Below are 113,484 nucleotides of genomic sequence, written 5' to 3' on the forward strand. Positions count from 1 at the left end.
GCGAGGTGCACGACGTGGCTGACATCCTCGAGCGCACTGGTCCAGTCGACGGGGCCCGACAGATCCGGCATGGCGATGGGTTCGATGTTGGGTCCGGCAGTCAGACGGGAAGGGTCGCGCGCCGCCGCCCGAACGAAGGTGCCTTGCCGCGCCAGTGCCGGGACGAGGCTCTGGCCGATGAAACCGGTGGCGCCTGTGACGAGGATCCGCATCGTCGCTCAACGCCCCCGTGCGAAGCTGGTCAGGACGAGAGCGACGCCGCCGGCCCCGAGCGCCAACGTCACCAGATCCACGATCAGCGAGCGGCTGAGCGCGGCCGCAACGGCCAGTGCCGCGAGCCAGGAGCACAGCAGGAATATCCGCGTGGTGACTTCCGGCACGCGGAAACCGCCAGCCGTCGCCCGCTGATAGAAGTGGGAGCGATGCGCGTCGGTCACCTTTTCGCCGTTCGCCAGACGCCGGAAGAACGTCAGAGCGCTGTCGGCAATGGTGTAGAGGGCCAGCAGGAGGGCCGAGACGAGATGCGCCTCCGCGGCCCAGATCAGCATATAAGCCAGGAGCAGTCCGATGGGCAGACTCCCCGAGTCGCCCAGGAAGATGCTGGCCGGGTGTTTGTTGAAGACGGCGAAGCCGAGCATGGCCCCAAGCAGCGCCAGCGCCATAAGTCCGATGCCGGCAGGCACGACGGCAAGCCACCACAAGATGGCGATGCCGAGCGACATCGGAACCACTTGGACCACCGTCATCCAGTCGAGGCCGTCCAGGAAATTCACGACGTTCACGAAGCAAACGATCCCGAACACGAGGAGTGCCCGCTCGGCCGCTACCGGCAGAACAGCCGGAAGAACACGGAAGTCCTGCGGCAGCATCAGGACGATGCCGAGCGCCACGGCGCCTTGCACCAGCAGCCGCCACGAGACGGGCAGGGGGCGGGCATCGTCCAGCCCGCCAAGGACCATCAGCACCGCGGCGCCGAACAGAACCGGCACAAGGCTCGGGTTCGGTACAGCCGAGCCGGCGAGCAGCCCTGTCGCGACCACGAAAATCGCGGCCATGACGCCGAAGCCGGCCCCCTCGGGTGTCGCTTGGACATGGGAGGAGCGGTCGTTGGGGTGCGCCATCAGGTGGCGAACGAGCAAAGGTCTGAGGACGAAGATCAGCGCTGCGCTCAGGACGGCGCTCACGCCGATCACCGCGGCACTCAAGACAACGTCGGCGTCAAGCATGGGATCAGTGCAGGGTTTGCGATTGCGGTTGCCACTCGTCCGTGCCGGGAGCGGCGGCGGCGCTGCCTGGCGCGTAGCCCTCGACAGTGGCGTGCAGCATCGCCTGGACCTCGGTCAGGTCGTTGTTCGCGATGGCCTTCTCGAACCGTTCCAACGCGGCGATCAGCGCGTCGTAGGCCAGGACGGGTTCGGACGTCTTGAATATCCGCGGATGGTCTGTGCCGGTCGTGTCTTCGCCAATCAACAGCTCCTCGAAAAGCTTCTCGCCAGGGCGCAAGCCCACATAGCGGATCTCCACGTCCCCGTCGGGATGCGTCTCGTCCTGGACCTCGAGACCCGACAAGCGGATCATCGTACGGGCGAGGTCGTCGATCTTGACCGGCGTACCCATCTCCAGCACGAACACTTCGCCGCCCTCGGCCATGGCGCCCGCCTGGATGACGAGCTGCGCGGCTTCCGGGATCGACATGAAATAGCGGATTACCTCGGGGTGGGTCACCGTAACGGGCCCGCCAGCCTTGATCTGTTTGCGGAACAGCCGCACGACCGAACCGGAGGAGTCCAACACGTTGCCGAAGCGCACCATGGTGAAGGTCGTGTTGTGCGGATCTTCGGCCAGCGCCTGCAGGATCAACTCGGCCAAGCGCTTGCTGGCGCCCATCACATTCGTGGGCCGTACGGCCTTGTCGCTCGAGATGAGCACGAACCGCTCCACGCCCGCGTCCCGTGCGGCCTCCGCGACCACGAGTGTTCCGAACGTATTGTTCTGCAGGCCGACAGCCGGGTTCACCTCCACGATCGGGACGTGCTTGTACGCGGCGGCATGATAGATGACCTCGACATTGTGCTGGTCGATGGTCCGCCGCACGAGGTCGCGGTCGAGAACCGAGCCGAGGATTTGCACCACAGTCGTTTGCCGCTCCGTGCCGCCGGGACCGACGCGCATGCGGCGCTGCATCTCGACGAGTTCGAGCGAAATCTCGTACAGCGCCGGTTCCGAAACATCGAACAGAATGAGCATTCTCGGTCCCAGTTGCAGCAGCTGGCGGGTGAGTTCGGAGCCGATTGAACCGCCGGCGCCGGTTATCAGAACGGATTTGTCCCGTACCTGGGAGGCAAGGAGGGCCAAGTCCGGCTCGACCGGATCGCGGCCCAAGAGGTCTTCCACATCGATCGGGCGCAGATCGCTGACTTCGACGCGCCCGGATGCGATCTCCTCTAACGCTGGCAGGGTCTTCACCTCGACGGGATATTGTTCGAGCACTTTCAGGGCGACGCGGCGCTCGCTCCGGAGCGCGGAGGGCGCGGCGAGCAGCACCTCGTCCACCTTCTCGTCGGCAATGACCTTTCCGATCTTTTCGGGCCGGATGACCTTGACCCCGTGCACGACCTGTCCGGCCAGTGAGGGGCTCGAGTCGATGAACGCGACCGTGTGGTAGGTGCCCACCTCGTTCAGCGCGCGCAGCAGCTGAATGCCCGCCTGTCCCGCGCCGTAGATGATGACGTTCTTGTGGACGTCGGCCCGAATCGGCTCGTACTGCGGCGCCGCCTTGAGCAGCATGGAACCCGCCCACTGTCGGCTCAGCCGGATCAGGATGGCGGCAATCAGCGCGTAGATGACGACCACCGAGCGCGGATGGTTCTTGACGCCGCTCAGATAGACAACGAGCGCCCACAGCACCGCGGCGATAATCACGGCGATGTAGATCTGCGTCGTGCCGGAGGGACCGATAAAGCGCGTGACGAGCTTATAGAGTCCCCGCCAATAGAACACGAAGACGCCGATGACGGGCGCTGCCAGCAACAGCAGCACCGTCTGCCAGGTGTCGGGGATATAGATGCGGCTCAGGCGCAAGGAATAGGCCGCCCACAACGCGATGCCCAGCATCGCGAAGTCGTTCGCAATAAGGAACACCCGCTTGAACCAGCGGGGGCGTTCGATCAGCCAAACGGCGAAGTTCATTGAGCCCGTCCCGCGCCAGGTGTTGCCAAACCTAGCCTAAGAACTTGATGCACGTCGGAAAGTTGGTCGAACCATAGCGGAAGGCCAAACCAAACGGAAGCAACGGGTTGAGGTCTTACGGCGTTACAGTCAAGCTCCGCGGGTATTGGATGAGCGCGGGCGGCGATTCGCGATGAGAACTCTTCTTTTCAAGGCCCTGATGGCGAGTGGTTCGTGCTTGGCCGCGGCCTCATTGGCCGGTGCGGCGCCGGCCGAGGTCGTCATCCTGGAAACCCCCGTCGCCTTCGGGACCCACGTTCCCGGTCTTGGCACCCCGGCGCGCGAATTGGCCAAGCTCCTCGATGAACGTTCGGAAGGCTCGCTGCAGCTCGACCTGAAAGAGCCCGGCGACGGCACGGCCCCGTTCGAGATCCTAGACAAGGTCTCCGATGGGAAAGTCGATGCCGGCTTCGCGACCGCCGGCTACTGGGCCGCGAAGTTGCCCGCGGCCAGCCTTTTTGGCGGGTATCCATTCGGTCCAAACGCCAAAGAGTATCAGGACTGGTTCAACCGCGGCCATGGGCGCGCGCTGTATCAGGAGATGTACGACCAGGCCAAGGTCAAGGTCCATGTAGTCCCATGTGCGTTTGGCGGCGCCGAGGCGGGGGGCTGGTTCGCGAAGGAAGTCAACTCGGTCGACGACTTGGATGGGCTCCGCATGCGCATATTCGGGCTAGGCGCACGCGTCATGATGCAGCTGGGCGCGGTGCCGGTGCTCGTGCCGGGCAGCCGGATCGCGGATGCCTTCGAGGAAGGAAAGATCGACGCCGCGGAGGCCTACACACCGGTTGTGGATCGAACCAATGGCCTTCAGGACGCGGCGAAGATTCTTTATCAGCCGGGCTGGAACCAGCCAGCCACCGTCTTCGAGTTCCTGGTGAATCAGGACCGCTGGGATGCGCTCGGGCCCGAGCGCCAGTCTCTAATCGAGAGCACGTGCGGAGAGTTGCTTCAGCGGACGCTGTCGGAGAGCAGCAACCTGCAAGCGGCGGCGCTCACGGCCTTCAGTAACGAGGACGGCGTTAGAATCCTGGAGTTCCCCGACGACATTCAGGAGGCACTGCGCGAAGGCTGGGAGGAGGTGGCGGAGGAAGAGGGGGTCCGGGACTATCTATTCAAGGAAGTCCATGAAGACATCGAGGCCTTTCGGTCCGGCGACGACGACACGGCCCAAGCCGGCAACGGCGCCGGGAAAGGCGATGGCCCAAGCGGCGGCGTCAATGCCGAGGCCACGATACCGCCCCCGCCGCCACCCGGAGAGGCCACCCCTGCGGGGCCTTGAGAGAGATGGAAAAGGACGACCTAGGCTGGTCTGCCGCCGCGTTTTGTTTGCAGGCGCGGCTTGATAGACTATGACCCCATGTTGCTCATCGGCCCCGGAAAATGCGAAGAGGGGGGTGAGCATCCTTCATCCTGATGGCCTTGTCGGCCTGATGGCAATTTGGGCCTAATGGCCTACTGGGCGGCTTGGAGCCTGCAGACATGTCCACCGTGACCCTTCCCGATCCCGACCGCGCCGTCATGGCGCGCCGGAACGAAGTGGTGAAGCAGCTCAAGAAGCTGGCGCCCAAGGCGTTGGTCATTGCCGATCTCGAGGGCCGCCGGACGTTCGAATCCGATGCGCTTTCAGCCTACCGGCGCTTGCCGCTCGCGGTCGTGCTCCCGGTGAACACGGAGGAAGTCTCGGCGGTCCTGCGCTTCTGCTACGAGAACCACGTGAAAGTCGTGCCGCGCGGTGCCGGCACCTCGCTGTGCGGGGGCGCGACGCCGCTCGAAGATTCTATCGTCTTGTGCCTATCGCGGATGAACAAGGTCCTGGAGATCGATGCCGCCAACCGCGTCGCGCGTGTCGAAGCCGGCATCACCAATATCGCGATCACCCAGGCTGCCGCGGCCCAAGGCTTCTTCTATGCCCCCGACCCGTCCAGCCAGGTAGCCTGCACCGTCGGCGGCAACATCGCCACCAACTCCGGCGGCGCGCATTGCCTGAAGTACGGGGTGACGGTCAACAACCTCTTGGGCGTGCGCATGGTCATGATCGACGGCGAGATCGTCGATTTCGGCGGCACCTATCTCGATGCGCCGAATTACGATTTCCTGCCGCTGATAACGGGGTCCGAAGGCCAGCTCGGCGTCGTGACGGAGGCGAGCGTCCGGCTGATTGCCGCGCCTGAAGGCGCGCGGCCTGTCCTGATCGGCTTCGATTCCGCGAATGCCGCCGCCTCCTGCGTGGCCGCGATCATCGCGTCCGGCATCGTTCCCGTCGCGATCGAGTTCATGGACCGTCCGGCAATCCATGTGTGCGAGCATTTTGTGCCCGCCGGTTATCCGCTCGATGCTGAAGCAGCGTTGATCGTCGAGGTCGAAGGCTCCGAGGACGAGATCGAGTATCTCCTCGAGAAGATCGAGGACATCGCGCAGGACTACAATCCGATCAGTACGCGGCGAAGCCAGAGCGACGAAGAAAGCGCGCTGATCTGGAAGGGACGAAAGGCGGCGTTCGGCGCGATCGGTCAGATTTCCGATTATATGTGCATGGACGGGGTCATTCCGCTGTCGGCGCTGCCGGAGGCGCTGAACGGCGTGAGCCTGATTTGCCGCAAGTACCGCTTCGACGTCGCCAATATCTTCCATGCCGGCGACGGCAATCTGCACCCCTTGATCCTCTACGATGCAAACGATCCGGGACAGCTCGAACGCGTGGAGCTTTGCGGTGCCGAGATATTGAAGCTGTGCGTCGAACTTGGCGGATGCCTCACCGGCGAGCACGGCGTGGGCATCGAGAAGCGTGAGCTGATGTACGAGCAGTTCACGGACGAGGACATCGATCAGCAGGTGCGGATCAAGGAAGAGCTGGACCCCGCGTGGCTTCTGAATCCGGGCAAGGTGTTTCCGATCCTCGGTCGCGGCGTCCTGAAACAGAGCATGGACCTCACCCGTCTCGATGCCGCCCCGGACGGTTTGCCGCCGGAGGACACCCTCGTAGATGAGGTCGAGTTCGACGTCGAATATATTGAAGGCGAGGAACGGCTGTGACGGCTCACATGCGCCTTGGCTTCCACGCGCCGCAGACGGAAGAGGAACTGTCCCAGATCGTCCTCGAAGCCGCCGAGTCCCGCACGCCCTTGGAGATCATGGGCAAGGGCACCAAACGCGAGTTGGGCCATGCGGTGCGCGCGGGCGCGGTCGTCAGCACCGAGAATATGAAGGGCATCACCCTGTACGAGCCCACGGAGCTGGTGATGGTGGCCAAGTGCGGCACGCCGCTGACGGAGATCGAGGCCGCGCTTGCTGAAAACGATCAGGAGCTCGCCTGCGAGCCCGTCGATATGGCGCCGGTTCTCGGCTACGGCCCGGGCGAGGGCACCGTCGGCGGTCTCGTCGCGACGAACATCTCCGGCAGCCGCCGCATTCTCAAAGGCGCGGTGCGCGATCACGTTCTCGGCGTCACGGCCGTGAACGGGCGCGGCGAGATCATCAAGTCCGGCGGCCGCGTGATGAAGAACGTGACGGGCTACGACATCGCGCGGACGCTGGTCGGGTCCTGGGGCACGCTCGCCGTCATGTGCGAGGTCGCGCTCAAAGTCCTGCCGGTACAGCGCGAATCCCGGACCCTGGTTTTCTTCGGGCTCACCGATTTCGCCGCCGTCGAAGCCCTGTGTCTCGCGATGGGCACGCCCTACGAAGTGTCCGGTACAGTTCATCTTCACGGAACGGTCGCCGCCCGGCTGTCGGACGCCGATCTCGCCGGGAAGGGTAGGGCCGTGACGGCGATCCGTGTGGAAAGCTTCCCCGCGTCGGCTCGCTATCGCACGAGCCGTCTGCGCGAGGCGCTGCTTGCTTACGGGCCGGAACTCGAACTCGACACCGACCGCAGCCAAGCCTTCTGGAAGGACGTGCGCGCGCTCAAGATGTTTCAAGGCACGAAGCATCCGCTCTGGCGCGTCTCCACGGTTCCGAGCAAGGCGGCGACGCTTGTCGGCAACCTTGCGCGCAAGGTCGATGTCCACGTGGCGTACGACTGGTCCGGTGGCCTTCTATGGATCGAGACGCCATCCTTGACCGACGCGGCCGCGGTCGATATTCGCCGTCAGCTTGCGGAATTCGGCGGCCATGCCACACTCATTCGCGCGGATGCGGCAATCCGCAACGAGACGGATGTGTTTCAGCCTCTGGAGCCGCCGCACGACGTCCTGGCGGCGAAGCTGAAGCACGCGTTCGATCCACTCGGACTTTTCAACCCCGGCCGGCTGTACAGGGGCCAGTAACGCGCGATGGAAACCAATTTCAACTCCATGCAACTTGGAGACCCGTCCATCGCGCGGGCGGACGAGATCCTGCGCCGCTGCGTCCATTGCGGCCTGTGCACGGCGACGTGCCCGACCTATGTGCTGACCGGCGACGAGCGGGACAGCCCGCGCGGGCGCATCTATCTGATGAAACAGATGTTCGAAACGCGCGACGTCCCGGCATCGACGGTTCACCACATCGACCGCTGTCTATCGTGCCTCGGCTGCATGACTGCGTGCCCCAGCGGCGTCGACTACATGCATCTGGTCGATCTCGCCCGTACGCGCATCGAGCAGCGCGGGCACCGGAGCCCGAACAAGAACACCATGCGCATGTTCCTGAGCCGGGTACTGCCCTATCCGAGCCGGTTCAAGGCGATGCTGATCCTCGGCTGGTTCGCCCGGCCCTTCCGCGACGTGATCGGCAAGCTCGGCATGAAACGCATCGCGGCAGCGCTGGACCTCGTGCCGAAGGATGCGCTGAAGCTCAAGATCCTGCGTCCGCGCTCCGCGTACAATCCGAAGAGGCCGCAGCCGAAGCGCGTGGCCATCATGCTGGGCTGCGTTCAGGAAGTGCTGGCGCCGCAGATCAACCGGGCGGCCATCCGTCTCCTCCGCCGCCATGGCGTGGACGTGATGGTCGTGAAGGACGAAGGCTGTTGCGGTGCGCTCTCGCATCATCTAGGGCGCGACGAGGAAGCGCGCGCCCATGCGCGCCGGAACATCGATGCGCTGACGGCTGTCATGCGCGAGCGTCTGCTGGACGCCATCATCCCGACCGCCAGCGGCTGCGGCACGATGCTCAAGGATTACGGCAGCCTCCTGGAGCGCGACCACGGCTACGCCGAGCGCGCGGAATATGTGGGCGGTCTGGCGCGCGACGCCACCGAGTTCCTCAACGAGATTTCGCTCAATCCGCCGGTGATGTGGACAGGGCTCAAGGTCGCCTATCACTCGGCCTGCTCCTTAGGCCACGGGCAGAAGCTCGAGGAGTTGCCCCGGCAGCTGCTGGAGCAGGCAGGCTACACGCTCACCGAAATCCCGGAAGGACACCTGTGTTGCGGTTCCGCCGGCACCTACAACATCATCGAGCCGGAACTGTCCGCCGAACTCCGGGACCGCAAGGTCAAGAACATTGAATCGATTGCGCCTGACGTCATCGTCACGGGCAATATCGGCTGCATGACCCAGATAAAGGCCGGAACGGACATCCCCATCGTCCATACCGTGGAGCTTCTCGACTGGGCCACCGGCGGACCGTGTCCGCCGGCCCTGTCCAAGATGCGGAACCGCGCCCATCCCATCGAGGCGCTGGTCGAGATGGCCAAGGCCTCGGCCAAGGAGAAGGCCCTGGCGGATTAGTCACTGGCCAATTAGTCCCTGTCCGATCGAGCCCGGTTGCTTGCTGGCTGGGGAGCGATGGGCTAGAACGCGGCGGCAAAAGTTAATTGAAATCCGCCGCATCCCACATGAGCAAGAACGACGATAAGCCCGGGCAGGGTTCGGAGAACACGCGCCCCGAAGCGCGCCTGCCCAAAGGCCTGCAAGACGCGTCCGCGCAGGAGATTCGCGCGACCGAAGCGATGCTCGCCACGATCAAGAAGGTGTTCGAGCTCTATGGCTTCGAGCCGCTGGCGAGTCCCGCCATCGAATACACCGACGCGCTCGGCAAGTTCCTACCCGACGAGGACCGGCCCAACGCGGGCGTGTTCTCCTTTCAGGACGACGACGACCAATGGCTCTCGCTGCGCTACGATTTGACAGCGCCGCTCGCCCGCTACGTGGCCGAGAACTACCAGACCCTGCCGAAGCCCTTTCGCCGCTATCAGACGGGCCCCGTCTGGCGCAATGAGAAGCCGGGCCCAGGCCGCTTCCGCCAGTTCATGCAGTTCGATGCGGATACGGTGGGCGCGCCCTCCGTCGCGGCGGATGCGGAGCTCTGCATGCTCGCCACCGACACCATGGAGGCGCTCGGCGTCCCGCGCGGCGACTACGTGGTGAAGGTCAACAGCCGGAAGATTCTCGACGGCGTCCTCGACTCTATCGGCATTGAGGATGGGCGTCGGCTGACGGTCTTGAGAGCGATCGACAAGTTCGACCGGCTCGGCGAGGAGGGCGTGCGCCTGCTTCTCGGCGAGGGCCGGAAAGACGAGAGCGGTGACTTCACCAAGGGTGCGGGCCTAGACGCCGGTGACATCGACAAGGTGATTGCATCGACATCTCCGTTGTCCGGCGGCAACGACGCCGTTCTAGACCAACTCGTGCAACTCTCCGACACTGAGGCGGGTGCCGAGGGTATCGAAGAACTGAAGACGATCGCATCGCTTGTCGAGGCAGGTGGCTATGCGGACCGCATCGTCATCGATCCCTCCATCGTCCGTGGCCTCGAGTACTACACCGGCCCCGTGTTCGAGACGGAGTTGACGCCCACCATCAAGGATCAACGCGGCCAGACCATCCGGCTGGGCTCCGTGATGAGCGGCGGGCGCTATGACGGGCTCGTGGCGCGCTTCACCGGCGAGCGCGTGCCCGCCACGGGCATCTCGGTCGGTGTGTCGCGGCTTCTGTTCGGCTTGCAGCTTCTCGGCAAGTACAAAGGTGACGAGAGCAAAGGCCCCGTCGTCGTGCTGGTCTTCGACAAGGATCGCCTCGGCAACTACCAGCGCATGGTCAAGACGTTGCGCGATGCGGGCATTCGTGCGGAGCTCTATCTCGGCTCGTCCGGCATGAAGGCGCAGATGAAATACGCCGACAAGCGCGGCAGCCCCTGCGTGGTCATCCAAGGCGGCGACGAGAAAGAGCGCGGCGAAGTCCAGATCAAGGACCTCGTACTCGGCGCGACGCTCACCAAAATTGAGGACCGCGAAGAGTATTTGAAGAAGCAGGCGGAGGCGCAATTCGCCGTGCCGGAGGCCGACCTCGTCGGCGGCGTGTCCAAGGTCCTCGACCGGTACAAGGCGTAACCCCATGACCGCCGAATCCGCCAAAGCGTTCGAAGCCCTCGAAGGCCAGGCTCGCGATCTCCTCGCGCTGTTCGGGGAGGCGGGATACGAATTCGTCGCGCCCGCGATCATTCAGCCCGCGGGCGTCTTTCTCGATCAGATCGGGGAACAGATACGCGCGCGCTCCTATGTCTTCACCGATCTGGCGGGCGAGGAGCTTTGCCTGCGCCCCGATCTCACCGTGCCGGTCTCGCGGCTTTATCTCGAGCGTCACCCGTTAGCCGATACGGAAGCCCGCTATTGCTACAACGGTCCGGCCTTTCGCTTTCAGCCTCTGGGGCCGAGCGTCATGCACCCGCGCGAATTCCGCCAAGCGGGCGTTGAATGTTTTGGCGCGCCCGACAAGGCCGCCGCCGACGTGGAAGTGCTGCTGCTCGCCGTGCAGGCCGTCCGCAGCGCGGGTCTATCGGACTATCGCATCTGCTTCGGCGACATCGCGCTGTTCTACGCACTGATCGATGCGCTGGACCTGCCGGAACGCTGGCGGCTGAAGCTGCGCCACTATTTCTGGCGCCCGCCGAGCTTCCACGTGCTTGTGGATCAGCTTGCCAAGGGAACGCGTATCGAGCCCGACCGTGTTCTGACGGCGCTTGGTGAGAAAATCGCCGGCAAGAGCCAGGAAGAGGCGGAGGACATCGTGTCCACGTATCTCGAGGCAGAGGGCATTCCCCTTGCGGGCAATCGGACCTTGCGGGAGATCAGCGCGCGCCTGCTCGATCAGGCTGCGGATCTTCTCGCCGACACGCTGCCGCGCGAAGTGGCTACGGTCATCGAATACTATCTCGGCGTGTCCGCCCCGCCGCGCGAGGCTGTCGACAAGATCGCCATGATCGCGCATGGCGCGGGGCTCGACATCGACGCGGCGCTCGACGCGGTCAGACGCCGCTTCGACCTGCTGCAACAGCAGGGTGTCGATCTGTCGAACGCGACCTTCGCGACGGAGTTCGGCCGCAAGCTGGAATACTACTCGGGCCTTGTGTTCCAGATCGGCGCGCCGGGGATGGACGAGACCGAGCCCGTCGCCGGCGGGGGCCGCTACGATAATCTGCTGACCGCGCTCGGTGCGCCAAGCCCGGTGCCGGCCGTCGGCACGGCGATCCACACCGAGCGCCTGCTTGCCGCCGTGGGAAGGGCATCGACATGAGCGCGCCGTCCCTCGTCATCGCCGTCCCCTCGAAAGGCCGCCTGAAGGAGCAGGCCGCGAGCCTGTTCGAAGCGGCCGGCTACACGCTGCGGATCAAAGGCCACGAGCGCGGCTATCGCGGTCAGCTCGACGGGCTGCCCGATGTCGCCGTGGAGTACACGTCCGCCGCCGAGATCGTGCACCAGCTGCGCTCGGGCCGCGTGCATCTCGGCATCACCGGCGAGGATCTGGTGCGTGAGAGCGTGCATGACGTCGACAGCAGCATCGAGTTCGTGGCGCCGCTCGGCTTCGGCCATGCGGATGTGGTCGTGGCCGTGCCGGAGTGCTGGCTCGACGTTTCGCGCATGGCGGACCTCGAGGACGTAGCCGAGCAGTTCGCCCGCAGCCACGGCCGGGGACTTCGCGTGGCCACCAAATACATGAACCTGACGCGGCGCTACTTCGCGCAGAAGGGCGTCACCGGGTACCGCATTGTCGAGAGCGTCGGCGCCACGGAGGCGACGCCCGCCACCGGCACGTCCGAGCTCATCGTCGATATCACCAGTACCGGCACGACACTGAAGGCGAACCACCTCAAAGTGCTCGAGGACGGTCTCATTCTGAAGTCGCAAGCCCACCTTCTGGCGGCGAAGCGGGCCGGCTGGGATGCGCGCGCGAACGAGCTCAAGGCGGCGATCCTCGGCGCGCTCTCAGGCTGAGTACGTTCTCCGGCTGAGCGCTCGCGGCTTATCACGTTTGCGTTGGGTTCTCTGGCGGCGTCGGCCTGCCGCGGCTAGTCTCGCCCCGGTTTTGGAAAAGCAATCCGAAGGGGCCGTCCATGCGCCGCTCGATCTTAGCGCTCGTCCTATCGCTCGCCGTACCGGCCGCCGTTATGCCGGTCGCCGTCTTGCCGAGCGCTGCAGTGGCCGCGCCGGCCCGCATCGTGATCCTGACGAGCGCCGAAGCGGCGGATGCCTGGCAGCTCTGCGAGATCGGAAGCCAGCGCGCGCAGGGACTGCGCTACAACTATCTCGGCGACAAGGCCGCAAAATCCCTCTTCGTCGAGGGTACGGCGCCCGCGTTCTTCTTCGCCATCACGCCCCACACGGTCGCGACCGTGACGCCCGCCGCGTCGAGCTGGCGCAAGCCCGTCATCCACTATTCGGTCTTGCCGAATGACGATCCCAAAAAGCTGGAGGAGGCGTTGCACGAGCGCACGCGCGAGGCCGCGGGCAACGTGCTCAACAATCCGGCCCTCAGGGGCAAGACAATTGTCATGGTCTGGGACCGCCGCCACATCGCCGACCCGGAATACGACAGGAAATATGAGCGTGAGGCCGCGGTCACGCTGCGGCAGCTTTTCCACCTCGACATCGTGCCGGGCGTGCCGCGCGAATGGCCGGCCGCCAATCACGACTATTTCTGGGTCGTCGACTTTCCGGAGAATTCGAACGTGCCGCTCAAATTCGAGGTGGTGAAGCAGGACTTCGGGAAATCGTTCCCCGACGTCCCTGCCAACGATTGGGGTGAGCCCGCCGGCCTGGACGCCGGTTCCGGCTGCCGTGTGGAATAGGTCGGGCGGGTCCGAACTGCGCTAGCCGGCGCCCTGGCGTTCGGTCGCGCTCTTTTCACCGTAGTAGAAGCCCGTTACGGCGCCCACCAGGCCGACGAGCGGCGCCAGCAACACTTCGCCGATCGAACGGATCGCGGTGAGTCTCAGCGCTTCGGTCGAGCACTCCGAGCTGCTGCTGAGACAGCCGACCGTGGAATAGCTGGCAATGCCGATCATCGTGCTGATCACGACGACCAGGGTCAGAAGCAGCAGCATGGCGATCCACCCGCGCATCGTCTCGCGCTTCCGCTCGCGATCGTAGGGCGTGGTGGTGAAACCGCCGTTGCCGTTGCTTCCTGCCGCGGCGGCGCCAATTGGGCGGATCGTCGTGAGATCGACTGTCAGCTTTCCTGAATCTGGAGCTTGGTTCATGACACCTACCCTCTATTCCTACTCGGGCACCCTTTTGCGGGTCACCTGCGCCAAAGTGTGGTTCGGCTTCTCGATAAGGAGCTTGGAGCCGGCGGCTTCGTTCTGCGCGATGAAGTTCTCCGTGCTGATGGCCTGAGAAAGAACCGTGTTCGCCGAAACCCCGCGCTGCTCCGCCAGGTTCTTCAAAGTCTCCAGAAGCGATTCGGATATCTCGGCGGTGATTTTCACCTTCGGAGTTTGCTCTGACATGGTGCCTCCAGTCCTATGCTGCGTGCGGCCTAATAACACGTATAGGTAGAATATATTGCCAACACACTATATTGGCTAGCAACAAAAAAGGGCCGCCCCGAGGGACGGCCCTTGTCGTCTGCAGCCTGACAGGCGTGGACTACATCATGCCCATGCCGTCCATGCCGCCACCAGGCATCGGCATGGGGTCGTCCTTCTTCGGCAACTCGGCGACGCCGGCCTCGGTGGTGACCAGAAGGCCGGCCACGGAAGCGGCATCCTGTAGGGCCGTACGGACCACCTTTGCCGGGTCGATGATGCCCTTCTCGATCAGGTCGACATAGGTGTCGTTCTGGGCGTCGTAACCGAAGGTCGGCGACTTCTGGTCCATGACCTTGCCGACCACGATGGAGCCTTCGACGCCTGCATTCTCGGCGATCTGGCGAATGGGCGCCTGGAGTGCGCGGCGCACGATATTGATGCCGGCCTCCTGATCGTCGTTGTCGCCCTTGGCCTTCAGCGCCTTCGAGGCATGCAGCAGCGCAACGCCGCCGCCCGGTACGATGCCTTCCTCGACGGCCGCGCGGGTCGCGTTGAGCGCGTCGTCCACACGGTCCTTCTTCTCCTTCACTTCGATCTCGGTGGCGCCGCCGACCTTGATCACCGCAACGCCGCCGGCAAGTTTCGCCAGACGCTCCTGCAGTTTCTCACGGTCGTAGTCGGACGTCGTGTCCTCGATCTGCTGACGGATCTGAGACACGCGGGCCTCGATCTCGTCCTTCTTGCCGCCGCCACGAACGATCGTGGTGTCGTCCTTGGTGATGTTGACGCGCTTGGCCTTGCCCAGCATCTGCACCGTGACGTTCTCGAGCTTAATTCCGAGGTCCTCGGAGATCATCTCGCCGCCCGTCAGGATCGCGATGTCCTGCAGCATGGCCTTGCGGCGATCGCCGAAGCCAGGCGCCTTGACGGCCGCGACCTTCAGGCCGCCGCGCAGCTTGTTGACCACGAGCGTGGCGAGCGCTTCGCCCTCGACGTCCTCGGCGATGATGAGCAGCGGACGGCCCGACTGCACGACCGACTCGAGCAGCGGCAGCATGGCCTGGAGGCCCGACAGCTTCTTTTCGTAGATCAGGATGTAGGGGTTCTCGAGCTCGGTCGTCATCTTGTCGGCGTTGGTGACGAAGTACGGCGAGATATAGCCGCGGTCGAACTGCATGCCCTCGACGACCTCGAGCTCGGAATCCAGGCTCTTGGCTTCCTCGACGGTGATCACGCCCTCATTGCCGACCTTCTTCATGGCCTGAGCGATCATGTCGCCGATGGACTTCTCGCCATTGGCCGAGATCGTACCGACCTGGGCGATTTCGGCGGAGCCCGAAACTTCCTTCGACTGCTTCTGGATCGTGCCGACAACCTCGGCGACGGCCTTGTCGATGCCGCGCTTCAGATCCATCGGGTTCATCCCGGCGGCCACGGCCTTCAGGCCTTCGCGCACGATGGCCTGGGCAAGAACGGTCGCGGTCGTCGTGCCGTCGCCCGCGGTCTCGTTGGTCTTGGACGCGACCTCTTTCAGCATCTGCGCGCCCATGTTCTCGAACTTGTCCTCAAGCTCGATCTCCTTGGCCACGGTGACGCCGTCCTTCGTGGTGCGCGGGGCACCGAACGACTTGTCGATGATGACGTTGCGGCCCTTCGGACCGAGCGTCACCTTCACGGCGTTGGCAAGCACGTCGACGCCCTTGAGCATGCGCTCACGGGCTTCGGCGGCGAATACAACGTCTTTTGCTGCCATTGAACTATTCTCCGTTGTGGATCGACACTCCACGGCGGCCGCCTAGTCGCGCGGCCGCAGGGGGAATCGGTTTCGATTGGGTGTGGGCGGGCCTAGCCGAGGACGCCCATGATGTCGGACTCCTTCATGATGAGGAGTTCGTCGCCATCGATCTTGACCTCTGTGCCGGACCATTTGCCGAACAGGACCTTGTCGCCGGCCTTCACGCCGAGCGGATGAACCTTGCCATCCTCACCGAGGACGCCGGGGCCCACGGAAACGACCTTGCCAGTCTGCGGCTTCTCGGCCGCGGTGTCCGGAATGATGATCCCGCCTTTGGTCTTCTGCTCTTCCTCGAGCCGCTTGACCACGACACGGTCATGCAGGGGACGGAATTTCATGGATATGCGCTCCTATTTGCTGGAACTCCGATGTTTGGCACTCAGGCCTCCCGAGTGCCAATAGCCCCGCTTGTACGCAGGCCACTCCGAGGCGTCAAGGCGCGCGGAGGCTGCAAACCCTTAGCGGAGCGCGTTCGGTGATCGATGGGCCGTCAGGGCGCGACCCGGCGCGTGAAGGAAACGATATAGGCCGACGAGCGGATCGCGAAGATCGGATCGTTGGTCGGCCCCGCCACGCCGTCGGCGACGTTGGCCGGCAGAAACGAGAACGCATCGCACGTGGCCTCCGGTGCAATTGCCTCGATACTCACTTCACCCAGGGAGACCTTCTCTCGGTTGTCTTCGTCCCAAAGGGCGGTGGCGTCGTCTGTGGGGTCGCCCTCTTGGCCGATAATCGCAACGACATCGAACCTGGCCGGGTCTTTGGCGAGTCTGGCCGTGATCTCATCGGCGAGGAAGTTGGGCCCTTTCGCCTCGGCCTCCGCGTCCGTGAGTGTGATTTCGCCTGAAGACGGAAGGAGCTTGAACTTCGCGACGGTCTCCTCGCCATCGGCATTTGTTAGCGTGAAAGCGTGCACACCCCAGTAGTTGACCCCAGCATAGCTCGCCGGAAGAGGCCGCGCGTTGAGCCACGTGCCCTGGCTTTTCGACTCGGGGTGCGCGTCGAAGAATGCCTTGACCTTGTCGGCGTCGCCGCTCGTTACCGCGGTCAGAAGATCAAGAAAGGCCTGGGGTGTGTTGGCGACAAAGACCGGCGCCGAGATCGTCACTAAATCCGTGCTGGCGCCATCGCCGAGATCGAAGCGCAGCGCAAGGCCCTTCGGGTTGCCCTTGTCGTTGTCGGGGGCCTCCGGGTTGCCGCCTGCGAGCGAGAACCGGCCGATCACAGGAACCGGCTTTGAGAATTGCGGCGCCTTGCTGAGGCCCGGCGCCTCCTTCGAGGGGGTGAAGACGCCAGTCACGCAGACGCCCTTTGGGTGGGCGGCCCGCTTGTGCGGATACTTGCCGAAAGCCTCGCTCAACGCGCCGACAAGATCGGCGGGACCGGGTTCGGCCGAAGCATTCGGTATGAAGATGCCCGGCGCGGAGAGTAGCGCTAGTGCGGCAGTGGCGACGGCGATTCGAGAAGCGCAAGACATGGCGTGTTCCTGGGCGAAATGGACGGATACCGGCAATCTAGCCGCGCGCGGCTGCGGCGCATCACACGTTGCAACACACTTTATTGATGGGCGAGTGACGCAGCGTCGCATTGATCGATGCGAAGCGCGCTTGGGCGTGCACCTTGGCCTTGCGCCGCAAGATTGCTATCACGGAACGTGCACAGCCAATTTGATGTTGCTTTGCAATAGCCTGTCGCCCATGATTTCGAAAGCGAGGGGCGGCGCGACAAGCCAGGACCATTTGGAACGGCGTGGCCATGTGTTCATGGAACGCCGTCCATTGGAGCAGGTCTTGACGGTACCACGTGCCGCTTCAGGAGGGCTCGCAATGCTTGACGTGATTGTTCTCGTGGCCATGGCCATCACGGCGGCCGCATTCGGCGCCGGTTTGACCATGCAGGCGGGACTTCCGCTGCTGCCGGTTCTCATCGGGGCTATCGCGCTGTTCTTGGTAATGGCGACCACGTTCCTTCGGGTTGGACGCGGCAGCGGTGGAGGCGGTGGCGACCGGCTCGACGATCTCGAGCAAGCGCTTGAAGTGATCGACATCGATTTGCAGCGGCTCGACCGCGTTGAAGACGGGATGAACCGTCTTCATGCTTTGCATGACAAGGTGGAACGTCTGGATCAGCACGTCGCGAGCGGCGCGCTCGGCGCTGCCGGTTCCGAAGGGCTGTCGGTGGATCTTCAGCACGTCTACGACCGCATTGAGGCCGTTCGCGCCGAGGTTACGAATGAGAGCCGCGCCCAACGGCAGAAGATCGCCAACGATCTGGGCGCTCTGGAGACGCTGATCGCACAATTGGTCGGTCGCGCGTCCGCGGCGGCGCCTGCGAGCAGTCCTGCGCTGGCCAACCCTGCGCCAACTATGGCGGCAGTGACCGCCGCCGACGCTGAAGCGGAGATCGAACGCAAGTCAGCCTCGGTGTTCGAGCCAGAATCCGTCGAGGAACCCGAGCCCGATTTCGAAGAAATTGACGAAGAGGAAGTCGATCTCGTCTTGGAGCCCGAGCCGCAGGAGAGCGCCCAGTCCGAACGGCAAGACGGCACTGGCGCGGAGGCCGGTCTCGAGAACGCCGAGGATGAGGATAGCGGCGATCAGGAACGGGAGGTCGGCCGCGAAGAAGCCATTCTCGCGGCGGCGTTGGCCGCGGCGCAGCCCGAACCGACGCCCGAGCCTGAGCCCGAACCCGAAGAGACCCTCGAGGAATTGGCCTACGACTTCGCGGAAGATGACGGCGACGCGATGCTTGAGATCATTCGCGAGGGCATCGAACAGGGCAGGGTCGACCTGTATCTGCAGCCCACCGTCACCCTGCCGGGGCGCAAGGTGCGCTATTTCGAAGGGCTGACCCGCATCCGCAAAGCCGACGGCGAGATCGTGATGCCGCGCGATTACATGCCCGTGGCCAAGCGGTCCGCGCTCATGCCACTGATCGACAACGTACTCGTGGTCCGCGCCGTCCAGGTGCTGCGGCGACTCGGCCCCGATGCGCCAATCGAGGGTGTTTTCGCCAACATCTCTATGCACTCCCTGCTCGATCCCGACTATTTCCCGGAACTCATCGAGTTCATGGAGGAGAACGCGAACCTTAGCGACAGCCTGATCTTGGAGATCAGCAGCGCGGAGATGCAAGGGCTGAACGATAGCGAAATCGGCTGCCTCGATACGCTGAGCGCCTTGGGCTTCGGCTTCTGCCTCGACAACGTGGCCGATATCGAGACCGGTTTCGACGGGCTCGGCGACCGCAATTTCCGTTTCGCCAAGGTCAGCGCGGCGCAGTTCCTCGGCGGGCCGGGACGCAATGCGGCCGATCTCAAGCGGAGACTGGATGCGGCGGGCATCACGCTGATCATCGAGAAGGTCGAGAAAGAGAGCGACGTGGCGCGGCTCCTCGACCACGGAATCGAGCTGGCGCAGGGGCACCTTTTCGCCGAGGCAGAGCCGATGAACACGGCGCTCTCCCGCGAACTGTCAGGCGCTGGCGCCGGCTAAGCCGGTCAGAAACGTCCGACCGCCCGTACCGCGCGACCGATCGAGACCGGTCTAGTCGCCTGTTTCGAGGTCGCGCTGTAGCTCCTCGTCTTCAACGTTGCCGCCACCTGTCGTCTTTGCCCGGTCGGGCGCGGGCATCATCTCGCCGCCGGATTTTGTCGCAGGGACTTCGTCGGGCTCGAGGTCCCGTTGGACCTCCATGTCTTCCTCGTCCTGGACCGGCACGACCAAGGACGGGGCCTTCAGATCGTGGGTGGGCAGGGCAAAGGCCGGTCCGGCGGCGATTGCGAGAGCGGCAACTCCCATCCAAGCGACGGCGTTCAATCGGGGCATCGTCTCCTCCTAGCGTTCTGTGCAACGAATGCGGGTCGTATCCTCGCCGCGATCCTATCACCGCCGCGCCTTTGGACGTAGCGCTTCGACAGGCCGCATCCGCTGTCCTTGACCGGCGGCCCCCGACCCTCTAACCGAGCGCCATGGAAGCTTCCCTGAAAATTCCCGTCATCGAATCCATCCGCGACGTGTCGGAGGGCCGCCGGGTCTGGTTCGTCGACATCTGGGGTGTCATGCACAACGGGCGCGACGCCTTTCCCGATGCCTCGGCTGCGACGCGCGCATTTCGCGAGCAGGGGGGTGTGGTCATTTTGCTGTCGAACTCTCCGCGTCCGAGCCCCGACCTCCAGGCCCAGCTTCGGATCATCGGCGTGCCGGACGACGCCTATGACGCCACCGTGTCCTCAGGCGATCTCACCCGGCATGAGGTCGGAAAGCACAAGGGCGCGCGGGTATTCCATCTCGGCCCAGAGCGCGATCTGCCGATCTTCCATCAGGCGGATGTCACGCTGACCGGTCCGGAAGAGGCCGAGCTGATCGTGTGCTCGGGTCTTTTCGACGACCAGGTCGAGACGCCGGAAGACTATGTCGACCTGCTGGCGAGCCTTGCCGCCCGCGATATCCTGATGATCTGCGCCAATCCCGACCATAAGGTCGAAAGCGGCCACCGGCTGATCTACTGTGCCGGCGCCCTGGCCGCGGCTTATGAGAGCCTCGGCGGCAACGTCGTCTATGCAGGGAAGCCGCACCAGCCGGTCTACGATCTGGCGTTCGAGACCGCATCGAAGATTGCGGGCGCACGCGGCGAAATCATCTCGAAGTCAGACGTCCTCGCGATCGGCGACGGTGCCAAGACCGACATCATCGGGGCGGGCGCGTTCGGTGTGCCGTCCGTGTTCGTCGCGAGCAAGCTGCATGCGCCGGATGAGAGTGTAGGATTGCTGGATGCCGAGCACCTGGAAGGGCTCTTTGCGGAGGAGCCGAGCCCGCCGATCGCCGCCACGCACGGTCTGCGCTGGTAGGCGCGTCCTCCGGCCGGTCCCACTGTCAGCCGTTGAAGGCGGATTCGATCTTCGACCTGAGCGTAACTGCATTGAATGGCTTTAGCATGTAGTCGCTGACGCCGGCCTGCATCGCCTGCGCTTCGTGTTCGCGCGAGCCGTCCGCCGTGACCATGATGAAGGGGGTGCCAGTCAGGCCGCCGTCCGCGCGGACCTCGCGCAAGAGCTCGTAGCCCGTCATCGGCGCCATGTTCCAGTCGGAGATGACGAGGCCGTAGCGCCTCTCATGCATCATTTGCAGTGCCGCGCTGCCGTCACAGGCGCCGTCCACGTCTGCAAAACCGAGTTGCGTGAGGAAATTGCGGATGATCCGGAGCATTGTGCTGTAGTCGTCGACGACGAGCACCGGCATTTTGAAATCGAGTGGCATGGCCGTCCTCCGTATGCCTCCTTCAAGGCTACGGAAACATGGTTAACAAAATCTTAATTGCTTGTTCTACATGATGTTTTTTGGGGACGCAGGGGCCGGTCGAGACCTGTTGCGGCGCCGCAAGCGCTTCGCTATTTTGCGCCCCTCTTAAAAAACACCAACACCGCAGGGAGTACACGCATGAGCCTCGACCACGGCTACTATCTGGAGGACTTGTCGCCCGGAATGGAGGCCAGCGTCTCCAAGACCGTGACGGACGAGGACATTACGGCATTTGCGGAACTCTCCGGTGACATCAATCCCGTCCACTTGAACGAAGAGTTCGCGGCCGGAACCGTGTTCAAGAAGCGCATCGCGCACGGCTTTCTGACCGGCTCGCTGTTCTCCACGGTACTGGGAACCAAGATGCCGGGACCGGGCTGCATTTACATGTCCCAGACCATGAAATTCAAAGGCCCTGTCTTCATCGGCGACGAACTCATCGCCACATGCAAGGTGACTGCCGTCGACATGGAGAAGGGGCGTGTTTCCTTCGATTGTGTCTGCGAGGCCAACGGCCGGCCCGTTCTCACCGGAGAGGCGCTTCTGATGGTCTCCCGCCGCCCCACGGACGACTAGTTCCGTTCAAACCGGAAGGATTTCCGATGGACATCGTCCGCTCCTGGCGGGAAGCACCGCCGGACCAGAAAGGCGCGGTCCTGGCCATCGGAAATTTCGACGGCGTTCATCGCGGGCACCAGGCGGTTCTCGGTGTGGCCAAGGCGATAGCGGCGGCCGAAGGCAGAAAGACCGGGGCGGTGATCTTCGAACCGCACCCGCGCGAGTTCTTCGCGCCGGGCCGTCCGTTCTTCCGGCTGACGCCTTTGCCTGTGAAGCTGGAGCTGCTCGAGGCCTTGGGCCTCGACGTCGTCTTCGTCCTGCCCTTCGACCGGCCGCTGGCTGACCTGTCGGCCGACGCGTTCGCCACCGATGTCCTTGGTGAGGCGTTCGGCGCCCGCCACGTCGTGGTGGGCTACGATTTCGTCTACGGCAAAGGCCGAACCGGCACGGTCTCGCATCTTGCGGCCTCGGGCGAAGCCGCCGGTTATGGCGTCGACGTGGTGGAGCCGGTTCAGCTCAAGGGGAAGACGGTCTTCGCTTCCAGCGCGATCCGGGAGCATTTGTCCAAGGGGCGGATACGGGAAGCCGCCGAACAGCTCGGTTATTGGTGGCGCGCGCGCGGCGCCGTCGCCCATGGCGCGGGGCGCGGGCAGGGGCTCGGCTTCCCGACCGTGAATTTCAAGCTCCTGCCCGGCCAGGATGTCTGCCACGGCATTTACGCGATGCGCGTGCACCATGCGGGCGGGCGCCACGATGCGGCGGGCTATGTGGGGCCGCGTCCCACATTCGGCGCCGGCGAGCCTGCGCTCGAGGCCTTCCTGTTCGACTTCTCCGGCGATCTCTACGATCAGACCATCGAGGTGGAATTCATCGACTTCATCCGTCCCGACCAGGCCTTCCCCGACGGCGAGGCGCTGGCGGCACAGATGGACAAGGACTGCGAGGCCGTTCGAGCCGTGCTGGCGCGTGTCGAGGCCAGCGATCCGATGCGGCAATTCCCGCTCGGGGCCGCTCTTGCCACGCGGACACTGGATTGTCGCTAGCCCGGTTGCTAGAACGCCCCGCAACTCGAATCGCGACTTACGCGATCCAACACGGGCGGACATAGAAATCATGGTCACCAAGTCGAAGAGCGGCAAGAGCGCGTCCAAGAGCAAGAGCGCCGCCAGCCCCGCGCGCAAGAAGAAGAAGACCAAGATGGCGGGCAAGACGACGAGCACGGCGAAGCAGAAGCCGGCCTCGAAGGCGAAAACCGCGGCTGCGCCCAAACGCAAGCCGGCGGCCAAACGGCCTGCCGTCAAGAAGGCTGCGCCGAAGAAGGCGGTGACGAAGTCCGCGAAAAAGACCGTCACCAAGAAGCGCACCGCGAAAACAGCTGCGCCGAAGAAGGCTGTGGCGAAGAAGGTCTCGGCAAAGAAGACGATGCAGAAGACCGTGAGGAAGGCTTCGCCGAAAAAGACCGTTGCGAAGAAGACGGCACGGAAGACGAGCGCCAGGAAGGCGGTGGCGAAGAAGACGGTCTCCAAAAAAGTTTCCGCGAAGAAGGCTGCGGCGAAGAAGCCGAGCACCAAAAGAACCGTCGTCAAGAAGACCGCGGCGAAGAAGGCGACTGGCAAGAAAGCCGCGCCGAAAAAAGCGGTGAAGAAGACAGCGAAGAAGAGCGTGACGAAGGCCCGTGTGGCCCCGAAGGCCGCGGCACCGAAGAGGGCGTCCGCGCCGAAGAAGGCCGCTGCGCCGAAAAAGGCGCCGGCAAAAAAGAGAACAACCAAGACAACAACGGCGCCCCGCAAGGCGGCCAAGCCAAAGACGATCGCGAAAAAAACTGAGATGACGGACACCACAATGCCTCCCGCACCTGAGGCGGCGCCCGAACCGGTGCAGCCGCAAACGGAGCGGGACTGGAGCGAGACGCTGTTCCTGCCGAAGACCGAGTTCCCGATGAAGGCGGGCCTGCCGCAGCGCGAGCCGGAGCTGCTGCAGCGCTGGGCCGAGATGGGCCTGTACGGGAGGCTGCGCGAGAAGGGGCAGACCCAGGACAAATTCGTGCTGCATGACGGCCCGCCCTACGCGAACGGCCATCTTCACATCGGGCACGCGCTCAACAAGATCCTGAAGGACGTGATCTGCCGCTCGCAAAGCATGATGGGCAAGGACGCCAACTATGTGCCGGGCTGGGACTGTCACGGCCTCCCCATCGAATGGAAGGTCGAGGAGGAGAAGTACCGCTCCAAGGGCAAGGCCAAGCCGGATTTCACCGACTCGGAAGCCATTGTCGCTTTTCGCCGCGAATGCCGCGCCTATGCGGAGCATTGGCTGAACGTGCAGCGCGACGAGTTCAAGCGCCTCGGCATCGAAGGCGACTGGGACGATCCCTACACAACGATGAACTACAAGGCCGAATCCACCATCGCGCGCGAGCTGATGAAGTTCGCGATGAATGGATTGCTGTATCGCGGCTCCAAGCCCGTGATGTGGTCCGTCGTGGAGCGCACGGCTCTTGCGGAAGCCGAAGTCGAATATCAGGAGATCGAAAGTCCGGCGATCTATGTGAAGTTTCCGATCATGTTCGCGACGGACGAAAATCCCGATCCCGGATTTTTGCAGCATGCCTCGGTCGTGATCTGGACGACGACCCCGTGGACGATCCCCGGCAACCGCGCCGTCTCCTATTCGCCGTCCATTTCATATGGGCTGTACGAGATCACCCAGGCGCCGGAAGACAATTGGGCCAAAGTCGGCGAGCGGCTGATCCTGGCGGATGCGCTTGCCGAGACCGTCAAGAACGCCGCCCGTATCGAGGGCTGGAATCGTGCTGGCGACGTGACGGCCGGGATGCTCAGCCAGGTCATGTGCGCGCATCCGTTGCGCGACGAGGATGCTTACCGGTTCAAGGTGCCGCTGCTCGCGGGCGATCACGTCACCGAGGACGCGGGCACGGGCTTTGTGCACACCGCGCCCGGTCATGGCGCGGACGACTACAACATTTGGGTCGAAAGCGAAGGGCTCCTGCGGGACCGTGGCATCGACAAGACGATCCCCTTTACGGTCGACGAGGCCGGCTTCTTCACCAAGGACGCGCCGCGCTTCGCGGGCAAGCGCGTGGTCGACGACAAAGGCAAGTTCGGCGACGCCAACGAAACCGTCATCCGCGCGCTCATGGACGCGAAGGCACTGCTGGCGCGCGCCCGCTATCGCCACGACTATCCGCATTCCTGGCGGTCCAAGAAGCCCATCATCTTCCGGGCGACGCCCCAATGGTTTATCGCCATGGACCAGAACTTCGAGGCCGGCGAGAGCCTGCGCACCCGTGCCATGGACGCCATCGAGGCCACGCGCTTCGTGCCGCCGCAAGGAGAGAAGCGCATCAAGGGCATGGTCGAGACGCGGCCCGATTGGGTGGTCTCGCGCCAGCGCGCCTGGGGCGTTCCCATCACCGTGTTCGTCCACAAGGAAACGGGCGACGTCATTCCGCGCGGGGACTTCAATGCATCTGGCGAACTCATCGACCGTATCGCTGCCGCGTTCGAGGCCGAGGGCGCGGACGCCTGGTTTGTTGAAGGCGCCAAAGAGAGGTTCCTTGATGGGCTCGTGGACGATCCGAACGCCTGGGAGAAGGTCGGCGACATTCTCGACGTCTGGTTTGACTCCGGCTCGACCCATGCCTTCGTGCTGGAGCAACGCCCCGACCTGAAATGGCCGGCGTCCCTCTATCTTGAAGGCTCCGACCAACATCGCGGGTGGTTCCAGTCATCGCTGCTGGAGGGCTGCGGCACGCGCGGCCGCGCGCCGTTTGACGAGGTCCTCACCCACGGCTTCGTCAACGACGAGGACGGGCGCAAGATGTCGAAATCGCTCGGCAACGTAGTGTCGCCGCAAGACGTTATCCGCCAGTCGGGTGCGGAGATCCTGCGGCTGTGGGCCATGAGCTCGGACTATGCCGACGACCTGCGCATCGGGCCGGATATCATCAAGGCGAACGTGGATTCGTATCGACGCCTGCGTAACACGCTGCGCTTCCTCCTCGGCAACCTCGCGCATTATCGCGACGATCTCACCGTCGCTTATGACGAGATGCCGGAGCTCGAGCGTTACATGCTTGCCCGTGTCGCCGAGCTCGATGCGTTGGTGCGCGAAGGGTATGTCGTCTACGACTTCAAGCGCGTCTTCCACGCGCTGCTGAATTTCTGCGTCAACGATCTGTCGGCGTTCTATCTGGATATCCGCAAGGACGCGCTCTATTGCGATCCGCACGACAGCCTCACGCGGCGTGCAGCGCTCACGGTCATGGACCGGCTCTTCGCCGCGCTGACGGCTTGGCTCGCGCCCATGCTGTGTTTCACCATGGAAGAGGCCTGGCTCTCCCGCTTCCCCAACGACAAGGGCTCCATCCATTTGCGCGACTTCCCCGACGTGCCGGAAGAATGGGACGACGCGGGACTTCGCGAGAAATGGCGGAAGGTGCGGCAGATCCGGCGCACCGTTACGGGTGCGCTCGAGGTCGAACGCCGCGAACGGCGCATCGGCTCGAGCCTGGAAGCCGCGCCGGTCGTCTTTGTCGCCGACGAGGGCTTGCGGGGCGCGCTCGACGGGCTCGACCTGGCCGAGATCGCGATCACGAGCGGGGCGCGTCTCGTTGCCGGCGAGGGGCCGGCGGACGCTTTCAGGCTCGAGGATGCGCCCGCCGTGGCGGTAGTCTTCGCACGGGCGGAAGGCAGGAAGTGTGCGCGGTCCTGGAAGGTCCTCCCCGACGTCGGGGCCGATCCCGAGTTCCCGACCTTGTCGCCCCGTGATGCCGAGGCCGTGCGCCAATTCGACCGGCGCACCGGGCAGGCGGGGTAGCGTCATGCTTCGTCGCTGGTTCTGGGGACCCTATTCGCCGCTCGGGCTTCTCGTGGCTTTGGCGACGTTGGTGGCGGACCAGGGGAACAAGCTGTGGATGCTCTATGTCTACGATATCGGCACCAAGCAGCCCGTCGAGGTCACGCCGTTCTTCGACCTGATCCTCGTGTGGAATAAGGGCATCAGCTATGGGCTGCTCCAGCAGGATGAACTGCTCGGGCGCCTGGCGCTCGTCGCGTTCGCCATTGTCGTGAGCCTGGCCTTGATCGCCTGGCTAGCCCGGATATCGACCGGCCTGACGGCCGTCGCCATCGGGCTGATCGTCGGCGGGGCGGCCGGAAACGCCATCGACCGGGCCGTGCATGGGGCCGTGGCGGACTTCTACTCGTTTCACGCTTTCGGCTTTCAGTGGTACATCTTTAATATTGCCGATGTAGCGATCGTTGCCGGGGTGGTCGGACTTCTGTATGACTCGCTTTTCGGGGGTCACAAAAAGGCCGGAAACCCCTCTAAAATGTAAACAAATCCGGATTTTTGGGATTTGAGGGGAGCTTTTGGGGCACGTCACAGCCATAAATGCCGCACGGCGGCTTGGAACGATCGCGGCAGTCTTTGCCTGCGCGGCGCTCCTTGGCGGGTGTGGCGGTGTCGAGCTCGAAGGCAAAGTCTTCGACTATGCCGGCTTGTCCGGCAAGGTCGGCGGCCCGAAGGCCGATCCCACAATGAGCGCGCGTGCCCCTCTGATGGTGCCGCCGAACACCCAAAGTCTTCCCGCGCCGACCGAGACTCGCTCCGTCGCTGCGTCCCGCCAGGATTGGCCGGACGATCCCGAAAAAGTCCGGGTGCGTGAGGTCGAGCAGCAGAAGGCCGTGGTTGCAAAGGCCGAGGCCGCAGCCGAACCGCTCAACGCCTATGCGGGCCGCGAGACCCTTCTCGACAAGCTGTTCCAGGGCGGCAAGAAGAAGAGGATCGAGGAACCGGTTCCCGACGTGCCGGAGCCGGATGCCTCGGATGTCATTCCGGGCTCGAGGCCGGCAGTGGCGACGAGCAGCCAGCCGATCACGCCGCACCAGGCACAGGCGCCGCTCCCCGATCAGAACAGGCAGGCCTTCGAGCCGAAAACGCCGAACAGCTATGAGAGCGGTTCCGGCACCCAAAGAAGCCTTTACTAGGCTGACGCCGCTCTCAGGGCCCGTCCGCGGACGGGTCAAAATCCCGCTCAGCCCTTCGGAAACCTTGCGAATCTGTAAGTTTGGCCGCCGCATCGCGACCGCTAAACTTGTTTGAATCGACGGATTGGGCGTCCCACATGTTAGGGTGGCGTCCCGAAGGCGTCGTGAGCGCCGTGGCGTTCGCTTGGCGTCACTTCCTCTAGCCTTCCGCTAAAGGTGCCATGAATGTTCAAACACTGGATCGCCGCGACCCTCTTGCGGGCCGGCTTGGTCATAACCCTGGTGAGCCTATCCATGCCAGTTGCTACCCTTACCGCTGAGGCCGACAAGGCGCCGGCGGCATCGCCGCAGAAGCCCGCGAAGAAAGCCTCCGAATTCAAATTGGAAAACGGGCTCGAAGTGGTCGTCATCCCAGACCACCGTGCCCCCGTCGTCACCCAGATGGTCTGGTACAAGGTCGGCGCGGCCGACGAGCCCTACGGCGTCTCCGGAATCGCCCATTTCCTAGAGCATTTGATGTTCAAGGGCACGGAGACCATCCCGGCAGGCCAGTTCTCGAAGATCATCGCCCGCAAGGGTGGGGACGACAACGCGTTCACGAGCCAGGACGTGACCGCCTATTTCCAGCGTGTTGCCAAGGATCGCCTCGCCTCCGTGATGGAGATGGAAGCCGACCGCATGAAGAACCTGCGGCTGACCGAGAACGATGTGAACACCGAGCGCGACGTGATCCTCGAGGAGCGGCGCTCCCGGGTCGACAACGATCCGAGCAGCCTCTTGCAAGAACAGATGATGGCGGCCCTCTATCGCAACCATCCCTATGGCATTCCCGTCATCGGCTGGGAGCACGAGATCGCGAAGCTCGACCGGGAGGATGCGTTCGCTTTCTACGACCGGTTTTATGCGCCCGAGAATGCGATCCTGATCGTCGCCGGCGATGTGGAGCCTGACGAAGTGCGCGCCCTCGCCGAAGAGACTTTCGGCAAGATTCCGGCGCGCGGCGAGCCGATCAAGCGTGAGCGTCCCGCCGAGCCGGAACACGATGCGTCTGTCACCGTGACTCTCGAGGACCCCCGTGCCGGTCGCACGACCGTCCAGCGCTTGTACATCACGCCGAGCTACACCACCGGGAAGCCCGGCGAAGCGGAGGCGCTCGAGCTTCTTGCCCGTATCATGGCGAATGGGAGCACGGGCCGTATCTACAAGAGCCTGGTCGTCGACAAGGGAGCCGCGGCCTCGGCGGGCGGCTGGTACTCGGAATCGGGGCTCGACTCCGGGCGCATGGGCTTCTACGCGATCGCCGGCGACGACGACACGCCCGAGGAGATGGAAGCCGCGATGGATGCAGTCATCGAGGACGTTCGCGCCAATGGCGTGACGCAGGAAGAGCTCGATCGGGCCCGCGCTGGGCTCCTGGCCGAGTACATCTACAACTCGGATTCTATTTCCCGCATGGCCCGGCAGTATGGCTGGCGTCTGGCGGTGGGGCTCGATGTCGAGGATGTCGAGGATTGGCCAAACCGGATCAAGGCGGTGACGACCGAACAGGTGCACAACGTCGCGAGGGACTATCTTTTGGATGAGAATTCAGTAACGGGCATCCTCAAGCCCGCGCCGGAGCACACGAGCAATGTGCAGGAAAAGCCGGTGCATGCGACAACCAAGGACAAGTCATAAGATGCCGGTTACGGTCCGCACGTTGCTGACAATGGTCTGCCTGTGTCTCGCTATGGCCGCGCAGATGTATCTCGCGCCGTCCGCGATGGCGCAGAAGGCGTTGCCGGATTCGCCGGCGCCGACGGCTAAAGAGACCGCTCAAGGAAAGATGATGAGTATCCAGGAAGTCACGAGCCCAGGCGGAATCAAAGCCTGGCTTGTAGAGAGTCACGTCAACCCGCTGATCTCGATCCGCTTCGCCTTTTTCGGCGGTGCGGCCCAGGATGCTCCTGGCAAAGAGGGTCAGGCCTATTTCGTGACCTCGATGATGGACGAGGGCGCGGGTGAACTCGATGCGACTGCTTTCCAGGAGCGCGCGGAGTCCTTGGCCATGCAGTTGGATTTCGACGCCAGCCGTGACGTGATGCTGGGATCGCTGCAGACCCTGACGGAAAATAAGGACGAAGTGTTCGATCTGGCCCGTCTCGCCATGACGGAGCCGCGCTTCGACGAAAGAGCGACGGCGCGCGTGAAGGCGCAAATCCTGGCCGGTCTGAAATACGACGAGAACGACCCGGCCACGGTCGCCTCCATTGCCTGGGATCGCCTCGCGTTTCGCGACCATCCCTATGGACGTCCGGTCAAGGGTTCGCTTGAGTCCATCAGCGCGATAACGGCCGACGATCTCCACGACTATGTCCACCGTGTCTTCGCACGGGACAAGCTCGTCGTTTCCGCGGTCGGCGACATCACGCCCGAGGAACTCGGCAAGGCTTTGGATACCCTGTTCGGCGGGCTGCCGGAGAAGGCGGACCTGCGGGACGTGGACGACGCCACGCCGCCGCTCGGCCCCGCACGCGAAGTCATCAAAATGAATGTTCCGCAGTCCGTTGCGCAGTTCGGGTTCCGCGGCATCGCGCGGCACGACGACGACTTCATCCCGGCCTACATCCTGAATTACATCATCGGCGGCGGCGGTTTTTCCTCGCGGCTGATGGAGGAGGTCCGCGAGAAGCGGGGGCTCGCCTATTCGGTGACGTCCAACCTGTTTCCCTACCGGCACGGATCGGTCTTTGTCGGCAATGTCGCGACAAAGAACGAGGCGGTCGGCCAGTCCCTGAAGGTTATCCAGGACGAGTTGGAGGACGTGGCGGAGAACGGTCTGACCGAGGACCAGCTCGATGCGGCCAAATCCTATCTTACCGGCGCCTACGCCTTGCGGTTCGAGTCCTCGTCGAGCATCGCCAATCAGCTTCTGTGGATTCAGATCGAGGATCTGGGCATCGACTATGTCGCCAAGCGCAACGCGCTGATTGAGGCGGTCACGCTTGACGACATCAAGCGCGTCGCGGCCCGTTTGCTCGCGGCCGACCAGCTCATCACCACAATTGTGGGCCAGCCCGTCGAGGAGCCCGTCGCCGAAGGTGCGCCAGGCTAGGCTCTCTCCGCCACAGAATCGGGTAAGGTGAGACCCGCGCCCGGCGAAGTGACGCGAGGCGCGTCGGCTCGGGGCATGAGAGGCAAGGCATGGCCATTCGTCAGCTGCCGCCGAACCTCATCAATCGCATTGCCGCGGGTGAGGTGGTCGAGCGGCCCGCAAGCGTCGTGAAGGAACTGGTGGAAAACGCGATCGACGCGGGAGCGTCCCGTATCGACGTGACCGTGAGCGGGGGCGGCCTCCAGCTCATCCGCGTGGCCGATGACGGCGCGGGCATGGACGCGCGCGATTTGGAGCTTGCCGTGGAGCGCCATGCCACGTCCAAGCTCAAGGGAGAGGACCTCTCTCATATCCTGACGCTGGGCTTCCGAGGCGAGGCGCTGCCGTCCATCGGTGCCGTGGCCAAGCTCCGCATCACCAGCCGGGCCAGCGACGCCGCCGACGCGTTCACTATCGAGGTCGATGGCGGCCGCAAGGCCCCGCTGAAGCCTGCCGCCCGATCCGCCGGCACGGAAGTTGAGGTGCGCGACCTCTTCTACGCCACGCCCGCCCGGCTCAAATTCATGAAATCGGAACGGGCCGAGACGACCGCCATCACAGATGTGGTGAAGCGTTTGGGCCTGGCCCACCCGGAGGTGGCGTTCTCGTTGTCCAATGGCGAGCGTACCACGCTACGGCTGGAGGCCTGCCCGCCGGGACTTCTCGACCATGGCTTGTCGCGTCTCGGACGCATCCTGGGTGCGGAGTTCGTGGACGACGCGCTCCCGGTCTCTGCGACCCGCGGCCATGTTCGGGTCGAGGGATATGCCGGTCTGCCGACGCTTCACCGTCCGAACGGGCTCAGCATCTATCTCGTCGTCAACGGCCGCCCGGTGCGCGACCGCCTGATCGCCGGCACGGTTCGCGCGGCCTACGGCGACCTCGTGCCGCGCGGCCGCTATCCCATGGTCGCGCTGTTCGTGGATATCCCGCCCGAAGAGGTGGATGTGAACGTCCACCCGGCCAAGACCGAGCTGCGATTCCGCGACGCCAACGGCATGCGGTCGCTGCTGATCGGGGCTGTGCGGGACGCCCTGGGCGAGGCCGGACACCGGGCGACCGGAAGTCTTGCACACGAGGCCTTGCAGCGCATGCGCCCGGCGGAATACGGCTTGCCGCCGGAGGACAGCGGACCGCGCGTCTATCAGAGCGGCCCGCGTGCGTATTCCGGGCCTCAAAGGGCCTCCTACCCAACGCCGGACAGGGTGGCTTTCAGCGACCAGGCGCAAGCGCCGCTCGGAGGCGTCGCGGCGCCCTCGGCGGACATGCGCGGGGCCATGACGGCCGAGGAGCCCACGGACGCGTATCCGCTCGGCGCCGCGCGCGCCCAGATTCAGGACACCTTCATCATCGCTCAAACGGGCGATGCGCTTGTCATCGTCGATCAACACGCCGCCCATGAGCGGCTGGTCTATGAGCGCCTGAAAAGTGCGCTCGAAAACGGCGGCGTGGCCCGGCAGATGCTGCTGATCCCCGACATCGTGGAGATGGCGCCCGAGGCCCTCGACAGCCTGCTCGGAGCCGTGGACGAGCTGGAGCGGTTCGGTCTCGTCGTCGAAAGTTTCGGACCGCAGGCCCTGGCCGTCCGGGAAGTGCCGGCTCTGCTCGGCAATTGCGATACGCGGACGCTCCTCAGCGATCTTGCGGGGCTCCTCATGGAAGCCGAAGACGGAAGCGGTGCGCAAGTTTTGCGCGACCGGCTCGATCACGTCCTCTCCACCATGGCCTGCCACGGCAGCGTCCGCGCCGGACGGCGCCTGTCGCCCGAGGAGATGAACGCGCTGCTGCGTGATATGGAGAAGACGCCGTTCTCCGGCCAGTGCAATCACGGCCGCCCCACCTATGTGGAGCTGAAGCTCACCGATATCGAGAAGCTGTTTCAGCGCCGCTAGGCGCGTCTCACAGCTCGACGCGATTCTTGCCGCGATGACTTTCGACGCACGCCTTCAAGGCCTTGAGAGCCTCGCCGGTCCTCGGGCGCTGAAGCACGAATTCCTTCTCCCGAATATTGACGCGAAACTCCTTGCCCTCGCCGATGGCGAGCGCGAGTGCGCCACCGTTCTCAAGCGGAATGAGCACGCCGTTGTCCGCGACGACGTCGGCAATCGCCGCGACCGAATCGATCCCTTCCACGTGGATCAGCGTGGGTTTCTGGCCTCCCGGCTCCAGCTTGAGGGCCGGGTCGGCGACAATCATGCCGAAATCGTTTCCATGGGTCATGACGAAGCCGACCGTGGTGTGCTCGGGATCTGGCATGAGAACCGTGCAATCGGTGAAGGTGCCTTCCCCGTTGAAATTGGCGCGCCCCTGCCAATCGCCGGTCTGGAAGGAGTCTCCAGCAGGGGAGGCGGCGGCAAGAACCAAACCGAGACAGGTGAATGCCCATAGTCGCATCGTCAGCTCCTTCAACACTCGTATCGAGCGATCGCAATCTCGGTGTCGCCATAGCGGCGCCGGTCGATCTCTACCAGACCGTGCGGCCAGTTCGGCGGCTCTCCCGCCCGTTCTTCCAGCACGATCACGGCATTCGGCGCAAGCCAGCCGCCATCGAGCGCGCTTTGCAAGGCACGCGTGCCCAATCCCTTGCCATAAGGCGGGTCGCAGAACACCAAGTCAAACGGGTTCAATGTGCCCACGGGGCCGAGCTGGGTGGCGTCGCGCCGCCAGATCTTGGTCACGCCCGTGAGCCCCAAGGCCTCCACATTGCGGCGGATCGTGCCGCGCGCGCCGGCGTCCTCCTCGATGAAGAGGCAGTACCGGGCGCCGCGCGACACCGCCTCCAGCCCCAACGCGCCGGAGCCGGAGAACAGGTCGAGCACGCGCACGTCTTCGAACGCAATCTCCAGCGCGCCATGGGTGAGCACGTTGAAGAGTGCCTCGCGGACTCGGTCCGACGTTGGGCGCGTGTTCAAGCCCTTGGGCGCATCGAGCGACTTGCCCTTGAAGCGCCCGGCGACGATGCGCATCAGGTCTTCACGCCCAACTCGCGGGCGAGCGTCGCGCCGAGCTGATCGGCGATCACCTTGCGCTTGACTTCGTCGACCGCCCCAGCCGGCAGATCGCCCAACGAGAAGGGACCGAAGGAGGTGCGGATCAGCCGGTTCACGCTGAGGCCCAGATGAGCGGCGATGCGCTTCACCTCGCGGTTCTTGCCCTCGCGGAGACCGATAAGCAGCCAGAGATTGCTCCCTTGTGTCCGTTCGATCTTGGCGTCGATGGGGCCGTAGCGGATGCCGTCGATCGTGACGCCGCTCTTGAGGGCATCGAGCGCATCCTGGCTGACCTGGCCATGCGCGCGCACGCGGTAGCGCCGGACCCAGCCCGTGCTCGGGAGTTCCAAATGACGCGCCAAGGCGCCGTCGGTCGTCAGCAGCAGCAGGCCTTCGGTGTTGATGTCGAGGCGGCCGACCGACACCACGCGGGGCAACGTGTCGGGCAGATTGGCGAAAACGGTCGGCCGGCCATCCGGATCCTTGTGGCTGGTCACGAGGCCCTTCGGCTTGTTGTAGCGCCACAGGCGCGGCGCATGCAGGGAGGGGAGGGGCTCCCCGTCAACCAGGATTGTGTCTTCGCTGCTCACCACATGCGCAGGGCTCGTCAGGACAGTACCGTTCACGCAGACGCGGCCGGCCTCGATCCATTTCTCCGCGTCGCGCCGGGAGCACAGCCCGGCATGGGCGATCGCCTTGGCGATCCGCATCGGCTCCATCTCGCGCTTGGGCGGGGCGGGGCGCGTGCGTGCCCGTTTCCGCGGCGCTTGACCGCCGGTCGTCCGTTCGTTCACCTTGGCTTTCATGACGGCGAAGCTTGCAGAAGATGGCGCCTCCGGCAAGCGCTCCAAATCGACGCCGATGGATCTGGCGCTGGACGAAGCGCGCGCCGCGGCCGATCGCGGCGAGGTGCCGGTCGGGGCGGTCGTGGTCGATACGAACGGGTCGGTGCTGGCGCAGGCTGGCAACCGCACGCTGGAACTGCGCGATCCCACGGCCCATGCGGAAATTCTGGCTTTGCGGGCGGCGGCATCGGCGCTTCGCAGCGAGCGCCTGATCGACTGCGATCTCTACGTGACGCTCGAACCCTGCGCTATGTGCGCGGGCGCGATTTCCTTCGCGAGGGTAAGGCGTCTGTATTTCGGCGCGAGCGATCCCAAGGGCGGCGCGGTTGAACATGGGCCACGCTTCTTCAGCCAGCCCACCTGCCACCATGTCCCCGAAATCTATGGAGGCATTGGCGAGACGGCGTCGTCGTCGCTGCTACGGGACTTCTTCGCCGCGCGCCGTTGATCGTTCGAGCACAAACGCGGACGCAACAAGCGCCGGACGAGGGAGTGGGGAAAAGCGCTAGAGCTTAGCGATAAGGACGTGGAAGCGGGGCGTTCTGATTGTGCGGCCAGTAGCGCATGGGATACTGGTTCCGCTGAATCGCCTCGTTCTCGACATTGCCCCAGCTATACGGCACGAAGCCGATATAGGACGACCAGCCCTTACGGCCCGGACCCTGGGCGTAATACGGATACACGGGGGTGCGGTCGCGTTTGAAAATTCTCTTGACCTGATGGACGTTGACGCCGGGCGCTTCGGGCCCCGCGATCACGCCGCCCATGGCCTTGGCGGGCGCCGACCAGGTCAGCAGCCACAGATAGAAAAGAATCGCACCGACGCCCACGACACCGGAAACGGTCTTCTTTGTCAGGGGTGTGTCGAATGTCATCGTGCGAGTCTCGGGTCCTGGTTAGGAATCTACTTGACTTGGAGATAGTGACGTCATCGTGAAAAGACAACATTTCCCGGTGACAAAAGAGAGGCGAAACGGTGCCCTGCGCTCTTCATAGGGGCTTACGGTGAATTTCTCCCTAATGCGCCGCCGACGGACGAAGCATCAAGCGCCGCGTTTCAGCGCTCGCCAGCCTATGTCGCGGCGGCAGAACCCGCCGGGCCAGTCGATCGCGTCCACCGCTTGATAGGCGCGGGTCTGCGCCGTCGCGATGTCCTCGCCGAGCGCCGTCACGCCGAGCACCCGGCCGCCGGTGGCAAAAATCCGCGATCCGTCGCGCGTCGTGCCCGCATGAAAGATCGCGGTGCGCGGATCGGCACCGGCCCGCTCGAGTCCCCTTATCTCGGTCCCTTTGTCGTAGGCGCCGGGATAGCCCTTGGCCGCCATCACCACGCACAGCGCCGCATCGGCCTCCCAATCCAGCGTCACACCGTTGAGCCGTCCTTGCGCGGTCGCCAGCAGCACGGGCAGGAGGTCCGACTTCAGGCGCATCATCAGCGGCTGCGCCTCCGGGTCCCCGAAGCGCACATTGTATTCGATGAGCTTTGGCGCCCCATCCTCGATCATCAGCCCCGCATAGAGCACGCCTTTGAACGGCGTCCCGCGCGCCTTCATGGCGGCAACCGTCGGCAGGATGATCTCGTCCATCGTCCGGGCACACAGGGCGTCTGTCATAATGGGAGCCGGCGAATAGGCGCCCATGCCGCCCGTGTTCGGACCCAGGTCGCCGTCGTCGACGCGCTTGTGGTCCTGGGCCGTCGCAAGCGGCAGCGCGGTCTCGCCGTCGACAAGGGCGAAGAAACTCGCCTCCTCCCCGTTCAGAAATTCCTCGACGACCACTTCCGCACCGGCATCCCCGAAGGCGCCGTCGAAGCAGGCGTCGATGGCGGCCTCGGCCTCGTCTAGTCTCTCTGCGATGACGACGCCTTTGCCGGCCGCAAGACCATCGGCCTTGATGACGATCGGCAGCTTCTGCCCCGCGAGATAGGCCTTGGCGGAGGCGGCATCCGTGAAGCGGCCGTAGGCAGCGGTGGGGATGCCGAACTCGGTGCACAAATCCTTGGTGAAGCCTTTCGAGCCCTCCAGCGCCGACGCCGCCTTGGACGGGCCGAACACGGGGAGGCCTTGCGCCGCCAGATCGTCAGAGAGTCCGGACACCAGCGGCGCCTCGGGGCCGATGACCACAAGCCCTATCTTCTTCTCGTCGCAGAATTTGGCGACCGCGCCATGATCGCCCACATCGAGAGAGACGCATTCGGCCGTCTCGGCGATGCCTGCATTTCCGGGCGCGCAGTAGAGCGTGTCGAGGAGAGGGCTCTGCGCCAGTTTCCATGCCAGCGCATGCTCGCGCCCGCCGCCGCCGATGAGAAGTACGTTCACGACTGTCGTTGCCCCGCTTGTTCCGCCAACCCTGCGCCTGTATGCCCTAATGGTAAGGTCATGCCGCGTGAAGGACGTCGCGCTCTTAGCACGACAACGGCAGTTTAGAAAAAGAGACGCCCCGAATGGCACCCCGCAATCCACAGCCTGAGCCGACCAACGTCACCGAATACTCGGTGTCGGAGCTGGCTTTTGCGCTGAAGCGCACGGTCGAGGACGCCTACGGCCTCGTGCGTCTGCGCGGCGAGATCTCGGGCTATCGTGGGCCCCATGCCTCCGGCCACTGTTATTTCCGGCTCAAGGACGAAGGCGCGGCTATCGAGGCGGTCGTCTGGCGCGGCACGTTCTCGCGGCTGAAATTCAAACCCGAGGAAGGGCTGGAGATCGTCGCCAAGGGCAAGATCACCACCTATCCCGGCGGGTCGAAATATCAGATCGTGATCGAGGACCTGGAGCCGGCGGGCGCGGGCGCGCTCATGGCGCTGCTGGAGCAGCGCAAGAAGCAACTTGCCGCCGAAGGCCTGTTCGACGAGGCGCGCAAACAGGAGCTGCCTTTCCTGCCGGACGTCATCGGCGTGGTGACCTCGCCCACGGGCGCCGTCATCCGCGACATTCTCCATCGCCTCGGCGACCGCTTCCCCTCCCATGTCATCGTGTGGCCGGTGCGGGTGCAAGGCGAGACCTGCGCGGCGGAGGTCGCTGCCGCCATCGCCGGCTTCAACGCGGGCGCGGCGACCGAAGGCATTCTCCCGGACCTCATCATCGTGGCGCGGGGCGGCGGCAGCCTGGAGGATTTGTGGGGCTTCAACGAGGAGATCGTCGTGCGGGCCGCGGCCGCGAGTGCGATTCCGCTGATCTCCGCCGTCGGCCACGAGACCGACTGGACCTTGATCGACCTTGTGGCCGACTACCGGGCCCCAACCCCGACCGCCGCCGCCGAGCGCGCGGTCCCGGTGCGCTCCGAGCTTTTGAGCGCGGTGCAGACCTACGGCGTGCGCATGGCCGGCACGATGCGCCGGGCGCTGGAGCATTGGCGCAGCCGGGTCACGGCATCGGCGCGGGGGCTGCCCCGCCGCGAGGCCATCCTCGGCCTGCCGCGTCAGCGGCTCGATACCGCGAGCGGCCGGCTGCTCCAGTCCTTGCGGGCGAACACAAACAGCCACCGGGCGGTTCTGGCGCGGACGGCGGCCGCCTTGCGGCCAGGGCTTGTGGCCCGTCAGGCTGCCACGGCGCGCGACCTGCTGAAGCGCCTCGACCGGGACCGCTCGCGGGCGATCCAAGCCCGTGTGGAGCGCGCACGCCAGCGGCTTGATGCGCAGGCGAAGCTCTTGGGCACACTCGGCTATCAGAACGTCCTCGCGCGCGGGTTTGCGCTTGTCCGGGACGCGGAGGGTTCGATGGTGCGCAGCGCCCGCGCCGTGCATAGCGGCGAAGCGCTCGACATTCAGTTCTCGGATGGCCATATCGGTGTCCAGGTGGTAGGCGGCACAGCTGGGGCGCCTGCGGCAGCAAAACCAAAAGTACCTGGGACCGCTCGGAAGAAAGCCAAATCGGAACCTGAGGGCTCTCAGGGCAGCCTGCTCTAGCGCTGGCAAGTGCCCCGTGCTGACGCTAAGGTGCCCGAAACGAGGAAGACCACGACTGTGATGAATCGCTTCGAACGCAATTTCGGCTTCAAGGGTGAAGCCAAGCTCCGCTATCTGGATGGAGAGGTGCAGGTGGTCACGCCGGGCGAGTTCGTCCGCTGCGCGGTGACAGGGACCGCCATTCCGCTCGATGAGCTGCGCTATTGGAGCGTCGCGTTGCAGGAGCCCTACGTGGACGCCGCCGCCTCGCTGAAGCGGGTCCGCGAGACCTCCGAGAAAACCTAGCTGCTACTTTTTTGAAGACGCCTTTTCGAGCGTCTCTTCAAGCAACGCCTTCACGGCATCCTCGTCGTCGAACGTGATGACGATCGGGAACGGCCGCGAGCGTTTCTTCAGCTCGGCAACAGCGCTCTCGTCTTCATCGTCGTCATCCTCGCTGAGACGCGCCCAGTCCTTTTCGGTCGTCACCAGCATCGCCTTCTTGGCTTCGGCCTCGTCCAGCAGGCGACGCGCTTCCTTCTCGGTGAAGCGGTGATGATCGCCGAAGCCGTGACTGGCAACGAGGCGCGCTCCGTTCGACTTCAGCGTCGCGAAGAATTTCGACGGCCGCGCGATCCCCGCAAAGCCGATCGCCGGCAGGATGGTGAGCCAGCGCGGGTCGCAATTGGGCGTGATCTTCGCGCGCAAGGCGGGCTTGCCGGCCGCCTCGAAGCGCTTGATGAGCGCATCGCCCTTCTTGCCCTCGCCGATGACGAGCAGAGCATCGGCATACGGCATCTGGACGGCTAGCGGCGCGCGCAACGGGCCAGCTGGAATGACCTTCCCGTTGCCGAGCCCCGAGCCAGCGTCCACTACGATCAGCGACAGATCCTTCGCCAGCCCCGGATTTTGAAACCCGTCATCCATGACGATTAAGTCGGCGCCCGTTTCTTCGATCGCCTTTGCGCCCGCAGCCCTGTCCGCGGAAACGAATGTCGGCGCTGCCTCGGCTAAAAGAAGGGCCTCGTCGCCGACCTCGCTCGCATCGTGCCCGGCGACCTGGACCACATCCTTGGCGCTGCCGCCATAGCCGCGCGTGAGGAAGGCGGGAGCCTTGCCCATGGCCTTGAGCAGCCCGGCCAGAGCAATGGCCGTCGGAGTCTTGCCGCCGCCGCCGGAGGTGAAGTTGCCGATGCAGATCACGGGCAGGCGTGAATGGTAAGCCGGCTCTTGTGCCAGGCGTGAGGCGGCGCTCCGGCCGTAGAACGCGGCGACGGGCGAGAGCAGGACGGGCATGACTTTGGCGAGCGTGACTTTGGCGAGGCTCCCGCGCTTGCCATACCACCAGGAGGGTGTCTCAAGAGGCATGTTGCAGCGGCACCTTCTCCGGGAAGTAGGCTTCGATCGCTTCCAGCGTTTTCGGCATGGCCCCGGTCATCATGGCGACGCAGGCCTCGGCCTTGGCGTGGACTTCCTTGCGGGCCACTTCGTTCTGAAGCAGGTCGAGCACCGCATCGGCAAGGGTGGCGGCATCTGCGACCTCCCGGGCACCTCCCGCCTTCAGCAGGTCCGCATACATCTCGCGGAAATTATGCACGTGCGGACCGGCCAGGACGGCGGCGCCGAGCTTGATCGCCTCCACGGGGTTCTGGCCCCCGTGCTTGACCAGGGACCCGCCGATGAAAGCGACGGGCGTGAGCGCGTAGAACACGCCGAGCTCGCCGATCGTGTCCGCCACATAGACATCCGTGTTGGCATCGATGCTCCCGCCTTGCGATCGCATCGTGACCTTCAGGCCGCGGGACCGCAGCGTCTCGGCGATGGCGGTGCCGCGCTCGGGATGACGCGGCACGATGATGGTGGCGATATCCGGCAGCGTCTCTTTTATCTTGGCGTGGGCCGCCCCGACGATCTCGTCCTCGCCGGGATGGGTGCTGGCCGCCAGCCAGACCGGCCGTCCCCAGAACGCAGCCGACAGGTCCGCCTTCGCCGCGGCGTCCACGGGCGGTGGGGGCGCGTCCGCCTTCAGATTGCCGGCCGCGTAGGACTTGGGCGCGCCGAGCTGTGCCATCTGCTCGGCAAGCCGTTCGTTCTGGGCCAGCACGAGGTCGAAGGCCGAAAAGATGGGCCGGCTCATGCCGGGGCGCCGCCGCCATCTCTTGTAGGAAGGCCCGGACATGCGCGCGTTGATCAGAAGGAGCGGGATGCCGGTCGCCTTCGTCTCGAGCACGAGGTTGGGCCACACCTCCGATTCCACCAGAACGGCGAGATCGGGACGCCAGTGGTCCAGAAAGCGCTTGAGATAGCTGGTTCGGTCCAGCGGAACGTATTGATGGATCGCGCCTTGGGGCAAGCGCATGCGCGCATGGCGCGCCGACGTCACCGTGGCGGTTGTCAGCAAGATACGGATGTCCGGCCGCGCCTGCGCGATGTGCTCGATCAGCGGGAGCGCGGCATTCGTCTCTCCCACGGATGCTGCATGGAACCAGACGAGGAAGCCGCTGGGACGAGGCGTGCCCGCGATCCCGTAGCGTTCGGGGCGCCGGTCGCGTTCCTCCTTGCCCTTGCGCGTCCGCCACGCCAGCAGCAAAGGGGCGACGGGTGCGGCCAGCTGTGTCGCCAGCCGGTAGGTCTTGAGCGCGGCGCCGGGCTTCGCCTTCTCTTCGGGGCTGAGTGGATCGGCGGCGCCGGCAAGCGCGTAGGCCCGCGCGGTCGTCTCGGCGAGGGCCTGCTCGATGGCCTTGCGTCCCGCTTCGATGTCGGCAGGGTCCTCCGAACGCGGGGGTGCGACGGGGTCGCCGATGACGATGGCCAGCGTCGAGAACGGCAGGTTGATCGTGAAGGCGCTCCAGGTCGAAAGCTTCACGGCCCGGCTGGTGGCGATCGCGAACGGCACCACGGGGCGTCCGGATTTCGCCGAGAGCGTTGCGATACCAGTGCCCGCGCGCCGGGCAGGCCCGGGCGGCACATCCGCCGTCATCGCGACGGTCGCGCCCGCTTCGAGCGCGCGCAGGGATTCCCGCATCGCCGTCGCGCCGCCGCGGTTGCGTTTGCGTTTTCCGGCGCCCGCGCCGCGGATCAGGTCCATACCGAAGCGGCGCAGCACGTCGCCGATCAGTTCGGCGTCTCCATGGCGCGAGACCATGGCCTTCACCTCGGCCGGGCGCTCGGGTTTGAGATTGGGCAGCAACATGAACTGGCCGTGCCACATGGCCAGAATTTGCGGGTGCTGGTCAAAGAGCTTTGCGTCCGTGTCTTCCGGTTCGCGCACCACGGTGCTGGTGCCGTATACGAGCCGGATATAACCGGCGGCGAGCTTGCTCAGGAAAGCCGTGCCTTGCTCGGATGCGAGAAAACGCTTCACCATCCCGAAGCGCCGCTATTCGCCAGGTACGGGGACGGCGGCCGCCTCGTCGGCGGATGCCTGCTCCAGAGCACCGGCGATGCCAAACTGGGTACGATGCAGCCGCGTATAGAGCCCCCCGCGCGAGACGAGCTCGTCATGGCGCCCTGTCTCGACAATGCGCCCCTTGTCGAGCACGCAGATGAGATCGGCTTTCTTCACCGTGGACAGGCGGTGGGCAATCATAAGCACCGAACGCCCCTGCATGAGCTTCTCAAGCGCCGCCTGAACCTTGGCTTCGGACTCGGAGTCGAGCGAGCTTGTCGGCTCGTCCAGCATGAGGATCGGCGCGTCCTTGTAGATTGCCCGCGCGATGGCGATGCGTTGCCTTTCGCCGCCGGACAGGAGCGTACCTGCCTCGCCGACACGGGTGTCATAGCCGCGCGGCAATCCCACGATGAAGTCGTGCGCCGCTGCGGCCTTCGCTGCCGCGACAACTTCTTCCTCGACCAGAGGTTTCGCGCCATAGGCGATGTTCGCGCGGATGGTGTCGTCGAACAGAACCGGGTCCTGGGTCACGAGACCGATCGCGTCCCGCAACGAGGAGACCGTGACATCCTTGATGTCTTGGCCGTCGATGAGGACCGCACCTTCCTGGGGATCGAAGAATCGCAACGCGAGATTCACAAGCGTGCTCTTCCCGGAGCCGGACGGGCCCACAAGCGCCACGGTCTTGCCCGGCGGGACGGTCAGCGTCACGCCCTCCAGCACGACATTCTCCGGGTCGTAGTAGAACCCGACATCGCGGAACTCGACCTTGCCTTCGGTGAGTTCGAGCGGCTTGGCGTTGGCCGCCTCGACGAGCTTGCTCTCGCGGTCGACGATGCCGAATACGCGGCTCGCCGCGGCGACACCTTCCTGCAACTGTGTTTGCAGCGTCGCCAGGCTCTTGAGCGGTCCGTAGATCAACAATGCCGCCGTGGTGAAGCCCATGAAATGGCCGAGGGTCGCTTCGCCCCGTACGCCATGGATGCCGGCCACGTAAACGGCGGCGGCGAAGCCGAGACCGACGATGAGCTCCATCGCGGGACTCGACAGGGCCCGCGCACGCATGCCCCGCATCGTGAACTCCAAGGCCCGGTTGATCGCCAGGCTAGCCCGCTGCTCTTCTTGCGCTTCCTGCTTGTAGGCCCGCACGACGCGCATGCCTTGCAGCGTCTGTGTCACGAGCGCGGATAGGTCGCCCGTTTCCTGTAGCGACTTGGTCGTCGATTTGCGCATCTTCCGGCGTTGCCGAGACAGCATGAACCACGCGAACGGCATAAAGATCAGCATTAGCATCGATAGGCGCGGCGCCATGTAGAACATCGATCCCACAAGGATTACGACTTTGAAGGCGTTCTCGAAGAGTGTGACGATCGTCCGGCTGGCCGTGGCGCGGATCAGGGTCGCATCGTTGAGGAAGCCGGAAAGAATGCGGCCCGAATGGACGGTTTGGATCCAGCTGAGGTCGGCCTCGGCCAGCTTGTTGAACATCTGCAGGCGCAAGTCCGCGATGAACCGGTGGCCGAGATAGCCGACGGTCACATCCGCCACATACTCGGAGATCGCCTTGACCACTGTGATGACGACGATCGCGATGGTGATGTAGAGGACCACATCCGCGTTCTTGTTGACGAAGATCTCGTCCGCCGTGCGTTGGATCACGAACGGAATGGCACCCGTCGTCGCCGCAGTGAGCAGCATCGCGACCGCGCCGCAGGCGAGCAGTGCCTTATGGGGGCGGAGATGCTCCTGCCAAATCCGCTTGACGATCTCGGCCGTCGTGTAGCGGTGGCCCGCGAGTTCGTCGGTACCGCGTGCAGCCACGCGGGCATCTATGAAGACGTTGTCTTTCAAGGGTTATCCCGGTTTTTGTGAGGCATGGCGAGCTCGGCCCGCCTCCTGGTTCCCCTGTCTAGCACGAGAGCCGTCACCAGAGCCATGGGCCGTTTGCGGCGAAAAGCCCCTCGAGACCAGCGCTCGAGGCACGCCGGCGCAGGGAGGGTGTGCCGCTTATCGGCTAGGTCGCCTCCGGATCAAGCAGGCGGTGAAGGTGCACGATGAAGTAGCGCATATGGGCATCGTCCACGGACCGCTGTGCGGCGTCTTTCCATGCATCGTAGGCGGTAGCGTAGCTGGGATAGATTCCGACGATGTCCAACTTGCTCAGATCGTCGAAGTGGACCTTGTCCAGTTCGGTCAGAGTTCCGCCAAAGACGAGATGCAGCAACTGCTTGCCGTTCTCCGCCGTTCCCGATGCACCCTTGTCTGCAGCCATGCGAAATCCCCCTAGCTCGTGTGTTCGCCGGGCAATGTGCCGAATTGTGATCTAAAGGTCTACGCGGCTTGTGCGTTCGATCAGCGCAGGGTGGAGGGCGATGCCGCTGGCGACAAGGCTGGGAAATTTTGGATTTTCGCTGTTGTAGGCATGCGGCGCGCCCCGGTGATCGGTGATCACGCCCCCGGCCTCTTCAACGATCACGGCCGCGGCCGCCAGGTCCCATTCCGCCTTGGGCGTCAGCGAGATGGTGGCGTCTCCGCGCCCGCCGGCGACCAGCGCCAGACGGTAGGCGACGGAATTCACCCACTGAGCCGTGACATTGGGCCAGGGCTCTTCCCAGATTTTCTTCTTGAACAGACCGCCGCTTGCGATCATCCGGGCCCCTTCCAAGGTGGCTTGGTCGGTCGTGCGGATCGGTTTGCCGTTCAGGAACGCCCCGCCGCCGCGAATGGCGTGAAAGAACTCGTCCTTCTCGGGATTGTAAACGACGCCAATTACCGGAACGCCGTCCTCGACCAGGGCCGCGGAGATGGTCCATTCGGCAATTTCGCGCAAGAAGGCGCCGGTCCCGTCGATGGGATCGATCATCCAGACCCGAGAGTACTTGAGGCGCGAGCGGTCGTCGGGGCTCTCCTCGGAAAGCCAGCCGTAATCCTTGCGGCGCGTGGTGAGGTCGAGCTTCAGCGCGGCGTCGACGGCGAGGTCGGCCTCGCTCACCTGAGAACCGTCCGCCTTCGTGAAGGCCTTCGGCGACTCCTTGAAGTAGCTCGACGCCAGGGTCCCGGCCTCGCGTACCGCACGACCGAGGATATCGAAATCCTGCTCGCGGCTAGGCGACGATCCATGCGCCTTTTCGTGGGTCTTGTTGTGCGTAATCGCGGTCATCGCGGGATAGGAACACTCTCTAAACCATGCTGGAAGCTACCGGTCGTTAATGACGTCCATTAAGCGTCCGGGAAGTCTTCCGTGGCACCATCTACGCAATCAAGGCTACCTCAAGGCAGCCAATAAGGAAGCTAACAGCAAGGCGTCACACGGGCCTCGGATGCGATACGCACCGGGGCCCGCTTGCGTTGCGGGAACTTTAGGTGAGTCGCCCGTGCATTTCCCGGGCCAATCGTCCATTCCCGTCACATCGTCCCTCTAGAGGGAAGATACAAGCGTCATATCGGCCAGAATTGCGAAAAAAACAATCAAACCAAAGTCTCGGTTGGACTTGAAACGGGCAAGGCAATTGTCGGCGTCGTCGATGTCGAGCGTCGCGATTTGCCACAGGATCTGGCCGCAGGCGAAGGCGAGGCCGGCGAAGAACAGCGGCCCGCCGCCGGACAGCCAGCCGGCGAGCCCCATGGCCGCTATCGTCACCGCGTAGAAACCGCTCAGCCAATATCGGGTGTCGGCGCCGAACCGCAGCGCGGTCGATTTCATGCCGATCAACGCGTCGTCCTCGCGGTCCTGGTGCGCATAGATAGTGTCGTAGCCGACGGTCCAGGCGACAGCGCCCACATAAAGCACCACCGGCGCCCAATCGAGACGGCCCGTGACCGCCGCCCAGCCCATCAGCGCCCCCCAGTTGAATGCCAGCCCGAGCACGGCTTGGGGCCAATGGCTGATCCGCTTCATGAAGGGGTACAGCGCCACGATGGGGATGACGGCAAAGCCCAGCCAGATCGAGAAGGTGTTGAGGCTGAGGAGCACGCCAAGACCGACGAGGCACTGGGCCAGCATGAAAGCAACAGCGCTCGTTAACGAGACTTGACCGCTCGGCAGCGGCCGTGACCTTGTGCGGGCGACCTTCGCGTCGATGTCCCGGTCAACAATGTCATTATAGGTGCAGCCCGCACCGCGCATCACGATGGCGCCGACGGCGAATAGCAGCAGCAGGACGGGATCGGGGTAGGCCGCACTCGAGTGAATGCCCGCCAGACCCACCGACCAGAAGCAGGGCAGCGCCAGCAGGTAGAAGCCCACCGGCCGGTCCGCACGGGCGAGCCGCAGATACGGCAGCGCCCAGGCCGGCGCGTAGCGGTCGGCCCAGTTTTCGGCTCGGGCATCGGCCACAGGCGTATCGGCCGGAGCGCCGGCTTTGCCTTCATTCTTCGGACGTGTCATGTGTCCTGCCGTCTCGCTTGTTCTGCCGCGTGTCGTCCATGCCCTCTAAACTGCCACGGCTGTTCGTCAAGTCCCCGCTTCTACCGAGCGCGGAAATAGCGCTGGACCGTGACCAGACGCATTACCTTGCGAATGTGCTTCGGATTAAGCCGGACTCCTACGTCCTGGTGTTCAATGGAAGCGACGGCGAGTGGTGCGCCCGAGCCGCCGCTGTCGGCAAGAAGTCCATGACACTTGTCGCCGAGCACCAAACGCGGCCTCAGGAAGAGGGCCCCGACCTCCACTATCTCTTCGCGCCAATCAAGCGCGCGCGCGTGGATTACATGGCGCAGAAGGCGACGGAGATGGGCGCCAGCGTTCTGCGGCCGGTGATCACGCGGCGCACCATCGCCGAGCGGGTCAAGGTCGAACGCCTCGAGGCGAATGCCGTCGAGGCGGCGGAACAATGCGGCATCCTGCGGGTGCCGGAGGTGCGCGCCCCGCAAAGGCTCGACGACGTTCTGAATGCATGGGACCCGGAGCGGCGCCTTGTCTTCGCAGACGAGATGGCTGCTACCGCTTCGCCGCTCGAGGCGTTGGCGTCGGATACATCTCGTCCGCACGCGGTCTTGATCGGGCCTGAGGGCGGGTTCGATCCCGAAGAGCGCGATCTTCTGCTCGAGAGAGACTTCGTGCTGCCGATCTCTCTCGGTCCGCGAGTCATGCGCGCGGATACCGCGGCGGTCGCATGTCTGACACTTGTCAACGCCGTATGCGGCGATTGGCGCTAGTCTGCTTGCAAATCGATGAAACTCTGTGATTCGATTGTCACAGGTTGTGCACCAAGCGTGGTCTATCCTCGCAATAGCGCCCGTAAGCCATTACGGTTGCATGCAGTCTTGCCGCAGCGCCCATGGATCGAAGCAGCGAAGGAATGATCGTCAGACACGCACGCTCACTTCGATGGACGACCCGTGCGACGGTCGCGATCGCCGTTGCAGGGTTAACGGTGCTTTGTGCGGGGTGCGGTGTGGCCGACGGACCCACGCTCGATCCCACCGGTCCCATCGCGCTGACCGAGCGCGACCTCCTCTTCAAAGCAACCGCCATCATGATGATCGTGATCATTCCGGTCTTCGTCATGGCGGCGTGGTTCACGGTGCGTTATCGCGGAACAAACCGTAAAGCACGGTACACCCCGAATTTCGATTTCTATTGGCCTGCCGAAATCATTGTTTGGAGCATTCCAGCCGCCATCGTCGTCTGGCTGGCCTTCCATCTCTGGGAGTACACGTACAAGCTCGATCCCTACACGGAGATCGACCCCAGCGTGAAGCCGCTTCAAGTGCAGGCCATCGCGCAGGACTGGAAATGGCTGTTCGTCTATCCCGAGCAAAACATCGCCGTGGTCAACGAACTGGCCATGCCGGTCGGTACGCCCGTCAGCATCACGATCACCTCCGACACCGTCATGAACTCACTCGTGATCCCCAAACTGGGCGGGCAGATCTATGCCATGGCCGGTATGCAGACGCGGCTCAACCTTCTCGCCGACGAGGAGGGCACGTTCTGGGGCCGCAACGTTCAATACAGCGGCACCGGATTCGCCGACCAGCAGTTCCAGACTCACGCCCAGTCGAAAGAAGAGTTCGATGCCTGGGTTGAGAAGGCGAAGCAAGCGGGCAAGTCGCTCGACGCGGCCACGTATGACGCGTTGGCGAAGCCCAGTCAGAAGGTACCGGTGACCTACTATTCAGGTGTGGAGCCGGGGCTGTTCGACAAGATTATCGCCAAATGGTCCCACGGCGACATGGACCGCATGCCGCATCATTCGCAAGCCGAAACGACGGAATAGATCAGTGGATATCTTCGGACGACTGACAATCGATTCCCTGCCGTTCTATAGCGCCGTCGCCGCCTCCGGCGCCGCGGTGACCGTGCTCGGCGGGCTCGCGGTCGCCGGAGCCATTACCTATTTCGGCGCCTGGCGCATGGTGATGACCCAGTGGGTGTCGAGCGTCGATCACAAGAAGATCGGCATCATGTACATCATGCTCGCGCTCGTCATGCTTCTGCGCGGCTTCGTCGACGCTGCGATGATGCGCAGCCAGCAGGCCATCGCCTACAACAGCGAAGGCTATCTGCCGCCGGACCATTTCGATCAGATCTTCTCGTCGCATGGCACGATTATGATCTTCTTCATGGCCATGCCGTTTCTATCGGGTCTGGCCAATCTCATTGTGCCGCAGCAGATCGGCTCGCGGGATGTGGCCTTCCCGTTCATGAACTCGGTCAGCTTGTGGCTCACCACGGCCGGGGCGGGGCTCATGCTCATCTCGCTCGTCGTCGGCAAGTTCTCCACCGCGGGCTGGACGGCCTATCCCCCGTATTCCGGCGTCGAGTACACGCCCGGCGTCGGCGTCGATTACTGGCTATGGATGGTGTTCATCGCGGGCTTCGGCACCACGATGACGGGCATCAATTTCCTGGTGACGATCATCAAGAACCGTGCGCCCGGCATGACGATGTTCCGCCTGCCGCTCTTCACCTGGACCATTCTCATCACGTCGGTCCTGATCATCTTCGCGTTCCCGGCGCTCACCGTGGCGTGCGCCATGCTGATTCTCGACCGGAACTTCGGGTTCCACTTTTTCACGAACGCCATGGGCGGGAACATGATGAACTACATCAACCTGTTTTGGTTGTGGGGTCATCCGGAGGTTTACATCCTCATCCTGCCGGCCTTCGGCGTGTTCTCCGAGGTCGTCTCGACCTTCAGCCAAAAGCGGTTGTTCGGCTACATCTCGCTGGTGCTCGCCACCTGCGCCATTGGCCTCCTGTCCTTCACCGTGTGGCTGCATCACTTTTTCACCATGGGATCGAGCGCAAAGGTCAACTCGTTCTTCGGAACGATGACCACGATCATCTCGGTGCCGACGGGAGTGAAGGTGTTCGACTGGCTGCTGACCATGTATCGCGGCCGCATCATCTTCAAACCGCCGATGCTCTTCACCATCGGCTTCCTGGTGACGTTCGTCATAGGCGGGCTCTCTGGCGTGTTGCTGGCCCTGCCGCCGATCGACTACCTGATGCACAACACGACGTTCCTCGTGGCGCACTTCCACAACATGATCATCCCCGGCGTGCTGTTCGGCTATCTCGCCGGCTATATGTACTGGTTCCCCAAAGCGTTCGGCTTCAAGCTCAACGAGAAATGGGGCACGCGCGCCTTTTGGTGCTGGATCGTCGGCTTCTACGTCGCCTTCATGCCGCTCTACGTGCTCGGCATGCTCGGCATGCCGCGCCGCATGGAGCACTACGACATCGCCGCATGGCAGCCTCATCTCATCGTCGCCGGGATCGGCGCCTTCATCATCCTGCTCGGCATGATCTGTCTCGCCGTGCAACTCGTCGTCAGCATTCGCGAGCGGAACCAGGCGCTCGACCTCAGCGGCGATCCATGGAATGGCCGCTCGCTCGAATGGGCCACGTCTTCCCCGGCGGCGCCCTACAATTTCGCGGTATTGCCCAAGGTGGAGAGTCGGGACGCCTGGTGGGACATGAAGCAGCGCGGCGTCGCCTACGAGCGTCCGGCCGAATACGAAGACATCGTCATGCCCAAGAACACTTATGCTGGTCTCGTGATCGGCGTTGCCGGCGGCGTCTTTGGTTTCGCCGCGATCTGGTGGATGTGGTGGCTGGCGCTTCTGTCGCTGGCGGTAATCGCGGCCGCGATTATCTACCGTGCATCCGACGATGACGATGAGTTCGTCATGACCGCAAGCGAGGTGAAGGCCATCGAAGATGAGCGCTTCGCCCAGCTTGCCAAAGCCCCGAAAAACGAGATGGCGGACGAGCCCGGCTTTGCCGGCGAGCCCGCGCCGGAGCCCGCCGAATGAGCAGTGTCGCCAGGATGACGATCAGCCCGCGTGACGCGGAGCGTTATGAGGAGAAGGATTTCGGCTTCTGGCTCTATTTGATGAGCGACGCCGTCATCTTCGCCTGCCTCTTCGCCACCTATCTGGTCATGGTCGGCAATACGGCCGGCGGGCCGACGCCCAAGGATGTGTTCGAGCTCGATCGTGCCGCCGCCGAGACGGCGCTGCTGCTCTTGAGCAGCACGACGTTCGGTGTGGCCGCCGTCGCGCTCTCGGCCGGCGACCGCGGCAAGGTGCTGCTCTGGCTCGCCGTCACTTTCCTCTTGGGCGCCGGCTTCATCTTTCTGGAGATCGGCGAGTTCACCGGCATGATCGCGCAAGGCGCGGGGCCGGACCGCAGCGGTTTCCTGTCGGCCTTCTTCACGCTCGTCGGCACGCACGGATTCCACGTCAGCGTAGGCCTCGTGTGGATCGTCGTGATGTTCGCTCAAGTGTTCTTCAAAGGCCTCACGGCGCCGGTCGCCTCGCGGTTCATGCGGCTTGGCCTCTTCTGGCACTTCCTCGACATCATCTGGGTGGTGATCTTCTCCGTTGTCTATCTGCCGGGGGTGCTGTGATGGAGATCAAGTCGGGCCTTCAAATCGAGCGCACCATCAAGCCCTATCTGATCGGGCTTGCGTTGGCCGTCCTTCTGACAGCCATACCCTTCGGTCTCGCGGCGACGGGTGTGCTGCCGCGCGAGACCACGCTGATCATCATTGCGGCGCTCGCCGTGCTGCAGATCCTGGTACATCTATCCTTCTTCCTCCACATCGATTTCAAGACGACCCCGCGCGAGAACCTCGTGGCGCTCGCGTTCGCGCTCGTCCTGATCTTCATCATGGTGGGGGGCAGCCTCTGGATCATGTTCGACCTCTACCATCGCATGATGGTCTGAGCCCGGATTGGGCAGATCGACCGTCGGGCGAGGCGCCGATCAACGCTTCGTTATGGCACGCATCTGTCTCTTGCCGCGCCGGTCGCTCCGTACGATATACTGACCCGCTATAGTGTAACCTGTCTGCGTCCCGCGGGGCGCGCCGGTGCGCAGCGGCCATCGGCCTCCATATTCCAAACGACCCAAGCGGAGTTCTCCTAAACATGTCGACACGCGTGGACGGGCCCAAGAGCCTCATCATCGAGTCGCGCGATGAACTCGTCGGGTACCTGGAGTCGGGGTGCAAGCCGCCGTCCGATTGGCGTATCGGCACCGAGCACGAGAAGTTCGGTTTCAACGTCACGGACAATTCACCGGTCCCGTATGAAGGCCCTCGCGGAATCGGCGCGCTGCTGGAAGCACATCACAACTGTTTCGGCTGGGATGCCGTGCGGGAGAACGGCAAGATCATCGCGCTGTCTTGCTCGGACTGCCCCATCGGCGGATCGATCAGCCTGGAGCCCGGTGGACAGTTCGAGCTGTCCGGCGCGCCGCTCAAGACCATCCACGAGACGGAAGCCGAACTCCGCCAGCATTTGAGTCAAGTCGGCTCCGTCGCGCATCAACTGGGGATCGGCTTTCTCGGGCTCGGGTTCTCGCCCAAATGGACCCTGGACGAGATACCCGTGATGCCGAAGGACCGGTACCGCATCATGATGCAGTATATGCCCAAGCGCGGGAGCCATGGCCTCGACATGATGTTCCGCACGGCGACCGTGCAGGTGAACATGGATTTCAGCGACGAGGCGGACATGGTGCGCAAGCTGCGTGTCGGCCTTGCTCTTCAGCCCGTCGCGACGGCGCTGTTCGCAAGTTCCCCCTTCACGGAAGGCAAGCTGAACGGGTTTCAGTCGTACCGCGCCCAGATGTGGCAGGATACCGATCCGGACAGAACCGGAGGGCTCCCCTTCGCCTTCGATGACGGCATGGGGTTCGAGCGATACGTGGACTACGCGCTCGATGTACCGATGTATTTCGTCTATCGCGACGGGCGTTATATCGATGTTTCCGGCGCCTCGTTCCGCGATTTCCTCGCCGGCAAGCTGGAAGCGATGCCCGGTTTGCGTCCCACGATCGACGATTGGGCCGACCACCTCACGACGCTCTTCCCCGAGGTACGCCTCAAGAAGTTTCTCGAGATGCGCGGCGCCGACGCCGGACCCTTCGGCCTCCTCTTGGGTCTTCCGGCCCTGTGGGCCGGACTGCTCTACGACAAGACCTCACTCGACGGCGCAGCGTCGCTGATCGCGAGCTGGACGCAGGAGGAGCGCGACGAGATGCGCCTTGCCGTGCCGCGCACCGGGCTGGCCACGCCGTTCCGGGGCCGCACCGTTCGCGACCTTGCCCGGGAGGTTCTGGCGTTGGCGGAAGGCGGCCTTCTGCGGCGTGCCCAACGCAACGACAAGGGCCAGGACGAGACGCACATGCTACGTCCTCTCATGGAGATCGTCGAGAGCGGCCGGACGGAGGCGGATCGCCTCATCGCCGCCTACGAGGGTCCTTGGAAGGGCAATATCGACAGGCTGTTCGAGAGCGAGGCGCTTTAGCGGGCGTTGGCCCGGCGCGCGGCGGGCTCCGTCTTCAGCGCGGTCAACTTCACCATGCCGTCTCCCCACGACGTCGGCACAACCACCTTGTAGGGCACGACCATCTCGGTCCCCTGGACCGGCACCAGCCACGCCTCGATGCCCTCGGTTTTCTCCAAGAACGTCACCGCCGAACTTTCGGGCCGGTGGCCTCCGATCGGCTGGTAGCGGACCGCGCAGACGGCCGCGGCCGGGATGCCGCCGGCTGCCTTCGGACCAAGTTCTTCGGTGCGCTTCGGCGAGAGGGTCAGTTCGAAGAGCTGTTTGCCGTCGAACACCCGCAGGGTCTGATTGCAGACCGCGAGGTCTCCTGCAGGGACGCGCGCCTGAACGGATAGGAACGCAGCTGTCAGCGGATCGAGGACGTTGCGAAGCTGCGCGTCCGAAAGAGGCACGGCCTTCTTGTCGCGCCGCTTCTTCGGCGTTCGTGTTACCGCGGGACGAGCCGTCCCATTGAAGTCGATCTGCAGCGCCTGCGTCTTGTTGCTGTCGGCGTATGAGAAGTCGAAACGCTGCGGCGCGGGTCTCGCATCGAGAAGCGTGCCGTTGCTTCGCGCTTTGCCATTGGCTCTGTAGAGGAGACCCGCGAGGATCGAGAATTCGCCCTTCGCCTTGAGGGTGTAATCCTTGCGGCCCACGTTGGCGGTCAGGTTGAACGTGCCGAGATCGATCGATGCCACGCCGACGCGGTAGGACGCCTTGATCTCTTTGTCTGTCAGTGCGGCTTCCGCGAACGCGGCGCTCGTCCCCGCAAGGCAAACGAAGACCATGCCAAGCAAGCCCGTCCAGTAGCGCAATGGTCCAGTCCGCATGCCGCCCGCTCCAAAACCTCTCTTCAAGGCCTATTCCTTGAGGTCGGTTAGTTGCGCAGCAGTCTAGCCAAGACCACGCCGAAATTGTGGGCGCATCGGCGGGCGAGACGGTCGGACGAGCGTGAAGAGGGCGCCAGCGCGGCGCCCTCCGTGTTGCGTCGTTCTTGGCCGGATCAGGCGGCCTCTTCGAGCGTCGGATAGTCGGTGTATCCCGCCGCATCGCCGCCATAGAAGGTCTGTGGATCGGGCGCATTGAGAGGCGCGTCGAGGCGGAGGCGCTCGACGAGATCCGGATTGGCGATGAAGAGTGAACCGAAGGCGACGAGATCCGCCTTGCCGGATTCGACGGCGTCGACCGCCATCTGCCGGTCGTACCCGTTGTTCGCCATATAGGCGCCCGAGAAATTCGAGCGCAGCGTTTCGATCGCGTTGGCCGGGAATTCACGAGGACCACCGGTTTGGCCCTCCACAAGATGGACGTAACCGAGCCCGGCATCGTTCGCACGGGCCATGGCCACACTGAAGGTGGCGACGGGATCGCTGTCGGCGATGTCGTTGAAACCGGAGAACGGGCTGAAGCGTACGCCGACGCGCTTGGCCGGAAAGACGCCCGTAACCGCCTCGAACACCTCCGCAAGGAAGCGCGTGCGGTTTTCGGGAGAGCCGCCATAGGCATCATCGCGCTTGTTCGTGCCGTCGCGCAGGAACTGATCGAGCAGATAGCCGTTGGCGGCATGGATTTCGATTCCGTCGAAGCCGGCCGCCTTGGCGTTCTCCGCCGCCTTGCGGTAGTCCGCGACCACGCGGGCGATCTCCGCCGTCTCGAGCGCGCGCGGTTCGGAGACATCGGCGAACCCGGACGCGGTAAAGGTCTGGCTGTCGGCGGTGATGGGAGAGGGGGCGACCGGCGCTTGTCCGTCTGGGAGCAGGCTGACATGGGAAATGCGTCCCACGTGCCAAAGCTGGGCGAAGATCCGCCCGCCAGCCCCGTGGACGGCCGCCGTCACCGCTTTCCATCCGGCAACCTGGGCATCGCTATACATGCCGGGTGTCTGGATATAGCCCTTGCCCTCAGGCGAGATCTGCGTGCCTTCGCTGATGATCAGGCCTGCGCCCGCCCGCTGAGCGTAGTATGTCGCGTTGAGCGCATGCGGCACGTCGCCATCGGGCAGGGCGCGGTTTCGTGTCAGTGGCGCCATGACGATCCGGTTCGGGAGCGTTAGGTCGCCCAGTTCGAGTGGGCTAAAAAGCTTCGGTTCCATAAATTATCAGCCTCCTGGTACGCAGCGTGATGTCGGGGTCCCGCCGCTACGGAACGCGGGCGGGCAATGCCGCTTGACGTAGGCGTACAGGTTTCGATAATCAACCAGTATACAAATCGTAACCTAGTGAGCGCCCTCGGAAGCTCAGTGCTTTTTCGGGTGTGCTCAACGACTGCCGAGGACGGAACGTGACTGACAGCCGCACTTTACGGGATGAGCCGCTAGCCGGTGTCCCGCAGCCGAAACCGTGCAACGAACCGTGTCCGGTCGAGCGTGGCATGCGCATCCTCGGCGGCAAATGGAAGGCCTCGATCCTTTGGCACCTGCAAGCGGGGCCGACGCGCTTCAATGCGTTGTCTCGGGAACTGGGCGGCGCCAGCAAGAAAATGATCGCCGAACGTCTCAAGGAGATGGAAGAGACCGGGCTCGTCACGCGGCAGGTCGTTGCAACCAAGCCCGTGGCCGTGACCTATGAGCTCACGCCATTCGGCCATTCGGCGCTAGGCATCCTGGAATCCTTGCACGATTGGTGCGTCGACCACGACGTTTAGGTTGATTACTGCGCCTCGAGGCGAATGCTGCGCCGCGACTTGAACGGACGCGTGAGGCCGCCATATACTCTGCAAGCTACGCCCCTTTCCGAACCCTGCACGGGATGTGGGCGTTTTCCGTCCCCCAAAGACGGACGAATCGGCGGCGGATATCTCCTTTTCTGCCGCCGATTTTTCTTGGCTATTTGAGCGTCGCGAACGCTTGGGTGAACCCTTCCAAAGAAACCGGAATGCCGATTCCCTCCTCGACGGTCGGGAAGATGATCAGCAATGCACTCTGGCCAGACTTCAGCTTCGTCACGACTTCGTCCTGAAGCTCGAACTCGGCGATGCAGCCCGATGTCTTCCCGCATTTGATGTAGGGCGCGTTGCCTACATCCTCGCCGTCGATCTTCACGCCCAGTCCCCTGGGGAGAAAGATCCCGAGGGGCGCCACGACGCGCATCATGTTGACGTCGGCGCCGATCGATTTGAAGAGCTGGACGTTCAGCCCGACATTCGGCCGCTGCTCGTCGGTCACCATCTGAACGATCGCGCATTTCTCTTCACGGGCTCCGGGAGGCGTTCGGCAATAGAGCTGCCAGGCGCCGAATGTTCCGCGGAGCACGGCGGCGGGGCCGGCCGGACCTTGCGCGCCGTCGTCGTCTTGGGCGCGGACCGGCGATTCGATGGCCGCGAAGCTGACCACCGCCGCGGCAAGAACGAGCCGCAGCAGCCATGACCGCAGGCGCGGCCGGCAAGTCCGGCTACCGGAACCGGAACAACGGGAACAAGCCGAGAGCAATGGCGTAAGCATAGGGAGGACGGCCTTCCTGCATCTGGTCGATGGCGGCTACGACCTTAGGGACAAGACCGCAAAGCCCGGCCCTGTCGCCGTCAGGTCAACGGAGTAACAAGGCCATTCGCCGGGCAATAGGGCCAAAATTCGACCAGGTCTATCGCCGGCAAGTTTGACGTGGGTCAGCCAAGTGACCTCTTGTCTTGGGGGCTTGCTACGGAATCAACCTCCGGGCGAACTTGTCGAGCAAAGTCGCCTTTGGAGAAACTGAAAACTGAATCATGACTGTTGCCAATCAATATCCTTTATGATTTTAAAAATACACAATAACTGCTGACACCTGGGCTACGCTCGGTCGGCTCAAGAATGCGTTTTTGCGGGGGCGACGCCAAAATTTTGCGCAAGCTTATTCGCGTTGCCGCTGCGACAGTGGGCGCAGGGTCAAAAGGCCCGCGTTCGGCGATAATCGCACTTTGACCCTCCCAACCAGGAGTGGTCCGAGGGCAGGCTTTGGGAGTGATGGGATGGGGATGTTGCATCGTGCATTGATGGTTCTTGCCGCGTTCGCGGGGCTCGGCGCTAGCGGTTCCGCGATTGCCGAAGAACTCCCGCCGGGACGTGCGCATCCCTGGCAGATTGGCTTCCAGGAAGCCATGACCCCGATCATGGCCCAGATCAACGACTTCCATAACTATGTGACGGCCATCATCATCGCCATCACGCTGTTCGTTCTGGCGCTGATGGTCATCGTGATGGTGCGCTTCAACGAGAAGAGTAACCCCGAACCGTCCCGCACCTCGCACAACACCCTGCTCGAAGTCGCCTGGACGGTGATCCCAATCTTCATTCTGGTGGCAATCGCCATCCCGTCGTTCCGGCTTCTGTTCGCCCAGTACGACTTCCCCAAGGCGGATGTGTCCATCACCGCCACCGGCGCTCAGTGGTATTGGATCTACGAGTATCCGGACGAGAACATCAGCTTCAATTCGATCATGGTGCCGGACGCGCAGCTCAAGGAAGGGCAGCCGCGTCTGTTGACCGTCGACAACGAAGTCGTGGTTCCGGTCGGTGCGAACGTCGTCGTGAGCCTCAAGTCGAACGACGTCATCCACGACTGGGCGGTTCCGTCCTTCGGTGTCAAGCTGGACGCCGTGCCGGGCCGTCTGCAGCAGACCTGGTTCCGTGCCGAGAAAGAGGGCTGGTTCTACGGCCAGTGCTCTGAGCTCTGCGGCCGCAATCACGCCTTCATGCCGATCGCCGTACGCGTCGTCTCGCAGGACGAGTACGATGCCTGGGTCGCAAGCAAGAAGTCAGCGTCGATCGATGCCGAGGGCAAGCTGGCGTCGGCGCGCGACTAGTCGCTCACCGGCAAATCAACATGCGGCCTGACGGCCGGACACAAACACTTTAGGACGACAAGGGAAGACAGTCATGGCGAACAATGCCCAGGCAGAAGCGGCCCACCACGATCACGACGATCACCCGCACGGTTTGCGGCGCTGGCTGTTCTCGACCAACCACAAGGACATCGGCACCCTTTACCTGATCCTGTCGCTGGTCGGTGGCGTCGTCGGGGCTCTCTTGTCCATGGGCATGCGCGCCGAGCTCATGGAGCCCGGCATGCAGATCTTCGGCAACCCGGAGATGTTCAACGTTTTCGTCACGGCGCACGGCCTCATCATGGTGTTCTTCGCGGTCATGCCGGCCACGATGGGCGCCTTCGGCAACTGGATGGTGCCGTTGATGATTGGCGCGCCGGACATGGCCTTCCCGCGCATGAACAACATTTCGTTCTGGCTGCTGGCCATGGCGTTTGTTCTCCTGGTCTCGTCGCTGTTCATGCCGGGTGCACCCGGATCGACAGGCGCCGGCGCTGGCTGGACCATTTACGCGCCGCTGTCGACCTACGGTACGCCTGGCGTCTCCGTCGACTTCGCCATTCTGGCCCTTCACCTTGGTGGCGCGTCGTCGATCCTCGGCGCCATCAACTTCATCACCACGATTTTGAATATGCGGGCGCCGGGCATGACCCTGCACAAGATGCCGCTGTTCGTGTGGTCGATCCTGGTTACGGCCTTCCTGCTGCTGCTGTCGCTGCCGGTTCTGGCCGGCGCCATCACCATGCTGCTGACCGACCGCAACTTCGGGACCGCGTTCTTCGACTCGAAGCATGGCGGCGATCCGCTTCTGTGGCAGCACCTGTTCTGGTTCTTCGGCCACCCGGAAGTGTACATCATGATCCTGCCGGGCTTCGGCATGATCAGCCAGATCGTCGCCACCTTCTCTAAGAAGCCCGTGTTCGGCTATCTCGGCATGGCCTATGCCATGGTCGCGATCGGCGTGATCGGCTTCGTGGTTTGGGCGCATCACATGTACGCCGCCGGTCTCGACGTGAACACGCAGGCCTACTTCGTGTTCGCCACGATGGTGATTGCCGTGCCCACCGGCGTGAAGATCTTCTCCTGGATAGCCACGATGTGGGGCGGCTCGATCTCATTCAAGACGCCCATGCTGTGGGCGCTCGGCTTTATCTTCCTGTTCACCGTCGGCGGTGTGACGGGCGTGATGCTGTCGAATGCGGGCGTCGACCGGTCCTTCCACGACACCTATTACGTGGTGGCGCACTTCCACTACGTGCTATCGCTCGGCGCCGTCTTCTCGCTCTTTGCCGGCTGGTATTACTGGTCGCCGAAGATGTACGGCTACATGTACTCCGAGTTCTGGGGCAAGCTGCACTTCTGGACCATGTTCATCGGTGCGAACCTGGCCTTCTTCCCGCAGCACTTCCTGGGTCTTGCCGGCATGCCGCGCCGCTATGCGGACTACCCGGACGCCTACGCGGGCTGGAACTTCGTGTCTTCGCTCGGCGCCTATCTCGCATTCCTTGGCTTCATCATCTTCTTCATCGGTGTGATCGTGCAGTTCACCCGTAAGGTGAAGTCGGCCGACAATCCTTGGGGTGCAGGAGCAACGACGCTGGAGTGGACTGTCTCCTCGCCGCCTCCGTTCCATACCTTCGATACGCTCCCGCGGATCAAATAGGGTCCAGGGGCGCCGAAGTGGGGCGCTGGAGTAAGTAGGCCAATGACAGACACGACTGTCGAAACGACACAAGGCAGGTTGGATGTCGCCCTTGGGAACAACCTTGGGGGCGACATCTCCGACTATGCGGAGCTGCTCAAGCCGCGCGTCATGTTCCTTGTGGTGTTTACGGCGCTGGTCGGTCTCGTCACGGCGCCCGTGCACATGCATCCCGTCCTCGCGATCGCGGCGCTTCTGTGCATCGCCGTCGGGGCCGGCGCATCGGGCGCTCTGAACATGTGGTATGACGCGGATATCGATGCTCGCATGGCCCGCACGGCCTCGCGGCCGCTGCCGCAAGGCGCGCTGACGCCGAACGAGGCCTTGGCTTTCGGATCGGTGCTGGGGATCGGCTCCGTCCTGTGTCTCGGGCTCATGGTGAACTGGGTCGCCGCAGGGCTGCTGGCCTTCACCATCGGGTTCTACGTGTTCGTCTATACGATGTGGCTGAAGCGTTCGACGCCGCAGAACATCGTGATCGGCGGCGCGGCGGGGGCTTTGCCGCCCATGATCGGGTGGGCGTCTGCCACCGGGTCCGTGAGCCTCGAATCCTTCGTGATGTTTCTCATCATCTTCATGTGGACTCCGCCCCATTTCTGGGCGCTGGCGTTGATCCGCAGTTCCGACTATCGGCGCGCCGGTGTGCCCATGTTGCCGGTGACCCATGGCGCGGACGAAACGCGCCGACAGATCCTGATTTACAGCATCATCTTGGTGCCGCTTGGCATGGTGCCGTCCGTGATGGGCTTCGGCGGTTCGCTCTACACGGTGGTCGCGGCCATCTTCGGCGCATTCTTCCTGGTGCTTGCCTTCGACTGCTACCGGGAGCGTGAGGGCGCGGCGGGCGATCGGGCGGCCAAGAACCTCTTCGCGTATTCGATCCTATATTTGTTTGTGCTGTTCGCAGTGCTCCTCGTCGAGCATGGCTTCGGGTTGGACGGTGGCGTACTGCCGCGTATCTGGACGCCGTGATGGAAAATGCCGAAGTCGAACGCAAACGCAGACAACGCAGAAGGTCCCTGGCAATCGCCTGGACCCTCGCGATTCTTGTTATTCTGTTCTTTATCGTCACCATTGTGCGGCTTGGCGGCAACGTCGCCATTCGGCAGATTTAAAGGGTGAGGCGCTGAACGTGACCCAAACGATCGAAAACGGTTCCGAAACGGCAGGGCGTCGCGACAAGCGCGGGCTCGTTGCGCTGGTTCTTGCCGGCGTTGTCGCCGGCATGGTCGGGCTGTCCTTCGCCGCCGTTCCGCTCTATCGCCTGTTCTGCCAGCAGACGGGCTATGGCGGGACGACGCAAGTCGCGACCGCCGCTCCGGACCACGTCCTCGATCGAACGATCAAGGTGCGTTTCGACACCAACGTCGACAAGGATCTGCCCTGGCAGTTCGGTGTGGAGCAGCGTTCGGTGGACCTCAAGATCGGCGACACGGCGCTGGTTTTCTTCAAGGCCCACAACGACACCGACAAGCCCGTCAGCGGGACGGCTGGCTTCAATGTGGCACCGGAATCCGTGGGCCGCTATTTCAAGAAGATCGAATGTTTCTGCTTCAAACAGCAGACGCTCGCTGCCGGGCAAAGCATCGAGATGCCGGTAACGTTCTTCGTCGATCCTGAGATCGTCGAAGACGAGAGTACGAAAAATATTGAGGAGATTACGCTGTCCTATACCTTCTACCGGAGCGATGACCCGTCGGATGTCGCTGCCGCGCCGAGGGATAGGGCGTCGGGATCATAAGCGACACGGCGTGGCTTAGCCGCGCCAAGAGATCGATTGGGGAGGAAGGGGAACGCACGATGGCCCAGGCCCACGCAAAACCGCAACATGACTACCATCTACTCAATCCGAGCCCGTGGCCGCTTGTCGGGTCGATCGGTGGCTTGGTGCTGGCGCTTGGCGCCCTCATGTTTTTCATGAGCAAGAAAGCGGGCGACCCGCAGCTTTGGTACGTACTCCCGGGCCTCGCAATCGTGATCATCACGATGTTCGGCTGGTGGCGCGATGTCATCAAGGAGGAAGCCGAGGGTCACCAATCGCCCGTCGTTCAGCTGCATCTGCGCTACGGCATGATCTTGTTCATCGCCTCGGAGGTGATGTTCTTCGTGGCTTGGTTCTGGGCGTATTTCGACGTTGCGCTGTTCCCGGACGATGCGGTGACGTATGCGCGGACGGCCGTTACGGGCGGCCAGTGGCCCCCCATTCCGAGCGCCGAAACGGATGTCTCGGGCCTCGGTTATTTTGGGCATACTTTTGATCCCTGGGGCCTGCCTTGGGTCAACACGCTGATCCTGCTGACATCCGGCACGACCGCGACCTGGGCGCACCACGCCATGCTGCACGACGATCGCAAGGGGCTCGTCTGGGGTCTGACCTGCACCGTGGTGCTGGGCCTTCTGTTCACCAGCCTGCAGGCCTACGAGTACATGCATGCCGGCTTCGGTTTCTCGAACCACATCTATGGCGCGACGTTCTACATGGCCACCGGCTTCCACGGCTTCCATGTGATCGTGGGCACGATCTTCTTGCTGGTTTGCCTCTTCCGCGCGCTGGCCGGCCACTTCACGCCGCATAAGCACTTCGGTTTCGAAGCGGCGGCTTGGTATTGGCATTTCGTCGACGTTGTCTGGCTGTTCCTGTTCTGCTCCATCTACATCTGGGGCGCCGGGGCCAACGCCGGCCACTAGCGGCGAAAGGCACCGACATCGGAGGGGGGCGGTCCAGCGGCCGCCCCTTTCTGTTTTGGCCAACGTCCGTTTCGGACAAGAGATGATTGCAGTTGAATATGAACGAGCCACAGAGCCACAAAGTACATCCACCCTTGGGCGCCACGGTCTGGGCCGGGATGTGCGGGCGTTGCCCGTCCTGCCACAAGGGCAAGATGTTCGACGGCTATCTGACCTTGGCTCCTGCCTGCAATGTCTGCGGTCTCAACTACGATTTCGCCGACTCAGGCGATGGGCCCGCCATCTTCGTGATGCTCTTCACGGGCTTCATCATTGTCGGCGCCGCGCTTTATGTCGAAGCCGTCTACCAGCCGCCTTATTGGGTCCACGCCCTGGCCTGGGGAACGGCGGCGCTCATCCTTCCACTTCTTCTGCTGCGCAGTTTCAAGGGCGTTTTGATCGCGCTTCAGTTCCGGAACAAGGCCGAAGAAGGCAAATTGGTTTCGGATCGCTAGACTCAGGTCATGACGACTCCGGCTCTCATCAGGCTCACCATAGCCACGCTGATCGGCTTCGCCCTGCTGATTTGGCTCGGCCAATGGCAGCTTCAGCGCCTCGAATGGAAAGAGCGCATCATCCAGCGCATCGAAACGCGGACTGAGCGCATGCCCGTCTCGCTGGAGAAAGCCGTCGAACTCGCCCAGCAATGGGGCGATCCGAACTACCTGAGGGTGACGGCCGAGGGCCGTTTCCACCACAATTTGGAGCGCTATCTCTACTCCATCTCGTCGGACGGCGAACCGGGCTGGCATGTCATTGCCCCCCTGGAGACGGCTGCTGGACGTGTTGTTCTCGTCGATCGCGGGTTCGTGCCAGACGGCCGCCGGGACCCCGGCACCCGGCAAGAGGGCCAGGTTCGGGACATCGTCACGGTGACGGGACTCGTGCGAACCAGCGAGAAGCCGAACCTGTTCTCGCCCGACAATGACGAGGAGGCCAACCAGTGGTTCACGCGGGACCTTGACGGTATGGCGCGGTCCATGTTCCCGGGTGGGACCGTGCAGGTGCTTCCCTTCTTCCTGGAGGCGGAGGCAAGCGACGTTCCCGGCGGGTGGCCCAAGGGCGGGCAAACGCGGCTAGAACTGCCCAACAAGCACCTGCAATATGCCCTGACTTGGTTCCTACTCGCGGCCTGTCTGCTGGTAATCTACGCCGTCTACGTCTGGAGCGTGATGACCGGGCGGCGGTCTTAACCGTGCTGCCCGGCCGTATTGCGGGCCCGCGCTCCGGGGGCTAGGGTCTGGCAAAAAGTCTCAGAATTCCGGTGAGAGGCATATCTTGAAGTTCATTTCAACGCGCGGGTCTGCCCCGGCGCTCTCTTTCGAGGGTGCACTTCTGGCTGCGCTCGCGGACGATGGCGGCCTGTTCATGCCCGAGAGCTGGCCCCAAATGTCACCGGACGAGATTGCCGCCCTCGCGGGCCTCGATTACGCCGACGCGGCCTATCGGGTCATGAGCCCCTTTCTCGCGGGCGACCCGTGTCTGAACGACCTCGAAGAGGTGCTCTCGGAGGCCTATGACGGCTTCCACCATCCCGCCGTGGCACCGCTGGCACAAATCGGGCCCAACAGCTTCGTCCTGGAGCTCTTTCACGGTCCCACGCTGGCCTTCAAGGACCTCGCCATGCAGGTCGTGTCGCGGTTCATGAATCGCGCGCTCAAGCGGCGCGGGCAGCGCGCCACGGTGGTCGGCGCGACATCCGGCGATACGGGGGCGGCCGCGATCGAGGCTTTCCGTGGCCTCGACGCCATCGATGTCTTCATTCTGCATCCCAAGGGCCGTGTCAGCGACGTACAGCGGCGCCAGATGACGACGGCCACCGAAGCCAATATTCACAACATCGCGGTCGAAGGGACGTTCGACGATTGCCAGGCGATCGTGAAGGCGCTCTTCGGCGATCGAGATTTGAACAAGCGCCTCGGCCTGACCGGGATCAATTCGATCAACTTCGCGCGGATCCTTGCCCAGATCGGCTACTACTTCACCTCGGCGGTGACGCTCGGAGCGCCTTACAGGCCGGTGGCGTTCTCGGTCCCCACCGGAAATTTTGGTGATATTTTCGCAGGTTACGCCGCTCGCGCCATGGGCCTGCCGGTCCAACGCCTCGTTATCGCCACGAACCTCAATGACAGTCTTCCCCGCGCGTTGGCCTCAGGGACCTACGAGCCGCAGGGCGTGATCGCGACCTCAAGTCCCAGCATGGACATTCAGCTTGCCAGCAATTTCGAGCGCCTCCTTTTCGAGCTTGCCGGACGGGATTCGTCCAGGGTGCGGGGCTTGATGGAGGAATTGCGCGCCCGGGGCTCGTTCACGCTGAGCCAGGGCGAGTTCGGGCAACTCTGCGATCTTTTCAGTGCTCATTCTGCTGGAGAAGACGTGACTCAAATGACCATTCGGGGGGTATTCGAAGAAACCGGCATGGTGGTCGACCCGCACACAGCTGTCGGCATCGCCGCTGCGCAGCAGGAGCCGGGGCTCGGCACGACGCCCATGGTCATTCTGTCGACGGCGCACGCGGCCAAGTTCCCGGATGCGGTGCGGCGGGCCATCGGCATCGAGCCGGCGCAGCCCGAACGCCTGACCTTGAAGCTCGGCAGCGAAGAGCGCTGTACGGACATGCCCGCCGACTTCGCGACGGTGGTGGACTTTATTGTGGACCACGCACGGGCCGACGCACCGCTGACGGGAGCCGAGGCGTGAGCGTCACCCGGTCCACCCTGAGCAACGGCCTGACAGTTGTCAGCCATACCATGCCCGAAGTGGAGACTGTGTCGCTTGGTATCTGGGTCGGAGCGGGAAGCCGTTCCGAACAACTGACGGAGCACGGCGTTGCCCATTTCCTGGAGCACATGGCCTTCAAGGGAACCAAGCGGCGGACAGCGCGCGAGATCGTCGAGGAGATCGAGTCCGTCGGCGGCGACCTGAACGCGGCGACGTCGGTCGATTCGACCGGGTACTATGCGCGCGTGCTGCCGAAGGATCTGCCCCTCGCATTGGATATTTTGAGCGACATCATCCTGGAGCCGCGCTTCGACGGCGCCGAACTCGCGCGCGAGCGCGACGTCATCCTTCAAGAGATCGCCGCAAGTTCGGATTCGCCGGACGACATCGTCTACGACTTCGTGTCGGAGGCGGCGTTTCCCGATCAGCCTGTGGGACGGCCCATCCTCGGCACGGCGGACAGCGTCTGTGCCTTCGAGCGTGACCATCTCGGGTCGTACCTCGCCACGCATTATCATGCTCCGAACATGGTTCTGGCTGCTGCGGGCGCGGTCGACCACGAGGCCCTTGTGGCGGAGGCCGAGCGCCGGCTGTCCGGCTTGCCGTCCGACGGCACGCCGACCCCTCAGGAGGCCATCTATAGCGGCGGCCGCCGCCAATCGGACAAGCCGTTCGAGCAGACTCATCTGATGATTGGGCTGGAGGCGCCTGCCTATCATCAGCCCGACTATTTCACCGCGCAGATCCTTGCCGGCGCGCTCGGCGGGGGCATGTCGTCCCGGCTTTTCCAGGAAGTTCGAGAGCGGAGGGGCCTCTGCTATTCCGTCTACGCCTTTTCGACGGGCCTGACCGACAGCGGCATGTTCGTCGTTCACGCGGCAGGGGCTCCCGAGAAGGCCGATGAGTTGTTCTCGGTCATTCGCGACGAGCTCGACCGGGCGGCGAATTCCGGCTTCGTAGAGGCCGAGCTCGGACGCGTGAAAGCCCAAATGAAGATGGGACTTTTGGCCGCCCTCGAGAGCTCCAGCGCGCGCGCCGAACAACTCGCGCGTCACATCCTGTTTTGCGGTCGTGTGCTGCCGACCACCGAACTCGTCGAGCGGATCGAGGCCGTGGGTACGGCGGACCTGCAGGCCTTACTGCAGAAGGTTTTGGGCACGCCTCTCAGTCTTGCGACTGTGGGGCCCGTTGCTAATCTTGGAAGATTCGAAGCCGTGGCCGACAAGTTTATCGTGCCTGCGAGCAGAGCCGCCTGAAGAGGGTGCTGACGAATGGCCTTGCTGCGAGCTGCAACACCTGGGGATTTCGGTCCGGTTCTCGAGACCGATCGGGTGCTGCTGCGCGCGCCTCAGATGTCGGACTATCCGGCGTGGGCGGAGCTGCGTGCCGCCAGCCAGGATTTCCTCGTCCCGTGGGAGCCTCTCTGGGCGCCGGACGAGCTCTCCAGAGCCTCCTTCCGCCGCCGCATTCGCCACTATCTGCGCGATATGCGCGAGGACATGGGCTACGCCCTGTTCGTCTACGATGCGCGGTCCACGGACCTGGTAGGAGGCATCACCTTGTGCAATGTCCGGCGCGGCGTGACGCAGTCGTGTACGCTCGGCTACTGGGTCGGCGAGGCATACGCGCGCCAAGGATACATGACCGCCGCGGTTCGCGCGGTCGTGCCGTTCGTATTCGATTCGCTTGAACTGCACAGGCTCGAAGCGGCCTGTCTGCCGACGAATACCGCATCGATGCGGCTTTTGGAGCGGGTTGGGTTCAAGAAGGAAGGACTTGCGCGCCGGTATCTGCGTATCAACGGCGACTGGCGCGATCACGTGCTTTATGCGCTTCTGGAATCGGATCCGCGCGTACCGGGGAACGGAGGGTGAGTGTGGCCCCACATGGCTCGGTGAGCGCCCATTGCGCCGTGCCAAGACACTCCGGCTCCCGGCGGCAGCGCCGGGCCGGAGCGCTTGCGCTCGCCTATGGCCTTCTGCTGACCTTGTCGCTGTTCTGTCCGCCGCTTGCGGGTGTCGCCAATGCGATCGAAGCCATTGCCGTGGATCCTGACGCCGCAAAGATGGAGATCACCACCAAGGGCGAGCTCTACGAGGGGCGCGGAGACCGGCTGCAAATCGAAACGGCGCCTGGACCCGATGGCTATATCGGCCGTATGGCGGTTTCGGCCTCGACCCCCGGCACCGACCCCAGCTGGCTGGTCTTTGCGCTGTCGAACCCGACGGATACCCGCATCGTGCGCTGGCTCGTAGCCCCGCGCTACACGCTCGCAAATTCTGGCGTGTTCCGCCCCGAGCTCGACGCGCGCCGCATCACGGCCGTCACGCCCTCGCTCGGCTTCCGTCCGGAGGCCTTGCAAAGCGATCGCGCCGACATGTTCCGGCTGACACTGGAGCCGGGTCAGACCGTGACCTACGCGGCAGAGCTGGCGTCCTCCAAGGTGCCGCAGCTCACGCTGTGGACCCCGAAATTCTACCAGGCCAAACAGCAGGACAGCATGCTGTTCAAGGGCGTGCTCTTAGGGATCACAGGCCTGCTGGCGATTTTCCTGACCGCTATCTTCGCTGCGAACCACCGCGCGATCTTCCCGGCCACCGCGCTCGTCGCCTGGGCGGCTCTGATCTATTTCTGTGTCGACTTCGGCTTCTGGAACAAGCTGTTCCCGGTTGGCCCCGACCGTACGGCCACGTACCGTGCCGCAGCCGAAGCCGGCCTTGCCGCAAGCTTGGCGCTGTTTCTCTATACCTTCCTGCGCATCGGTCTCTGGCACGTATGGATCCGCAGCGTGTTCTGGGTGTGGATCGCGGCGCAGTTCATATTGGTCGTGGTTGCGATCGTCGATCCGCAGACCGCTGCGGGGCTTGCGCGCGCCTCGACCATCATCATCGCGGGCGTCGGGACGGTGCTCATCGCCTATTTCGCGCTCCGCGGGCAGGACCGGGCGCTGTCGTTGATCCCCAGTTGGATGCTGCTGATCGTCTGGCTCCTGGGCGCCTCGATGATCGTCACCGGCAAACTATCCGGCGAAGTGGTCGGATCGAGCCTCATCGCCGGCCTTGTGCTGATCCTGGTGCTGCTCGGCTTCACCGTCACCCAGTTCGCGTTCCACACGGGTGGATCGGCGATGAGCCTGGGGCCGCCCAGCCTCGTGCAGATGAAGTCTCTCGCCGTGGATGGGTCCGGCACCCACGTCTTCCAATGGCACGCGGGCCGCGATCTCATAACCGTGGGCCACGAAGTGGAAGCGGAGCTTGGCCTGGAACCCGGGGCGCTCAACGTCTCCGTCAGCGAGTTCCTGAAGCACATGCACGCCTCGGATCGCGAGCGCTTTCGGCTGCTGATGCAGTCCTTGCAGGAAAAGAAGGGCGGTGACTTCCAGACGGACTTCCGTCTCCGCCGTCACGACGGGACGTATCTTTGGTACGAGCTCAACGCCCAGGCGGCCCCGAACGAGAACGTGCGCCTTCTGCGCTGTGTCGGACTGTTGCGCGACGTGACCAATCTGAAGCGCTCCCATGAACGCCTCATGCATGATGCCGTGCACGACAGCCTGACGGGTCTTCCCAATCGCCAGCTCCTCATGGATCGCCTGGACGGCGCGATCACGCGTGCGGCCGAGGGACAGGCAAACCGTCCGACAATCCTCTTTATCGACATCGACCGCTTCAAGAACGTCAACAAGAGCTTCGGCCTTGTGATCGGAGACTCGATGCTCCTCACGCTCGGGCGGCGTCTCTCTCGCCATCTCAATCCGCAGGACACGCTCGCCCGTCTAGGCGGCGATCAGTTCGCGATCATGTTGATATCGGACAGCGACCCGCATCACGTCGCGACCTTGGCGGAGCGCGTGCGCCGGGCGCTTCGCACGCCGATGAAGATCAGCACCAAAGAGATCATCCTCACCGCCTCGATCGGCATCGTGGTTCACGACGGCTCGCAGGCCAATGCACAAGAGATGCTGCGTGACGGGGAGTTGGCGATGCTGCGCGCCAAGCGCCGCGGCGCGGATCGCATCGAGATTTTCAATCCGGCCATGCGCGCGGAGGAGGAGAACCGTCTTCCGCTCGAGAGCGAGTTGCGTATGGCGCTCCAGCGCCAGCAGATATCGGTGCTTTATCAGCCCATCACACGACTGGCGTCGAACCAGCTCGCCGGCTTCGAGGCGCTGATGCGCTGGGATCATCCGACCCGCGGCCGTCTGTCGCCGCAGGACTTCATTCCGCTCGCGGAGGAATCGGGGCTGATCGTCGAGCTTGGCAGCTACGTTCTCAGCCAAGCCTTGGACGAGGCGGCGACGTGGCACCGCGTCTTGCCGCGCGACCGCGACCCGCTGTTCGTCAGCGTCAATGTCTCGAGCCGGCAGCTCTTCCGCCAGGACATGGTGCAGGAGATCAGGCTGCTTCTCGCGCGCGAGCAGGTGGCGCGCGGCACGCTGAAGCTCGAAGTCACCGAGTCGCTGGTTATGGAGAACCCCGAGCGCGCCGTAGAAATTCTCACCTGGCTCAAAACCTACGGGGCGAGCCTCGCCTTGGACGATTTCGGCACGGGCTACAGCTCGCTCAGCTATCTGCACCGCTTCCCGTTCGACATCATCAAGGTCGACAAGTCGCTGGTGCACGACAGCTCGGACAACGACCAGACCCCGCTGATCCTGCGTTCGGTCGTGACGCTCGCGCACGAGCTCGGCAAGGAAGTGGTTGCCGAAGGGGTCGAGACCCAGGCCGATGCGAACTATCTGCGCTCGATCGGCTGTGAGTTCGGACAGGGCTTCTACTACGGCGAACCGATGTCGGCACGGGATGTCGGCGCGCTGCTCAACGCACTCGCCAATCACCGGCGCCGCAAAGAGCGCGAGCGGGCGCAAGCCGAACGCGCTCCCTCCAGCCTCGATGTCGAGGTGCAGAACCAAGGCGATCTGCCGAGCCTGCCTGGACCGACAACGGCTCAGGCCTAGCCCAAAGCTACAATCGAAAAGACTGTCTAAAGGAGGCCGCCGCGCCTAGGCGTGGCCGGAGTCGCTCACGAGGTGGCTGGGATCGACGCCGAGACTGTCGAGCGCGCGATTGTATTTCCGGTCGACCGCCGGATCGAAGACCAGTTCCGGGTCTGCCGGACAGTTGAGCCAGCCGTTGGACTGAATCTCGTCCTCAAGCTGACCTGGCGCCCAACCCGCATAGCCCAAGGCGAGCAAGGCCTTTGCCGGGCCGCTGCCCTTGGCGATATCGCGCAGGATATCGACAGTGGCGGTCAGGCAGACGCTGTCGTTGATCGGGAGCGTGCTCTCGGCCTTGAAGTAGTCGGCGCTGTGGAGGACGAACCCGCGTCCGGTCTCGACGGGCCCTCCCAGATGCACATCCATGGCGTTCAGGGCGGACGGCAATGAGATGCGTTCCTCGGAGGGGACGATCTTCAGCTGCTCCAGGAGCTCCGCGAAACTGATATTGGGCGCCCGCTGGTTGATGACAATGCCCATGGCGCCTTCCGATGAGTGAGCGCAGACGTAGATCACCGAACGGGAGAAGCGGGGATCTCCCATGGACGGCATCGCAATCAATAGCTGGCCGTCGAGATAGCCTTCCTCATCGGAGTGAAAGTCTGGGTCCATGCCATCATGCTACAGCAGTTCCCGTTTCAGGGAAGAGGGCGTGATCAAATAAGGCAGGGCCGTGCGCTCTCGTCGCGCCGGTCACAAAACAGTGAAACCTTAAGGTCTTAGTCAAGCTCGCGTGGCTAGACAGGTGCGAGTAGATTTCGCAAGCGATGTTGTACTTAATGATGAGACACGGATCGATTCGCCGACCTTCCCTTGCCGCGCTGGGCGTCGCCCTTTTGTGTTGTTTCGGTATCGTCGGCGCCACCCTGGCAGCCTCCTCGGGTCAGTCTCCCTGGTCCGGCCAAGGCAAATCCAAGGTCCGCCTGGTCAGCGGCCTTGTGGAGCAGCAGGGCGAGCCCGCCCGTTTTGCCGGTGTGCAACTCAGGATGGAGCAGGGGTGGAAAACCTACTGGCGCAACCCGGGCGACTCGGGCGTGCCGCCGAGTTTCGACTGGTCCGGGTCCAAGAACGTCAAGAGCATCGATGTTTTCTATCCTGTTCCGCATCGCTTCGCCGACGCAAACGGGACCGCGATCGGGTACGAGGACGAGGTCGTCTTTCCGGTTAAGGTAACCCCCGAACAGGCGAACAAACCCGTGCAGCTCTCGCTGACCTTCGACTACGGTATATGCAAGGATCTCTGCATCCCCAATTCCGCCGACCTCACGGCGGTCCTTCCTGCCGATCTCGGCAAGGGCGATGGGCGGCTCATCGGACAGGCCGTAAAGCGCGTTCCTGCGCCTGCCGGCCCTGATACGCTCCCACGCCTCGGGGCTGTCACCGCCCATCTGGAGGGGGATGAGCCCACGCTGGAGGTCGAGGCGCTCTTTTCGCCCGGCGCCACGCATACCGATCTGTTCGTCACGAGCTCGGAAATCCTGGTGCCGGTGCCCAAGGCGCTTGGGCCTCTCGAGGACGGACGGCAACGCTATTCAGTCGTCTTCCCAACGGCCGAAGAGGGCGCTGCCATCAAGGGCAAGCCGCTGATATTTACGCTTGTTTCGGACCAGGGATCGAGCGAGACCACCCGCGTCGAGCCTTAGCCGGCGGGGCTCATCGCGTCAGAGCGGGGGCGGTCGCCGCGCCGGCAGCTGCGCCTGCGCCCGCGCCGATCGGGCCCGCAAGGGCGGCTCCGAAAACCCCACCGATGGCCGCGCCGCTCACGCGTTTCTGCCCGGTCGTACAGCCGCTGGCGGCAAAGCTGGCAGCAACAATCAGAACGATACCAAGACGTGTCATCGGGTCTCCCTGGGGCGTTATCGTGTTGTGGCGGTCGTGGGGGTAACGCGGATCGGGGGCATCGCGTTCCGCTGGCCGATTGGCGCTTCGGGGGCTAGCCGTTATGGTGGCGGCTGACCACAACCCAAGGCCCTAGCCACAACGACCGAGGAGACGACCCGCATGACAATCGCTGAAGGAGACACGCTTCCGGAAGCCACGTTCCGTACGATGGGTCCCGATGGGATCCAGACCCTGAGCGCAAAGGATGTTTTCGGCGGCAAGAAGGTTGTGCTGTTCGCGGTGCCGGGCGCTTTCACGCCGACCTGTCACCTGAAGCATTTGCCCGGCTTCATCGGGTCCGCCGATGCGTTCAAGGCGAAAGGCGTGGACGACGTAGTCTGCCTGGCTGTCAACGACCCGTTCGTGCTGTCGACCTGGGCCGAGGCGACAGGAGCGGGCGACAAGGTGACGATCTTGTCGGACGGCAATGCCGAATTCACGAAAAAGATCGGCATGGATTTTGACGGCAGCGGGGTTGGGCTCGGGACCCGATCCAAGCGCTATGCGATGGTCGTGGAGGACGGGACCGTCAAAGTCTTGAAGACCGAGGAGAACCCGGGCGAAGCGAACGTCTCGGACGCGGAATCGATGCTCGCGGCTCTGTAAGGCAGGGGCTGCCTGCGGCCCGCGTCATCAACTCAGCTCTATAGGAAGGGAGCCATGCCTTCGCGCGCCAGTTCGTCGGCACGTTCGTTCTCGTCGTGCCCGGCATGGCCTTTGACCCAGTGCCAGGTGACCTGGTGCGGCGCTTCGGCCTGCTCGAGCCTTTGCCACAGCTCGACATTCTTGACGGGTTTCTTGTCGGCGGTGCGCCAGCCGTTACGCTTCCAGCCTTTGATCCAGCCGGTGATGCCGCCCCGCAGATAGTTCGAGTCCGTATAGAGTTCGACGTCGGACGGTCCTTTGAGAGCCTCCAGCGCTTCGATGGCCGCCGTCAGTTCCATGCGGTTGTTCGTCGTTTGCGCCGCGCCGCCCTTGAGCTCCTTGCGGTGTGGGCCCGATTCCAGAATGGCGCCCCAGCCACCGGGTCCCGGGTTCCCGGAACAGGCACCGTCGGTATGAATCACGACTTTGGGTCGGCCCGCCATTGTCTCCGTCCTCAGTCCGAACCCAACCCGTAGTCGCGATACGACTGCACGCGCTGGTGAAAGCGCAGCTTCCGCAGATATTCTCGCGGGTCCTTGGTCTTTACGAGCGCGTTGGCGTCCGTATTCAGAAGATCGTAGGTGCGGGTCAGCAGGAAGCGCAGGGCCGCGCCGCGCGCGAGCCAAGGCAACGCATCCAATTCCGGCTCGGTGAGGGGCCGCGCCTGCTCATAGGCCTGCAGCATCGCGCGCGCCTTGGTGACATTGAAAGAGCCGTCCGGCTCGAAGCACCAGGCATTGAGGCAGACCGCCACGTCGTACGCCATCATGTCGTTGCAGGCGAAGTAGAAGTCGATCAGTCCGGAAAGTTTGTCGCCGAGAAAAAACACGTTGTCGGGAAACAAATCCGCATGGATCACGCTCACGGGCAGGTTCGTGTCCCACTGCGCGCCGAGGAAATCGAGCTCGCCCGCGATCTCGTCGCGCAGGCCTGGAATGACACCGTCGGCGGCCTCCCGCACATCCTCAAAGAGCGAACGCCAGCCCGGTAGCGACAGGTCGTTGTCCCGCTGCATGGGAAAATCGAGTCCGGCCAAGTGAAACTTCGCGAGCGCGGTCCCGAGCTCGGCACAATGGACGATGTCGGGGCGCCGGATCCAGACGCCTTCGAGGAAGCTGATCAGCGCGGCCGGCCGGCCGGCGAGTTCGCGCAGGATGCGTCCGTCCCGGTCACGCACCGGCAAGGGGCAGGTTATCCCCCGCGCGGCGAGATGCTCCATCAGCGACAGAAAATACGGCAGGTCTTCCGCGCGCACCCGCTTTTCGTAGAGCGTCAGGATGAACGGTTCCGTGTCCGTGTGGACGAGATAGTTGGTGTTCTCGACCCCCTCGGCGATTCCCTTGAAGGATGTCAGAGTGCCGATGTCGTAGCTTGCGATGAAGGCTTCGAGCTCTTGATCGCTAACGTCCGTGTAGACCGCCATCTATGCCGCCGTGGAATCTCTCAGGGGACGGGGCAGTTTGAAGGAGATCGTCTCTTCTGCTGTGGTCACGGTCTCGATGCGCACATCGAAGCGTTCCTTGAAGGCGTCGATAATGGTGTCGACCAACACCTCCGGCGCGGACGCACCGGCCGTTACGCCGAGACTGCGAATGTTTTCGAATTCGCTCCAGTCGATCTCGCTTCCTTGCTCCAGGAGCATGGCGCGCGGACATCCGGCGCGCTCGGCGACTTCGACGAGGCGCATGGAATTCGAGCTGTTCGGTGAGCCGACGACAATCATCCTGTCGCACTTTGGCGCGATTCGCTTGACCGCGTCCTGCCGGTTCGTCGTCGCGTAGCAAATATCGTCTTTGCGCGGCACGGCAATATCCGGAAACCGATCCTGCAGAATCGCCAGGATCTCGCGCGTATCGTCCACCGACAGGGTCGTCTGGGTAATGACGGCGAGCTTGGACGGATCTTTCGGGACGAAACTGTACGCGTCTTCATTCGTCTCGATCAGGTTGATCGCTCCTGGCGGCAGCTGCCCTGTCGTGCCGATCACTTCCGGATGACCGGCATGACCGATCAGTAGGATCTCATGACCGCGGTCGAACAGCCGTTCCGCTTCGATATGCACCTTCGAGACGAGGGGGCAGGTTGCGTCCAGCACGAACATGCGGCGGTTGCGTGCGTCCGCAGGGACCGATTTCGGCACGCCGTGCGCTGAAAAAACGATCGGCGCGTCCGTCTCGGGAATCTCCTCGAGTTCCTCGACGAAGACCGCGCCCTTTGCCTCAAGGGACTCGACCACGTAACGGTTGTGAACGATGGCGTGGCGCACATAGACGGGCGCGCCATACTTCTCGAGCGCGAGCTCCACGATCTGGATGGCCCGGTCGACGCCCGCGCAAAAGCCGCGCGGCGCCGCGAGATAGACCGTGAGCTTGGGCCGGGCGCCATTCTGCTTGGTCTCGGGTGTTGTGCCGGTCATCCATGCTCCAGAACTGCTCTGTTTCGATCCCAACGGCCCCATTTCAGCCCAAAACAACGTCGAGCTTGCCTCCAGCGGACGGGAATGTCCCCCTTCGGCGGCCCGAGACGGGTCTTGTAGGGACTGACATCGGCCGATAATTTCGGCACAAATGGCGGCCCGGGGGCGCGCTGGTCGTCAATCGAACAAGTCTGCGCGCGCTCGGGCATATCAGGCTCGGACGCCTGGCATGTCAAGCGAAGGACGGGGAGAGTTGAGGCGTAAGGACGGGCACATCTGGAGCAGCGGGATCGCGCTCGCGGCACTCTTTACGAGTGTTGCGCTCGTATCGGGCTGCGGCGGCGGGGGCGGAACCACGGGTTTCTCCAGCGAGCGCCTGCCTGACACCTTGCCGACTATCAAGATGCCATCGCTGTCCGGCTCCAATGCGCAACCGCAACCGCTGCCTGATCCCACTGCCGCGCCCCAGGTTACGACGGCCGACGGACGGGCGACCAGCTGTCCTCAGGTCGTGGCGTGGCCGAACGAGAAACTCAAGACCGTCTATCAAAACGGCCACGATGGCGACGCCAACTTCATTCTCTATCGCGGCGAGATTACGAAACTCTCGCGCGAGTGCCGTGTCTATGGCGGTCGTGTCGTCGTGAAATACGGCTTCGCGGGGCGTCTCCTGCTCGGGCCCAAGGGCTATCCCGGAAGCTTCTCCTTGCCTGTGTCCGTCAAGGCGACGGATGCCTATAAGGCGCAGATCGGACAGGATCGGATGTCGGTCCGCGTAACGGTCCCCGGCAATCAAACCGTGGGCTATTTCTCCATGGTGCGCGAGATGTCCTTGCCTGTACGCACGGGGACGCGGCTTCAGGACTACAAGATTTTCGTGGCGTTGAAGTAGGAACGCGGAACCCATCATGCGACAGCGCGCGATCTGGGTTTTGGCGGCGCTCGTTCTCGCGGTGGCGCCGGTGCTCCTCGGGGTGGCTCGCGCTGCGGCCGAAGGTTGCCGGAACCGGACGCTTCTCGGTACGCCCTATATCGTCTGCGCGTTCAATCCGGCGACAGACGATCTTCGCCTCTATTGGCGCGGGCAGGACGGACGCCCGTTCCGCACCTTCGATGCACTGTCCCGCGCGCTGCAGAGCGAAGGCCGCAGCCTCGTGTTCGCCATGAACGGCGGCATGTATGAGCGCGATTTCAGCCCCGTCGGTCTTCATATCGAGCTGGGCAACAGGATGTCGCCGCTCAACACAAAGACCCTCACGGGGCGTCCGAGCCAGATCCCGAATTTCTACAAAAAGCCGAACGGCGTCTTCTACTGGGGACAGGGAGGCGCCGGCGTCATCGAGAGCGGCCGGTTCAGCGCGCAGAAGCCGCCTGCGGCGTACGCCACACAATCAGGCCCGATGCTGGTCGTCGAAGGCAAGATCCATCCGGCCTTCATCGAGAAGTCGACCGACTTCAAACCGCGCAACGGCGTCGGTGTGGCGCCGGACGGCACGGTCTATTTCGTGATGACCAAGCGGCGCGTCAGCTTCTACCAGTTCGCGCGCGCCTTTCGGGACGGGCTCGGCGTGCAGAACGCGCTGTTCCTCGATGGAGGCTGGGCGCCGGGGATCTATGCGCCGGAGCTGGGGCGGAACGATTCGCCCGGCCACGGCGGCTACGGTCCGATCATCGCAGTGGTGGAGTAGGGCGCCGACCTAGTCGCAGTTGGGCCAGCACGCCGCAGTCGTGTTGGTCAAAAGCTCAAGCCAACTCTTCACCTGGGCGAACACCAGGAAATTGTCGTGGACCCGCTGCCGGGCGCTGCGCCCCAACGCGGCGCGCTTGGCCTCGTCGCTCAAAAGCGCATCGAGCCCATCGGCGATCTCGCCGGGGTCCCCCGGGTGCTTGATCAGCAGCCCGTCCAAGTCCGGCCGGATCTGCTGTTTGATGCCGACAGCGCTCGACCCCATCACCGCCGCGCGTTTCCACATGGGCTCGGTGACCGTCAGTCCAAAGCCTTCTTGGATCGAGTTCTGTACCACGATGTCGGAGCAGCACTGAAGCGCATTGACGATCAGGGCATTGTTCTCCTTCGAGGACATCGGCAGGGAGACGATCGCGATATCGGCCTGCAGATGCGGCGGTAGGCAGCTATAGGCCGCACAGAGCTCGGAGAGCACCTCCTTGCCCTCGGGATCGTCGTCGACCGATGCCGGGTCGGGTCCGGCGAGGACCAGGCGGGCTAGCTGCAGGGCACGCAAATGATGTTCGTCGAGATCCGTGCGGGCCTCGATGCCGTGCTTGAGCGACACGAATCCTTCCATCAGCGGGAAGAAGCCTTTGAGCCGGTCCCAGCGGGAGATCTGAGTAACGATCGGGCGGAAGAGCAGGCCGAAATCCTCCGGCTCGGTCGCAGGCGCCCAATCCCCGTCGGCCTGCAGCCGCCTAGCGGGTTCCGAATAGGCCGGAGACATGACGGGCCCCCACGGCTTGACGAGCGCGGAATTGGCGAGAATTCCGACCAAGTCGTGAACCTGTAGATGCCGATTCTTGTGGCTGAGCGGATCGATCGCCGGATGGATAATGGTGGCACGCCCGGCAAGAACGCCCGGGATGTACTCCGGAGCCGTGAAGACGGCATGGTCGTAGGGTTTCAGATAGGGATCGAGAAAACCCCACGCCGCGCGCGTCTCCGCCGTCTCCCGGTCAAGACCGATGTGGCAGCGCCAGATCGCCGCGATATCCATCTTCTCGCGCAGGAGTGCGCCCGCGCCCATGGGCTGCGGATCGTGGACCACAAGCACGTCGCCGGGCTGCAGGAAGTCCTCCATCGCCGCCGCGTTCTCGGCGCTGACCCGGTCGTAGACGGCGTGGTCCGGCGCTCCGAGATTGGGGTCCCCGGCGCCGTGGATGAGATTGTGCAGGTTCTTGGTCAGCCGGAAGAAGGCCTGCTCCTGCGTTTCGATGACCAGCCAGTGGGCGTCGACGCCGAGCTCGCGCAGAATTGTCAGCAGCGGCGGCAGCATCTCGGCCACGCCGCCGCCTTGCGCTGTGCTGTTGACCATGACGAGGCGTCGCCCATCGAACCCGGCCAAGCGGCTTTCGGCCTCTTGCCGAAGGCTGCGCACCGTGGCGCTCAGATCCGCGACGCTCTCGTAGTCAGCAAGCGACACCGGATGGCGAGGTTCGACGATCTGAACCATGCCGGAACACTATCGCACCGGCACACAGGATTGCCAAAAAAGGCGAGCGGAGAGTGAGTTGCTAGTTGAGCTTCGACTTCAGGTCGTCGATTCCGGCGCCGATGAGCTTGTCGGCCGTTTCCGGCGTCAGCGAGCCGGAAATTACGGTCCGCGCAGCCATGACCGCCGCATCGGCAGCCGCGGCCCGCACGTCGCGGAGCGCGTCGGCCTCGGCTTGCGCGATCTTGTCCTCAGCCATTTTCATGCGCCGCTCGAATTGCTCGGTCATGGCCTTTGAGGTCTCTAGCGCCAGTGCTTCGGCTTCTTTCCCGGCGAGCTCGATGATGTCCTCGGCTTCCTGGGTGGCGTTGGCCGTCTTCTTCTTGTAGTCGGCAAGAACCGCTTCGGCCTCCTCGCGGAGCGCCTGGGCGTCCGCGAGTTCCTTAGCGATCGCGGATGCCCGATCATCGAGGGCGGCGGCAATCTTCCTGTGGACCCCGAAATAGTAGAGGAGGCCGACAAACAGGAAGAAAGAAACCGCGACCCAGAACTTGTCGGTTGCGAAGATTTCCATCGCTTACGCCTTCCGCGCCGCCGTGACGGCCTTGTCGAGTTCGGCTTTAGACGGCGCGACGCCGATCAGCTGCTTGACGATGTCGGCCGCGGCTTCCGCCGCGACGGCATTGACGTCCTTCATCGCCGAGTCCTTGGCCTTCTCGATCCGTGCCGCCGCTTCCGCAGTCTTGTCGGCCAGCTGCTTGTCGAGCTTGGCCCGCTCCGCGTCGGTCTCGGCCTTCAGCTTGGCGCGTCCTTCTTCGACGATGGCATGCGCCTTCTGCTTGGCCTCGGCCAAGGCCTGCTCGTAAGCGGCAATGGCCTCCTCCGTCTCGCGCTTGTTCTTCTCGGCGGCCTCGAGGTCGCCGGCGATTCTCGCCGCACGCTTATCGATGACCGTGCCGATGCGCGGGATCGCGACCCAAACCATCAGCAGGTAAAGAACGCCGAAGGTGATGAGCAGCCAGATGACTTGCGGAGCCCAATCGAGCGGATTGAGTTGCGGCATAGGTCGTGTCCTTTTGAGAGAGCTTGCCTTAGCTCAGACTAGAACACGAACAGGATGATCAGTGCCACCACGAGGCCGAACAGGCCGGTCGCTTCGGCAAGAGCGAAGCCGAGAAGCAGGTTGGCGAACTGACCGGGAGCGGCCGACGGGTTGCGAAGCGCACCCTGCAGGTAGCTACCGAAGATGTTTCCGATGCCGAGACCGGCACCGATGAGGGCGAGCGAGGCCAGGCCCGCGCCAATAAACTTTGCTGCTTCTGCTTCCATGATCTTAGTCTCCTTGAACGATCGATTGTTTATGTCGGCTAGTGAAGGTGGAGCGCATCGTTGAGATAGATGCAGGTGAGGATGGCGAACACATAGGCTTGCAGGAACGCCACCAGAAACTCGAGCCCGGTGAAGGCCACCATGAAGGCGAGGGCCGCCCAGCCACCGAGAAAACCCATGGCCACGACGAAGGCGGCAAACACCTTCAGAAGCGTATGACCGGCGGTCATGTTGGCAAAAAGACGTACCGAGAGGCTCAAGGGCCGGGTCAGATAAGAGATCACTTCGACCACCACGATGAGCGGCAGGAGGATGAACGGCACGCCCTTTGGCACGAAGAAACTGAAGAAGTGGGCCCCGTGCTTCACGAAGCCGATGATCGTGACGCCGATGAAGACCATCAGAGCGAGGACAAGGGTCACGATGATGTGGCTAGTCACGGTGAAGGAGTACGGCATCATGCCGAGCATGTTCATGGTCAGAACGAACATGAACAGCGTGAAGATGAAGGGAAAATACTTCATCCCGTCGGTCCCGACATTGTCACGGACCATGTTGGCGACGAAGGTATAGGCGAGTTCCGCGACGGACTGAGTCCGGCCCGGAACCATCTCGGCCTTGCGCATGGCGACGATGATGAAGACCGTGATCAGCACGGCGCCGATCACCATGAAGAGCGCGGAATTCGTGAAGGACGCGTCGAAGCCGAAAAGATCGAGTTCGACCAGCCGTTTGATCTCGAACTGGTGCATGGGATCCGGCATGCCGGTTCCACCGCCATGACCATCCCCGTGACCCGCAGTTTCAGCGGCGTAAGCTGCGCCAATCAAGGTCAAAGCCCCTAATCCTCATCGTCTTCTGTCACCGCATCGCGCGCCTTCTGGGTGCGCAAGTGATGACCGGGCATCGGCTCGCCCTGCATTGTCTTCGCTGTTCGCATCACGTTCATGATCCCGCTGGCTGCGCCCAAAACCAGGAACACCAGCATGAAGATCGGCTTCGTGCCGAACAGCTGGTCCAGTGCCCAGCCGATAACCCCCCCAACCACGACGCCGGCGACCAACTCGACCGACAGCTTCACAGCTTGGCCCATGGCCCGACCGCGCCCTTCGGCATCCGCCGGAGGCTGCGACAGCCCCTTGGCCTCCGTCAGCTTTCCCTCGAGCGTGTTGAGCCGCTGCCGAATGCTCTCAGTGTCCTGATCGCCCTTCTTGGCTCCGGACTGATTTTCGGCTCCGGCCATTGCTCTTGCTCAATTCCGGGAGAGCCCTAGAGGACCGGATGGCCCCCAAGCTTCGCGCGCACTTTAGTTAGGGAATCCGCAGTGTCAAGAAAGTCCCAGACGTTGTTGCGCCGCATGTGACACGCGCACCAAGGTTGGCTGACACAGCCCAGGGTAGAGCCCGCAGATGTCCTGAAAACAGCCAAAAAAACGAGCCCTGCCGGTCCGGCTTCTTGTGGACTAGCCCGCGTCGCGCAGCTGCTCGGCGGTCTCAAGGTCGACCGACACCAGCTGGCTCACACCCCGTTCCTGCATGGTCACGCCGAACAGGCGGCTCATGCGCGCCATTGTCAGCGGATGGTGGGTGATGATCAGGAAGCGCGTCTGGGTTTCCTTCGACATTTCCTCCATGAGCCGGCAGAACCGGTCCACGTTGGCGTCGTCCAGCGGGGCGTCCACCTCGTCCAGTACGCAGATCGGCGACGGGTTGGTCAGGAACACCGCGAAAATCAAGGCCAAGGCGGTCAGCGCCTTCTCACCGCCCGACATCAGCGTCAGGGTCTGTGTCTTCTTGCCCGGCGGCTGCGCAAAGATTTCGAGACCCGATTCGAGCGGATCGTCGGAGTCGACGAGCCTGAGCTCGGCCGAGCCGCCGCCGAACAAGGTCTGGAACAGGCGCGAAAAATGCGCGTTGACCGTGTCGAAGGCTTCTAGGAGCCGCTTGCGGCCTTCACGGTTGAGGCTGGAAATGCCCTGGCGCAGCTGCGCGATCGCCTCTTCGACGTCGCCCTTCTCGCGCTCCATGCCCTCCAGTTGTTCCGCAAGCTCGATTTCTTCCTCCTCGGCGCGCAAGTTCACGCCGCCGAGCCGTTCGCGATCGGCCTTGAGCTTGGCCAGGCGCGGCTCGACCTCCTCAAAGGTGGGCAGTTCGGCCCCCTCGGCGAGATTGGCGCGCGGCAGGCATTCTTCCGGCGCGCAGTCGACCTGCTCGCGGATGAGCCTGGACAAGCTGGAGCGGCGTTCCCGGGCGCCTTCGAGCCGCGCTTCACTGCGTGCCTTGCCCTCGCGAGCCGAAGACAGACGCTCCTGGACCGCACGCAGGGCCTTGTCCTGCTCACGCAATGCGGTTTCCGCCTCCGCCAGGTCGTCAGCGGCCTTCGAACGGTCGCGCTCTGCCTCGGCGATGGTGTTCATCAGCTTGGCGCGGCGCTCCTCGATCTCGGCCGGCAGTTTGGCGAGAGCTTCGAGGTCCGCCGTCGTTTCGGACTTGCGCGTGCCGAGCGTCTCGATGTGCTGTTGCGCGTTCGCGATCCGCTTGCGCCAAAGATCCTCTTCGGCCGTGATGGCCCTGATGCGCTCCGTGCGAAGCCGCACCTCGTTTTCGAAGCTCTTGAGATTGGCTTGGGCCTGCGCTGCCTCGGAGCGCGCGTTGGCGGCATCTCCTTGGGCCGTTTCTAGCGCCGTCGTCAGCCCGTCGAGCGCCGTGAGTTCCTGCAGTGCGCTGACTGCGGCCTCGGCCTGTTCCTGGGCCTCGTCGCGAGCGGACTTGGTTCGACTCAACGCTTCCGACAAGGCGCCCAATTGTTTGCTGTTGGCCTGGACTTCGCGCTCCACGGTGGCGATGGCGCTGCGCGTCCGTTCGAGCTCCGCGCGGTCTTCCTTGATCTTGATGCGGAGTTCCTTCGTCTTCAGGCTTGCGGCCTGGCTTGCCTCGGTCGCGGCCTCGAGCGCCGCCTGGGCCGCCGTCTGGGCGTCCTCGGCGTCGACCTTCAGGGTCTTCAGCGATTCGAGCCGCGTGCGCTCCTCGAGACGTGCGCCTTGGGCGGTCGCCGCGCCGGCCTGAACGCTGTAGCCGTCCCAGCGCCACAGATCGCCGTCCTTCGAGACCAGGCGCTGGCCGGGCTTCAACACCGCTTGCAGTTCCGCCCCTCGGCCGGCCTCGACCACGCCGATCTGGGACAGCCGGCGCGCCAGGGCCTCAGGCCCGGTCACGAACTGGCTGAGCGGAATGGCGCCCGCGGGCAAGGCCGGATCGTCGGTGCTGGCGGCGAAGTTGCGCCAATGCACTGGCGCGCTGTCTTCGGCGGCGGCGTCGAGATCATCACCCAGCGCCGCGCCCAGCGCGTGCTCGTAGCCACCCTCGATCCGGACATCCTCGACGATCGGGGTCCACTCGTTCGGGGGCGCCAAAAGCTTCAGCAAGGTTGCGAGTTCGGTCTCGATCTCCTGACGGGCCAGCTTGGTGTCGGCAAGCGCGCTCCGAAGCTGCGTCTCCTCGGCCCTGGCTTGCTCCTCGTCCGCTTCGGCCTGCGTCAGAGCCGTGACGGCTTCCTCCAAAAGCGCGGCAGCCCGCTCGGCCTCGCCATTCAGTTCCGAGAGTTTCGCCTCGCCGCCGCTTTCCGCCTCCAGATTGGCGAGCTGCTGCGCCAGATCCTCGGACTGAGATTCAAGCTGAGCGATCCGGCTGGCAAGCCGCGTCTGTTCGTTCTCCAGGCGGCCGCGCTCGGCCCTTGCCTCGGCAAGCTCCGTCGTGGCCGCGCGCAACGCCGTTTCGGCCTCGCCCAGCACGGTGGCCGCGGTGGCGGCGGCTTCGCGCAATTGCGGCTCCACGCTGTCGTCGGTGCCGACGGCCTCGAGCCCGGCCTTTTCCTCGGCGAGCCCATCCAGAACCTTGTTGGCTTCGGCGATCTGCTCCTCTTCGCGGGTCAGATCGCGCGCAGCCTGGGCGAGTTGCGTCTCGAGCTCCGCCTGCCGGGCCTTGGCGCGGGCTTCCTCACGCTCCAGGGCGTCGCGATCCACGGTGAGCCGGTGCAGAACCGCCGCGCGGGCGGCCTCTTCGTCCCGCAAGGGCTGAAGTTTCTCGGCCGCCTCCGACTGGGCCCGCAAAGCCTCCGCTTCGGCCTTGGTCTCGTCGGCCACGGTCCTCAGTGACTCCTGGAACGCCGCCTCGTCCCCTTCGACCTGCGCGCAGGCCGCCACCCATTGCAGGTGATAGGAGAGGGCTTCCATCTCCTGAATCTTTGTCGAGATATCGCGGTAGCGCTTCGCCTGACGGGCTTGGCGGCGTGTCGCCTGAAGCTGCGATGTCAACTGGCCGATGAGATCGGCCAGGCGCGCGAGATTGCTTTCCGCCGCCTTGAGGCGCAATTCCGCTTCATGGCGCCGGCTGTGAAGACCGGCAACGCCCGCGGCATCCTCCAACACGCGCCGCCGCTCCAAGGGCGTCGCGCTGACGATCTCGCCAATACGCCCCTGTTGCACGAGGGCCGGCGAGCGGGCGCCGGTCGCGGCGTCTTCGAACAGGAGGCGCACATCGCGCGCCCGTACATCCTTGCCGTTGACGCGATAGGCCGAGCCGGCTTCCCGCTCGATCCGCCGCGTCACTTCCAGGACGTCCGAGTCGTTGAATTCGGCAGGCGCCAGGCGGGCGCTATTGTCGATGAAAAGGGTGACTTCAGCCGTGTTGCGGGCCGGCCGGTCCTGCGCGCCCGCGAAGATCACATCGTCCATGGCCGAGCCGCGCATGCTCTTGTAGGACGTCTCGCCCATGGCCCAGCGCAGGGCTTCCAGCAGATTGGACTTGCCGCAGCCATTGGGGCCGACCACGCCGGTCAAGCCTTGTTCGATGACGAGCTCTGTGGGCTCGACGAACGATTTGAACCCAAGAAGGCGAAGCCTGGAGATTTGCACCTGCTGACGATCCTTATCTGCTACCGGGTCTACTCTGGAACCGGGTAACGCGTGCTCCGTGACGGAAACGCGACAAGACTTGAACTTGGAGGGGGACGGCGCGATTCGCAACGCCGGAGATCAAGAAGCCTGTGGTTCAATCAAGGCTTTCATCTGCTCGAAGGTCACTTCGCCCTGGAGCTTCTGGCCGTTGATAAAGAATGTAGGCGTTCCGACGACGCCATATTTGCGTCCCCGCTGCTTTACCTCCGTCAACCCATCGATAATGCTTTGATTCGATAGGCAATTGTCAAATTTGGCGCGGCTCATTCCACTGGTTTTCGCGATTTTGTAGAGGGCGTCCGGCCGGACCTCCTGGCTGACCCATTCGCGCTGACGCGAGAGATACGCCTCGATGAGCGGCAGGTATTTGCTCTTCGGAGCGCACCGCGTGACGATTGCCGCTTTCCCCGCCGTCTGCCCGATGGCGAATTCCCGGATGATGTAGCGCACCCGGCCCGTGTCCACATAGGTGCGTTTGACGCGTGGGAAGACCTTGGCGTGGTAGGCGCGGCAATAGGGGCAGGTCAGGGAAACATACTCGATGATGGTCACGGGGGCGTTGGGGTTGCCGTACTCGCGATCCCCGAGCGGTCCTGGTTCCAGAAGCTGGTCTTTGAGCGGGACTGCCTCGGGCGCCGTGCCGCCGGGCCCGCCACAGGCCCCAAGCCCCAGCCCGGAAAGGCCGAGGATGGCGCCGGTCAAGACGGTCCTGGCTACCCTGTTAAGCCCCAACAAAACCCCCCGGGATATCCATCCGCGTTTCGGAAACCGAAGACGTCCAAAGGACTGCGATCCGTAGTATGCACTCACAGGGCAACGCCCAGGACCGGCCAGTCCCAGCGTCCGGCTTAGCCGCTCGGCGGCGTTTCCGGCTTGCCCTCGATCGCAGCGTCAAACGACTCGATTCCGACGCCCTCGAGGCGCGTACCGTTGACGAAGAACGCCGGTGTGCCGTCGACGCCGAACTCTTCATGCGCCTTCTTACGGACGGCGACGATCTTGTTGAAGAGGTCCTTGTCCTCGACGCATTGCTTGTAGCTCTCCTCCGAGAAACCGGCCTGCTTGGCGATCAGCTTCAGTTTCTCCTGGCCGTCGGGACCCGGCGCGGCCCAAGTCTCCTGGGTCTCGAACAGGCCGTCGATGAGGGGGTAGAAGCGGTCGTTGCCGGCGCAACGGGCCAGCATGGAGGCGCGGGCCGCAAGGCTATCCAAGGGAAACTCGCGGAAGATGAAGCGGGCTTTACCCGTATCGATGTACTTCTCCTTCACCGTCGGAAACACCTCCGTATAGAAGTGCGCGCAGTGAGGGCAGGTCATCGAGGCGTATTCCACGATCACGTTGTCCGCATTCGGATCGCCGAGCACGATATCTTCCAGCGGTCCCGCCTCCATCAGAGCGGACAGCTCCGGATTGGCCTTGGGGGCGTCGGGATCCGCCGCCGTATCTACGCTAGAGAAGTACAGGCCAACGGCCAGTACCACGGCCACAAGCGCGCCGACAATGTACACACCAGTATGGCTCTTCTTGGCCTCGGTCGAGGCTTCGGTCGTCTCTTTCTTGGGCTTTGCCACGTCGAACTCTCCGGCTTTTCCTCATGCGCGGCTCCCTCGCGGTCACCGGCGCCTACAATCGTTTAATGGCGCCGATCCGGCAAGCGGGCGCAAGCGCGTTTGCTTCAACCCCTCGTGAGGGCGACACTTAGCCCTCGTGCTCGTAAGACTCAACTCCGACGCGCAGGCCGTCGTCTTTCGGACTCGGTGCAATGCTTGGCGAGTGCGCCCAACCGATCCAGGGCCCGGGCCAGGCCTTTGTCTTGAATGCCTGCCGATTTGGGCAAGGCGTAGGCGGGCAGCGGCGGCTTCGGCATGCGTTTGGGGCGGGCGACGCGGGAAATCGGCGCTTGCAGGAAGCGCATCTCCGTGACCGCCCGGTAGCCGAAATAGGCGTTGATCCGTTCCAAAATCTGCGTGGCGCGATGCTGCACCTCGATGGCCCGGGGGCCTTCGATCCGCAAGACGAGCGTCGCGCCGTCACGCCGGTGCCCCCGGGCGCGCGAATTGTCGGCGGTCTCGTCTTCCCAATTGTCTCTGCGGCGCGGCCAGATGATGCGGTCGGGCATGGTGTAGCGTGCGAGTTCCGCGCCAGCGATGGCGCGCCAGTCGCTGAGGAGCGCAGTGGTGGCGAAGCCCCGCGCCCGCGCCGCCTCGTCCAGAGCCTTTTCGACGAAGGAGCCGATCGGCCGCGCGCCTGTCTTCCGAACCGGGCCGGAGGGCTTTCGTGGGGGTCTATTCATTCTCGTTCCCGTTAATCCGGGACGACTCTACACCATGGCGCGGGGCGATTGCGCGTGGCATGAGGACTTATGCAAGACGTTCACACGGACGCTGCGGGAACCGAGATCGCGCCTGCGCTGCTGGCTTGGTACCGGCGCGAGGGCCGGGCACTGCCGTGGCGTGCGCCGCCTGGAAGGCTGCAAGATCCCTATAAGGTGTGGCTGAGCGAGGTCATGCTGCAGCAAACCACCGTCAAGTCGGTGACGCCGCGCTTCATCGACTTCGTTCGACGCTGGCCGGATGTGGACGCGCTCGCTCAGGCCGATCTTGGCACCGTCCTCGCCGCCTGGGCCGGCCTCGGCTACTACGCCCGCGCCCGAAATCTCCATGCCTGCGCCCGCGTGGTGTCGGGGGAGCATGGGGGCCGTTTTCCCGACACGGAGGAGGGCTTGGGCAAGCTGCCCGGCATCGGCGCCTATACGGCCGCCGCGATCGCCGCGATTGCCTTCGGCCGGAAGGCTTCCCCAGTCGACGGGAATATCGAGCGGGTCCTGGCCAGGCTCTTCGCCATCGAGACGCCGCTGCCGGCGGCGAAGCCGCAGATCAAGGCGCTTGCCGAACAACTGACGCCCGAGACGCATGCTGGGGACTTCGCCCAGGCCATGATGGATCTCGGCGCAATGATCTGCACACCTCGGAACCCCGCCTGCGGGCTTTGTCCGGTGCGGCCGAGCTGTTGCGGGTTCGCGGCAGGCATTGCCGAGCAACTCCCGTACAAGGCGGCGAAGGCAGAGCGTCCGACCCGCCGCGGGACTGCCTTCGTCGCGATCCGCGAGGACGGTGCGGTGCTCCTGCGTGAACGGCCGCCGAAAGGCCTCTTGGGCGGCATGCTGGAGGCGCCATCGACCCCGTGGGAAGAGGGCCCGCCGTCGGAGGATGCCGAAGCGCATGCGCCCCTGAACGCGCCTTGGAAGAGGATGCCGGGCATTGTCTCCCACACCTTCACGCATTTTCATCTCGAACTGACGGTCTACAGAGTGGACGCCGCGCGCGATGCTGAGCTGCTGAACGCGGCGGAACCGGCGCGCTGCCGTTGGGTGAGGCAACGCGACCTGCCTGCGGCAGCGTTACCGACGGTCATGCGGAAGGTCCTCGCCCATGCGCTGGACGAGGGCGCCGTTTCGAAAAGGCGTGACGCTAGGAAGCCAGCTTCTGGCGCGCCTCGGCGCGCAAATCGTCGATCGGCTTGAGCGAGCCGCCGGCCTCGTAGTGCCAGAAAGTCCAGCCGTTGCAGGCCATCGCTCCTTGCACATGGGCGCCGATCTTGTGAATGGATCCTTGCGCGCCGCGGCAGGCAATGGATCCGTCCGCACGCACCTTGGCCTCGTGGCGCGCCGCCGGGTCGTACAGGGCGGTTCCCGGCGACAATAGGCCGAGCTCGACAATCGCTCCGAACGGGACGCGGGTCTCGGCCCGCTTGCCTTTGGCGACCTGCAACGAAGCAGGATCGAGCGTCTCGACGGACTTGAGACGGTCGCGCGCCGCTTTGGCATAAGTCTTCTCGCGTTCGATGCCGACAAAGGAGCGACCCAGGCGCTTGGCGGCGACGGCCGTCGTACCCGAGCCCATGAACGGGTCGAGGATCACATCGCCCGGATGGCTCGCTGCCAGGATCACCCGTTGCAGCAGCGCTTCCGGCTTTTGCGTCGGATGGGTCTTGCGCCCATCCTGTTTCAAGCGCTCGGCGCCCGAGCAGATCGGCAGCAGCCAGTCGGACCGCATCTGCAGGTCCTCGTTCAGCGCCTTCATGGATTCGTAGTTGAACGTGTAGCGCGCCTTCTGCCCCGTGGAGGCCCAGATCATCGTCTCGTGCGCGTTGGTGAACCGCCGGCCGCGAAAGTTCGGCATCGGGTTTGTCTTGCGCCAGATCACGTCGTTCAGCACCCAGTAGCCGAGGTCCTGAAGTGCGGTCCCGACGCGGAAGATGTTGTGATAGCTGCCGATCACCCAGAGGCTGCCCGTCGGCTTCAGCACGCGGCGGCACGCGGCCAGCCAATCGCGGGTAAAGCGGTCATAGGACTCGAAGCTGGAGAACTTGTCCCAGTCGTCATCGACGCCGTCGACGCGGCTGTTGTTCGGGCGGTAGAGCTCGTTCGCGAGCTGAAGATTGTATGGCGGATCGGCAAAGACGAGATCGATGCTCTCGGCGGGAAGCTTCTCGACCTCCTCGATGCAATCACCCACAATGATCTTGTTGCGCGGAAGCAGCTGCTTCCCCGTATCCCCCATAGCCATGATATTCACTCGCGTTACGCAATACACACACGCGCTTGCCATGCTGTACTCGGCAAGAACCTGTACAGGGCAAGACCGGCCCATGCTGGCCGAGTGGGGTAAAGGCGGCCTTAATCCGCTAAACGGCGTGGAGCGGGGCGCGCAACGAAAGGTTCGGCTGGGAGAGCGACATGGCAGACACGATCGTCATGGTGCACGGCGTCAATTGCGGCGGCTGGTGCTTTGACCCCTTTAGGGCCGTGTTCGAGGCGCGCGGGTTCGAGTGCCTGACGCCTGATCTCATCGGGCACGGGGCCGACAAGGCGAACGGAATCCAAAAGCTCACCGGCGTCGGCATCAGCGACTACCGCACCCAGATGCGCGATCTCGTCGCTGCGCTCCCGAAAAAGCCGATCCTGCTAGGTCATTCTTTGGGGGCGGTCATCGCGCAGCAGCTCGCCGCCGAAGGACTTGCCGAGAAGCTCGTCCTGGCGAGCCCGGCGCCGCGCGCGGGCATTCTGCCGTCTACGGACGGACAGAAGCAGCTTTGCCAAGACTTGATGTCGCTAGGGGCCTTTTGGACGCGCGCCTTCGATCCGAATTTCGAGATCGCCTCCGCGATCAGACTCAACCGCCTGCCGCCGGACAGGCAAAGACAAGTGTTCGAGGCGTTCGGGCCCGAGTCCGGCCGGGCCCTGTTCGAGCTGTTCTTCTGGATGTTCGACCGTACGGCCGCGGCCGCAGTCGATACGGCGGCCGTAGCCTGTCCGGTCCTGACCCTGTCCGGCACCGAGGACAATGTCGTGCCTCTGGCTGCGGCGAAAGAAACGGCGGACGCCTATCCCGGGAGTCCGTTCTGGGCGCTCGAAGGCCACGCCCACATGCTGGTGGTGGAAGAGGGCGCCGACGAGATCGCCGGCCGCATCGCCGACTGGCTCGAAGGGGAGCCTCGTCGCAACACCGATGACTCGGATTGATCGGTCGAAGACGAGTGTCATATCTTGGCATGGACCGAGATCGGCACCGGCCGGCGCGGGGCTATCTCATCCAGCGTGATCGTGCCGAAGCGTTCGACAAACAACGCTTCCGCCTCGGCCATCGTGTCCTGCATGACTGCATTGACGTTCTGTTCCACCAGGCAGTCCGGATTACCGCTGCGATTGCCGATGGCGAAAAGCTTGGGACGGCCAAGCGCCTCGTAGACGGCCAAGAGCGTGACCTGCCGCAATGGGCGGGCCAGCTGCCACCCCCCGCCATGCCCCTTGCCCGAGTGGACAAGACCCGCATCGCGCAGGCCCGCCATGGTACGCCGGAACACGGCCGGGTTTGTGCCCATGCTTCGTGCCAGCACTTTGGAGGTGAGTGGCTCTCCCACTTGCTCCATGTGCACGAGAACATGGAGAACGTCGGATAGCCGAGTGTCCTTGTTCAACGTGCCACCTTCCGTCGGCCATGCGCGGCTAAGCGCCATTGACATATGTAACTTCGAAAGATACGTGACTTGCATTCCTTCACGTAGCTCGATCTGCTACATGAAATGGAGCCGCATGTACATTCCGACTTCGTCCAACCGTGGGCTAGCGACCGTTCGTTTTGAGGCAGACGCATGACGCAACACAAACTTCTAGCTTCACCTTTCGCGAACCCGGAGGCCGTAGCGTCTTATGCGGAGGATGCTCCGCGCAAGGTTCCGGGGTTGGCCGATCTCCATCGCATGGCGACTCTGCTTCTTTCGGAACATGCGCCGGCCGGAGCCCATGTGCTTGTCGTTGGCGCTGGCGGCGGGTTGGAGCTCAAGTCGATGGCTACGTTACGGCCGGATTGGCGCTTTACCGGCGTCGACCCATCGCGCGCCATGTTGGACCTCGCGCGGCTCGCTGTCGTACCCTTTGCCGATCGCGTCAACCTCGTGGAGGGCACCGTCGAAGGAGCACCGGCCGGTCCGTTCGACGGTGCAACGTGCCTCCTGACGCTCCACTTTCTTGACCGCAGCGAGAGACTGAGGACGTTGCGGGAAATTCGGTGCCGTCTGAAACCGGACGCAGGCCTCGTTGTCGCCCATCACGCACCGCCCGGGACTGACATCGAGCATTGGATGGCGCGTTCGGCCGCCTTCGGCGATCGCGATGACTGCGATTGGGCGCGGGCAAGAGCCACGGGCCAAACGATAGCCGAACGCCTGCCGCTGGTCGACCCGGCCGGAGAAGAAGAACTGCTGCGTGAGGCTGGATTCTCCGATGTCGCATTGTTCTATGCCGCCTTCTCCTTTCGCGGTTGGGTGGCGACTGCCTGACCAGCATGGCGCTTCGACCGGGTGGACGCCCCAAGCGGGCAACAACCCAGGATAGGCTCTCCTCACTGTCGCTGCGGCGCGGTGCCAACGCGTCTTCGGCCCAATCAGCCATCGGTCTTAGTCGTCCCCGGCACCAACCATTTCGCAGCCTTCCGCTAGAATGCGTTGGATTGGCGCGAAGGAGCGGCGATGGTGCGGGCACAGGCCGTGCCGTTCGATGCCGCTGGCATGTTCCGGCGTGCCGTAGCCCTTGTTGTTCTCCCAGCCATAGCCGCGATAGCGTTTGGCGAGCTTCACCATAATCCGGTCGCGGGTCACCTTCGCCACGATGGAGGCGGCGGCGATCGAGAGCGATTTTCCGTCGCCGCCGATCACGGCCCGGACTTTGCCGGGAAAGCGCTTTGGAACGGCATTGCCGTCGACCAGCGCAGCGGCATTGGGAATCTCCAAACTGCGAAATGCCGTGCGCATGCCCCACAAGGTGGCTTGCAGTATGTTGTCGCGATCGATGCGGCGCACCTGCCCGATGACGACCGAGACGCGCGCCGTCGCCACGATCTCCTCATAGCGATCCTCGCGGGCCTGCGCGGTGAGGAGTTTCGAGTCGTTTAGTCCGTCGGGGATACGATCGGGATCGAGAACAACCGCAGCCACGACAACGGGACCGGCCCAGGGTCCGCGCCCCGCCTCGTCGACACCCGCCACGGGCACACCGTGAAGATCCATCATCTTCGCTTCGAGATCGAAGTTCGGCAGGCAGGCTTGCGGGGGCGATGGCGATTCCATGCCGGAACTGTCGGACGAACACCGCCGCAAGCGCAACTGCCTATGGCCGGACTAGACCTGCACTGTGGAAAAGGCCTCAGAGCAGGCTGAGCTGCTGGCCGGGTAGGGTTGGGGGCGTGAACAGGTCGGTGCGCAATTTATGGCGCTTGTCGAGGCCGAGCCGTTCGGCGGCCATCTGAAACCGCCGGCCGATCATCCAGGCATACGGTCCGTCGCCCTCCATGCGGCTGTGCCACTCCGAATCGTAGAGCTTCCCACCCCGGGTCTGCCGCATCAGGGACAGCACGCGGTCGGCGCGGTCGGGGCAGTTGGCCCGCAGCCATTCGACGAAGAGATCGCCGATCTCGAGCGGCAGCCGAAGCAGGATATAGCCGGCCTCCCGGGCCCCGGCAGCGGACGCGCGCTCCAGGATACGTTCGATCTCCGCATCGGTAAGCCCCGGCACGACTGGGGCGACCATCACGGAGGTGGGAATGCCGGCATTCGAGAGCGTCTCCACGGCCTCCAGGCGCTTGTCCGGCGTGCTCGCGCGCGGCTCCATCGTCCGCGCCAGCTGCCTGTCCAGCGTGGTGACCGAAAGCGCCACCTTCACGAGGCCGCGTTCCGCCATGGATTGAAGGATGTCGAGGTCGCGCAGGACGAGCGCCGACTTGGTGACGATACCCACCGGGTGGTTGGTCTCACTCAGCACTTCCAGAATACGCCGCATGATGCGGTAGCGCCGCTCGACGGGCTGATACGGGTCGGTATTTGACCCGATGGCGATCATGCGGGGCTCATATCCAGGGGCGGCGAGTTCCCGCTCCAGAGCCTGCGCGGCGTTGGTCTTGGCGAAGAGCTTGGTCTCGAAGTCGAGGCCAGGAGACATGCCCAAAAAAGCATGCGTCGGGCGTGCGAAACAGTAGACGCAGCCATGCTCGCAACCCCGATAGGGGTTGATTGAGCGGTCGAAGCCGATATCCGGCGAGTCGTTCTTGGTAATGATGCGCCGGGCCGGGACTTCCTGCACCTCGGTCCGCAACGCCTCGAGATCGCCGAGGGACTCCCAGCCATCGTCCACGGGTTCGTAGGTCCTGGCCTCGAAACGTCCTGACCGGTTGGTCTGCGCGCCCCGCCCGTGACGGCGCGCATAGGCGATCCCGCCAGCCTCATGGGGCAGGCTTTCCTCGCGGCTAGGCTTGCGGATAGCGACACTCATGCGCGCAATATAGGCGCACCATGGGAACAAATCAAGAACACATGATCTTGAGCCCGGATTGGGCCCTACGTTGCGATTGCTGTGGCCCCGGCAGTCGCTATAGTCCGCCCCATGATTTCGGTCATTATCCCAACTCTCAATGCTGAACGTGTCCTGGTGCCGACCTTGTCGGCGCTGGTCCCGGCCGTGGTCGAAGGGATCGTGCAAGAAGCCATCATCGCTGATGGTGGTTCGACCGACGACACCTATGTGGTTGCGGATGCTGCCGGCGTCCACTTGGTGCAAGCGCCGCGGGGCCGAGGCACGCAGATGGAAGCGGGCGCCGCGGCGGCAAAGGGGAACTGGCTGCTGTTCCTGCATGCTGACACCGTGCTTGATCCGGGCTGGGTCAACGAGGTCACGAACTTCATCGAGCGCATCGAGATGGGACGGCGCAAGCCTGCGGCCGCCTATTTCCGCTTTGCGCTCGACGATGAAGGTTTCATGCCGCGGCTCATCGAAATGATGGTGGGCCTGCGCTGCATGCTGCTCTCGCTGCCCTATGGCGACCAGGGCCTCCTCATCTCGCGGACACACTATCAGCGGCTCGGGGGCTTTCGTCCGCTGCCGCTGATGGAGGACGTGGATCTTGTGCGCCGGCTAAAGCGCCGCGAACTGTATGGGTTGAGGACGCGTGCCGTCACCAGCGCCAAGCGCTATCAGGAAGACGGCTATCTGATGCGCAGCTGCCGCAACTTCGGGCTGATGCTGCTCTATCTCCTGCGCGTTCCGCCGCGGGTTCTAGCCCGGCTCTACGAGTAGCGGCCGGTGAGGAGCGGACGCCGCAGAGGCGCCTCCGCCTTCGTGCCAAGTCTTGTCGTGCCAAGTCTCATCGCGCCAAGCCTCATCGTCATGGCCAAGCAGCCGAAAGCCGGCGCCGTGAAGCGGCGCCTCGCGCGCGGCATTGGCGCCGTCGCGGCCGCGCGGTTCCAACGCACGACGTTGCGCCACACCCTGATGCGGCTCGGGACCGATCCGCGCTGGCGGACCTACCTCGCGGTTACGCCCGATTCTGCGCTTGCGGGTTCCTGCTGGCCGTCATGGCCGCGCATATCGCGCATTCCCCAAGGTCAAGGCGATCTCGAAGACCGCATGCAGACATTGTTCGATCGCATGCCTTCGGGCCCGGTCGTGCTCGTCGGCAGCGATATCCCGGGGATCTCTCGCACCCATATCGCCGATGCCTTCCGGCTGCTTGGCCAGGCGGACGCCGTGTTCGGCCCGGCGCAAGACGGCGGCTATTGGCTGGTCGGGTTCAAGCGAAGTCCCGGTCGGCTCGCCCCCTTTGATGATGTGCCGTGGTCCACGGATCAAGCGCTTGCGGCCACGTGCGCGAACCTGAAAGGGCGGAAGATCGCGTTCACAGCCACGCTGAGCGATGTGGACACCGCCGACGACTTGGAGAGCCAGCGCGCCTTCGCCGAGCGCCTCATTCGGCCTACTTGAGCGAGTTGTTGGTGGCGCTATCGCCTAGCGGCTACTTGAGCGCTAGTTGAACAACCAGGTGAGGCGGCCTTTGACGGCGTTGTCTTCGAGGCTGTCCGCGTATTGGCCTTGGTAGGAGACGCCGGCTGAGAGGCGATCGCTCAAGGCAAAGTCGACGCCTGCATCCAAGAGCGCGGAGTCTTCAGCCAGCGGCACGCCGTCGATGGAAAAGCCGATGCCGGTCGTGGCAAAGGCCAGTGACGCGCCGGGCGTGATGTCGTCGAAGGCATGGAGCCAGGCCGCCTCGACATGGGGCGTCACCTGCATGGCGCCCCACGTCATCGTATGGGCTGCGCGCAGGCCGACCGTCGTGTAGCCCACGTCCTGGTTGACGCCGGTCGTGCTTAAGCTCGCTTGCGGGCCGCCCTTTTCCTTGAAGCCGCTGGTCTCGACGGACACGTAGGCGAGCCCCGCGAACGGTTCGAGTTCGACACCGCCAATTTGGGTCGGATACGCGATCTCGCCGAAGAGCTGGCCCGTGTCGGCGTCGTAGTCGGCCTTCTGCCGCTCGAAGAAGCCGGGGAACACGACGGCGCGCGAGGTCTCGATGTCGCTCCAGGCCCAGAGCCCGCCACCGCGTAAGGCAAAGCCCGACACCGCGCCGTTGACGTAGCCGCCGAGATGATAGGTCGTGGTGTTGGCGCCGCTATAGCGTTGGTCGACACTGACGTCGGAGAACGACGCGCCGGTGGCGACACCCACGCGCCAGGAGCCGCCAACGCTCGCATCCATGCCGGAGAGGAAACCGCCGAGATTGCGATCCGTCGTGGCGGCATTGCCGTCGCCGTCGAACGTGCCCCAGGCGCCGTAGCCTTGGGTCCAGAAGGCGAGCGGTTGCGTCGCAGGTTCGGCCGCCATCTCTTCGCCGATGAACTTGCTGCCGAGCCGCATGGCACTCGCATCGTAAGTCGCACCGCGACTTGCGACCTGCGGCCCGCCGGACCCGAGCGCGCCGCCTTGATGGCCCGCCTGCATCATGCGGCCGAGCACCGCCTCGCGCGCGTAGCGGCTATCGTCCACGAGAGTCCCCGCCACGGTCGCGTGGATCTCGCCGGACAGCGCATCGAACGCCTGGCGCGCACCCGAAGCCGTTTGGTTCAGCACGGCCAGGAACAACGGATTGTCAGTGGGGAACTGATCCAGTGCCCCAGCCACGGCCTTTTGGTTCTTGGTCTTGGCGACGTCCTGGAACAGCGTGGCGTTGCGCTCCAGGTTGAGCACCACGTCGTTGCCCGTGCCGCCCGTATAGTCGACGGTCGGGATCAAGAACGCGAGATTGGTGAAGACGCTCCCGAACGTGCCTTTGACGGAATCCGTGCCGTCATTGGCGATGATCGTGTAGTCGGTACTGTCCTTGTAGTTGCCGCCCGCGGCCAGCACTTTGAGCGTCGCGCCGGTGAGGTTCACCGTGCCATGCACGACGACTTTGTCGTTGTTGCCTGCAGCATCCACTTCAACCTCAAACGTCGACGCCGCCGCCATGGAGAACGCGCCGTTGACGGTCACGGTGCCGATGGAGTTGCCGGGCGCCAGCGTGCCGCCAAGCACGTTCAACCCGCCGAACGTGGGGTTGCCGCCCAAGGTGCCGCCCGTTTGCGTGAATGCGGCCGTCGTCGTCCCGTTGAAGCTCCAGGCGCCGCTTTCCAAACGGAACGTCTCGAAGCTCTGGAACTGCTTCGTGGCCGCGCCCGTATCGATCTTGGACAGGTTGAACGCCCCATTGCCCGAGCCGCCAAAAGCCAGTGTGTCGATGCCGGGCCCGGCGAAGACATTGCCGGTAATCTGCGCCGTGGGATGCAACTCGACCCGGTCGTCGAGCGCCTGGCCTTGATCGAAAAGCACCGCGCCGCCGCCCCCGCCATTCAACGCGCCCGCCACGGTCAGGTTTGTTGGCGCAAGGGAGCTTTCGATGGAGAAGTCGTTTCCGCCTGGGCCCTTGCTGGTCACCGAGCTGCCAGCATTGACCGTGATGTTGGTCACGCCGCTGCCAAAGTTAAGGGCGTGGACGCCCAAGGAATCCCCCACAACCGCGCCATGCGTCACGATCGAAAGCGGGCCGGACCCCGCATGATCGGCTTGAATGCCCTCGGACCCTTTGGCATTGACGGCATTGATAGTCAGGCTGGAGCTGTCGTAACTGGTATAGGCGAAGATGCCTTGGAGAACGGTGCCGGTGGCATCGCCCCTTGTCGTGATGGTTAGAGCGCCGGAGCCTCGGTGCATTGCGTAGATAGCCCGATGGCCCGTGACGTTGTTGTCCGCCCTGATCGTTAGCCCCGTGCCCTGAGCGCTATAGGCCTTGATACCGAACTCGTTCGTGCCGGTGACGGCTCCCGTCGCGATGATTTCTAGCGCGCCCCGACCAATATGGTCGGCGTTGATGCCCTTGTTGCTGCCCGTGACCGCACCCGCATGGATCGTCATGCTCGTGGTGTTCGAGTCGCCGAAGGCGAAGATGCCTTCGCCATTCGTGGCGGTGACGGCGGCCTTGGTGGTGATCTCGGTCGCGCCAGTGCCTTCGTTCGTTGTGTGGACGCCGTAGCTGACACCGTCGACGGCGCCCGTCGTTGTAACCGAAAGAGCGCCAGACCCCTGGAGCTCCGCCTGGATGGCTTCGTCGCCGCCCGTGACCGCGGCCGCATTGACGGTCACGCCCTCGGTGTTGCGCCCTCCGGCCGCGATGATCCCGTGGAGAATGTTACCTGTGACCGCGCCCGTCGCGGTGACCGTGAGAGCGCCACTCCCATAATAGTGGTCGGCATGGATGCCAACCAACGCGCCCGTGACCTCGTTCGCGTTGATGGTCATCGCGCCCGCCTGGTTGTCCAGTGCAGCCGCGAGAATTCCGAGTGACCCGCGTCCCGTGACGGTTCCCGTCGCGGTGACCTCGATGCTGCCGGTGCCGGCATGGTAGGCGCGGATGCCTTCCGCCCCTTCGGCGTTGACGGCATTGACGGTGAGGCCGGAGCTGGCGAGACCGGTATAGGCGGCAATGCCTTGGTAAGCAAAGCCGTTGCCCGTCGCGATCATATCGCCTGTCGCCGTGATGGAGAGAACGCCGGATCCTTCGTGAGTTCCCTGGATACCCGCGCGATATCCCGTGACGGTCTTGTGCGCCGTAATGGTCTGACCCGTGCTGTCCGCACCGCTATAGCCATGGATGCCAAACTCATCGGTTCCGGTAACGGCGCCCGTCGCCGTGATTTGCAGCATGCCGCCACCGTTATGGCTCGCGTCGATGCCTCTCAGGTCGCCCATGACCTCGGCGGCGTTGATGGTCAGCCCCGTGTTGTTCGCGCCGGTATAGCCTCTGACGCCGAACCCGTTGGTGCTGGTGACAACGCCCGTCGCCGTGATCGAAGCCGTGCTGTTGCCGTAGTCCCTGACGACGATCCCGCTGTCGTAACCGGTGACGTTGCCGCTCGCCTTGACTTCGATGGACCCCGATCCGTGGTTCCGGGCTTCGAGGCCTTCTCTGATCCTGGAGTAGATCGTCGCGGCCGTGTTGACGTAGACGCTGCCGGGGGTCGCGCCGACCGTGTCGCCGCTGGAGGTGATTCTTAAGCCGTCCCTCTCCGCATAGAGGTAAGAGGCCGCGTTGGGATCGATGAACGACACGGCCCCGTAGCCCGTGATGACCAGAGCATTGGGACTCACAAGAGACCCCGGCGTGCCGTTTCTGAAGTAGTCACCTTCGGGGACGCTGACCGCGAGGCTTGTCGTGTTGTTGTGCGTGATCGTCTCGGGCGCGTTGTGAGCCCCGGAGCACGTGTACAGCGCCGTGTTGCCCACCAGTCCCGCATAGGTGCAGTTGGTGGCGGCGTAAGTGTCCCGGGCATAGCCGGTCAGCGTGCCCATCAGGGCCGCCGACGACAGCAGCAACCGGCGCCGCCGCGAGGTCCCGCTCAACTGCCCCATGTCTCGCGGACTGCCGTCATTTCTGGTCCCCCCGATTCGCCCTGTATCCACGGTTCTCGGAGGCACCTTAGTTTGTCCTTGCCCAATCGTATTTGTCGGATCGCGCAAGCAGCTTGTCGCCAATTCACCAAGAATGAGGCTTTTGAACCAGCTGTTGCGGCAAAGACACGCTGCCTTTGTGCGTCAGCTCGTGGGTGCCGAGGCTACAATGGCCGATATTCCGTCGGTGACGCGCCGAAGCGGCTGCGGAAGCGCCTGTTGAAGTAGGGGACCTCGTTGAAGCCGCACGCATAGGCGATGTCACCGACCTTCATGCCGGCGCAAGACGGCTCCGACAGCATTTTGCGCGCTTTCTGAAGGCGAAGTTCAACGACGCGATCCGAAAGAGGTCTCCCGGTTTCGCTGAGCAGGTTCTGGACATAGCGCGGCGATAGGCCGAGTTTCGCGGCCAAGACTTGCGCCGAAAATTGCGGGTCGTCGAAGCCGTCCTGAATGCCTGCGAGGATCATCTGCAGCCGCGCGGCGCGCACCCCGCGAAGTCCCGCGATCTCAGCCGCGTCGCTGGTTGCGCCGAGCGCCAGCGCAATGAGGTCGGCGAGGGTCCGGCCCACATGGTCGGTCACCGCGGGATCGTCATCGACATCGTGGCGGGCGAACAGGAACGCCAGGTAGTCTTGCAGGAACCGCGTCGCGGGCGCGTGTGGATCCATGGCGCGCATGACAACGTCGTCGGGGCTCCTAAGGAGCTCGTCCAGCATGGTGCGCGGGACGCAGGCCGCCCACGTGGTGCCCAACGGCTCCCATTCGAGCAGCCCCGGGTCGCCCCGCGAGGTCAGCCCCATCGTCCCTGGGGCGATCTCCATTTCCCGGCCGCGCTGCTTGATTAGCGTCGTCGCGCCGTGGCCGAAGTTCACGTTTAGGAAGAAATCGTGCGAGCCGTCATAGGCGATATTCTGCGCGGTCCTGGCGACGCGGGTGAACGTGTCGCGGGCTTCCATGAGCTGCACGGCGCCGAAACCGGTCAGGGTGATATGCGCCTCGAACGGGTGGTCCTCGCTGCAGGTCACGTCAAACACGCCGAACGCTTCTTCCGACTGCTCCCGCCACGCGCGCTCGCGCGCACGGCTATCGAGATGGGCCGCAAAGTGAGCTGACGACAGGGTGATCCGATTGCTGGACGGACTTTTCCCGCTCTCGTTGCCCATTGCCGCCTCCTTCCGGACGCGTATCCGCGTCCATCCTATGCTCGCGGGGCAGATTGTCTATCGATCGCGGGAGAGATCAAGCCAGAGGACGCCGGATGCTGTGGCTTCTCGGTAACAACCTGTCGAAAATGCTGCCCCGTGTGCGGATAGGTCAATTCGAGTTCGCTGCTGGACAATTCGTCTCCAGATCGAAGCCGCTCGTGTCGCCTCCGTTGGAGCGACGGCTGTTCCGGGGCGCGCTTTTGGATGGGCTTACCCCTTCTTCTTATCCTTCTTCCCTTTTTTGCCCTCGGCGAGGCGGGGCAGGAGCTCGACGAAAGAGCAGGGGCGGTGGCGCGCGTCGAGTTGGAACTTCAGAATGCCGTTCCAGGCGTCTTCGCACGCGCCGGGCGATCCGGGCACGGAGAAGATCAGCGTCTCCTTGGCGAGGCCGCCGCAGGCGCGGCTCTGCACCGTCGACGTGCCGACCGTCTGATAGCTGAGCATGTGAAACAGCGCCGAAAAGCCCTCGATCTCTTTGTCGAACAGCGGACGCACCGCTTCGGGCGTCACGTCGCGTCCGGTGAACCCAGTCCCGCCGGTCGTGATGACGACATCGATGCCGTCCGTCTTCACCCAGGCCTTCACCGCCTTGCGAATGGATTTCTCATCGTCCGATACCACCATCCGGTCGGCGATGATGTGGCCGGCCTCTTCGATCATCTTGACGAGGAGGGGGCCCGACTTGTCCGTCTTCGCCGTGCGCGTATCCGAGATCGTCAGCACGGCGATGCGTAGCGGAACGAAGGAGCGCGTGTAGTCGATGCGGGCAGACATGGTGATGTTCCTCTAGCCTTGGCTGAGTGCCACTATTGGAGGGTGCTCAGTTTTTCTTTGAGCATGAGCAGGTCGCGCCAGGCATAACGCTTCGCCTCCGGCGAGCGAAGCAGATAGGCAGGATGTAACGTCGCAAGGGTCGGGATGTCGCGATCTTTCGCGTGATATAGTTTCCACTTGCCCCTGAGGCGCATGATGCCTTCGCTCGTTTCGAGCATGGACTTGGCGGCCGCGCCGCCGAGCAGCACGATCACTTCCGGCTTGAGCAGTTCGATCTGGCGCGTGAGAAACGGCGCGCAGGAGGCGATTTCCTGAGGCGTCGGCGTGCGGTTGCCGGGCGGGCGCCAATAGATCGTGTTGGTGATGTAGACGGATGTCTCGTCGAGGCCGATCGAGGACAGCATCTTGTCCAGAAGCTTGCCGGCCCGCCCGACGAAGGGTTTGCCTTGCAGATCCTCGTCGCGGCCCGGCGCCTCCCCGATCAGCATCACCTTGGCTTGCTCGCTCCCGCGCGCAAAACACGTCGTCTTTGCGGTCCGTTTCAGGGGGCAGCCGTCGAAGGCCGCCGCAGCCTCTTCGAGGGCGGCGAGGGTCTCGATCCCATCCAGCGTGGGGCCGGGCGTGTTTGCCTGGGGCGGCGGTCCGGCGGGGCGCTTGGCCCTGGGTGGGGTCGTTGGTGGGGCCTTGGACGCCGGCCTCGGATCGGGTCTCCGCACCTTTGCGGCCGGCTCTTGGGGCTGGGGCGAAGTGGCGGATGCAGCGAAACGGTCCACCGGAGCGTCCCCGATAGCCTCGTCCACGCCCATGGCGGCATACCACTCCAGCAGGGGTGAGGACTGTTTTGCGGCGCTTTCACTCATTTGCTTGGGGACAGCCGATCCGATATTTGTCAGTTCAAGGCAATAAACGAGACTTTAGCACCAAATTTGCCACGGACGTGGAAACAGCTGGGCGCGGCTGGGTGCGCGACAAGAACAGAAAGGGTTGAGATGAGCGATCAGGTCGAACGGGACGTGATGGAGTTCGATGTGGTGATCGTCGGCGGGGGGCCTGCGGGTCTGTCCGCCGCGATTCGGCTCAAGCAACTCGCCGCCGAGAAGGACAAGGAGGTCTCCGTCGTCGTTCTGGAAAAAGGGTCGGAAATCGGCGCCCATATCCTTTCGGGCGCGGTGATTGACCCCGTTGGGCTCAACAAGCTCATGCCCGATTGGCGCGAAAAGGGTGCGCCGCTGACCGACGCGGTGACCAAGGACCTGTTCTACTATCTGGGCGAGGCGGGCGAGATCCGGTTGCCCAACCTGTTCATGCCCCCGTTGATGAACAATCACGGATGCTATGCGGGCAGCCTCAGCAATCTCACCAAATGGCTCGGCGAGCAGGCCGAGGCGCTCGGGGTCGAGGTCTATCCGGGCATCGCGGTCGCCGATGTGATCATCGGCGCGGAAGGCGCCGTCGAGGGCGTCATCACCGGCGACCTAGGCGTCGCGCGTGACGGCAGCCACAAGGACAGCTTCACGCCCGGCATGGCGCTGATGGGCAAGTATACCTTCTTTGCCGAAGGCGCGCGCGGCTCGGTCACCAAGCAGCTCATCAAGAAGTTCGGTCTGGACGAAGACAGCGGCCCGCAGAAATTCGGCATCGGCCTGAAGGAACTCTGGGAGATTCCGGCCGAGAAGCACCAGCCGGGTCTCGTGCAGCACACGATGGGCTGGCCGCTCGACGACAAGACCGGCGGCGGCTCGTTCCTTTATCATTTCGGCGACAACCTGGTCTCGGTGGGCTTCGTCGTCCATCTCGACTACGCAAATCCGTACCTGAACCCGTTCAAGGAGTTTCAGCGCTCCAAGACCAATCCCGTGATCGCGCGGCATCTGGAGGGCGGGAAGCGTTTGGCCTATGGCGCCAGGGCGCTCACCGAAGGCGGCTATCAGGCGGTGCCGCAGCTTGCGTTCCCCGGCGGCGCGCTCGTGGGCTGCGCGGCGGGCTTCATGAACGTGCCCCGCATCAAGGGGTCTCACAACGCCATGCTCTCGGGCATGATGGCCGCGGAGGCGGCGTTCGACGCACTCGAGGCCGGACGGTCGGCGGATACGCTGCTGGAGTATATCCAGGCCTACGAGGCGAGCTCGTTGGCGAAGGAGTTGAAGAAGGTTCGCAACGTGAAACCGCTCTGGTCGCGTTTCGGAACGCGGCTCGGGGTGATGCTCGGCGGCCTCGACATGTGGCTCAATACGATTTTCCCGTTCCTCGGCCACACGCTGAAACACAAGAAACCGGACTATGCGAGCTTGCGGACCGCAGCGAAGTCGAAGCCGATCGACTATCCCAAGCCGGACAACAAGCTGACCTTCGACATCCTCTCGTCGGTGTTCCTCTCCAACACCAACCACGACGAGGACGAGCCGGTGCATTTGAAGCTCGCCGATCCAGACGTCCCGATCGAGGAGAACCTGCCGCACTACGACGAGCCCGCGCAGCGCTATTGCCCGGCCAATGTCTACGAGGTCGTCGAAGAGGGCGGCTCGGTGCGTTTCCAGATCAACGCTCAGAACTGCGTGCACTGTAAGACTTGCGACATCAAGGATCCCGCCCAGAACATCACCTGGGTGGTTCCGGAGGGCGGCGACGGACCCAACTACGCCAACATGTAGCGCGTTAACATTACAGAATGCTCATCTAGCTCAAGCGATTGGGTCACAAACGCGCCGCCTTTGAACCCAAATATAGTTTTCATGACAGGACAAAGCGCTTAGCCTGTCTCATTGCGATGGACCAACCAGCTTGGGGCGGCGGAAGCCGGGCCGACGAAATGAAGACTCCTGACAGCGGACGTATGGGCAAATGGGCATTGCGGTCAGTGCTTTTGATCGCGATTCTCGCGGCTCCGACTGCCTATTCCGAGGTGGTGGCGACAAAGCCGGAGACGACGGGCGCCCAGACCCTTCTCGGCAATTACCTGGCCGGCCGCATCGCACGCCATAACAACGACATCGAAGCTGCTGCCAAGTTCTACACCAGAGCCTTGGCGGCCGATCCGACGAACGAGGCCATCCTCGAACAGGCGTTCCTGCTGGAAGCCCGGGCCGGTCATTGGGAGCGTGCGACCGAACTCGCCAAGGAACTCGTCAAGGTCGAGCCGTCGCATCGCTTCGCCCAGTTCCTGCTGGCCATCAATGCCTTCAAGGCGGGCGATTACAAGAAGGCCGAGGAGCACTTCTCCGAAGCCCGGCAAGGCCCGACGGTCGATCCGACCTCGACGCTTGCGCGCGCTTGGACCCAGGAAGCACAAGGCGAACACTCAGAGGCTTTCGACACGCTGGATGCGCTGAGCACGGCGAATTGGGCGAATTTCTACCTGCTGTACCATCGCGCCCTCATTGCCGACGTCGCGGGCCGCCATCAGCTTGCCAGCAAGTCCTACGATGCGGCGTTCAAGCGGAATCCCAGAACCTTGCGGGTCGTCGACGCCTACGCGCGCCACGCCGCCCGCGGGAACAGGAAGGACCTCGCGATCGCGGCGCTCAAGCTGCACATGGCCAAGACGCTCCCGCATCCCATAACCGAGGCCCTGCTGAAAGACATCGAGAACGGCGGCACGCCGGAGCTCGTGGTCAGCAACCCGTCGGAAGGCTTGGCTGAGGTCTTCTACGGGATCGGCAGTGTCGCGGTCGGCGAGGGGAATCTCGAGACCGGCACGCAATACCTGAAATTCGCGTTGCTCCTGAAGCCGGACTTCCCGTTGGCCGAAGTCGCGCTCGCGGAGGCCTATTCGGAGGCGGAAAAGTACGAGGACGAGATCGCCGCCTTCGAGAACGTTCCGGAGTCCTCGCCGCTGTGGCTGAATGTGCAAATTCAGAAGGCGTTTGCGCTGGCGTCGCTCGAGCGCATCGATGATGCGAAGGCTGTCCTCGAGAAGATTATCGCCGAGAACCCGGACGATATCCGTCCGCTCGACGCGCTCGGAAGCATCCTCCGTTCCAAGGAGCGTCACGAGGAGGCGCGCGAGTACTACACGCGGGCAATCGACCTTGTCGACAAGCCGACGCAGCGAAACTGGGCGCTCTACTACGCGCGCGGCGTGACCAACGAACGGCTGAAGGATTGGCCGGCGGCGGAAGCCGATTTCAAGAAGGCCCTCGAACTGAACCCGGACGAGTCGCTCATCCTGAACTACCTCGGCTACTCCTGGGTCGATCAGGGGATGAACCTCGATCAGGCCATGGACTACATCCGCAAGGCGGTGAGCTTGAAGCCTGACGACGGCTACTACGTGGATAGTCTTGGCTGGGCTTACTACCGGCTCGGGAAAATGCCCCAGGCGGTCGAACAGCTGGAGCGGGCGGTGGAATTGCGGCCGGACGATCCGATCATCAACGACCATCTGGGCGATGCGTATTGGCGCGTGGGTCGGACACTCGAGGCGAAATATCAGTGGTATCAGTCCATGTCGCTTGAGCCCGAGGACGACCTGAAAGAAATGCTGACGAAGAAGATCGCATCGGGCTTGGACGCCGCGACCGCGACAGATTCGAAGTCCGAAATGGTCGAAGCCAAACGGAACACCTCGCATTAGACGACGTTTCGCGATACCTCGTGTCGCGATATGCGCATACGGGACATTGCTTGGGCGAAGCTCAACCTCACCCTTGAGGTGTTGGGCCGGCGCGAAGACGGCTTTCACGAGCTAAGAAGCCTCGTCGCCTTCGTAGGCGCCGGCGATACGCTTGAGTTCGCCTCCGGACACTACGGGGCGCCGCGGCTCGTGTCCGACGAGACAGGTTCGCAAGACCAATCCGAAATATTCACACTCGATGTGGAGGGCCCCTACGCCGATGCGTTGGAGGGCGCGAACCTCATTCTGGAAGCGGCGCAAGCAGCGCGCGCCCGGTTCCCGGTGCTCAGCCCGGGCCGGTTCCGCCTCGTCAAGACGCTGCCTGTCGCAGCGGGACTAGGGGGCGGTTCAGCGGATGCCGCCGCTGCGCTCCGGTTGCTGATGCAGACGAGCGATGGTGTGGTCGGCGCAGACGATATCGCGTCGCTCGCGCCCGAACTTGGGTCCGATGTTGCCGTCTGCCTGCGGAGCACGCCCGCCTTCATGACAGGCCGAGGAGAGATTGTGGAACCCGTGACAGGCTTCCCGCAATGCGGTGTCTTGCTGGTCAATCCCGGTGTGGAACTTGCGACCGGCGCCGTGTACGGGGCGCTTGGCGCAGCGCCGCTGAAAGCACCGCCGCAAGAAGCACACGCGCCGGATTTCGGTGGGGACTTCGAGGCGTTGATCGCCTATGCGGCCGCGCGCGGCAACGACCTCGAGCCCGCGGCGTTGAAGCTCGCGCCGGAAATCGGCGGCGTGCTATCGAAGCTCCAGGAACTGAAGGGCGTTCGGCTCGTCCGGCTGTCGGGGTCTGGCGCGACCTGCTTCGCCGTGTTCGCGAGTCCACGCGAGGCGCTGTGGGCCGCGATCCTGCTCGCCGAGCACGAGCCGGAATGGTGGATCACCGCCGGAGTCCTTGGAGATCCCAAAGCGCGGCTGAGCCAATAGGTGCTGGACGCTAGTAGGGCCGGTTAACCGAGAACTCGATGGCTCCGAGAAGCGCCGACTTGACGTCACCGTCGGGGAAGATGGCCAGCGCATCGCGGGCGATCGCCCCGTAGTGGCGTGCCCGCTCCATCGTGTCGGCCAGAGCGTTGTGTTTGGCGATCAGGTCGATGGCCGTTTGCAGATCGTCGTCGCCGATCTCGCCTTGCTTGAGCGTCCGTTCCCAGAACCTGCGGTCCTCGGCGCTGCCGCGCCGGTAGCTGAGCACGACCGGCAGCGTGATCTTGCCGTCCCGGAAATCGTCCCCCACGCTCTTGCCGAGCTCCGACTGCTCGCCGGAATAATCGAGCGCGTCGTCGACGAGCTGGAAGGCGACACCGAGATTGCGTCCGAAAGACCTTAGAGCCGCAGCCTCGGACTTCGGACGGTCGGCGATGACCGCGCCCACCTCGGCGGCGGCGGCGAACAACGCCGCGGTCTTCGCCTCGATGACCGCCAGATAGTCGTCTTCGGTCGTGTCGGTGTTGTTGGCGGTGATGAGCTGCATGACCTCGCCCTCGGCGATGACCGCTGCGGCGTCCGACAGGATGCGCAACGCACCCAGCGAGCCCACTTCGACCATCATCTTGAAGGCTTGGCCGAGGAGATAGTCGCCGACGAGGACGGATGCCTCGTTGCCCCACAGCAACCGTGCGGTGGTCTTGCCGCGCCGCAGGCTGCTCTCGTCGACCACGTCGTCGTGCAGCAACGTGGCTGTGTGCATGAACTCAACGGCGGTCGCGAGCCATTGGTGGCCGTCGCCTTCATAACCGCAAAGCTTTGACGCGGCTATGGTCAACATGGGGCGCAGGCGTTTGCCGCCGGAATCAATCAAGTGCCGCGCAAGCTCCGGGATCAGGTCGACATTGGAACGGGCCTTGTCCAGGATGAACTGGTTGACACGCGCCATGTCCTCCTCGACAAGCGCGAAGAGTGGCGCGAGGCTCGCGTTGGTGTCGCGCGAGTCGGAAAGCTTGACGACAATGCCCACGGGCCAGTCTCCTCTGGTGAAGGGGTTCGTTTCCTCCAGTGTGGAGGGCTTATAGCACTGTCGGCGGGCCGAAATGAAGAACCCGGCGTGGATGGCTTTTCGGGAGCAGTTGTGGCGATGAAAGAACTGATACGGTCGAACGATCCGGTGCTCATTTCATTTGTGAGCGCGCTCCTGAAAGAAGCCGGCATCGCCTTCACGGTGCTGGACACCAATATGAGCGTCATGGAGGGGTCGATCGGGGTATTGCCGCAGCGTGTGCTGGTCGACGGGGGCTCGGTCGACAGGGCGCGCGCGCTGCTGACCGAGGCGGGCGTTGGTAATGATCTCGAGCGCGACAATCGGTCCTAACGGCTCCCTGGAAGCTGGAACGACCGCCGACGCTTTTCTCGGCGGGCGGATTGAAATCCTCCAGTACAAGACGGGTCACCGGGGCGGCAGCGACGCCGTTTTCCTGGCCGCGGCCGTGCCGGCGCGGACCGGCGAAAAGGTGTTGGATGCGGGGACCGGCGCGGGGACGGCGGGGCTGTGCCTCCTGGCCCGTGTCCCGCACATCGATATCGCCGGGGTCGAGATTGACAAAAGTCAGTGCGCCCTTGCGCGGCAAAATGCCGAGCGGAACAACTGCAGCAGCAGGTTTCGCGTGATCGAGGCCGACGTCACCGCGCCGGGCAAGGTCCTCGGCACCGCCGGGCTCGTTCGCGAGGGCTATGACCAGGTCATGGCCAATCCACCCTTCTACGGGGCAGGATCGGTCCGTGCGGCGGCGGACGCGTCGCGCGCCAGTGCCCATGTCATGCCGGATGGCGAGTTGGAGCGCTGGGTGCGGTTCCTGACCACCATGGCCGGCCCGCACGCGACACTGACCCTGATTCACCGGGCGGAGTCGCTCGGTCCGCTTCTCGAGGTTCTGAAAGACCGCTTTGGCGGCCTGACGATTTTCCCGCTCTTTCCGCGGCGCGGCGTCCCGGCTGCCCGCGTCATTGTCCAGGGGCGCAAGAATAGCCGCGGCCGCACGCGTCTCTTGCCGGGGCTGGTGCTGCATGAAGATGGGGGCGCTTACACGGCGGAGGCGGAAGCGGTTTTGCGCAGCGGCGCCGCGCTAAGCCTGGATGCGCCCGGCGCCTAGAATCGCTCTGCCGACGGGTGGTGCTCCCCGAAAATAGCGAGGGCTGCCGCCATGGGGGGATCGGCGGCAGCCCCGCGAATGCCCGGGTCTAGGGAGGAGCCCCGGGCCCATGAAGGCCAGCTAGACGCAGACCCTCACGTCCTTCCAAACCCATTTGCGGTACGAATTACCGCGACGGTCCCAGACCTTGATCGGCACCTTGCGCGGGGCAAGGCGGCAGTAGGGCCGGCCGCGATAATCGAACCAGCTTCGGCCATACCGGTAATCGCGCTTCGCGCCGTAGTGTTCCCGATAGTGGCGATAGCGGCCGGCGTAGGGCCCGGGCACATGGTTTTGCTCGTAGCCGCCATGACCGTCGCGATCGTGGCCCTTGTGGCCGTATCCGCCGTCGGAACCCGCATAGGCGGCGGTCGCCCCGAACGCCACCAGGGTGGCTGCTGCAAGAAGAGTCGTTCTCAACATGGTCCTTACCTCTATTCCGGCGGCTGTCGGGCCGCTCCAAGTGCTCGGTCTCAAGTCCTCGGTCTTGAGAACAGGTCTTAGAGGTGAGGGACTGAACCGTGGCTGAGAGCCGCGTTCATCGGGTATTCAGGCCGGGAAAACAAAAAGCCGGCCTCCGGTTGGGAGGCCGGCTTTTCGCCGGAGTGCGATACGGATTGTGAGAGCTATCGGTAGTACCAACCGCCCTGGGTCCGGTTTCGCCAATAAGGGTAGTAAGCGTAAGGGTAGGCCCCGCAGCCGTAACGGGAGCGGCAGCGCCGCGGCGGGTAGTAGGCTGCACGCGGCCGGACATAGCCGTATCGATCAGGTCCGACGAAGCGCCGGCCGCAATAGCCGCTGCTGTAATAGCCGTTGCGCCAGACCTTGCGGCACAGGCCGGCTTCGGCCGGTTGGGGCGCAAGCGAGATACCGACAAACGCGACGGCTGCCGCCAAGCTCGCCAGGATCGCAAATTTTCTCAACTGAGGTGCCCTCCCAGGACCGGTGCCGTTTCCCGCGCTTCAAGCGGGACGCCCGCGCTACACCAATTGTATACCATCGAAATGGCACCGGCTCATGTCTGTTTGCGATTTGACGTTAATGGCGCCGCCCATCGGGTCCGTTGAGCGCAGTGCGAAGGCTTGGCCCCTGCCAGCAAACCCACTACAATCCGCACTTGCAATCCGCGGGGAACACTCAAATTCGACGACGGCTTTGCCAATTCGTTATGGGGGGAGCATCTCCTCATGTCTTATCGCTCCAATCTTCAACGCCTGAAGGCGATCACAGCCCTAGTGACCGTCGCGCCATTCGTGGCCGCTACGATTGTTCCCGAACAGCTCAACGCCCAAGCCTCTCCTCCCGGCGCGCGCAGTGCGGATCAGGTGCCGAGCGCGAGCCACAAGGGTGCGAGGGGGAAGAAGAATGCCGACGCGCCAAAGGAGCAGGCAGGTGACGACCTCCAGGGCGAGATCGGGAATTGGCGGTTCAGCTCTCAGGGAGGCTACCTCGCGCGCGCCTATCCGCGAGATGGAACGCTCAAGGTCAAGTCGGGCGGACCCAAGTTTTCGGCGGTGCATGGTAGGGCCAATCTCGAAATTCTTTATTGGAGCCCTCCGGGCGACGATCACGGCTACGGCGGCGACCTGACAGTGGAGCGGGCCGGGTCTACTTCCGGCGGCAGCTTCAAGGCGCATGTCTTCGTGGACGGTAGGGAGGTCGACAGTTTCGCGGTCGCCAACAAGACGACGCGCGATCTGACCAAGCTGTTCGGTAGCGACTTGGGCGGTCTCACGACCGCCCGCAATCTGCGCGTCACCGCCGATATCAGCGGCGGCACCTACGACATCTTCGAGTTCGATCTGGACGGCGCCGGCGAAGTGCTGGAGGCGATGACGATCGGTCCGGACCGAGCCTGGCGTCTGCATCCCAACCCCGCCGCGCGCCACCCCAGGCCCCGCAACAAGACGAACCCGCTCAAGGAGACGGCGGTGGACTGCGCAAATGTTCTGGCCCTCAGTCTCAATCGTCCAAAACAGGAAGACGGCACGCTGGGAAGCTGGTCCTACGACTTTCTCGGCTCGGCCGTCCACTCGGACCTTATTCCGGAAAAGATCAAGACGCGGAACGGGGGCAACCTCGATGGCGACAACAAGAAGGGCGGCATGGCCGAGCTCAGGATTTGGTACAACGCGCAGCCGGGGCCCAAGCAGGGATTCTCGGCCTGGATCAGCGTGACGCCCGTGGGCAAGTACGACAGCTTCGAGGCCGAGCTTCTTCTGGATGGCGAGAAGGCGGACACGATGACATTCGCGCCGGAGCCAGGCTCGACGTCCAAGAACAAGCCCTACTCCAAGAGCTTCGATCTCAAGAAGTTATACGGAGGGGATTTGGAGCGCGTCGCGGGCATACGGAACGTTCGGATCGCCGCCACAATGGATGGAAACAGCTTCGATGTGTTCGACGTCGACCTCGAAGGCACCGGCGAGCTTGTGCAGAAGATGAAGACTGAGGCAGACGCGTATTACGCTCCTTACGCCGCGCGCAAGGCCTGCAATTCGGGTAGCTCGACATCGTCCGACAACTATATGGGGAGCGGCCCTCCGCGGCGCCAAGAAAAATGCTTCCTCACTACGGCGTGTTGTGACGTGGTGGGGCTCGCGGACGATTGCTTCGAGCTGACCGCGTTGCGCGCCTTCCGCGACAAGGTTCTGAAACGGACGGCTGACGGGCGGCGCGAGATTCGGCGTTATTACGACCTCGCGCCGAAGGTCCTCAGGGAAATGCGCCAGCGTGGCGAGGAGCGGCGGCTGCTCGGCCTCTATTTCAGCCACATCTTGCCCTGTGCGATCGCCGCCAGGCTCGGCCTGGTCTCGTTGCCCCGGCGTCACTACCACGGCATGGTGCGGCGGCTCGTCAGTCGATACCAGCCCGAACACCGCGCTCGGATCACGTGAGGGGCCTGCCTGAATGTCCAGCAACCATCGCGGTGCCCCAGGCGCCGGGCATCGTTGCCATGAGCTTCAAGGCGATGGACAAGGCCCGTCCCAGCCGCTGCCCCGGTCTAGCCTTTATTGATCCCGATCTAGTGGACAACGCTTGATCTGGATAGGCCTGAGGGTACGGTGCGTTTATGAGCGAAAATGGTTTGATGACAGTCTTGAAATCCCTGCTGCCGAAGAGCTGGACCAAGTCCCGCCCTCTGGTCCCGGTTCTGCGCTTCAGCGGGCCGATCGGCATGAGTTCTCCGTTCAAGCAGGAACTCTCCCTGCCGACGGTCGCCGCCGCCATCGACAAGGCCTTCGGCATGCGTGGCGCGAAAGCGGTCGCCATTCAGATCAATTCGCCGGGCGGCGCCGCGGTCCAGTCCACGCTGATCCACAAGCGCATTCGTGCCCTCGCCGAGGAAAAGGACCTGAAGGTCTATACCTTCTGCGAGGATGTGGCGGCCTCCGGCGGCTACATGCTGTCGCTCGCGGGCGACGAGATCTATGCGGACCAAAGCTCGATCGTGGGCTCGATCGGCGTGATAGCCGCCGGCTTCGGCTTTCCAGGTCTGATGGAGAAGATCGGCGTGGAGCGCCGCGTGTACACCGCGGGCAAGAGCAAGGATACGCTCGATCCGTTCCTGCCCGAAAAGCCGGCCGATGTGGAACGCATCAAGGCGATTCAGGTCGATGTGCACGAGGCCTTCATCGACATGGTGAAGTCGCGCCGCGGCGGCAAGCTGACGAAGTCCGACGACGAACTCTTCACCGGCGCATTCTGGTCCGGCAAGGTCGCGGCCGAACTCGGTCTCATCGACGGCCTGTCGGACCTGCGCACCAAGATGCGCGAAGTGTTCGGCGAGGATGTCCGGTTCAAGCTCGTCTCCACCGGCGGAGGCTGGCTCCGGCGGAGCAAGAAGTCGGTCTCGGCGGGCGCCGGCGGCTTCGATCTCGGCCAGTGGCCGCAAGGCTTCGCCGCCGACGTGATCTCCGCAATCGAGGCGCGCTCTCTCTGGTCGAGATTCGGGTTGTAGAACAATGCCCCAAGTTCTTCTCTTGGCCGCGATCGGCGCAGGCCTTCTCTGGGTTCGGCGCTACTTCAAGAATGAGCAGGAGCGCGTCCGGGCCGAACTGCGCAAAGCCCAAGAGGCGATGGAGCGGCGCGATATCGAAAGCGCCGTACCGTTGGAGGAAGACCCCGTTACCGGCATATACCGCCCCAAGGAGCGCCGCTGATCCTGAGATGAGCCCCCTTGGGGCACCCCCGCCAGCGCGCAAACCGGCGTCCCGGCTTAACGCTGGCTCCTTCTTGGCTTCCATTGTCGGCTGCAACGCAATAGCGTGCGGCGGCAAACCTGCCCCATCCCGAATCGATTATGTCCAAGCAAGCAAAATCAGCCGGAAAGGCCGCCGCGCCGTCGTTCCAGGACCTCATTCTGAGGCTTCAGCGCTTCTGGGCCGACCAAGGCTGCGTCATCTTGCAGCCCTACGACATGGAGATCGGCGCCGGCACGTTTCACCCGGCCACCACGCTGCGGTCGCTGGGCCCGAAGCCCTGGCGCGCGGCCTATGTGCAGCCGTCGCGCCGGCCCAAGGACGGCCGCTACGGCGAGAACCCGAACCGGCTCCAGCATTATTATCAGTTCCAGGTCATCCTGAAGCCGTCCCCGCCGGACATTCAGGACCTGTATCTGGAGAGCCTCTACGCCATCGGCATCGATCCCAAGAACCACGACATCCGCTTCGTGGAGGATGACTGGGAAAGCCCCACGCTTGGCGCCTGGGGCCTCGGCTGGGAAGTGTGGTGCGACGGCATGGAAGTGTCGCAATTCACCTACTTCCAGCAGGTGGGAGGCTTCGACTGCGATCCGGTCTCCGGCGAACTGACCTACGGTCTCGAGCGCCTGGCGATGTACGTGCAGGGCGTCGACAATGTCTACGACCTCAACTTCAACGGCGGGGAAGGGGACGCCAAGGTCACCTATGGCGACATCTTCCTTCAGGCCGAACAGGAGTACTCCCGGCACAATTTCGAGCACGCCAATACCGCGAAGCTGTTCGAGCATTTCCGCGATGCCGAAGCCGAGTGCGAGGCGCTGCTGGAGGCCGGCGACAACGGTGGGCGGCATTTGATGGTGCTGCCGGCCTACGACCAGGCCATCAAGGCCTCGCACATCTTCAATCTTTTGGATGCGCGCGGCGTGATCTCGGTCACCGAGCGTCAGGCCTATATCTTGCGCGTGCGCGACCTGGCGAAGGCTTGCTGCGCAGCCTGGCTCAAGACGGACGCGGGCGGTGCGTCGAATGGAGCAGGCCGTGGCTGAACTCCTGCTCGAATTTTTCTCCGAGGAGATTCCGGCGCGCATGCAGACGCGGGCGCGGGAAGACCTCGCGCGCCTGTTGGGCGAAAAGTTAAAAGCATCTGGCCTCGACTTCGAGGCGATCAAGACCTTTGCCACGCCGCGCCGCATCACGGCGGTGGTTGAAGGGTTGCCCAAGCGCTCGCCCGACGTCAGCGAAGAGCGCAAGGGACCGCGCGTCGATGCGCCGGATAAGGCCATTGAGGGGTTCCTGAAATCCGCCGGCCTCGGCTCGGTCGATGAAGCGG

Annotated in this window: 109 protein-coding genes (2 of these 109 running past the window's edge); 59 read left to right on the top strand and 50 right to left on the bottom strand. The window is 63.8% G+C overall.

Features of this window, described 5'->3' with window-relative positions; translation table 11 throughout:
* The 3 genes in view from GL4_RS04495 to GL4_RS04505 are tightly spaced (at most 6 nt apart) and all read right to left on the bottom strand, a layout consistent with a single transcriptional unit that may run on beyond the window.
* Positions 1-212 carry the 5' end (the start) of an NAD-dependent epimerase/dehydratase family protein gene (locus GL4_RS04495; protein ID WP_045365024.1) on the bottom strand. The gene continues 718 nt to the left of window position 1, outside the view, so 212 of the gene's 930 nt are visible here — the first part of the coding sequence; it begins with the start codon at positions 210-212; its stop codon lies beyond the left edge, outside the window.
* 6 nt (positions 213-218) lie between these two features.
* A complete protein-coding gene (locus GL4_RS04500; RefSeq protein WP_045365027.1) occupies positions 219-1,226 on the bottom strand; it encodes an MraY family glycosyltransferase in 1,008 nt (335 codons plus the stop codon).
* 4 nt (positions 1,227-1,230) lie between these two features.
* Positions 1,231-3,189 (bottom strand): polysaccharide biosynthesis protein, encoded by a 1,959-nt coding sequence (locus tag GL4_RS04505; protein WP_045365028.1) that lies wholly within the window; start codon positions 3,187-3,189, stop codon positions 1,231-1,233.
* A gap of 172 nt (positions 3,190-3,361) precedes the next feature.
* Between GL4_RS04505 and GL4_RS04510 the strand changes: the two genes are divergently transcribed.
* The 8 genes from GL4_RS04510 (at position 3,362) to GL4_RS04545 (ending at position 13,215) form a co-directional block, all read left to right on the top strand.
* Positions 3,362-4,510: a TRAP transporter substrate-binding protein gene (locus GL4_RS04510; RefSeq protein WP_052464115.1), complete on the top strand. Its 1,149-nt coding sequence runs from the start codon at positions 3,362-3,364 to the stop codon at positions 4,508-4,510.
* A gap of 200 nt (positions 4,511-4,710) precedes the next feature.
* Positions 4,711-6,264, top strand: a complete 1,554-nt coding sequence (locus GL4_RS04515) for an FAD-binding oxidoreductase (RefSeq protein WP_082025468.1) — start codon at positions 4,711-4,713, stop codon at positions 6,262-6,264.
* Complete coding sequence (gene glcE / locus GL4_RS04520; protein WP_244462679.1) at positions 6,261-7,496, top strand: glycolate oxidase subunit GlcE; 1,236 nt, start codon at positions 6,261-6,263, stop codon at positions 7,494-7,496. Before GL4_RS04515 ends, glcE begins: the two co-directional genes overlap by 4 nt.
* A 6-nt stretch (positions 7,497-7,502) precedes the next feature.
* The gene (gene glcF, locus GL4_RS04525) at positions 7,503-8,879 is read left to right on the top strand and encodes a glycolate oxidase subunit GlcF (protein ID WP_045365034.1); all 1,377 of its coding nucleotides are present in this window, start codon (positions 7,503-7,505) and stop codon (positions 8,877-8,879) included.
* A gap of 107 nt (positions 8,880-8,986) precedes the next feature.
* On the top strand, positions 8,987-10,480 hold the full coding sequence (gene hisS, locus GL4_RS04530; RefSeq protein ID WP_045365038.1) for a histidine--tRNA ligase: 1,494 nt from the start codon (positions 8,987-8,989) through the stop codon (positions 10,478-10,480).
* A gap of 4 nt (positions 10,481-10,484) precedes the next feature.
* Positions 10,485-11,663 (top strand): ATP phosphoribosyltransferase regulatory subunit, encoded by a 1,179-nt coding sequence (locus GL4_RS04535; RefSeq protein WP_045365041.1) that lies wholly within the window; start codon positions 10,485-10,487, stop codon positions 11,661-11,663.
* Positions 11,660-12,361: an ATP phosphoribosyltransferase gene (gene hisG / locus GL4_RS04540; protein WP_045365044.1), complete on the top strand. Its 702-nt coding sequence runs from the start codon at positions 11,660-11,662 to the stop codon at positions 12,359-12,361. Before GL4_RS04535 ends, hisG begins: the two co-directional genes overlap by 4 nt.
* Before the next feature lie 119 nt (positions 12,362-12,480).
* A complete protein-coding gene (locus GL4_RS04545; RefSeq protein ID WP_045365047.1) occupies positions 12,481-13,215 on the top strand; it encodes a hypothetical protein in 735 nt (244 codons plus the stop codon).
* Positions 13,216-13,236: 21 nt separating this feature from the next.
* Here the strand turns inward: GL4_RS04545 and GL4_RS04550 are convergent, their stop codons facing one another.
* The 5 genes from GL4_RS04550 to GL4_RS04570 form a co-directional block, all read right to left on the bottom strand.
* Positions 13,237-13,626: a hypothetical protein gene (locus GL4_RS04550; protein ID WP_045365050.1), complete on the bottom strand. Its 390-nt coding sequence runs from the start codon at positions 13,624-13,626 to the stop codon at positions 13,237-13,239.
* Between the two features lie 18 nt (positions 13,627-13,644).
* A complete protein-coding gene (locus GL4_RS04555) occupies positions 13,645-13,875 on the bottom strand; it encodes a hypothetical protein (RefSeq protein WP_045365053.1) in 231 nt (76 codons plus the stop codon).
* Between the two features lie 139 nt (positions 13,876-14,014).
* The gene (gene groL, locus GL4_RS04560) at positions 14,015-15,649 is read right to left on the bottom strand and encodes a chaperonin GroEL (protein WP_045365055.1); all 1,635 of its coding nucleotides are present in this window, start codon (positions 15,647-15,649) and stop codon (positions 14,015-14,017) included.
* A 92-nt stretch (positions 15,650-15,741) separates the two neighbouring features.
* Positions 15,742-16,029: a co-chaperone GroES gene (locus GL4_RS04565; RefSeq protein ID WP_045365058.1), complete on the bottom strand. Its 288-nt coding sequence runs from the start codon at positions 16,027-16,029 to the stop codon at positions 15,742-15,744.
* A 152-nt stretch (positions 16,030-16,181) separates the two neighbouring features.
* Positions 16,182-17,168, bottom strand: a complete 987-nt coding sequence (locus GL4_RS04570; RefSeq protein ID WP_045365062.1) for a catalase family peroxidase — start codon at positions 17,166-17,168, stop codon at positions 16,182-16,184.
* A gap of 349 nt (positions 17,169-17,517) precedes the next feature.
* On the opposite strand from GL4_RS04570, the gene GL4_RS16555 reads away from it, so the two are divergent.
* The gene (locus tag GL4_RS16555) at positions 17,518-19,185 is read left to right on the top strand and encodes an EAL domain-containing protein (protein WP_052464116.1); all 1,668 of its coding nucleotides are present in this window, start codon (positions 17,518-17,520) and stop codon (positions 19,183-19,185) included.
* 51 nt (positions 19,186-19,236) lie between these two features.
* Here GL4_RS16555 and GL4_RS04580 read toward each other — a convergent pair whose 3' ends face one another.
* The gene (locus GL4_RS04580) at positions 19,237-19,518 is read right to left on the bottom strand and encodes a hypothetical protein (protein WP_156137391.1); all 282 of its coding nucleotides are present in this window, start codon (positions 19,516-19,518) and stop codon (positions 19,237-19,239) included.
* 143 nt (positions 19,519-19,661) lie between these two features.
* Here GL4_RS04580 and GL4_RS04585 point away from each other — a divergent pair, with 143 nt between their 5' ends.
* Entirely contained in the window at positions 19,662-20,540 is an 879-nt protein-coding gene (locus GL4_RS04585; RefSeq protein ID WP_052464117.1) for a TIGR01459 family HAD-type hydrolase, read from the top strand.
* A 25-nt stretch (positions 20,541-20,565) separates the two neighbouring features.
* On the opposite strand, the gene GL4_RS04590 is transcribed toward GL4_RS04585, so the two are convergent.
* On the bottom strand, positions 20,566-20,949 hold the full coding sequence (locus GL4_RS04590; protein ID WP_045365068.1) for a response regulator: 384 nt from the start codon (positions 20,947-20,949) through the stop codon (positions 20,566-20,568).
* Between the two features lie 180 nt (positions 20,950-21,129).
* Between GL4_RS04590 and GL4_RS04595 the strand changes: the two genes are divergently transcribed.
* From GL4_RS04595 to mutL, 8 genes are all read left to right on the top strand, one after another.
* Entirely contained in the window at positions 21,130-21,567 is a 438-nt protein-coding gene (locus tag GL4_RS04595) for a MaoC family dehydratase (RefSeq protein ID WP_045365070.1), read from the top strand.
* 26 nt (positions 21,568-21,593) lie between these two features.
* Complete coding sequence (locus GL4_RS04600; protein ID WP_045365073.1) at positions 21,594-22,592, top strand: bifunctional riboflavin kinase/FAD synthetase; 999 nt, start codon at positions 21,594-21,596, stop codon at positions 22,590-22,592.
* A 799-nt stretch (positions 22,593-23,391) separates the two neighbouring features.
* Complete coding sequence (gene ileS / locus GL4_RS04605; protein WP_045369444.1) at positions 23,392-26,388, top strand: isoleucine--tRNA ligase; 2,997 nt, start codon at positions 23,392-23,394, stop codon at positions 26,386-26,388.
* Between the two features lie 4 nt (positions 26,389-26,392).
* A complete protein-coding gene (lspA, locus tag GL4_RS04610; RefSeq protein ID WP_045365076.1) occupies positions 26,393-26,908 on the top strand; it encodes a signal peptidase II in 516 nt (171 codons plus the stop codon).
* 34 nt (positions 26,909-26,942) lie between these two features.
* Positions 26,943-27,560: a hypothetical protein gene (locus GL4_RS16560; RefSeq protein WP_052464118.1), complete on the top strand. Its 618-nt coding sequence runs from the start codon at positions 26,943-26,945 to the stop codon at positions 27,558-27,560.
* Between the two features lie 225 nt (positions 27,561-27,785).
* Positions 27,786-29,237, top strand: coding sequence for a M16 family metallopeptidase (locus tag GL4_RS04620; protein WP_052464119.1), 1,452 nt, complete (start codon positions 27,786-27,788; stop codon positions 29,235-29,237).
* Between the two features lies 1 nt (position 29,238).
* On the top strand, positions 29,239-30,654 hold the full coding sequence (locus tag GL4_RS04625; RefSeq protein WP_045365079.1) for a M16 family metallopeptidase: 1,416 nt from the start codon (positions 29,239-29,241) through the stop codon (positions 30,652-30,654).
* Positions 30,655-30,743: 89 nt separating this feature from the next.
* Complete coding sequence (gene mutL / locus GL4_RS04630; protein WP_045365082.1) at positions 30,744-32,585, top strand: DNA mismatch repair endonuclease MutL; 1,842 nt, start codon at positions 30,744-30,746, stop codon at positions 32,583-32,585.
* A 7-nt stretch (positions 32,586-32,592) separates the two neighbouring features.
* Here mutL and GL4_RS04635 read toward each other — a convergent pair whose 3' ends face one another.
* The 3 genes from GL4_RS04635 to GL4_RS04645 are packed head-to-tail and all read right to left on the bottom strand — an operon-like array spanning position 32,593 to position 34,489.
* Complete coding sequence (locus GL4_RS04635; RefSeq protein WP_156137393.1) at positions 32,593-33,087, bottom strand: hypothetical protein; 495 nt, start codon at positions 33,085-33,087, stop codon at positions 32,593-32,595.
* An 11-nt stretch (positions 33,088-33,098) separates the two neighbouring features.
* Positions 33,099-33,659 carry a 16S rRNA (guanine(966)-N(2))-methyltransferase RsmD gene (rsmD, locus tag GL4_RS04640; RefSeq protein WP_045365088.1) on the bottom strand — a complete coding sequence of 187 codons (561 nt, stop codon included), beginning with the start codon at positions 33,657-33,659 and terminating at the stop codon, positions 33,099-33,101.
* A complete protein-coding gene (locus GL4_RS04645; protein WP_052464120.1) occupies positions 33,659-34,489 on the bottom strand; it encodes a pseudouridine synthase in 831 nt (276 codons plus the stop codon). Before GL4_RS04645 ends, rsmD begins: the two co-directional genes overlap by 1 nt.
* Here GL4_RS04645 and GL4_RS04650 point away from each other — a divergent pair.
* A complete protein-coding gene (locus GL4_RS04650) occupies positions 34,488-34,976 on the top strand; it encodes a nucleoside deaminase (RefSeq protein WP_425283184.1) in 489 nt (162 codons plus the stop codon). The two genes, GL4_RS04645 and GL4_RS04650, sit on opposite strands and share 2 nt — an antisense overlap.
* Before the next feature lie 64 nt (positions 34,977-35,040).
* Here the strand turns inward: GL4_RS04650 and GL4_RS04655 are convergent, their stop codons facing one another.
* Together GL4_RS04655 and purD are read right to left on the bottom strand one after the other, a co-directional pair.
* Positions 35,041-35,403, bottom strand: coding sequence for a hypothetical protein (locus GL4_RS04655; protein WP_045365090.1), 363 nt, complete (start codon positions 35,401-35,403; stop codon positions 35,041-35,043).
* 168 nt (positions 35,404-35,571) lie between these two features.
* Complete coding sequence (gene purD, locus GL4_RS04660; RefSeq protein WP_045365093.1) at positions 35,572-36,846, bottom strand: phosphoribosylamine--glycine ligase; 1,275 nt, start codon at positions 36,844-36,846, stop codon at positions 35,572-35,574.
* A gap of 125 nt (positions 36,847-36,971) precedes the next feature.
* Here purD and xseA point away from each other — a divergent pair, with 125 nt between their 5' ends.
* On the top strand, positions 36,972-38,432 hold the full coding sequence (xseA, locus tag GL4_RS04665; RefSeq protein ID WP_045365096.1) for an exodeoxyribonuclease VII large subunit: 1,461 nt from the start codon (positions 36,972-36,974) through the stop codon (positions 38,430-38,432).
* A 57-nt stretch (positions 38,433-38,489) separates the two neighbouring features.
* Positions 38,490-38,717 (top strand): DUF2093 domain-containing protein, encoded by a 228-nt coding sequence (locus GL4_RS04670; protein ID WP_045369453.1) that lies wholly within the window; start codon positions 38,490-38,492, stop codon positions 38,715-38,717.
* A gap of 3 nt (positions 38,718-38,720) precedes the next feature.
* Here GL4_RS04670 and lpxK read toward each other — a convergent pair whose 3' ends face one another.
* The 6 genes from lpxK to ubiA form a co-directional block, all read right to left on the bottom strand.
* A complete protein-coding gene (gene lpxK / locus GL4_RS04675) occupies positions 38,721-39,779 on the bottom strand; it encodes a tetraacyldisaccharide 4'-kinase (protein WP_082025470.1) in 1,059 nt (352 codons plus the stop codon).
* The gene (locus GL4_RS17110) at positions 39,769-41,778 is read right to left on the bottom strand and encodes a glycosyltransferase N-terminal domain-containing protein (protein ID WP_082025471.1); all 2,010 of its coding nucleotides are present in this window, start codon (positions 41,776-41,778) and stop codon (positions 39,769-39,771) included. The genes lpxK and GL4_RS17110 overlap by 11 nt, the downstream gene beginning before the upstream one ends.
* A gap of 12 nt (positions 41,779-41,790) precedes the next feature.
* A complete protein-coding gene (locus GL4_RS04685) occupies positions 41,791-43,653 on the bottom strand; it encodes an ABC transporter ATP-binding protein (protein WP_052464121.1) in 1,863 nt (620 codons plus the stop codon).
* Between the two features lie 163 nt (positions 43,654-43,816).
* The gene (locus GL4_RS04690; protein ID WP_045365099.1) at positions 43,817-44,074 is read right to left on the bottom strand and encodes a DUF4170 domain-containing protein; all 258 of its coding nucleotides are present in this window, start codon (positions 44,072-44,074) and stop codon (positions 43,817-43,819) included.
* Between the two features lie 51 nt (positions 44,075-44,125).
* Complete coding sequence (locus GL4_RS04695; protein WP_082025472.1) at positions 44,126-44,962, bottom strand: 3'(2'),5'-bisphosphate nucleotidase CysQ; 837 nt, start codon at positions 44,960-44,962, stop codon at positions 44,126-44,128.
* Positions 44,963-45,220: 258 nt separating this feature from the next.
* On the bottom strand, positions 45,221-46,189 hold the full coding sequence (ubiA, locus tag GL4_RS04700; protein WP_045365102.1) for a 4-hydroxybenzoate octaprenyltransferase: 969 nt from the start codon (positions 46,187-46,189) through the stop codon (positions 45,221-45,223).
* A 38-nt stretch (positions 46,190-46,227) separates the two neighbouring features.
* On the opposite strand from ubiA, the gene GL4_RS04705 reads away from it, so the two are divergent.
* From GL4_RS04705 to GL4_RS04730, 6 genes are all read left to right on the top strand, one after another.
* Entirely contained in the window at positions 46,228-46,959 is a 732-nt protein-coding gene (locus tag GL4_RS04705) for a 16S rRNA (uracil(1498)-N(3))-methyltransferase (RefSeq protein ID WP_045369462.1), read from the top strand.
* A gap of 239 nt (positions 46,960-47,198) precedes the next feature.
* The gene (gene cyoA, locus GL4_RS04710; protein ID WP_052464122.1) at positions 47,199-48,023 is read left to right on the top strand and encodes a ubiquinol oxidase subunit II; all 825 of its coding nucleotides are present in this window, start codon (positions 47,199-47,201) and stop codon (positions 48,021-48,023) included.
* A gap of 10 nt (positions 48,024-48,033) precedes the next feature.
* On the top strand, positions 48,034-50,067 hold the full coding sequence (locus tag GL4_RS04715; protein ID WP_045369464.1) for a cbb3-type cytochrome c oxidase subunit I: 2,034 nt from the start codon (positions 48,034-48,036) through the stop codon (positions 50,065-50,067).
* Positions 50,064-50,663 (top strand): cytochrome o ubiquinol oxidase subunit III, encoded by a 600-nt coding sequence (gene cyoC / locus GL4_RS04720; protein ID WP_052464123.1) that lies wholly within the window; start codon positions 50,064-50,066, stop codon positions 50,661-50,663. The genes GL4_RS04715 and cyoC overlap by 4 nt, the downstream gene beginning before the upstream one ends.
* A complete protein-coding gene (gene cyoD, locus GL4_RS04725; protein WP_045365105.1) occupies positions 50,663-50,983 on the top strand; it encodes a cytochrome o ubiquinol oxidase subunit IV in 321 nt (106 codons plus the stop codon). Before cyoC ends, cyoD begins: the two co-directional genes overlap by 1 nt.
* Before the next feature lie 203 nt (positions 50,984-51,186).
* Complete coding sequence (locus GL4_RS04730) at positions 51,187-52,569, top strand: glutamate--cysteine ligase (RefSeq protein ID WP_045365108.1); 1,383 nt, start codon at positions 51,187-51,189, stop codon at positions 52,567-52,569.
* On the opposite strand, the gene GL4_RS04735 is transcribed toward GL4_RS04730, so the two are convergent.
* Both GL4_RS04735 and GL4_RS04740 read right to left on the bottom strand, forming a co-directional pair.
* A complete protein-coding gene (locus tag GL4_RS04735) occupies positions 52,566-53,420 on the bottom strand; it encodes a DUF3108 domain-containing protein (protein ID WP_082025473.1) in 855 nt (284 codons plus the stop codon). The two genes, GL4_RS04730 and GL4_RS04735, sit on opposite strands and share 4 nt — an antisense overlap.
* Positions 53,421-53,593: 173 nt before the next feature.
* Positions 53,594-54,682 (bottom strand): alkene reductase, encoded by a 1,089-nt coding sequence (locus GL4_RS04740; RefSeq protein WP_045365114.1) that lies wholly within the window; start codon positions 54,680-54,682, stop codon positions 53,594-53,596.
* Positions 54,683-54,870: 188 nt separating this feature from the next.
* Here GL4_RS04740 and GL4_RS04745 point away from each other — a divergent pair, with 188 nt between their 5' ends.
* Positions 54,871-55,233: a winged helix-turn-helix transcriptional regulator gene (locus GL4_RS04745; RefSeq protein ID WP_045365118.1), complete on the top strand. Its 363-nt coding sequence runs from the start codon at positions 54,871-54,873 to the stop codon at positions 55,231-55,233.
* 181 nt (positions 55,234-55,414) lie between these two features.
* Here GL4_RS04745 and GL4_RS04750 read toward each other — a convergent pair whose 3' ends face one another.
* Positions 55,415-56,029: an invasion associated locus B family protein gene (locus GL4_RS04750; protein WP_082025475.1), complete on the bottom strand. Its 615-nt coding sequence runs from the start codon at positions 56,027-56,029 to the stop codon at positions 55,415-55,417.
* 506 nt (positions 56,030-56,535) lie between these two features.
* Between GL4_RS04750 and coxB the strand changes: the two genes are divergently transcribed.
* The 12 genes from coxB to GL4_RS04805 all read left to right on the top strand — a co-directional run bounded on the left by coxB (position 56,536) and on the right by GL4_RS04805 (position 69,497).
* Positions 56,536-57,369 (top strand): cytochrome c oxidase subunit II, encoded by an 834-nt coding sequence (gene coxB / locus GL4_RS04755; RefSeq protein WP_045365121.1) that lies wholly within the window; start codon positions 56,536-56,538, stop codon positions 57,367-57,369.
* 73 nt (positions 57,370-57,442) lie between these two features.
* Complete coding sequence (gene ctaD / locus GL4_RS04760) at positions 57,443-59,053, top strand: cytochrome c oxidase subunit I (protein ID WP_045365124.1); 1,611 nt, start codon at positions 57,443-57,445, stop codon at positions 59,051-59,053.
* A gap of 42 nt (positions 59,054-59,095) precedes the next feature.
* Positions 59,096-60,064: a heme o synthase gene (locus GL4_RS04765; RefSeq protein WP_052464125.1), complete on the top strand. Its 969-nt coding sequence runs from the start codon at positions 59,096-59,098 to the stop codon at positions 60,062-60,064.
* Positions 60,064-60,207: a hypothetical protein gene (locus tag GL4_RS17710; RefSeq protein ID WP_172653293.1), complete on the top strand. Its 144-nt coding sequence runs from the start codon at positions 60,064-60,066 to the stop codon at positions 60,205-60,207. Before GL4_RS04765 ends, GL4_RS17710 begins: the two co-directional genes overlap by 1 nt.
* Before the next feature lie 17 nt (positions 60,208-60,224).
* On the top strand, positions 60,225-60,833 hold the full coding sequence (locus GL4_RS04770; RefSeq protein ID WP_244462680.1) for a cytochrome c oxidase assembly protein: 609 nt from the start codon (positions 60,225-60,227) through the stop codon (positions 60,831-60,833).
* A gap of 59 nt (positions 60,834-60,892) precedes the next feature.
* On the top strand, positions 60,893-61,780 hold the full coding sequence (locus tag GL4_RS04775; protein ID WP_045365126.1) for a cytochrome c oxidase subunit 3: 888 nt from the start codon (positions 60,893-60,895) through the stop codon (positions 61,778-61,780).
* Positions 61,781-61,878: 98 nt separating this feature from the next.
* Positions 61,879-62,274 carry a DUF983 domain-containing protein gene (locus GL4_RS04780; protein WP_045365129.1) on the top strand — a complete coding sequence of 132 codons (396 nt, stop codon included), beginning with the start codon at positions 61,879-61,881 and terminating at the stop codon, positions 62,272-62,274.
* A gap of 9 nt (positions 62,275-62,283) precedes the next feature.
* A complete protein-coding gene (locus tag GL4_RS04785; RefSeq protein WP_045365132.1) occupies positions 62,284-63,012 on the top strand; it encodes an SURF1 family protein in 729 nt (242 codons plus the stop codon).
* Positions 63,013-63,097: 85 nt separating this feature from the next.
* Positions 63,098-64,519 (top strand): threonine synthase, encoded by a 1,422-nt coding sequence (gene thrC, locus GL4_RS04790; RefSeq protein ID WP_045365135.1) that lies wholly within the window; start codon positions 63,098-63,100, stop codon positions 64,517-64,519.
* Complete coding sequence (locus GL4_RS04795; protein WP_045365138.1) at positions 64,516-65,796, top strand: M16 family metallopeptidase; 1,281 nt, start codon at positions 64,516-64,518, stop codon at positions 65,794-65,796. The genes thrC and GL4_RS04795 overlap by 4 nt, the downstream gene beginning before the upstream one ends.
* 15 nt (positions 65,797-65,811) lie before the next feature.
* A complete protein-coding gene (locus GL4_RS04800) occupies positions 65,812-66,414 on the top strand; it encodes a GNAT family N-acetyltransferase (RefSeq protein WP_045365141.1) in 603 nt (200 codons plus the stop codon).
* Positions 66,411-69,497, top strand: a complete 3,087-nt coding sequence (locus tag GL4_RS04805; protein WP_244462681.1) for an EAL domain-containing protein — start codon at positions 66,411-66,413, stop codon at positions 69,495-69,497. The genes GL4_RS04800 and GL4_RS04805 overlap by 4 nt, the downstream gene beginning before the upstream one ends.
* A 45-nt stretch (positions 69,498-69,542) precedes the next feature.
* On the opposite strand, the gene GL4_RS04810 is transcribed toward GL4_RS04805, so the two are convergent.
* A complete protein-coding gene (locus tag GL4_RS04810) occupies positions 69,543-70,148 on the bottom strand; it encodes a YqgE/AlgH family protein (RefSeq protein ID WP_045365144.1) in 606 nt (201 codons plus the stop codon).
* Positions 70,149-70,315: 167 nt separating this feature from the next.
* Between GL4_RS04810 and GL4_RS04815 the strand changes: the two genes are divergently transcribed.
* Positions 70,316-71,179, top strand: a complete 864-nt coding sequence (locus tag GL4_RS04815) for a protein-disulfide reductase DsbD domain-containing protein (RefSeq protein WP_172653294.1) — start codon at positions 70,316-70,318, stop codon at positions 71,177-71,179.
* A 10-nt stretch (positions 71,180-71,189) separates the two neighbouring features.
* Here the strand turns inward: GL4_RS04815 and GL4_RS17420 are convergent, their stop codons facing one another.
* Positions 71,190-71,375 carry a hypothetical protein gene (locus tag GL4_RS17420; protein WP_156137395.1) on the bottom strand — a complete coding sequence of 62 codons (186 nt, stop codon included), beginning with the start codon at positions 71,373-71,375 and terminating at the stop codon, positions 71,190-71,192.
* A gap of 162 nt (positions 71,376-71,537) precedes the next feature.
* Between GL4_RS17420 and GL4_RS04820 the strand changes: the two genes are divergently transcribed.
* Positions 71,538-72,023: a peroxiredoxin gene (locus GL4_RS04820; protein WP_045365148.1), complete on the top strand. Its 486-nt coding sequence runs from the start codon at positions 71,538-71,540 to the stop codon at positions 72,021-72,023.
* A 38-nt stretch (positions 72,024-72,061) separates the two neighbouring features.
* Here GL4_RS04820 and rnhA read toward each other — a convergent pair whose 3' ends face one another.
* From rnhA to ispH, 3 genes are read right to left on the bottom strand one after another with little or no spacing between them, the layout of a single operon-like run.
* A complete protein-coding gene (rnhA, locus tag GL4_RS04825) occupies positions 72,062-72,505 on the bottom strand; it encodes a ribonuclease HI (protein ID WP_045365151.1) in 444 nt (147 codons plus the stop codon).
* Between the two features lie 11 nt (positions 72,506-72,516).
* Positions 72,517-73,485, bottom strand: a complete 969-nt coding sequence (locus tag GL4_RS04830) for a homoserine kinase (RefSeq protein WP_045365154.1) — start codon at positions 73,483-73,485, stop codon at positions 72,517-72,519.
* On the bottom strand, positions 73,486-74,478 hold the full coding sequence (gene ispH / locus GL4_RS04835; RefSeq protein ID WP_045365157.1) for a 4-hydroxy-3-methylbut-2-enyl diphosphate reductase: 993 nt from the start codon (positions 74,476-74,478) through the stop codon (positions 73,486-73,488).
* Between the two features lie 253 nt (positions 74,479-74,731).
* Here ispH and GL4_RS16565 point away from each other — a divergent pair, with 253 nt between their 5' ends.
* Positions 74,732-75,370 carry a hypothetical protein gene (locus GL4_RS16565; RefSeq protein WP_172653295.1) on the top strand — a complete coding sequence of 213 codons (639 nt, stop codon included), beginning with the start codon at positions 74,732-74,734 and terminating at the stop codon, positions 75,368-75,370.
* A 16-nt stretch (positions 75,371-75,386) separates the two neighbouring features.
* The gene (locus GL4_RS04845) at positions 75,387-76,166 is read left to right on the top strand and encodes a phosphodiester glycosidase family protein (RefSeq protein ID WP_045365160.1); all 780 of its coding nucleotides are present in this window, start codon (positions 75,387-75,389) and stop codon (positions 76,164-76,166) included.
* A gap of 9 nt (positions 76,167-76,175) precedes the next feature.
* Here GL4_RS04845 and GL4_RS04850 read toward each other — a convergent pair whose 3' ends face one another.
* From GL4_RS04850 to GL4_RS04895, 10 genes are all read right to left on the bottom strand, one after another.
* Positions 76,176-77,663 (bottom strand): glycosyltransferase, encoded by a 1,488-nt coding sequence (locus GL4_RS04850; protein ID WP_045365163.1) that lies wholly within the window; start codon positions 77,661-77,663, stop codon positions 76,176-76,178.
* A gap of 61 nt (positions 77,664-77,724) precedes the next feature.
* The gene (locus tag GL4_RS04855) at positions 77,725-78,216 is read right to left on the bottom strand and encodes a F0F1 ATP synthase subunit B family protein (RefSeq protein WP_052464130.1); all 492 of its coding nucleotides are present in this window, start codon (positions 78,214-78,216) and stop codon (positions 77,725-77,727) included.
* Positions 78,217-78,219: 3 nt separating this feature from the next.
* Positions 78,220-78,705, bottom strand: coding sequence for a F0F1 ATP synthase subunit B family protein (locus tag GL4_RS04860; RefSeq protein WP_045365166.1), 486 nt, complete (start codon positions 78,703-78,705; stop codon positions 78,220-78,222).
* Between the two features lie 38 nt (positions 78,706-78,743).
* Complete coding sequence (locus GL4_RS04865; RefSeq protein ID WP_045365169.1) at positions 78,744-78,971, bottom strand: F0F1 ATP synthase subunit C; 228 nt, start codon at positions 78,969-78,971, stop codon at positions 78,744-78,746.
* 38 nt (positions 78,972-79,009) lie between these two features.
* Entirely contained in the window at positions 79,010-79,735 is a 726-nt protein-coding gene (locus GL4_RS04870) for a F0F1 ATP synthase subunit A (protein WP_045365172.1), read from the bottom strand.
* A 77-nt stretch (positions 79,736-79,812) separates the two neighbouring features.
* Entirely contained in the window at positions 79,813-80,214 is a 402-nt protein-coding gene (locus tag GL4_RS04875; RefSeq protein ID WP_052464131.1) for an AtpZ/AtpI family protein, read from the bottom strand.
* Between the two features lie 219 nt (positions 80,215-80,433).
* Complete coding sequence (gene smc / locus GL4_RS04880) at positions 80,434-83,883, bottom strand: chromosome segregation protein SMC (protein WP_045365175.1); 3,450 nt, start codon at positions 83,881-83,883, stop codon at positions 80,434-80,436.
* 120 nt (positions 83,884-84,003) lie between these two features.
* Complete coding sequence (locus tag GL4_RS04885) at positions 84,004-84,627, bottom strand: DsbA family protein (RefSeq protein WP_052464132.1); 624 nt, start codon at positions 84,625-84,627, stop codon at positions 84,004-84,006.
* A 146-nt stretch (positions 84,628-84,773) separates the two neighbouring features.
* Entirely contained in the window at positions 84,774-85,496 is a 723-nt protein-coding gene (locus tag GL4_RS04890; protein ID WP_052464133.1) for a DsbA family protein, read from the bottom strand.
* Positions 85,497-85,645: 149 nt separating this feature from the next.
* A complete protein-coding gene (locus GL4_RS04895; protein WP_045365178.1) occupies positions 85,646-86,218 on the bottom strand; it encodes a DUF721 domain-containing protein in 573 nt (190 codons plus the stop codon).
* Between the two features lie 69 nt (positions 86,219-86,287).
* Here GL4_RS04895 and mutY point away from each other — a divergent pair, with 69 nt between their 5' ends.
* Positions 86,288-87,448 carry an A/G-specific adenine glycosylase gene (gene mutY / locus GL4_RS04900; RefSeq protein ID WP_082025479.1) on the top strand — a complete coding sequence of 387 codons (1,161 nt, stop codon included), beginning with the start codon at positions 86,288-86,290 and terminating at the stop codon, positions 87,446-87,448.
* On the opposite strand, the gene GL4_RS04905 is transcribed toward mutY, so the two are convergent.
* A complete protein-coding gene (locus GL4_RS04905) occupies positions 87,396-88,493 on the bottom strand; it encodes a site-specific DNA-methyltransferase (protein WP_280136141.1) in 1,098 nt (365 codons plus the stop codon). The genes mutY and GL4_RS04905 overlap by 53 nt on opposite strands.
* Before the next feature lie 170 nt (positions 88,494-88,663).
* Between GL4_RS04905 and GL4_RS04910 the strand changes: the two genes are divergently transcribed.
* Positions 88,664-89,449, top strand: a complete 786-nt coding sequence (locus GL4_RS04910) for an alpha/beta fold hydrolase (protein ID WP_045365184.1) — start codon at positions 88,664-88,666, stop codon at positions 89,447-89,449.
* 17 nt (positions 89,450-89,466) lie between these two features.
* Here the strand turns inward: GL4_RS04910 and GL4_RS04915 are convergent, their stop codons facing one another.
* Positions 89,467-89,904 (bottom strand): Rrf2 family transcriptional regulator, encoded by a 438-nt coding sequence (locus tag GL4_RS04915; protein ID WP_082025768.1) that lies wholly within the window; start codon positions 89,902-89,904, stop codon positions 89,467-89,469.
* A 282-nt stretch (positions 89,905-90,186) separates the two neighbouring features.
* On the opposite strand from GL4_RS04915, the gene GL4_RS04920 reads away from it, so the two are divergent.
* Positions 90,187-90,765 (top strand): class I SAM-dependent methyltransferase, encoded by a 579-nt coding sequence (locus GL4_RS04920; RefSeq protein WP_342016321.1) that lies wholly within the window; start codon positions 90,187-90,189, stop codon positions 90,763-90,765.
* Between the two features lie 117 nt (positions 90,766-90,882).
* Here the strand turns inward: GL4_RS04920 and GL4_RS04925 are convergent, their stop codons facing one another.
* Together GL4_RS04925 and GL4_RS04930 are read right to left on the bottom strand one after the other, a co-directional pair.
* The gene (locus tag GL4_RS04925) at positions 90,883-91,551 is read right to left on the bottom strand and encodes a ribonuclease HII (RefSeq protein WP_082025481.1); all 669 of its coding nucleotides are present in this window, start codon (positions 91,549-91,551) and stop codon (positions 90,883-90,885) included.
* 76 nt (positions 91,552-91,627) lie between these two features.
* Positions 91,628-92,749, bottom strand: a complete 1,122-nt coding sequence (locus tag GL4_RS04930) for a PA0069 family radical SAM protein (protein ID WP_052464134.1) — start codon at positions 92,747-92,749, stop codon at positions 91,628-91,630.
* Positions 92,750-92,860: 111 nt separating this feature from the next.
* On the opposite strand from GL4_RS04930, the gene GL4_RS04935 reads away from it, so the two are divergent.
* Both GL4_RS04935 and GL4_RS04940 read left to right on the top strand, forming a co-directional pair.
* On the top strand, positions 92,861-93,550 hold the full coding sequence (locus tag GL4_RS04935; protein WP_045365192.1) for a TIGR04283 family arsenosugar biosynthesis glycosyltransferase: 690 nt from the start codon (positions 92,861-92,863) through the stop codon (positions 93,548-93,550).
* Positions 93,551-93,592: 42 nt separating this feature from the next.
* Positions 93,593-94,234 (top strand): TIGR04282 family arsenosugar biosynthesis glycosyltransferase, encoded by a 642-nt coding sequence (locus GL4_RS04940; protein WP_244462682.1) that lies wholly within the window; start codon positions 93,593-93,595, stop codon positions 94,232-94,234.
* 42 nt (positions 94,235-94,276) lie between these two features.
* On the opposite strand, the gene GL4_RS04945 is transcribed toward GL4_RS04940, so the two are convergent.
* The 4 genes from GL4_RS04945 to GL4_RS04960 form a co-directional block, all read right to left on the bottom strand.
* Positions 94,277-98,191 carry an autotransporter domain-containing protein gene (locus tag GL4_RS04945; RefSeq protein WP_045365198.1) on the bottom strand — a complete coding sequence of 1,305 codons (3,915 nt, stop codon included), beginning with the start codon at positions 98,189-98,191 and terminating at the stop codon, positions 94,277-94,279.
* Positions 98,192-98,394: 203 nt separating this feature from the next.
* Positions 98,395-99,396 carry an AraC family transcriptional regulator gene (locus tag GL4_RS16570; RefSeq protein ID WP_052464135.1) on the bottom strand — a complete coding sequence of 334 codons (1,002 nt, stop codon included), beginning with the start codon at positions 99,394-99,396 and terminating at the stop codon, positions 98,395-98,397.
* A 252-nt stretch (positions 99,397-99,648) separates the two neighbouring features.
* On the bottom strand, positions 99,649-100,212 hold the full coding sequence (moaB, locus tag GL4_RS04955) for a molybdenum cofactor biosynthesis protein B (protein ID WP_045365201.1): 564 nt from the start codon (positions 100,210-100,212) through the stop codon (positions 99,649-99,651).
* Between the two features lie 32 nt (positions 100,213-100,244).
* Positions 100,245-101,072, bottom strand: a complete 828-nt coding sequence (locus GL4_RS04960; RefSeq protein WP_045365204.1) for a uracil-DNA glycosylase — start codon at positions 101,070-101,072, stop codon at positions 100,245-100,247.
* A gap of 129 nt (positions 101,073-101,201) precedes the next feature.
* Here GL4_RS04960 and GL4_RS04965 point away from each other — a divergent pair, with 129 nt between their 5' ends.
* From GL4_RS04965 to GL4_RS04975, 3 genes are all read left to right on the top strand, one after another.
* On the top strand, positions 101,202-102,863 hold the full coding sequence (locus GL4_RS04965) for an electron transfer flavoprotein-ubiquinone oxidoreductase (protein ID WP_045365207.1): 1,662 nt from the start codon (positions 101,202-101,204) through the stop codon (positions 102,861-102,863).
* Positions 102,864-102,979: 116 nt separating this feature from the next.
* The gene (locus GL4_RS04970; protein ID WP_052464136.1) at positions 102,980-104,785 is read left to right on the top strand and encodes a tetratricopeptide repeat protein; all 1,806 of its coding nucleotides are present in this window, start codon (positions 102,980-102,982) and stop codon (positions 104,783-104,785) included.
* A 30-nt stretch (positions 104,786-104,815) separates the two neighbouring features.
* Positions 104,816-105,754 carry a 4-(cytidine 5'-diphospho)-2-C-methyl-D-erythritol kinase gene (locus GL4_RS04975; protein WP_045365211.1) on the top strand — a complete coding sequence of 313 codons (939 nt, stop codon included), beginning with the start codon at positions 104,816-104,818 and terminating at the stop codon, positions 105,752-105,754.
* Positions 105,755-105,764: 10 nt separating this feature from the next.
* Here the strand turns inward: GL4_RS04975 and GL4_RS04980 are convergent, their stop codons facing one another.
* Positions 105,765-106,781, bottom strand: coding sequence for a polyprenyl synthetase family protein (locus GL4_RS04980; RefSeq protein WP_045365214.1), 1,017 nt, complete (start codon positions 106,779-106,781; stop codon positions 105,765-105,767).
* 117 nt (positions 106,782-106,898) lie between these two features.
* Here GL4_RS04980 and GL4_RS04985 point away from each other — a divergent pair, with 117 nt between their 5' ends.
* Positions 106,899-107,132, top strand: coding sequence for a putative signal transducing protein (locus GL4_RS04985; RefSeq protein ID WP_045365217.1), 234 nt, complete (start codon positions 106,899-106,901; stop codon positions 107,130-107,132).
* A complete protein-coding gene (locus GL4_RS04990) occupies positions 107,104-107,910 on the top strand; it encodes a tRNA1(Val) (adenine(37)-N6)-methyltransferase (protein ID WP_045365220.1) in 807 nt (268 codons plus the stop codon). Before GL4_RS04985 ends, GL4_RS04990 begins: the two co-directional genes overlap by 29 nt.
* Positions 107,911-108,030: 120 nt before the next feature.
* On the opposite strand, the gene GL4_RS04995 is transcribed toward GL4_RS04990, so the two are convergent.
* Positions 108,031-108,372, bottom strand: coding sequence for a hypothetical protein (locus tag GL4_RS04995; protein WP_045365222.1), 342 nt, complete (start codon positions 108,370-108,372; stop codon positions 108,031-108,033).
* 203 nt (positions 108,373-108,575) lie between these two features.
* Positions 108,576-108,872 (bottom strand): hypothetical protein, encoded by a 297-nt coding sequence (locus tag GL4_RS05000; protein WP_156137396.1) that lies wholly within the window; start codon positions 108,870-108,872, stop codon positions 108,576-108,578.
* 264 nt (positions 108,873-109,136) lie between these two features.
* On the opposite strand from GL4_RS05000, the gene GL4_RS05005 reads away from it, so the two are divergent.
* From GL4_RS05005 to glyS, 5 genes are all read left to right on the top strand, one after another.
* The gene (locus GL4_RS05005) at positions 109,137-110,846 is read left to right on the top strand and encodes a CFI-box-CTERM domain-containing protein (protein ID WP_045365228.1); all 1,710 of its coding nucleotides are present in this window, start codon (positions 109,137-109,139) and stop codon (positions 110,844-110,846) included.
* Between the two features lie 194 nt (positions 110,847-111,040).
* Complete coding sequence (locus GL4_RS05010; protein WP_045369491.1) at positions 111,041-111,910, top strand: S49 family peptidase; 870 nt, start codon at positions 111,041-111,043, stop codon at positions 111,908-111,910.
* Between the two features lie 4 nt (positions 111,911-111,914).
* Positions 111,915-112,112 carry a hypothetical protein gene (locus GL4_RS05015; RefSeq protein ID WP_045365231.1) on the top strand — a complete coding sequence of 66 codons (198 nt, stop codon included), beginning with the start codon at positions 111,915-111,917 and terminating at the stop codon, positions 112,110-112,112.
* 140 nt (positions 112,113-112,252) lie between these two features.
* Entirely contained in the window at positions 112,253-113,200 is a 948-nt protein-coding gene (locus tag GL4_RS05020) for a glycine--tRNA ligase subunit alpha (RefSeq protein WP_045365234.1), read from the top strand.
* Positions 113,193-113,484, top strand: the beginning of a protein-coding gene (gene glyS, locus GL4_RS05025) for a glycine--tRNA ligase subunit beta (protein ID WP_045369493.1). The gene runs 1,781 nt beyond the window's last position; only the first 292 of its 2,073 coding nucleotides appear in the window; it begins with the start codon at positions 113,193-113,195; the stop codon falls past the right edge of the window. Before GL4_RS05020 ends, glyS begins: the two co-directional genes overlap by 8 nt.

Origin of the sequence: Methyloceanibacter caenitepidi, assembly GCF_000828475.1 — a bacterium.
In the GTDB taxonomy this organism is placed as follows: domain Bacteria; phylum Pseudomonadota; class Alphaproteobacteria; order Rhizobiales; family Methyloligellaceae; genus Methyloceanibacter; species Methyloceanibacter caenitepidi.

Coding starts and splice junctions, on each gene's coding strand:
- GL4_RS04500 (WP_045365027.1), bottom strand. CDS start 1,226: ATGCTTGACGCCGACGTTGTCTTGAGTGCCGCGGTGATCGGCGTGAGC.
- GL4_RS04505 (WP_045365028.1), bottom strand. CDS start 3,189: ATGAACTTCGCCGTTTGGCTGATCGAACGCCCCCGCTGGTTCAAGCGG.
- GL4_RS04510 (WP_052464115.1), top strand. CDS start 3,362: ATGAGAACTCTTCTTTTCAAGGCCCTGATGGCGAGTGGTTCGTGCTTG.
- GL4_RS04515 (WP_082025468.1), top strand. CDS start 4,711: ATGTCCACCGTGACCCTTCCCGATCCCGACCGCGCCGTCATGGCGCGC.
- glcF (WP_045365034.1), top strand. CDS start 7,503: ATGGAAACCAATTTCAACTCCATGCAACTTGGAGACCCGTCCATCGCG.
- hisS (WP_045365038.1), top strand. CDS start 8,987: ATGAGCAAGAACGACGATAAGCCCGGGCAGGGTTCGGAGAACACGCGC.
- GL4_RS04535 (WP_045365041.1), top strand. CDS start 10,485: ATGACCGCCGAATCCGCCAAAGCGTTCGAAGCCCTCGAAGGCCAGGCT.
- hisG (WP_045365044.1), top strand. CDS start 11,660: ATGAGCGCGCCGTCCCTCGTCATCGCCGTCCCCTCGAAAGGCCGCCTG.
- GL4_RS04545 (WP_045365047.1), top strand. CDS start 12,481: ATGCGCCGCTCGATCTTAGCGCTCGTCCTATCGCTCGCCGTACCGGCC.
- GL4_RS04550 (WP_045365050.1), bottom strand. CDS start 13,626: ATGAACCAAGCTCCAGATTCAGGAAAGCTGACAGTCGATCTCACGACG.
- GL4_RS04555 (WP_045365053.1), bottom strand. CDS start 13,875: ATGTCAGAGCAAACTCCGAAGGTGAAAATCACCGCCGAGATATCCGAA.
- groL (WP_045365055.1), bottom strand. CDS start 15,649: ATGGCAGCAAAAGACGTTGTATTCGCCGCCGAAGCCCGTGAGCGCATG.
- GL4_RS04565 (WP_045365058.1), bottom strand. CDS start 16,029: ATGAAATTCCGTCCCCTGCATGACCGTGTCGTGGTCAAGCGGCTCGAG.
- GL4_RS04570 (WP_045365062.1), bottom strand. CDS start 17,168: ATGTCTTGCGCTTCTCGAATCGCCGTCGCCACTGCCGCACTAGCGCTA.
- GL4_RS16555 (WP_052464116.1), top strand. CDS start 17,518: ATGCTTGACGTGATTGTTCTCGTGGCCATGGCCATCACGGCGGCCGCA.
- GL4_RS04580 (WP_156137391.1), bottom strand. CDS start 19,518: ATGCCCCGATTGAACGCCGTCGCTTGGATGGGAGTTGCCGCTCTCGCA.
- GL4_RS04585 (WP_052464117.1), top strand. CDS start 19,662: ATGGAAGCTTCCCTGAAAATTCCCGTCATCGAATCCATCCGCGACGTG.
- GL4_RS04590 (WP_045365068.1), bottom strand. CDS start 20,949: ATGCCACTCGATTTCAAAATGCCGGTGCTCGTCGTCGACGACTACAGC.
- GL4_RS04595 (WP_045365070.1), top strand. CDS start 21,130: ATGAGCCTCGACCACGGCTACTATCTGGAGGACTTGTCGCCCGGAATG.
- GL4_RS04600 (WP_045365073.1), top strand. CDS start 21,594: ATGGACATCGTCCGCTCCTGGCGGGAAGCACCGCCGGACCAGAAAGGC.
- ileS (WP_045369444.1), top strand. CDS start 23,392: ATGCCTCCCGCACCTGAGGCGGCGCCCGAACCGGTGCAGCCGCAAACG.
- lspA (WP_045365076.1), top strand. CDS start 26,393: ATGCTTCGTCGCTGGTTCTGGGGACCCTATTCGCCGCTCGGGCTTCTC.
- GL4_RS04620 (WP_052464119.1), top strand. CDS start 27,786: ATGTTCAAACACTGGATCGCCGCGACCCTCTTGCGGGCCGGCTTGGTC.
- GL4_RS04625 (WP_045365079.1), top strand. CDS start 29,239: ATGCCGGTTACGGTCCGCACGTTGCTGACAATGGTCTGCCTGTGTCTC.
- mutL (WP_045365082.1), top strand. CDS start 30,744: ATGGCCATTCGTCAGCTGCCGCCGAACCTCATCAATCGCATTGCCGCG.
- GL4_RS04635 (WP_156137393.1), bottom strand. CDS start 33,087: ATGCGACTATGGGCATTCACCTGTCTCGGTTTGGTTCTTGCCGCCGCC.
- rsmD (WP_045365088.1), bottom strand. CDS start 33,659: ATGCGCATCGTCGCCGGGCGCTTCAAGGGCAAGTCGCTCGATGCGCCC.
- GL4_RS04650 (WP_425283184.1), top strand. CDS start 34,488: ATGACGGCGAAGCTTGCAGAAGATGGCGCCTCCGGCAAGCGCTCCAAA.
- GL4_RS04645 (WP_052464120.1), bottom strand. CDS start 34,489: ATGAAAGCCAAGGTGAACGAACGGACGACCGGCGGTCAAGCGCCGCGG.
- GL4_RS04655 (WP_045365090.1), bottom strand. CDS start 35,403: ATGACATTCGACACACCCCTGACAAAGAAGACCGTTTCCGGTGTCGTG.
- xseA (WP_045365096.1), top strand. CDS start 36,972: ATGGCACCCCGCAATCCACAGCCTGAGCCGACCAACGTCACCGAATAC.
- lpxK (WP_082025470.1), bottom strand. CDS start 39,779: ATGCCTCTTGAGACACCCTCCTGGTGGTATGGCAAGCGCGGGAGCCTC.
- GL4_RS17110 (WP_082025471.1), bottom strand. CDS start 41,778: ATGGTGAAGCGTTTTCTCGCATCCGAGCAAGGCACGGCTTTCCTGAGC.
- GL4_RS04690 (WP_045365099.1), bottom strand. CDS start 44,074: ATGGCTGCAGACAAGGGTGCATCGGGAACGGCGGAGAACGGCAAGCAG.
- GL4_RS04695 (WP_082025472.1), bottom strand. CDS start 44,962: ATGACCGCGATTACGCACAACAAGACCCACGAAAAGGCGCATGGATCG.
- ubiA (WP_045365102.1), bottom strand. CDS start 46,189: ATGACACGTCCGAAGAATGAAGGCAAAGCCGGCGCTCCGGCCGATACG.
- GL4_RS04705 (WP_045369462.1), top strand. CDS start 46,228: ATGCCCTCTAAACTGCCACGGCTGTTCGTCAAGTCCCCGCTTCTACCG.
- cyoC (WP_052464123.1), top strand. CDS start 50,064: ATGAGCAGTGTCGCCAGGATGACGATCAGCCCGCGTGACGCGGAGCGT.
- cyoD (WP_045365105.1), top strand. CDS start 50,663: ATGGAGATCAAGTCGGGCCTTCAAATCGAGCGCACCATCAAGCCCTAT.
- GL4_RS04730 (WP_045365108.1), top strand. CDS start 51,187: ATGTCGACACGCGTGGACGGGCCCAAGAGCCTCATCATCGAGTCGCGC.
- GL4_RS04735 (WP_082025473.1), bottom strand. CDS start 53,420: ATGCGGACTGGACCATTGCGCTACTGGACGGGCTTGCTTGGCATGGTC.
- GL4_RS04740 (WP_045365114.1), bottom strand. CDS start 54,682: ATGGAACCGAAGCTTTTTAGCCCACTCGAACTGGGCGACCTAACGCTC.
- GL4_RS04750 (WP_082025475.1), bottom strand. CDS start 56,029: ATGCTTACGCCATTGCTCTCGGCTTGTTCCCGTTGTTCCGGTTCCGGT.
- coxB (WP_045365121.1), top strand. CDS start 56,536: ATGGGGATGTTGCATCGTGCATTGATGGTTCTTGCCGCGTTCGCGGGG.
- ctaD (WP_045365124.1), top strand. CDS start 57,443: ATGGCGAACAATGCCCAGGCAGAAGCGGCCCACCACGATCACGACGAT.
- GL4_RS04765 (WP_052464125.1), top strand. CDS start 59,096: ATGACAGACACGACTGTCGAAACGACACAAGGCAGGTTGGATGTCGCC.
- GL4_RS17710 (WP_172653293.1), top strand. CDS start 60,064: ATGGAAAATGCCGAAGTCGAACGCAAACGCAGACAACGCAGAAGGTCC.
- GL4_RS04775 (WP_045365126.1), top strand. CDS start 60,893: ATGGCCCAGGCCCACGCAAAACCGCAACATGACTACCATCTACTCAAT.
- GL4_RS04780 (WP_045365129.1), top strand. CDS start 61,879: ATGAACGAGCCACAGAGCCACAAAGTACATCCACCCTTGGGCGCCACG.
- GL4_RS04785 (WP_045365132.1), top strand. CDS start 62,284: ATGACGACTCCGGCTCTCATCAGGCTCACCATAGCCACGCTGATCGGC.
- GL4_RS04800 (WP_045365141.1), top strand. CDS start 65,812: ATGGCCTTGCTGCGAGCTGCAACACCTGGGGATTTCGGTCCGGTTCTC.
- GL4_RS04810 (WP_045365144.1), bottom strand. CDS start 70,148: ATGGACCCAGACTTTCACTCCGATGAGGAAGGCTATCTCGACGGCCAG.
- GL4_RS04815 (WP_172653294.1), top strand. CDS start 70,316: ATGATGAGACACGGATCGATTCGCCGACCTTCCCTTGCCGCGCTGGGC.
- GL4_RS17420 (WP_156137395.1), bottom strand. CDS start 71,375: ATGACACGTCTTGGTATCGTTCTGATTGTTGCTGCCAGCTTTGCCGCC.
- GL4_RS04820 (WP_045365148.1), top strand. CDS start 71,538: ATGACAATCGCTGAAGGAGACACGCTTCCGGAAGCCACGTTCCGTACG.
- rnhA (WP_045365151.1), bottom strand. CDS start 72,505: ATGGCGGGCCGACCCAAAGTCGTGATTCATACCGACGGTGCCTGTTCC.
- GL4_RS04830 (WP_045365154.1), bottom strand. CDS start 73,485: ATGGCGGTCTACACGGACGTTAGCGATCAAGAGCTCGAAGCCTTCATC.
- ispH (WP_045365157.1), bottom strand. CDS start 74,478: ATGACCGGCACAACACCCGAGACCAAGCAGAATGGCGCCCGGCCCAAG.
- GL4_RS04845 (WP_045365160.1), top strand. CDS start 75,387: ATGCGACAGCGCGCGATCTGGGTTTTGGCGGCGCTCGTTCTCGCGGTG.
- GL4_RS04850 (WP_045365163.1), bottom strand. CDS start 77,663: ATGGTTCAGATCGTCGAACCTCGCCATCCGGTGTCGCTTGCTGACTAC.
- GL4_RS04855 (WP_052464130.1), bottom strand. CDS start 78,216: ATGGAAATCTTCGCAACCGACAAGTTCTGGGTCGCGGTTTCTTTCTTC.
- GL4_RS04860 (WP_045365166.1), bottom strand. CDS start 78,705: ATGCCGCAACTCAATCCGCTCGATTGGGCTCCGCAAGTCATCTGGCTG.
- GL4_RS04865 (WP_045365169.1), bottom strand. CDS start 78,971: ATGGAAGCAGAAGCAGCAAAGTTTATTGGCGCGGGCCTGGCCTCGCTC.
- GL4_RS04870 (WP_045365172.1), bottom strand. CDS start 79,735: ATGCCGGATCCCATGCACCAGTTCGAGATCAAACGGCTGGTCGAACTC.
- GL4_RS04875 (WP_052464131.1), bottom strand. CDS start 80,214: ATGGCCGGAGCCGAAAATCAGTCCGGAGCCAAGAAGGGCGATCAGGAC.
- GL4_RS04895 (WP_045365178.1), bottom strand. CDS start 86,218: ATGAATAGACCCCCACGAAAGCCCTCCGGCCCGGTTCGGAAGACAGGC.
- mutY (WP_082025479.1), top strand. CDS start 86,288: ATGCAAGACGTTCACACGGACGCTGCGGGAACCGAGATCGCGCCTGCG.
- GL4_RS04905 (WP_280136141.1), bottom strand. CDS start 88,493: ATGGCTATGGGGGATACGGGGAAGCAGCTGCTTCCGCGCAACAAGATC.
- GL4_RS04910 (WP_045365184.1), top strand. CDS start 88,664: ATGGCAGACACGATCGTCATGGTGCACGGCGTCAATTGCGGCGGCTGG.
- GL4_RS04920 (WP_342016321.1), top strand. CDS start 90,187: ATGGCGACTCTGCTTCTTTCGGAACATGCGCCGGCCGGAGCCCATGTG.
- GL4_RS04925 (WP_082025481.1), bottom strand. CDS start 91,551: ATGGAATCGCCATCGCCCCCGCAAGCCTGCCTGCCGAACTTCGATCTC.
- GL4_RS04930 (WP_052464134.1), bottom strand. CDS start 92,749: ATGAGTGTCGCTATCCGCAAGCCTAGCCGCGAGGAAAGCCTGCCCCAT.
- GL4_RS04935 (WP_045365192.1), top strand. CDS start 92,861: ATGATTTCGGTCATTATCCCAACTCTCAATGCTGAACGTGTCCTGGTG.
- GL4_RS04945 (WP_045365198.1), bottom strand. CDS start 98,191: ATGGGGCAGTTGAGCGGGACCTCGCGGCGGCGCCGGTTGCTGCTGTCG.
- GL4_RS16570 (WP_052464135.1), bottom strand. CDS start 99,396: ATGGGCAACGAGAGCGGGAAAAGTCCGTCCAGCAATCGGATCACCCTG.
- moaB (WP_045365201.1), bottom strand. CDS start 100,212: ATGTCTGCCCGCATCGACTACACGCGCTCCTTCGTTCCGCTACGCATC.
- GL4_RS04960 (WP_045365204.1), bottom strand. CDS start 101,072: ATGAGTGAAAGCGCCGCAAAACAGTCCTCACCCCTGCTGGAGTGGTAT.
- GL4_RS04965 (WP_045365207.1), top strand. CDS start 101,202: ATGAGCGATCAGGTCGAACGGGACGTGATGGAGTTCGATGTGGTGATC.
- GL4_RS04970 (WP_052464136.1), top strand. CDS start 102,980: ATGGACCAACCAGCTTGGGGCGGCGGAAGCCGGGCCGACGAAATGAAG.
- GL4_RS04975 (WP_045365211.1), top strand. CDS start 104,816: ATGCGCATACGGGACATTGCTTGGGCGAAGCTCAACCTCACCCTTGAG.
- GL4_RS04985 (WP_045365217.1), top strand. CDS start 106,899: ATGAAAGAACTGATACGGTCGAACGATCCGGTGCTCATTTCATTTGTG.
- GL4_RS04990 (WP_045365220.1), top strand. CDS start 107,104: ATGATCTCGAGCGCGACAATCGGTCCTAACGGCTCCCTGGAAGCTGGA.
- GL4_RS04995 (WP_045365222.1), bottom strand. CDS start 108,372: ATGTTGAGAACGACTCTTCTTGCAGCAGCCACCCTGGTGGCGTTCGGG.
- GL4_RS05005 (WP_045365228.1), top strand. CDS start 109,137: ATGTCTTATCGCTCCAATCTTCAACGCCTGAAGGCGATCACAGCCCTA.
- GL4_RS05010 (WP_045369491.1), top strand. CDS start 111,041: ATGACAGTCTTGAAATCCCTGCTGCCGAAGAGCTGGACCAAGTCCCGC.
- GL4_RS05015 (WP_045365231.1), top strand. CDS start 111,915: ATGCCCCAAGTTCTTCTCTTGGCCGCGATCGGCGCAGGCCTTCTCTGG.
- GL4_RS05020 (WP_045365234.1), top strand. CDS start 112,253: ATGTCCAAGCAAGCAAAATCAGCCGGAAAGGCCGCCGCGCCGTCGTTC.